A 105,811-nucleotide genomic window follows, 5' to 3' on the forward strand; every position below is an offset into this window, starting at 1 on the left:
CTTTTCTCGACCCGATTTCCTCGGTGCTTTCCAGGTTTCCACTCTCGCGGTTTCCTTTCCGGCGGTTCCGACTCTATCAGATCCTTTTTCGATCCGATCCCCGGTCAGCGGGGTTCGTCTTCCCTGCCCTTCTGCCGTTCCGACGAGTGAGACTTTAGCGGATTCCTCGCTCCCGAGCTAATCGGGGGCTGCGCTCTTTCGAACGCGGATTCCTCATTTCGCAAATAGCGCGCCAGTGCCGACGACGCGACAAAGCATCGCCGAGTTACGGCTGGTACCTGCGGAATGGCTGTCCGGGGACCGACCGGAGTCGGCTCTCACGTCGGACAACTCGAAGTACGTTACGGATCACCTCGGTGCGTGTCAACTCGCTGCGGGCGGCCACCCCCGGGGCGTACCCTGGGCCGCATGACCACGCGTACGTGCAACCAGTGCTGGTGGGCCGCCTGACGGCGGCCGGCACTCACGTATGCGCTCAACGGCCGCCGCTCCGGCGGCCGTTCTCGTATCTCCCTCCAGGACTCCGGGAGCCGGCCGGCCGGGACGGCGGCCCCGATCCGGAGGTGGAGTAGGGATGACACGGGTCTTCAGTGGAGTGAAGCCGACCGGGCACCTGACCCTGGGGAACTACCTGGGGGCCATGCGCCGCTGGACGGAGGTGGACCAGCACCGGTCGGACGCCGTGTTCTGCATCGTCGATCTGCATGCGCTGACCGTGGACCACGATCCGGCGCGGGTCCGCAGACTCAGCCGGCAGGGCGCGACGCTTCTGCTGGCGTCGGGACTCGACCCTGAGCTGTGCACCGTGTTCCTGCAGAGCCACGTCGACGAGCACACGCGGCTGTCGTACCTGCTGGAGTGCGTGGCGACCGACGGCGAGATGCGGCGGATGATCCAGTACAAGGAGAAGGCCGTGCGGGAACGGGAGCGGGGCGGCAGTGTGCGGCTGTCCCTGCTGACGTATCCGGTGCTGATGGCGGCGGACATCCTGGCGTACGGCGCCGACGAGGTGCCGGTCGGGGACGACCAGGCGCAGCACGTGGAGCTGGCCCGGGACCTGGCGGTGCGGTTCAACCAGCGCTACGGCCACACGTTCGTGGTGCCGAAGGTGACGAGTCCGCGGGTGGCCGCGCGGGTGATGAACCTGCAGGACCCGACGTCGAAGATGGGGAAGTCCGACGACTCGGGGCCGGGGATCGTCTATCTGCTGGACGAGCCGGACGTGGTGCGCAAGAAGGTGATGCGGGCCGTGACCGACAGCGGTCAGGACGTCGTGTACGACCGGGAGCAGCGGCCGGGCGTCACGAATCTGCTGGATGTTCTCGCTGCGTGCACGGACGGGAACCCTGAGTCACTGGCGGGCGTTTACCGGTCGTACGGCGCCTTGAAGAAGGACACCGCGGAGGCGGTGGTCGAGGTGCTCAGGCCGGTGCAGGAGCGGCACAGGGAGCTGTGCGCGGATCCTGCGTACGTGGAGGGGGTGCTGCGCGATGGTGCGGAGAAGGCCCGGGCGATGGCCCGGCCGACCGTCGATACCGCCTATCGGGCGATCGGGCTGCTGCCGCCCGTCCCGGAGCCCGCGCTGAGTCCCGGTCGCTAGCGGTGGGGCGGCGGGGTTCCCCCGCCGCCCTCTCCCGGTCCGGCTTTCAGTCCTTCTTGCCGGAGGCCAGCTCCCGGCTGCGGTCGCGGGCGGCCTCCAGGGCGGCGATGAGGGCGGCGCGCACTCCGTGGTTCTCCAGTTCGCGTATGGCGTTGATCGTCGTGCCGGCCGGGGAGGTGACGTTCTCGCGGAGTTTGACGGGGTGTTCGCCGCTGTCGCGGAGCATCACCGCGGCGCCGATGGCGGACTGGACGATGAGGTCGTGGGCCTTGTCGCGGGGCAGCCCGAGCAGGATGCCGGCGTCGGTCATGGCCTCGACCAGGTAGAAGAAGTACGCCGGGCCGGAGCCGGACAGGGCGGTGCAGGCGTCCTGCTGGCTCTCGGGGACGCGGAGGGTCTTGCCGACGGCGCCGAAGATCTCCTCGGCGTGGGCGAGGTGCTCGGCGGTGGCGTGGCTGCCGGCGGAGATGACGGACATGGCCTCGTCGACGAGGGCGGGGGTGTTCGTCATGACGCGGACGACCGGGGTGCCGGTGGCGAGGCGCTCCTCGAAGAAGGAGGTGGGGATGCCCGCGGCTCCGCTGATGACCAGGCGGTCGGCGGGGATGTGCGGCGCGAGTTCGTCCAGGAGGGTGCCCATGTCCTGCGGCTTGACCGTGAGGATCAGGGTGTCGGCGGTCTTGGCTGCCTCGGTGTTGGTGACCGGGCTGACTCCGTGGCGGGCACGGAGTTCTTCGGCGCGTTCGGGGCGGCGGGCGGTGACCAGGAGGTCGGCCGGCGCCCAGCCGGCCCGGATCATTCCGCTGAGCAGGGCTTCGCCGATCTTGCCGGTGCCGAGGACTGCGACTTTCTGGCTCATGCGGTTCAGTCTCGCACCGGTGCGCAGGGGGCGGGGGTGCCTGTCCGGTGGGCGGGACGCGCGTCGCGGGGCGGCCGCCGGGGTCAGGTGGTCCGGCGCCGCAGGGTGGCCGCGCCCAATGTCAGTACCAGCAGGGCGCAGCCCGCCACGATCAGGACGTCCCGCACGAAGGTGGCGGTCATGTCGGCGTGGTGGAGGACCTCGTTCATGCCGTCGACGGCGTACGACATGGGCAGGACGTCGGAGACGGCCTCGAGGACGGGGTGCATGCGGTCGCGTGGGGTGAAGAGGCCGCAGAGGAGGAGCTGGGGGAAGATCACCGCCGGCATGAACTGGACCGCCTGGAATTCCGAGGCCGCGAAGGCCGAGACGAAGAGGCCGAGGGCCGTGCCGAGGAGGGCGTCGAGGAGGGCGACGAGCAGGACCAGCCAGGCCGAGCCGGTGACGTCCAGGCCGAGGAGCCACAGGGCGAGTCCGGTGGCGAGAGCGGACTGGACGATGGCGAGGGCGCCGAAGGCGAGGGCGTAGCCGGCGATGAGGTCGGCTTTGCCGAGGGGCATGGCGAGGAGGCGTTCGAGGGTTCCCGAGGTGCGTTCGCGCAGGGTGGCGATGGAGGTGACCAGGAACATCGTGATGAGCGGGAAGATGCCGAGCAGGGAGGCGCCGATGTTGTCGAAGGTGCGCGGGCTGGCGTCGAAGACGTAGCGCAGCAGGACCAGCATCAGGCAGGGCACGACGATCATCAGCGCGATGGTCCGCGGGTCGTGGCGCAGCTGGCGCAGGACGCGGGCCGCGGTGGCGGTGGTGCGGGAGGCGTTCAGGGCGCCGGTGGGTGCCGTGGCGTTCATCGGCTCGTCTCCTTGGTGCGGTCGGTGGTGCTCGCGTCGGCGGTGGCCGCTTCGTCGACGAGGTGGAGGAAGGCGTCCTCGACGGTGTCGGTGCCGGTGCGGGTGCGCAGGGCGTCCGGGGTGTCGTCGGCGAGGATGCGGCCGTCGCGCATGAGGAGGAGGCGGTGGCAGCGCTCGGCCTCGTCCATGACGTGGGAGGAGACGAGGAGGGTGGCGCCGCGGGCGGCGAGGTCGTGGAAGAGGTTCCACAGGTCGCGGCGCAGGACGGGGTCGAGGCCGACGGTGGGCTCGTCGAGGACGAGGAGTTCGGGGGTGCCGAGGAGGGCGACGGCGAGGGAGACCCGGCTGCGCTGCCCGCCGGAGAGGTTGCCGGCGAGGGCGTCGGCGTGGCTGGTGAGGTCGACGTCGGCGAGGACGCGTTCGACGGTGCCGCGGCGGTCGGAGGCGGCGCGGGCGGGGTCGAGGATCGCGGCGAAGTAGTCCAGGTTCTGGCGGACGGTCAGGTCGTCGTAGACGGAGGGCGCCTGGGTGACGTAGCCGATGCGGCTGCGCAGACCGGGGTGGCCGGCCGGGCGGCCGAGGACGTCGAGGGTGCCGGTGACCTTGGCCTGGGTGCCGACGATCGCCCGCATGAGGGTGGACTTGCCGCAGCCGGAGGGGCCGAGCAGGCCGGTGATCTGGCCTCGGGGGACGGTGAAGCGGAGGTGGTGGAGCACGGTGCGGGAGCCGCGGACGACGGTGAGGTCGTCGGCGTGGACGGCGTCGGGGGCTGTGGGGCGGGGTGGGTCGGCCACGTTATTCATCACGTGATGAATAATCTTCCCGAGTGCCCGCGCCGTCAAGGGGGTGCGGTGTCGCCCCGCACACGAAAACGACGGCCCGGAAAGGAACCGGGCCGTCGAGCGGAGGGAAGAGAGGGGTGCGGGAGCGTCAGCGGCGGCGCTTCTTCTTCGACGGGTTGCCCGTCCGGCGAGTGGTGCGGCGGTCGTACTCCTCGCGTGCCCTCTCGTACTCCTCGCGGTGCAGCTTCTCGCCCGGGGCCTCGGTGAGGGAGCGGAAGAAGTAGGCGAGCAGGGAGCCGACGAAGCCGATGGCGAGCAGGCCGCGCAGGGAGGCCTGGCGCTGCGGGTCGGGGCGCTTGCCGAAGCCGTCCCAGGTGTTGCGGAAGGCGAGGGCGCTGCAGATCGCGAACATGGCGATGATCAGCACGGTCACGAAGGGCCCGCTGTCGGCGATCCGGATGCCCTCGTAGGCGAAGCGCAGCACCAGGCAGGAGGCGACGGCCGCGGCGAGCGAGCCGACGGCGACCGCGGCGCGGCGGGCCGGGTAGCCGTGGTCGTGGCTCACCCAGGACGTGCCGAAGAACCGGAGGGGTTCGGGGCGGGGACCGCCGGCCGGGCCGGCCGAACCGTCCGCGGAGCCCGCCGGGGTGCCCGGGGTGCCGTTGTCGTCGCTCACGTGACGATTATGGCGCCGGGCGGGGGCGGGCTCCGGGTGGGGTCAGGCGCAGCGCGAGGCGACGTAGCCGTCGGTGCCCGTGTTCACGTAGGCGTCCGAGACGTACTCGCCGTTGTCGATGTTGTCCCAGATCTTCGACGTGCCGTAGTAGCCCGACACCGTGGTGCCCGGCGTCTGGCAGAAGATCGGTACGCGCGTCCCCTCGGGCAGGACGCGCACGATGCCGTAGCTGGTACCGGGTCCGCTGCGGACGTTCAGGCGGACGCCGGGGGCGACCGCGTAGGTGAGCGCGGTGGCCGCCGCCGTCACGGCCTCGGGCTCACCGCCGGACTCGATCTTTTCGGCACGGTCGATGGACATGCGAAACCTCCCCCGTTGAGCGCATGCGCAACTCGCAGGCGGAGACTAGCAAGCCGCCTCTGTCTCGCACGAGTCATCGACTAGGCTCCGTGCGTCGCGCGCGCGGACGAACAGCACGGGGGTGGTCCCATGGCGCCATGGAGGAACACCGGAGCCGGCGCGGAGGCGGAACTTCCGGAATACGCCGGTCACTACCACCTCCAGTCATGTCTGGGCTCCGGCGGCATGGGTGTGGTGCACCTGGCCCGCAGCGCCTCGGGGATGAAGCTCGCGGTGAAGGTCGTCCACGCCGAGTTCGCCAGGGATCCCGAGTTCAGGGGCCGCTTCCGGCAGGAGGTGGCCGCCGCGCGCCGGGTGAGCGGCGCCTTCACCGCGCCCGTCGTCGATGCCGATCCGGAGGCCGAACGGCCGTGGATGGCCACCCTGTTCATCCCGGGGCCGACCCTTTCCGACGAAGTCAAGCGGAACGGGCCCATGGCTCCGGCTCAGGTGCGCCGGCTGATGGCGGGGCTCGCGGAGGCGTTGCGCGACATCCACCGGGTCGGGGTCGTGCACCGGGACCTGAAGCCGAGCAACGTGCTGCTCGCCGAGGACGGGCCGAAGGTCATCGACTTCGGCATCTCCCGGCCCAAGGACAGCGAACTGCGGACCGAGACCGGCAAGTTGATCGGTACGCCGCCGTTCATGGCGCCCGAGCAGTTCCGGCGGCCGCGCGAGGTGGGTCCCGCCGCCGACATCTTCGCGCTCGGGTCGGTGATGGTGCACGCGGCGACCGGGCGCGGGCCCTTCGACTCCGACAGCCCGTACGTCGTCGCCTACCAGGTCGTGCACGACGAGCCGGACCTCACCGGTGTGCCGGACGACCTCGCTCCGCTGGTGCTGCGGTGCCTCGCCAAGGAGCCGGAGGACCGGCCGACCCCCGATGAACTCATGCGGGAGTTGCGGTCGGTGGCGGCCTCGTACGACACGCAGGCGTTCATACCGGCGCAGCGGTCGGGTGGCGGACCGGCTCCGGAGCCCCGTACCGAGCAGCCCGGGTCATCGACCGGGAAGCGCGTCGGCCGGAAGGCGGCTGTGGGCGCCGGAGTGCTCGCTCTGGTGCTGGGCGCCGCCGTGGCCTCCGTTCAGATGGCGGGCGGCGCCGGCCCCGCGCGGACTGCCGCGAACCCGCACACCAGGACGGCCGCGTTCAGCTCCTGGGTCGCCAGGCCGACACCGGGGACGACGGGGATGCCCCAATGCTCCTACGGCGACGGCAAGCTGTTCTGTGCGCGGCCCGGCGTGGTCAGCGCCTTCTCGCCCGCTGACGGCAAGCCGCTGTGGCGGCACTCGGTCGCCGCCGGAGCCACCGGCGGTCCGCCGGTCGTCTCGGCCTCTCGTGTGCTGCTCCGCACCGGTGGTGGCGCGCTCACCGCGCTCGATCCGGGGTCGGGCGACGAGGTCTGGAAGCGGCGTCTGGCCCAGGGGACGATGGTCCGGTACGCCGGCCGTACGGCCCTGCTCGTCGGTGCCGACGGCACGGTCACCGGCGTGGACGGCAAGTCGGGCGGCACGAGGTGGAGCCGGCGGATACCGGGCTACAGCACGCCGGACCTCACCTCGTTCGCGGGGGACCGACTGGCGTATGCGACCAGCGTCTCCGGTGACGGGGCCCGTACGCGCGTCACGGCGGTGGATCCGGCTACGGGCGCTGTGCGATGGGAAGCGCGGCTGGAAGGGGCGCTGCGGCCCGTCGGCAGTCACGGCGGCTCGCTGTTCTTCCTGTCCGTCGACAGGACCTCCGGCGAGACGCACGCGGTGGTCCGCTACACACCGGCTTCCCGGACGTCGCGCCGGGTGACGCTGCCCGTCTCCCGTCTGAGTCCCCAGGCCACCGCACATGGCGACGTGGTCTACCTGCTGGCCTTCGGCGGCTCGCTGGAAGCCGTCGACCTGCACAGCGGTAAGCGGCTGTGGCATCTCGAGACGTCCGTCAGCCGCGGCTCGGCACCGGTCGGCGACGGCAGGCACGTGTACTTCACCGCGGCCGACGGGCGTCTGCTGGCCGTGGACGCGCGCGACGGGAGCCTTCTGGGGTGGACTCCGCCGCGGCTCGGCACGAACACGGGCGCAGTCACCGCCGCGCTTCCGGCACCCCTGGTGGCCGGCGGCCACGTCTACGCCGGCGCCCCCGACGGCACCGTGTTCGGCGTCAACGCGCGAAACCCGGCCGACTGGTGACGCGCGAAGGGGGCCGCTCCCGTGCGGGAGGCGGCCCCCTTCGTCGGGAGACCGGGGTCAGCCCAGCTTGCTCACGTCCCGCACCGCGCCCTTGTCCGCGCTGGTCGCCATCGCCGCGTAGGCGCGGAGGGCGGCGGAGACCTTGCGGTCGCGCTTCTTCGGGGCGTAGGTGCCGTTCAGCGCCTGCTCGCGGCGGGCCAGTTCCGCGTCGTCGACGAGCAGCTCGATCGTGCGGTTCGGGATGTCGATGCGGATGCGGTCGCCGTCCTGGACCAGGGCGATGGTGCCGCCGGACGCCGCCTCCGGGGAGGCGTGGCCGATGGAGAGGCCGGAGGTGCCGCCGGAGAAGCGGCCGTCGGTGATCAGGGCGCAGGTCTTGCCCAGGCCGCGGCCCTTCAGGTACGAGGTCGGGTAGAGCATCTCCTGCATGCCGGGGCCGCCCTTGGGGCCCTCGTAGCGGATGACGACGACGTCGCCGTCCTTGACCTCCTGGGTGAGGATCCGCTGGACGGCCTCCTCCTGGGACTCGCAGACCACGGCCGGGCCCTCGAAGGTCCAGATGGACTCGTCGACGCCGGCCGTCTTCACCACGCAGCCGTCGACGGCCAGGTTGCCCCTGAGGACCGCGAGGCCGCCGTCCTTGGAGTAGGCGTGGTCGACCGAGCGGATGCAGCCGTTCTCGGCGTCGTCGTCCAGGGCCTCCCAGCGCTCGGACTGGGAGAAGGCCTCGGCGGAGCGGACGCAGCCCGGGGCCGCGTGCCAGAGTTCGACCGCCTCGGGGGACGGGGAGCCGCCGCGCACGTCCCAGGTCTTCAGCCAGTCGGCGAGGGAGGGGCTGTGCACGGCGTGCACGTCCTCGTTGAGCAGGCCCGCGCGGTGCAGCTCGCCGAGGAGGGCGGGGATGCCGCCGGCGCGGTGCACGTCCTCCATGTAGTACGTGCGGTTCTTCGCGACGTTGGGCGCGACCTTCGCCAGGCAGGGGACGCGGCGGGAGACGGCGTCGATCTGCTCCAGGCCGAAGGGGACGCCCGCCTCCTGGGCGGCGGCCAGCAGGTGCAGGATCGTGTTCGTGGAGCCGCCCATCGCGATGTCCAGGGCCATGGCGTTCTCGAAGGCCTGGAAGGTGGCGATGTTGAGCGGCAGGGCCGACTCGTCGTCCTGCTCGTAGTAGCGGCGGGTGAGGTCCATGACCGTGCGGGCGGCGTCGACGTAGAGCCGCCTGCGGGCGGTGTGGGTGGCGAGGACCGAGCCGTTGCCGGGGAGGGAGAGGCCGATGGCCTCGGTCAGGCAGTTCATCGAGTTGGCGGTGAACATGCCGGAACAGCTGCCGCAGGTCGGGCAGGCGTTCTCCTCGATGCGGAGGATGTCCTCGTCGGAGATCTTGTCGTTGACGGCGTCGGAGATCGCGTCGACCAGGTCGAGCGTGCGGACCGTGCCGTCGACCAGGGTGGCGCGGCCGGACTCCATCGGGCCGCCGGAGACGAACACCGTCGGGATGTTCAGGCGCAGGGCGGCCAGCAGCATGCCCGGGGTGATCTTGTCGCAGTTGGAGATGCAGACCAGGGCGTCGGCGCAGTGGGCCTCGACCATGTACTCCACCGAGTCCGCGATCAGGTCGCGGGAGGGCAGGGAGTACAGCATGCCGCCGTGGCCCATGGCGATGCCGTCGTCCACGGCGATCGTGTTGAACTCGCGCGGGATGCCGCCCGCCTCGGTGATCGCCTCGCTGACGATCCGGCCGACCGGCTGCAGGTGGGTGTGGCCCGGGACGAACTCGGTGAAGGAGTTCGCGACGGCGATGATCGGCTTCCGGCCGATGTCCGCACCGGGTACACCGGAGGCGCGCATCAGGGCGCGGGCGCCCGCCATGTTGCGGCCGTGGGTGACTGTGCGGGACCTCAGCTCGGGCATCGTCGCTCGCTCCTTCAATGACCTTCTGGGAATGAGCCCCGAGGACCGGGCTCACTGTCGAGCCTACGCCGCCGCTCCAAGGGATGGACACGCTTGTCCGGAATGCGGGATGCGTGTTTCACGGACGGGGGACGTCAGGGGGCCGTCAGGTGGTGCTGCACGACCGGCGCCAGCCGCGCGACGATCTGCTCCAGGTCCGCCGACGCCAGCGGCTCCAGCTTGATCACGTACCGCATCATCGCCGCGCCCACCAGCTGCGCGGCCGCCAGCTCGGCGCGCAGTTCCGCGTCCGGCAGGTCGAGCTGGACGGCGATGCGGCGCAGCAGCTGGCCGGCGACCAGCCGGCGGAAGACGGCGGCGGCGGTGTCGTTGGTCACCGCCGAGCGGACGATCGCGAGCAGCGGGGCCCGGGTCGCGGGGTTCTCCCAGACGCCGAAGATGAAGCGGGCCAGCCGCTCCCCCACTCCGTCCAGCGGCCCGGCGGCCACCGCCTCGGGCGCGTCCAGCGCGGGCGCGAAGGCGACCGCGACGGCCTCCTCGAAGACCTGTTCCTTGGTGCCGAAGTAGTGGTGCACGAGCGCCGGGTCGACCCCGGCCGCCTTGGCGACGCCGCGGACGGAGGTCTTCTCGTAGCCGCGTTCGGAGAACTCCTCGCGGGCCGCGGCGAGGATGCGGTCGCGGGTGTCGGCGGACTCGGCGCGCGGGGGGCGGCCGCGGCGGCGGGCGCCGGGGGCCCCGGTCACCGCCGGGGCACCCGCACGTCGGAGGTCAGGTGGCGGCGGGTGAAGGCGAGGGCCTCGGCGAGGTCGGCCTCCCGCTCGGCGCTGGACATGGCCCGCCGGGTGTTGACCTCGATCACGACGTGGCCGTCGAAGCCGGTGACCGCGAGGCGTTCCAGCAGCTCGGCGCAGGGCTGGGTGCCGCGCCCGGGCACCAGGTGCTCGTCCTTGGCGGAGCCGCGGCCGTCGGCGAGGTGGACGTGGCCGAGGCGGTCGCCCATGCGGTCGATCATCTGCAGGGCGTCGGTGCGGGCGGTCGCGGCGTGGCTGAGGTCGATCGTGAAGTGCCGGTAGTCGTCCTTGGTGACGTCCCAGTCGGGGGCGTAGGCGAGCATCTCGCGGTCGCGGTAGCGCCAGGGGTACATGTTCTCGACGGCGAACCGCACGTCGGTCTCGTTCGCCATCCGCCAGATCCCGGAGACGAAGTCGCGGGCGTACTGCCGCTGCCAGCGGAAGGGCGGGTGGACGACGACCGTGTCGGCGCCGAGCCTCTCGGCGGCCGCGCGGGCCCGCTGGAGCTTGACCCAGGGGTCGGTGGACCAGACGCGCTGGGTGATCAGCAGGCAGGGGGCGTGCACGGCGAGTATCGGGATGCCGTGGTGGTCGGACAGGCGGCGCAGGGCGTCGATGTCCTGGCTCACCGGGTCGGTCCACACCATGACCTCGACGCCGTCGTAGCCGAGGCGCGCGGCGATCTCGAAGGCGGTCGCCGTCGACTCCGGGTACACGGAGGCTGTCGACAGCGCGATACTCACGTCCGTTGGTTCAGCCACGTCGTCACCTTACGGGGTCCGGCCGTGACGGCGTGGGGTGCCTCTTCGCCGTTGTGATGTTTGCCATGGGCGGGTGCGGCTCCGTCGTGGTTCCTCGCGCGGTCGTGCCTGCCGGGCGCCCGGGGTCTTCCGGCTGGGCCGGCCCGGCATGGCCCGAACGGTGGGCCCTGGTCCTACCCCATGTGATCGAGGCGCCGCAGGATCACTCCTTCCCGCAGGGCCCAGGGGCATATCTCCAGGCTCTCCACGCCGAACAGGTCCATCGCGCCCTCGGCGACCAGGGCGCCGGCGAGGAGCTGGCCCGCGCGGCCGTCGGAGACCCCGGGCAGCTCGGCGCGCTGCTGCGTGGTCATGCCGGCCAGGCGCGGGACCCAGGCCTCCAGGGACTCCCGCTTCAGCTCGCGCTGGGCGTAGAGGCCCTCGGCGCTGCGGGCGGCGCCGGCGATGCGGGCGAGCTGCTTGAAGGTCTTGGACGTGGCGACGACGTGGTCGGGGGCGCCGAACCGGCTGAACTCGCCGACCGTGCGGGCGATCTCCGTGCGGACGTGGCGGCGCAGCGCCCGGACGGCGTCGGGCTCGGGCGGGTCGCCGGGCAGCCAGCCGGCGGTCAGCCGGCCGGCGCCGAGCGGCAGGGAGACGGCGGCGTCCGGCTCCTCGTCCATGCCGTAGGCGATCTCCAGCGAGCCGCCGCCGATGTCCAGGACCAGCAGCTTCCCGGCGGACCAGCCGAACCAGCGGCGCACGGCGAGGAAGGTGAGCCGGGCCTCCTCCGCGCCGGCGAGCACCTGGAGCCGTACGCCGGTCTCGGCCTCCACGCGCGCGAGGACGTCGTCGGCGTTGGTGGCCTCCCGGACCGCGGAGGTCGCGAACGGCAGCAGGTCCTCGACACCCTTGTCCTCGGCGGCCTGGAGCGCGTCCCGTACGACGTCGATCAGCTTGTGGACGCCGTCGTCGCCGATGGCCCCGTCCGCGTCCAGCAGTTGGGCGAGCCGCAGTTCGGCCTTGTGCGAATGCGCGGGCAGCGGGCACGCGCCGGGGTGGGCGTCGACCACCAGCAGATGCACCGTGTTGGATCCCACGTCCAGGACACCGAGTCTCATGTACGGAACGCTACTGCCAGATCGCCGGTCCACGGTCCCCGCTGCGGGCCCTGGCCACTTACCCTGGACGCGTGCCAAAGACGAAAAAGGCGAACTCCGGAAAAGCTGACAAGGCGGGCAAGGCCGGCAAGACGGCCGCTTCCGCCAAGGGGTCGAAGGTGAGCGACGAGAAGGGGCTCGACTTCGCGCGCGCGTGGGTGGAGTTCCCCGATCCGGCGGACGAGGAGCAGGTCTTCCGCTGCGATCTGACATGGCTGACCTCTCGCTGGAACTGCATCTTCGGCAGCGGCTGCCAGGGCATCGAGGCGGGCCGCGCGGACGACGGGTGCTGCACGCTGGGCGCCCACTTCTCCGACGAGGACGACGAGAAGCGGGTCGCCGGGCACGTGGCGAGGCTGACGCCGGAGATCTGGCAGCACCACGCGGAGGGCGTGCGGGGCGGCTGGGTCTCCGAGGACGAGGAGGGGTCCCGGCAGACGCGGCCCTACCAGGGCTCGTGCATCTTCCAGAACCGGCCCGGCTTCCCGGGAGGCGCGGGCTGCTCGCTGCACATCCTCGCCCTGCGGGAGGGCCGGGAGCCGCTGGAGACCAAGCCCGACGTGTGCTGGCAGCTGCCGATCCGGCGGACGTACGACTGGATCGACCGGCCCGACGACACGCGGGTGCTGCAGATCTCCATCGGGGAGTACGACCGCCGCGGCTGGGGACCGGGCGGTCACGACCTGCACTGGTGGTGCACGTCGGCGACCTCGGCCCACGGTGCCGGCGAGCCGGTGTACGTCTCCTACCGGGCCGAGCTGACCGAACTGATGGGCAAGGCCGGCTACGACCGCCTGACCGAGCTCTGCGAGCAGCGCCTGGCGTCCCGGCTCCCGCTGGTGGCCCCGCATCCGGCGGACCCGGACCCGGCCGGCTAGCCGTCGGACGGGCTCGGGGCGCCGGTGCCGTCCGTCGGCGCCGGGGACGAGGCCGGCGGGTCGGACGGGACCGGGTCGGTCGGGCTGGCCGGTGGGGCCGAGGGGGACGGGGGCTCACCGGACGGGGGTTCCGTGGGGGCCGAGCTGGTCGGGGCCGGGTCGGGGGACGAGGGCCGGGGCGTGGGGCGGGTCGGGGCGGTGCCGTAGCCGCTGATGGTGATCACGGCGCCGGCCGGGGAGACGGCCACCTGGGCGCGCCAGTGGCCGGACGGCTCGCGCAGATGGTCGACGTACACCTTGATCGTCAGCGTCTCGCCGGGCCGGAGGGTTCCCGAGGACCGGCTGAGGTAGAGCCAGCCCGCCGAGGTGGTCGCCGACCAGCGGACCGGGCCGGAGCCGGACGCGGTGAGGGTGATCAGGGTGGTGTCGCCGTCGTTTCCGGCGCCGACCGTCAGCTCCCCGGCGCCCTTCCGGCCGGCCCCCGAGACGCTGACGACCTCCACGGAGACGTCCGCCTTGCCGCCCCCCTTGCCCGGCCGGGCGCCCGGTCTCACGCTGGCGTTGCCCGCGTTCTCGTAGCCGCCGCCGGTGCCGCCGCCCAGCGTCTCGGGGCCCTGTGCCTCGGGCACGGTGGCGGAGCGCCCGTCCGCGTCGGCCGGGCCGCCCCGGTAGGCGGCCCACAGCGCGAGCACGGGGGCCGCGACGACCGTGGCGACCACGGTGGTGGTGACCGCGCCGGCGCGGAGCCGGTCGCGCCGGGCCGCGCGGTCCTTGGGGTCCATCGGGAAGCCGCGCCGGTCGAAGCGGGGCACGGCGGCGCCCCGCGCGCGCGGGTGGTGCGCGAGGGCCATGTGCAGGTCCGCGCGCGGGGCCTCCAGCACGGGCAGCTCGGCCGGGGTGACCGTGGCGCCGGGCCAGTGGCCGGGGGCGGCGCGCTCGGCGGTGCGGCGGCAGCGGGGGCAGTCGTCGACGTGGCGGACCAGTTCGCGACGCAGGGCGGAGCTGAGGACCAGCCGGCTGTCGCCGGTGAGGTGGGCCACGCTCGGGCAGCCGCCGGTCTCGACGACGGCGAGGGCCGCGCGGGTGCGCTCGACCTCGCAGGCGGCGGAGGCCAGCAGGTCGCGCGCGGAGGCGGGCTCCATGCCGAGGACGGCGGCGACTTCCCGGGGGGTGAGGTGGTGGCGGACGGCCAGCTCCAGGGCCTCGCGCTGCTCGGGGGAGGTGCCGGCGGCCTCCGGCCAGGCGAGCAGGGCGAGTTCGCGGCGCCGCTGCTCCTGGGTCTCCGGGGAGACCGGCCGGTCGGCGGCCTGCTTCCCGGTCGTCTTCCCCGGCTCTCTCCCTGCCCCCCTCGCCGGCCCTTTCCCCGCCGTGCGGCCGGCCGCGTGGGTGGCCTGACGTTTCTGCTTGGCCTCGGCGAGTCCCCGCAGGCAGGCCCAGCGGGCCAGGGCGTACAGCCACGCCCTGCGGTCCGCCGTCCCCGGGGCGCGCTGTCCGCGCCGCTCGGCGAGCGCCAGGACGTCCCCGAGGGCCGCGGTGGCCGCGTCGTGGTCGCACAGCACCGACAGGCAGTAGGTGAACAGACCGTCCAGGTACGGCTCGTAGCGCGCCGGCGGCCGCTGGGCGAGGGTGCGTGCGGCGGCTCGGTCGCGCGCCTCGCGGTGCGCCCGATGCGCCCCGGTCGTGCGGGTCGTGGTCTCCGGACTGCTGCTCATCACCCGTGCGACCGTATGCGGCGGCAGAGTATCCCTTCTTGCGGCTTGAGCACTTTTAATCCGTACGGGTGAAACGATCCCTCATAAGGGGACAGGAACCCCGCGTTCCGCGGCTCGGCCCGGGCCGGCCGCGGCCCGTACCGGATGTTCCGCAGGTGACCGCCGGGGGGCGTTGTCAGTGGCGCGGGCTACGGTTTCCGCATGGCTGCCCGTACCAAGACCACCAAGGACCGCCCGTCCTACCGCTGCACCGAGTGCGGCTGGCAGACGGCCAAGTGGCTCGGCCGCTGCCCCGAGTGCCAGGCGTGGGGGACGGTCGAGGAGTACGGCGCGCCCGCGGTCCGTACGACGGCACCGGGCCGGGTCACCAGCTCCGCCGTGCCCATCGGCCAGGTGGACGGCCGCCAGGCCACCGCCCGCACGACCGGCGTGCCGGAGCTGGACCGGGTGCTCGGCGGCGGTCTCGTGCCCGGCGCGGTGGTGCTGCTGGCGGGCGAGCCGGGCGTCGGCAAGTCCACGCTGCTGCTGGACGTGGCGGCCAAGTCCGCGAGCGCGGAGCACCGCACGCTCTACGTGACCGGCGAGGAGTCGGCGAGCCAGGTGCGGTTGCGCGCCGACCGCATCGGCGCCCTGCACGACGACCTGTACCTGGCCGCCGAGACGGACCTGTCGGCCGTCCTCGGCCACCTGGACGCCGTGAAGCCGTCCCTGCTGATCCTCGACTCGGTGCAGACGGTCGCCTCCCCGGAGATCGACGGGGCGCCCGGCGGCATGGCCCAGGTCCGCGAGGTCGCCGGGGCGCTGATCCGCGCCTCCAAGGAGCGCGGGATGTCCACGCTGCTGGTGGGACACGTCACCAAGGACGGCGCGATCGCCGGCCCGCGTCTGCTGGAGCACCTCGTGGACGTCGTGCTGCACTTCGAGGGCGACCGGCACGCGCGCCTGCGCCTGGTGCGCGGGGTGAAGAACCGCTACGGCGCCACCGACGAGGTGGGCTGCTTCGAGCTGCACGACGAGGGCATCACGGGCCTCGCCGACCCCAGCGGGCTCTTCCTGACCCGGCGCGACGAGCCGGTCCCGGGCACCTGCCTGACCGTCACGCTGGAGGGCCGCCGCCCGCTGGTGGCCGAGGTGCAGGCGCTCACCGTCGACTCGCAGATCCCCTCCCCGCGCCGGACCACCTCCGGCCTGGAGACCTCCCGGGTGTCGATGATGCTGGCGGTGCTGGAGCAGCGCGGGCGGATCAGCGCGCTCGGCAAGCGGGACATCTACTCGGCGACGGTGGGCGGCGTGAAGCTGTCGGAGCCCGCGGCCGACCTCGCCATCGCGCTCGCGCTGGCCTCCGCGGCGAGCGACACCCCGCTGCCGAAGAACCTCGTCGCGATCGGCGAGGTCGGCCTCGCGGGCGAGGTCAGACGGGTCACGGGCGTGCAGCGCAGGCTCACCGAGGCGCACCGGCTGGGCTTCACGCACGCGCTGGTCCCCGGTGATCCGGGCAAGGTCCCGCCCGGCATGAAGGTCCTGGAAGTGGCGGACATGGGGGACGCGCTGCGGGTGCTGCCGCGCTCCCGTCGCCGAGAGGCCCCACGGGAGGCGGAGGAGCGCCGGTAGACTTTGCCCAGGTCTCGCCCGTCCGTACGAACCGAGTGCGCACGACGGAGCGCCCCTGAACCTGCGACCGGAGGAGTGCAGTGGCAGCCAACGACCGGGCAGCAGCTCCCGGAAAGTCCGGTGGGAGTGCCGGCTCCGATCGCCTGATGCGCGCCTCGTTGAGCGCCGTGGCTCCGGGTACACCCCTGCGCGACGGCCTGGAGCGGGTCCTGCGCGGCAACACCGGCGGGCTCATCGTCCTCGGCTCCGACAAGACCGTCGAGGCGATGTGCACGGGCGGCTTCGTCCTGGACGTGGAGTTCGCCGCGACGCGGCTGCGGGAGCTGTGCAAGCTGGACGGCGGCATCGTGCTCTCCTCCGATCTGTCGAAGATCCTGCGGGCCGGCGTGCAGCTGGTCCCGGACCCGACGATCCCGACGGAGGAGACCGGCACCCGGCACCGCACCGCCGACCGGGTCTCCAAGCAGGTCGGCTTCCCCGTGGTCTCCGTCTCGCAGTCCATGCGGCTGATCGCGCTGTACGTCGACGGGCAGCGGCGCGTGCTGGAGGACTCGGCGGCGATCCTGTCCCGGGCGAACCAGGCGCTGGCGACCCTGGAGCGGTACAAGCTGCGGCTGGACGAGGTCGCGGGCACGCTGTCGGCGCTGGAGATCGAGGACCTGGTGACGGTGCGGGACGTGTCCGCCGTCGCGCAGCGCCTGGAGATGGTGCGGCGCATCGCCACCGAGATCGCCGAGTACGTCGTCGAACTGGGCACCGACGGGCGTCTGCTGGCGCTCCAGCTGGAGGAGCTGATCGCCGGTGTCGAGCCCGACCGGGAGCTGGTCGTCCGGGACTACGTGCCCGAGCCGACGGCGAAGCGGTCCCGCACGGTCGACGAGGCGCTGTCCGAGCTGGACGCGCTGAGCCACGCGGAGCTCCTCGAGATGGGCACGGTGGCGCGGGCGCTCGGCTACACCGGGTCCCCCGAGACGCTGGACTCCGCGGTGTCCCCGCGGGGCTTCCGGCTGCTGGCCAAGGTGCCGCGGCTGCCGGGGGCCATCATCGACCGGCTGGTGGAGCACTTCGGGGGGCTGCAGAAGCTGCTCGCCGCCAGTGTGGACGATCTCCAGACGGTCGACGGCGTCGGCGAGGCGCGGGCCCGCAGCGTGCGGGAGGGGCTGTCGCGGCTGGCGGAGTCGTCGATCCTGGAGCGGTACGTCTGACGTTCCCGGCTGCCGGGCACCTCTGGGTTCGGAGGTGCGCGTCATGGTGCGGGTGCGTCGTGGCCGGTCGCGCCGTTCCCCGCGCGCCTGGACGGTAGCCGCCTGGGCGCCGGCGGATCCTCCGTCAGTCCGCCGACAGCACGAACGACGCCTGGAGCTTCGCGAAGCCCGGTGTCCTGGCCTCCAGGAGATACGTTCCGGGCTTGGCCGACCCCGCGGGAGGCGTCTCGCACTGGGCGGCGCTCGGCTTGCGGTCCCACTTCACGGTGTAGGTGATGCTCTGCCCGGCGGGAACCCGGAAGTACAGGCTCGACGCGCCCTTGGGGCAGTCGGCCGACGACCAGAAGGCGTTGTCGCCGTCGGCCGGTGTGACCGTCAACACCGCGTGCTTCGGCCCGAGGTCGACCTTGCAGTCCCCCGACGAGGTGTTCTTCGCGATGAGTTCGAACGCGGGCGTCTGGTCCGGCGAGTAGGAGTTGTGCAGGCTGCGCAGGCTCAACGAGACGGACCCGGCGGTGCAGTCGGCCAGCGAGGAGGAGGCCGGCACCGCGTCCCCCGCACCGACGCCGCCGGCGGAGCCGCCGGCGGAGCCGCCGGAGGACGAGCCGGAACCGCCACCGGAGCCGTCGCCGGAACCGCCGTCTGAGCCGGAACCGCCGTCTGAGCCGGAAGAACCGGACGCCCCGGCGGAACCAGCGCCCCCGGAGCCGCTCCCGCCGCTGCCGCCGCCGCTCGACTCGTCGCGTCCGCCCGGGTGCTGGCTGATCGCGGAGCCAGAGGGGGACGGCCCCGGCGTGATGGTGGACGCGGGATTCTTGCCGTTCGACCCGCCGGCGCCGTTCTTGCCGCCCCCGCCACCGGACACGACGATCCAGGTGATCAGCAGGGCCAACAGGGCGACCACGGACAGCAGTAGGGCCCTCCGTCGCCAGTAGATGGAGGAGGGAAGCGGCCCGACCGGATTGCGCAGAGATCCCACGGCGCAAACTGTACGAGAGATCGCCGCACTTGCTTGCGTCCCCCGCCGCCCGAAGAGCAACTTTTCCGGATCATCATTCCGGCAACTGCCGTCAACACCAGGGCCCTTCGTTCCACGGCGACACTGTGCAGCCGGTTGATCACCGAGCATGACCGCCCGACCCGTGGCAGGATCGGATGGCCATGACTGAGAAGCTGCACACCCCCGTGATCGCCTGGTTCGACGCCCACGCCCGCGACCTCCCCTGGCGCCGCCCGGAGGCGGGCCCCTGGGGGGTGATGGTCAGCGAGTTCATGCTGCAGCAGACCCCGGTGAACCGGGTGCTGCCGGTGTACGAGCAGTGGCTGGCCCGCTGGCCGCGCCCCGCGGACCTCGCCGCGCAGGCGCCGGGCGAGGCGGTGCGCGCCTGGGGGCGGCTCGGCTACCCGCGCCGGGCCCTGCGGCTGCACGGAGCGGCCGTGGCCATAACGGAACGGCACGGCGGTGACGTCCCCACGGACCACGCGCAGCTGCTGGCCCTTCCCGGCATCGGGGAGTACACGGCCGCCGCGGTGGCCTCCTTCGCGTACGGGCAGCGGCACCCGGTGCTGGACACGAACGTGCGCCGGGTCCTGGCGCGGGCGGTGACGGGCGTGCAGTACCCGCCGAACGCCACCACGGCCGCCGAGCGGCGTCTGGCGCGCGAGCTGCTGCCCGAGGACGAGCGCACGGCCGCGCGCTGGGCGGCCGCGTCCATGGAGCTGGGCGCGCTGGTGTGCACGGCGAAGAACGAGGGGTGCCCGCGGTGCCCGATCGCCGCGCAGTGCGCGTGGCGGCTGGCCGGCAAGCCGGAACACGCGGGCCCGCCGCGGCGCGGGCAGACGTACGCCGGTACGGACCGCCAGGTGCGCGGCAAGCTGCTGGCGGTGCTGCGGGAGGCGCACGCGCCGGTGCCGCAGGCGGTGCTGGACCGGGTGTGGCACGAGCCGGTGCAGCGCGCCCGGGCGCTCGACGGACTCGTCACGGACGGACTGGTGGAGCCGCTGCCGGGCGGTCTGTACCGGCTGCCGCTCACCTGACGCTCACCTGACGCCCAGCCAAGTCACAGCGTCACGGGTGCCGTTACGGTCCACCTGACGGACAAAGCAATCGATAAGCGGACATACCTTCCGCCTGCTTTACCCCGTTCCTACTTCCGTTACACAACCGACGGACAGCCGATTGCCAGCCGCAGGCTGCTGCGCACAGCCCCGTGACAACAGCTCCGTAGCTTCATTCCCGTGCCCGACAGACCACGGGCGCGTCGATACAGCGGGACTTCAGGCACGGGGCCGGAGTGAACGGGGAACGGGAGGCGGTCGATCATGGCGCAGGGCGAGGTGCTCGAGTTCGAGGAGTACGTCCGCACCCGGCAGGACGCGCTGCTGCGCAGCGCCCGCCGGCTGGTCCCGGACCCGACGGACGCTCAGGACCTGCTGCAGACCGCCCTGGTGCGGACGTACGGCCGCTGGGAGGGCATCGCCGACAAGCGGCTCGCGGACGCCTACCTGCGCCGGGTCATGATCAACACCCGTACCGAGTGGTGGCGGGCGCGCAAACTGGAGGAGGTCCCGACCGAGCAGCTGCCGGACGCGTCCGTGGACGACTCCACCGAGCAGCACGCCGACCGGGCCCTGCTGATGGACATCATGAAGGTGCTGGCGCCCAAGCAGCGCAGTGTCGTGGTGCTGCGACACTGGGAGCAGATGTCCACGGAGGAGACGGCCGCCGCCCTCGGCATGTCGGCGGGTACGGTCAAGAGCACGCTGCACCGGGCGCTCGCCCGGCTCCGCGAGGAGCTGGAGGCCCGCGATCTGGACGCACGCGCGCTGGAGCGTGAGGAGCGGGAGCGTTGCGCGGCCTGACGGAGGCCGGGTCCGAAGGGATCCGAGGGAGCACCCAGGCGGTGATCGCGGGGGGAACCGCGCTCGCCGCCGTCGCCCTTTTCGTCGTCGCGTGCGGCACCGGGGGGACGGGGGCCCGCGACGAGGGCCCGGCGCACGCCTCGGCGGTGGCGGGAGCCATCGCCTCGCCCAGCCCGAGCCCCTCCGGCGGCTACCGGCGGGTGGACGCGGTCGCGCTGATCAAGGGTGACCCGGCGGTCTCCGCGACGGTGAAGCGGGAGCTGAAGCCGTGCAGCGGCGACCACTACCCGGTCGACGTCTCCTACGGCGATCTGACCGGCGCCACCGCCAGAGACGTCGTCGTCAACGTGGTGACCTGCGGTGACTGGGTGGGCCTCGGCACGTACGTGTACCGGGACGTGGCCGGGTCGTACAAGAATGTGTTCAAGGCGGAGGAGTCGCCGGTCTACTCGGAGATAGACGGGACCGACCTGACCGTGACCCGGCAGGTCTACGACACGGACGACCAGATGTCGAACCCGTCCCGGGAGACCGTGATCACCTACCGCTGGAAGGCGGGCCGGTTCGCCCAGATCAGCAGCCACGAGACGGACTACAGCAAGGCCGGCGGCGACGCCTCGTCCGCGGACGGCTGACTCCCCACACGCACACCACGAGGACTGAGAGCACCGCCGATGGCAGACCAGACCCACGTCCTGTTCGTCGAGGACGACGACGTCATCCGCGAGGCCACCCAACTCGCCCTGGAGCGGGACGGCTTCGCGGTCACCGCCATGCCCGACGGCCTGTCGGGCCTGGAGGCGTTCCGGGCGGACCGGCCGGACATCGCGCTGCTGGACGTGATGGTCCCCGGCCTGGACGGGGTCAGCCTGTGCCGCCGCATCCGGGACGAGTCCACGGTGCCGGTGATCATGCTGTCGGCGCGCGCCGACTCCATCGACGTCGTCCTCGGCCTGGAGGCGGGCGCGGACGACTACGTGACCAAGCCGTTCGACGGGGCCGTGCTGGTCGCCCGGATCCGGGCCGTGCTGCGGCGCTTCGGGCACGCGGGCGGCAGCGCGCAGTCCGACGCCGACGCGGACACGGTGACCGGCGGGGTGCTGGTCTTCGGGGACCTGGAGATCGACACCGAGGGCATGGAGGTGCGCCGGGCCGGGCAGCCGGTCGCGGTCACCCCGACCGAGATGCGGCTGCTGCTGGAGTTCTCCACCGCGCCGGGCACTGTGCTCTCCCGCGACAAGCTGCTGGAGCGGGTGTGGGACTACGGCTGGGGCGGGGACACCCGGGTCGTCGACGTGCACGTGCAGCGGCTGCGGCAGAAGATCGGCCAGGACCGGATCGAGACGGTCCGCGGCTTCGGCTACAAACTGAAGGCCTGAGCGGGGCGACGGCATGAGGGGGATCATTCGGCACCCGGTCCGGCACGTGGAGCGCGCGGGCCTGCACACGGGGCTCAGATGGAAGCTGAGCGCGGCGATCGCGCTGGTGGCCGGGCTGGTGGCGATCGCGCTCAGCCTCGTGGTGCACAACGCGGCCCGGGTCTCGATGCTGGACAACGCGCGCGACCTGGCCAACGAGCGGGTCCAGATCGCCCAGCGCAACTACGAGCAGAAGCGCGGGCCGAACTTCCCCGGCATCAAGATCGACGACCCCGGGCTGCCGGCCGCGCTGCGCGAGAAGGTCGAGGAGGGCCGCAGGGCCAGCGACGTCATCGACCGCGCCGGGGTGCCGGACATCTGGGCGGCCGTGCCCACCAAGGACGGGCGCGTGCTGTCCCTGCACAGCAACATGCCGGATCGTTCCACCGACGTCATGAAGGACCTCGACCAGGCCCTGGTCATCGGCTCCGTCGCGGTCGTGCTCGGCGGCAGCGCGCTCGGTGTGCTGATCGGCGGCCAGCTGTCGCGGCGGCTGCGCAAGGCGGCGGCCGCCGCCGGGCGGGTCGCCAAGGGCGAGACGGACGTACGGGTGCGGGAGGCCATCGGCGGGGTCGTCCGGGACGAGACCGACGATCTCGCGCGCGCGGTGGACGCCATGGCGGACGCGCTGCGGCAGCGGCTGGAGGCCGAGCGGCGGGTCACCGCGGACATCGCGCACGAGCTGCGCACCCCGGTGACGGGTCTGCTGACGGCGGCCGAACTGCTGCCGCCCGGCCGCCCGACCGAGCTGGTGCTGGACCGGGCCAAGGCCATGCGCACCCTGGTCGAGGACGTGCTGGAGGTCGCCCGGCTCGACGGAGCCTCCGAGCGGGCCGAACTGCAGGACATCATGCTCGGCGACTTCATCGCCCGGCGGGTGGCCGCGAAGGACCCGGAGATCACCGTACGGGTGGTGCACGAGTCGGAGGTCACCACCGATCCGCGGCGCCTGGAACGGGTGCTGTTCAACCTGCTCGCCAACGCGGCCCGGCACGGCCGGCCGCCGATCGAGGTGACCGTCGAGGGCCGGGTCATCCGGGTCCGCGACCACGGCCCGGGCTTCCCGGAGGAGCTGCTCGCCGAAGGGCCGAGCCGCTTCCGCACCGGCAGCAAGGACCGCGCCGGCCAGGGCCACGGCCTGGGCCTGACCATCGCGGCCGGCCAGGCCAGAGTCCTGGGCGCCCGCCTGACCTTCCGCAACGTCCGTCCCGCGGGCGCTCCCGCGCACATCCCGGCGGAGGGCGCGGTGGCCGTGCTGTGGCTCCCGGAGCACGCGCCGACCAGCACCGGGAGCCACCCCCTGCTGCCGCTGTCCGGGGGCGGGCGCTGACGGCCCGCAGCGTCCGGACGGCGCCGGAGAAGGGGCAGACCCCCGGGGCGGACACCACCCGGGGGCCTGCGGTCCGAGCGAGGCTCAGACGGCCTCGATCACCTGCATCGGAGCCGCCTCGTCGCCGTCCTGCGCGGCAGACTGCTGCGGCCCGCCCTTGAGTGGGACCTCCTTCACGAACAGCGCCGCGATCAGCACGACCACCGCCACGGCCGCGCCGAGCACGAACGCCGCGTGCGTACCGGCGGACACCGCGTGCTGGTACGCCTCCCGCGCCACCGCCGGCAGCTTCTGCAGGCTCTTGGCGTCCAGCTGCGCCGACTTCTCGGTGACGCCCTTGCCCAGCGCGCCGGCCCGCTCGGCCATGACGTCCTGGACCCGGTGGTTGAACAGCGCGCCCATGATGGCCACGCCGAAGGAGGAGCCGAGCGTGCGGAACAGGGTGGTCGAGGAGGAGGCCACGCCCATGTCCCTCATCTGCACGCTGTTCTGCGCCACCAGCATGGTGATCTGCATCAGGCAGCCCATGCCGGCGCCGAGCACGGCCATGTAGATGCCCGAGGTCAGCCGGGTGGTGCCGGTGTCCATCAGCGACAGCAGGTACAGGCCGGTGATCATCAAACCTCCGCCGACGATCGGGAAGACCTTGTAGCGGCCGCTGTTGGTGGTGACACGTCCGGCGACCATCGAGGTCACCAGCATCGCGCCGAGCATCGGCAGGAGCAGCAGACCCGAGTTGGTCGCGGAGGCGCCCTGCACCGCCTGCTGGTACAGCGGCAGGAACAGCGTGGCGCCGAACATCACGAAGCCGGTGATGAAGCCGATGACCGACATCAGGGTGAAGTTGCGGCTCCGGAAGATGTGCAGCGGCAGCACCGGTTCGGCGGCCCGGGTCTGCCAGAACACGAACCCGACGAGCGCGGCGACGCCGATGCCGATCAGCTCCATGATCCGCGCGGAGGTCCAGGCGTACTCCGTGCCGCCCCAGGTGGTGACCAGCACGATGGAGGTGATGCCGACCGTCAGAAGCACGACACCGAGGTAGTCGATGCCCGCCCGGGACCGCTTCCTCGGCAGGTGCAGCACGGCGGTGATCGCGGCCAGCGCGACCGCGCCGAGCGGCAGGTTGATGTAGAAGGCCCAGCGCCAGCCCCAGTTGTCGGTGATGGTGCCGCCGACGAGCGGGCCGCCGATCATCGCCAGCGCCATCACGCCGGCCATCATGCCCTGGTACTTGCCGCGCTCCCGGGGCGGGACGAGGTCGCCGATGATCGCCATGACGCCGACCATCAGACCGCCGGCGCCGAGGCCCTGCACGGCCCGGAAGCCGATCAGCTGGCCCATGTCCTGGGCCATGCCGCTCAGCGCGGATCCGATCAGGAAGAGCACGATCGAGCTGAGGAAGGCGCCCTTGCGCCCGTACATGTCGCCGAGCTTGCCCCAGATCGGGGTCGAGGCCGCCGTCGCCAGGGTGTACCCGGTGACCACCCAGGAAAGGTGTTCCAGGCCGCCCAGTTCACCGACGATCGTCGGCATCGCCGTGCCGACGATCATGTTGTCGAGCATCGCGAGCATCATCGCGATCATGAGCGCGAGCAGGACCACCCGCACGCTCCTCGGCTGTTTCCCCGCCTGCTGTTCCGGCTCGCCGGGCCTGGCCTCGCCCGCCATCGCCGCCTGCGTGTCCGCCATCTCTCCCACTCCCCCTGGCGGCTGCACTTACTTGCCGCCCGGCTAGTTCACTACACTGGGAAAGGTAGCCCCGTCACTAGCCGGGCGTCAAGTAAGTTTCCGCGGGAGCGCGAGGAGTACGAGGATGGGCGTCACCATGGACGGCACCAAGCAGCAGCGCCGCGGCAACACCCGCCAGCGCATCCAGGACGTGGCGCTCGAACTCTTCGCCGAGCAGGGGTACGAGAAGACCTCCCTGCGCGAGATCGCGGAGCGTCTCGACGTCACGAAGGCGGCCCTGTACTACCACTTCAAGACGAAGGAAGAGATCATCGTCAGCCTCTTCGAGGATCTGACGCAGCCGATCCAGGAGCTGATCGACTGGGGCCAGGGCCAGCCGCACACGCTGGAGACCAAGCAGGAGATCGTGCGGCGCTACAGCCGGGCCCTGGCCGGCGCGGAACCGCTGTTCCGGTTCATGCAGGAGAACCAGGCGACGGTGCGGGAACTGCGCATCGGCGATTCCTTCAAGGACAAGATGCGCGACCTGCGGGACATCGTCATCGACCCGGAGTCGTCCCTCGTCGAGCAGGTCCGCTGCGTCAGCGCGCTGTTCACGCTGCACGCGGGGATGTTCGTGATGCAGGACCTGGAAGGCGACTTCGAGAAGCGGCGGGAGGCCGTTCTCGAAGTCGCGCTGGACCTGGTCCGGCAGGCGCACGAGGGCGCCCGCCGGGAGAGCTGACTCAGACCTTCACACCGTGGTCGCGCAGGAACGCGACCGGGTTGACCGCGGAGCCGTAGTTCGGGGTCGTACGGATCTCGAAGTGCAGGTGCGGGCCGGTGGTGTTGCCGGTGTTGCCGGACCGGGCTATGTGCTGGCCGGTCTTGACGACCTGCCCGACCTTGACGTCGATCCGGGACAGGTGGGCGTACTGCGAGTACAGGCCGTCGCCGTGCTTGACGACGATGGCGTTGCCGTACGCCGGGCCGTCGCCGCCGCCGTTGGGGCCGGCCTTGACGACGGTGCCGCCGTGCGCGGCGACGACGTCGGTACCCACCGGCACGGCGAAGTCCTGGCCGCTGTGCTTGTGCATCCAGTGGCTGCCGCCCTGGTCGAAGCTGGCGGTGAGCGTGTACTTCTGCACCGGGTCGACCCAGGACGCGGCCGACGGCGCGGCGCTCGCGACCCCGGCCCCCAGCACGGCCGTGGCGCCGACTCCGGCGGCCAGGACGGCGACGCGGGCGCGGAGCGAGGACGTACGGGAGGAACGGGACGTGACGCGCTGGAACATGCGGGACCTCGTGGGCTCGGAGACAAAGGGGCCACCCGGCGGAGAGACATTCGCCGTGCGACCCGTCATTGGTAACCCGACATCCCGGTTCTCCTCAAAGCCCCCCATCTACGGCGACACGTAGTAGCAATCCCCAAAACGGTCCACTTCTTGACAGAGCGCCCATGAAGGGCGAAGGGCGACACACCCCCGGCTACCTGCCCATACCCCGGAAGCCCGCGGACGGTTGCGTACATTTAATGCCGCTTTGTCCGAATTAGATGTCCCACTATCTCCACTAGTAACGGACATTTCGCCTGTGCGGCATATCACCGGGGGCCGCGATTAATGGCCGAATAAATGTGACGCAGACCTCTAGGCTCCTACCCATCGGTAACCCTACGGTTCCCCTCGCGCCATCCTCACCTCAGATCATGCACCTGCCAACAGGCACGCGTACGGACGTGAGAGGACCCCCACCGATGACCAGACGCCCCTGGGCGCGCCGTATTTCCGTCACCGCCGTCTCCGTGACGGCCCTCACCGCGCTGGCCGCGCCCGCCGAGGCCGCCGAGGCGACCTCCTCGGCCACCGCCAAGGTCGACTACGCCACCTGGCAGAAGGACTGCCAGACGGTCATGGACCAGGCCCTGCCGTACCTGAAGGACCGCATCGCCGCCGCCCGGCCCGGCGAGAAGCAGGCCGTCGTCCTCGACATCGACAACACCACGCTGGAGACCGACTTCGGCTTCAGTTTCCCGCAGCCGGCCAACAAGCCGGTGCTGAACGTCGCCCAGTACGCGCAGGCGCACGGCGTCTCGCTGTTCTTCGTCACCGCCCGCCCCGGCATCGTCGAAGAGCCCACCGAGTGGAACCTCCGCCACGACGGCTACCAGGTTTCCGGCCTCTACGTCCGCGGCTTCCTCGACCTCTTCAAGGACGTCGCCGCCTACAAGACGGCCCAGCGTGTCGACATCGAGAACAAGGGCTACACGATCATCGCCAACATCGGCAACAGCGCCACCGACCTGTCGGGCGGGCACGCCGAGAAGACGTTCAAACTGCCGGACTACGACGGGCAGTTGTCGTAGCGCAGAGAGCACGCGAAGCACGCAGAGGGGCCGGTGCCCGAAGGCACCGGCCCCTCTCGCGTCTCTCGGCCGACCGGCCGGAGGCCTACTCCTTGTTCAGGTTCGGGCCGCCACCGGCCGCCTGCTCGATCGGCGGGACGTCGGGCAGGGCCGACTTCTCCTCACCCCGGAAGGTGAAGGTCTGGGCCTCGCCCTCGCCCTCGGTGTCCACGACCACGATGTGGCCCGGACGCAGCTCGCCGAAGAGGATCTTCTCCGAGAGCGTGTCCTCGACCTCGCGCTGGATCGTGCGGCGCAGCGGCCGAGCGCCCAGCACCGGGTCGTAACCCTTCCTGGACAGCAGCTCCTTGGCGGACTGGGAGAGCTCGATGCCCATGTCCCGGTCCTTCAGGCGCTCGTCCACCTTGCTGATCATCAGGTCGACGATCCGCAGGATGTCCTCCTGCGTCAGCTGCGGGAAGACGACCACGTCGTCGACGCGGTTGAGGAACTCGGGCCGGAAGTGCTGCTTCAGCTCGTCCTGGACCTTGTTCTTCATGCGCTCGTAGTTGGTCTTCGTGTCACCCGAGGCCGCGAAGCCCAGGTTGAAGCCCTTGGAGATGTCCCGGGTGCCGAGGTTGGTCGTCATGATGATGACCGTGTTCTTGAAGTCCACGACCCGGCCCTGGGAGTCGGTCAGGCGACCGTCCTCCAGGATCTGCAGCAGCGAGTTGAAGATGTCCGGGTGGGCCTTCTCGACCTCGTCGAAGAGGACGACCGAGAACGGCTTGCGGCGCACCTTCTCCGTCAGCTGACCGCCCTCCTCGTAGCCCACGTAACCGGGGGGCGAACCGAAGAGACGGGAGACCGTGTGCTTCTCGCTGAACTCCGACATGTCGAGGGAGATCAGCGCGTCCTCGTCACCGAAGAGGAACTCGGCGAGCGCCTTGGACAGCTCGGTCTTACCGACACCGGACGGGCCGGCGAAGATGAACGAACCACCGGGACGCTTGGGGTCCTTCAGACCGGCGCGCGTACGGCGGATCGCCTTCGACAGCGCCTTGACGGCGTCGACCTGGCCGATGACCCGCTTGTGGAGCTCGTCCTCCATGCGCAGCAGGCGGCTGGACTCCTCCTCGGTCAGCTTGAAGACCGGGATGCCGGTGGCCGTGGCGAGGACCTCGGCGATCAGCTCGCCGTCGACCTCGGCGACGACGTCCATGTCGCCGGCCTTCCACTCCTTCTCGCGCTTGGCCTTGGCGGCCAGGAGCTGCTTCTCCTTGTCGCGCAGGGAGGCGGCCTTCTCGAAGTCCTGCGAGTCGATCGCGGACTCCTTGTCCCGGCGGACGCCGGCGATCTTCTCGTCGAACTCGCGCAGGTCCGGCGGCGCGGTCATCCGGCGGATGCGCATCCGGGAACCGGCCTCGTCGATCAGGTCGATCGCCTTGTCCGGCAGGAAGCGGTCGGAGATGTACCGGTCGGCCAGGGTGGCGGCCTGGACCAGCGCCTCGTCGGTGATGGAGACGCGGTGGTGCGCCTCGTACCGGTCGCGCAGGCCCTTGAGGATCTCGATCGTGTGCGGCAGGGACGGCTCGGCGACCTGGATGGGCTGGAAGCGGCGCTCGAGGGCCGCGTCCTTCTCCAGGTGCTTGCGGTACTCGTCCAGCGTGGTCGCACCGATGGTCTGCAGCTCACCGCGGGCCAGCATCGGCTTCAGGATGGAGGCCGCGTCGATGGCGCCCTCGGCGGCACCCGCACCGACCAGCGTGTGGAGCTCGTCGATGAACAGGATGATGTCGCCGCGGGTGCGGATCTCCTTGAGGACCTTCTTCAGGCGCTCCTCGAAGTCACCGCGGTAGCGGGAGCCCGCGACCAGGGCACCGAGGTCCAGGGTGTAGAGGTGCTTGTCCTTGAGGGTCTCGGGCACCTCGCCCTTGACGATGGCCTGGGCGAGGCCCTCGACGACGGCGGTCTTGCCGACGCCGGGCTCACCGATCAGCACCGGGTTGTTCTTGGTACGGCGGGATAGCACCTGCATGACCCGCTCGATCTCCTTCTCGCGCCCGATGACCGGGTCGAGCTTGGACTCACGAGCGGCCTGGGTGAGGTTCCGGCCGAACTGGTCCAGGACGAGGGAGGTCGAAGGCGTGCCCTCGGCCGGCCCGCCCGCGGTGGCGGTCTCCTTGCCCTGGTAACCGGAGAGCAGCTGGATGACCTGCTGCCGCACGCGGTTGAGGTCTGCACCCAGCTTGACCAGGACCTGGGCGGCGACGCCCTCGCCCTCACGGATCAGGCCGAGCAGGATGTGCTCCGTGCCGATGTAGTTGTGGCCCAGCTGAAGGGCCTCGCGGAGCGACAGCTCCAGGACCTTCTTGGCACGGGGGGTGAAGGGGATGTGACCCGACGGGGCCTGCTGGCCCTGGCCGATGATCTCCTCCACCTGCTGGCGGACCGCCTCAAGCGAAATGCCGAGGCTCTCCAGGGCCTTAGCGGCGACACCTTCGCCCTCGTGGATGAGACCCAGGAGGATGTGCTCGGTGCCGATGTAGTTGTGGTTGAGCATCCGGGCTTCTTCCTGAGCCAGGACGACAACCCGCCGCGCGCGGTCGGTGAACCTCTCGAACATCGTTAATCGCTCCTCAGAGCGGTCAGGCAGTGGGGGGAACTTCCCCTCCCTGTCCTTCCGCAGCTTAGTCCCGCAAGCGGGGACCGCTCATTCCAACTGCCGACACCGTCGATGGCCTCCTGACCCCGAACGCCGACATCTGCTCCAACCCGATGGTGCGAGACGATGTTCCCGCAGGCCAGACAGATACCCCAGTCGCCAGTACGCCGATGGCGAACGTGAGACCGCCCGTGCTGCGTGTCGCCCCCTCCCACTAGGCATGTCTTACCCGCTGGGACTGACACTCCATGCCGCGCGCCCCGGTTCCCTCCGCTATGGGCGAACAACCTTGCGCCTCCCCACACCCCGACGCGCCCCGTTTCCCGGCACCTTGTGTACTCGTACAGCCACCCAGCGTAACCCTGGTGGCGCTTCGCCGGTTCACCTGGCATGGCTGGCTCGGTCCCCACGACCCCCGCGGTCCCCCTTCCTCGTCGCCCGCTCGATCCGGTGGCCCCCGGCCACCGGGACGGCCCGGACGCCCGGGCCCGGTACTGGTACGAGAACGATCTGGGCTGGCCGACCGTGCCCGGGCGTCCGCTGCGACTGCTCACGGGTGTCCGGTTCGACGTCCTGGACGTGCCGGCCGAGGCGGGTGCGGGGGCGTTCCGGCACCTCGCGCCGGGCTCTCCGGTGGCCCTGCGGGGCGACCGGATGCTGCTGCTGGTGGCCGCGGGCAGCGCGGAGGTGCTGCCGGAGGTGCTGGACTGGCTGGAGTGGGGCGCGGGAGCGCTGGCGCTGGACCTGCGGGCCCTCGGCGCCGGCGACGCGATGGAGGCGCCCGTTCCGCCCGCCGCTCTCCTCCCTCCGCCCCGGCGGCCCGGCTCGGCCTGCTGCCGCAGCACCTCGCCGTTCCGGGCGGTTCCGGACGGGGGCACGGCGGATCACGGCCGGGAGAGAGCCGAGTCGGGCGGGGAGGGGCCCGATTTCCTCGAAGGGGCGGCCGGTGTCGCCGAGGCGGTGGCCCGTATCGCCGGCAGGGCTGCCGGTATCGCGGAAGGGGTATCCGTTTTCGCCGGATACGGGGCGGATTCCGCCCTTGGGGGCGGCGATTCCCCCGGGAGCCGCGTCGGCCGCACCGGGGGCGGAAGGGATTCCGCCGGTGTCTGCGCCGGCTGCGCCGGGGATGCGGCGGATTCCGCCGGGAGCCGCCCCGGCTGCGTCAGGAGTGCGGCGGATTCCGTCAGGGGCCGCCCGGCTCTCGACCCCGCCCGGGAGGCGACGGATTCCCTTCGGGGCCGCCGGGTCCCCGCCGGGGAGGGAGTGGAAGTGGATTCCGCCGTAGGCGGGCGCGAATCCGCCGGCCGCGGAGCGCGTTCCGCCGGGGGCGGCGCCGATTCCGTCAGCGGGTCCTCACCGGAAAGCGGGGCCGGTCGCGCCGGGTTCGGTGCCGGTTCGGTGCAGGGGGCCGCCGTCTGGCTGCGGCCCCCCGAGCCGGGGGGTGAGGCCGAGGCCTCGTTGCCTGCGTTGCCGGCCATGGGGGGCTCCAAAGGCGGCCCCGACCTGGTGCGGCTGGTGGACACGGTGGCAGCGCGGTGCCACCGGATCCGGCTGCGGCGCGCGAGCGCCCGCCCGTCCGCCCGCCGGCGGGATCAGCCGTTGGCCTTCTCGTAGGCCTCGCGAATGGACGCGGGAACGCGGCCGCGGTCGTTGACCTCGTAACCGTTCTCCTTCGCCCAGGCGCGGATCGCCGCGGTGTCCTGGTTGCCGCCGGAAGCCGCACGCGTCTTTCCACGGCCACCCGAGGAACGGCCTCCGGTCCGACGACCACCCTTGACATAGGGGTCGAGAAGGCCGCGCAGCTTGTCCGCATTGGCGGTCGTGAGATCGATCTCGTAGGTCTTGCCGTCGAGCGCAAACGTCACGGTCTCGTCCGCCTCGCCGCCGTCGAGGTCGTCGACAAGAAGGACCTGAACCTTCTGTGCCACCGGATTTCCTTTCATCGATAACGTGAGGGGCCAGGGGTGTGCGGCGTCCGCCGTTTCGCCGCCCCTGTTATATGCAGTACTGCAGTACGTCGGAAAGCAAACCGCTTTTGCCGGAAAAACACAAACCCCTGGGAGAGCACCGGGGCCCCGGCCCGGCCCGGAAACATGCGCGTTTCGGACATAGGGCACCCGGGCAATGACGATCACAGATGCAGAAGCATCCGGCTGTTGCCCAAGGTGTTCGGTTTCACTCGTTCGAGACCGAGGAACTCCGCGACGCCCTCGTCATAGGAACGCAACAGCTCCGCGTAGACATCGGTGTCGACCGGGGTCTCACCGATCTCCACGAAGCCGTGCTTGCCGAAGAAGTCGACTTCGAAGGTCAGACAGAAAACCCGGCGAACCCCGAGCCAGCGGGCGGTCTCCAGCAACTTCTCCAGCAACTGATGACCGACGCCGGCGCCCTTGAGGCCGGGCTTGACCGCGAGAGTGCGCACTTCCGCGAGGTCTTCCCACATGACGTGCAGTGCGCCGCAGCCGACCACCTCGGCGTTGTCGTCGCGTTCGGCGACCCAGAACTCCTGGATGTCCTCGTAAAGCGTGACCGTGGCTTTGTCGAGCAGGATGCGGTCCCGCACGTAGGCGTCGAGGAGGTGGCGCACGGCCGGGACATCGCTGGTCCGGGCCCGCCGGACGGTGATGGCTTTCGCGGAGACTTCGGGACGCTCTGCTGACATGAGCGGACGCTATCGCCCGGCGGTGTCCCCCGCCGACCCGGGGTTCCGCTCTTCCCGGGGTTCCCCGCCTTCCCCGCCTTCCCGGCCCCGCGCCGCTTCCCGTGCCGACGCGGTTTCCGGTCCCTGGACGATGCGTACGGCGTCCTGGAGGGCCTGGCGCTGTTCCTCGCTCATCATCCCGAAGAAGGCGACGAGAGCGGCGGCGGGGTTGTCGCTCTGCGACCAGGCCTCGTTCATGAGAGCGGCGGCGTAGGCGGCCCGGGTCGACACCGCCTCATATCGATAGGCGCGCCCTTCCGCCTCGCGGCGCACCCAGCCCTTCTGATGGAGATTGTCCAAAACGGTCATCACGGTGGTGTACGCGATGGACCGTTCCTGCTGGAGATCTTCCAGGACTTCCCGAACGGTCACCGGGCGGTTCCACTTCCACACCCGCGTCATGACCGCGTCTTCGAGTTCTCCCAGGGGCCGAGGCACGCTCAGAACAATAGTGGGAGATCCCGGCAATGGCCCGCCGAACGTGCGTTTAGGTTGCGAACGCTGACAAAAGGGACGCACGGCACCTCCGGGAGGTGCCGTGCGGTCGCCCCGGGACGTCAGGCGTCGCCGCCGGCGGAGGTCTTCGAGGCGCCCTCCGCGCGCGCGAGGGCGGCGTCGACGGCCGCGTCCTCCTTGGCCTTGGCGGCGCCGCCCTGGGTCTTCACGATCACCCTGACCAAGGCGATGAAGAACGCGGCCATGACGACCGGGGGCACGAGCGCGGAGACGTAGTCCATGGGTCCAGGGTAGCCAGTGGGTCCGGCGGGCGGGGCGAGGGTTCAGCCGGCGGCGAGCTGGCGGGGTCCCGACGGCTCGGCGGGGCTCGTCGGCGCGGCGGGGGGCTTGCGCCGCGGGAAGACCTCGCCCGGGGTGGGGACGGGGCGCTTCGGGGCCGCCGGTTCGGTGCCGGGACGCTCGGACGGACGCTCGGCGGGCCGCGCGGGAGGGGTCTGGCCGGGCTTGGGAGCGGGCTTGTGCGCCGGTTTCCCCGGCTCCGCGGCCATGGAGGCCGGGGAGTCGCCCACGCCACCGGGAAGGGCCCTCAGCGGCGTCCGGGAGGGCGGTACGGCCGGGGCGGGGACCGTGCGGGCGCCCTGCGCGAAACGGGCCCGCAGGTCCTGCTCGGCGAGCACCTGGCAGCGGTCCAGCAGGGCGGCCGCCCGGGGGTTGCCGCGCAGCGCCCGCAGTGCGGCGAGGTCGTCCGGCGTGGGCCGGTGCCCGGCGCACAGGGCCTCCTCCAGAAGCGCGAGGTAGCCGGCGACCGCGCCCGGCAGGGCGGCGCGGTACCGGCCGAGGTCGGCCACCAGGAAGGCGCGCAGCCGGGCCCCCTCGCGCATCGCCTCGTCCAGGGACTGGGCGAGGCGGAAGCAGTCCTTGACGTCCTCGGCGGACGCTCGGCCGGGGTGGAGGGCGAGGGCGAGAGCGCGGCGGAGCACACGCAGCTCCTCCACGCCGAACGCCATGCCGCCGCGGGATCCGTATGGCGTGGGCATGCGGCGACGCTATCGCTAATCGGACAAAAGTGACGAATCAGGGTGGGTTTGTCGCTGCGTGTCGTTCGCGCCGTTCCCCCGACCGGGGTCGGCCCGCGCGCCCCGGCCCACGCGCCGACGACGGAGGACCGGCGCCCACGGGGGCGCCGGTCCTCAGAGGCGGTCGATCACAGCCGGTCGCTCACTGCCGGGAGACGTTCCGCTCGTACACCAGCCGCAGCCCGATCAGGGTCAGCCAGGGCTGGTGCTCGTCGATCACCGTGGACTCGCCGAGCACCATCGGCGCCAGGCCGCCCGTGGCGATCACGGTGACGTCGTCCGGGTCGTCGGCCAGTTCCCGGGCCATCCGGCCCACCACGCCGTCGACCTGCCCGGCGAAGCCGTACACGATGCCCGACTGCATGGCCTCGACGGTGTTCTTGCCGATCACGTTCCTCGGCCGGGCCACCTCGATCTTCCGCAGCATCGCGGCCCTGAGCCCGAGTGCCTCCACCGAGATCTCGATGCCGGGGGCGATGACCCCGCCGACGTACTCCCCGCGCGCGGAGACCGCGTCGAACGTGGTCGCCGTGCCGAAGTCGACGACGATCGCCGGACCGCCGTACAGCTCGTTCGCGGCGACCGCGTTGATGATGCGGTCGGCGCCGACCTCCTTGGGGTTGTCGAACTGGATCGGCACCCCCGTCTTCACGCCGGGCTCCACGAGCACCGCCGGCACGTCGCCGTAGTACCGCCGGGTGACCTCGCGCAGTTCGTGCAGCACGGACGGCACGGTCGCGCAGATCGCGATCCCGTCGATGCCGTCGCCCAGCTCGTCACCGAGCAGCGGGTGCATGCCCATCAGGCCCTGCAGCAGGACCGCCAGCTCGTCCGCGGTACGGCGCGCGTCCGTGGAGATGCGCCAGTGCTCGACGATGTCCTCACCGTCGAACAGCCCGAGCACGGTGTGCGTGTTGCCGACGTCGATCGTGAGCAGCATGGCCGTTACTCCGCCTCGCGCAGGTCCAGGCCGATGTCCAGGATCGGCGAGGAGTGGGTGAGGGCGCCGACCGCAAGGAAGTCCACGCCGGTGTCGGCGTACGCGCGCGCGGTGTCGAGCGTGAGCCGGCCGGAGGCCTCCAGCAGCGCCCGGCCGCCGACGATGCCGACGGCCTCCGCGCACTCGCCGGGCGTGAAGTTGTCGAGCAGGATCAGGTCGGCGCCCGCGTCGACCACCTCGCGCAGCTGGTGCAGGGTGTCGACCTCGACCTCGATCGGCACCTCGGGGAAGGCCTCCCGCACGGCCTTGAAGGCCTGCGCGACACCGCCGGCGGCGACCACGTGGTTGTCCTTCACCAGGGCGGCGTCGGACAGCGACATGCGGTGGTTGACGCCCCCGCCGCAGCGCACCGCGAACTTCTCCAGCGAACGCAGCCCCGGGGTGGTCTTGCGGGTGTCGCGCACCCGCGTCCCCGTGCCCTCCAGAACGTCCGCCCACGCGCGCGTGGCGGTCGCGATGCCCGACAGGCGGCACAGGATGTTCAGGGCGCTGCGCTCGGCGGTCAGCAGGTCGCGGGTGCGCGTGGTGACCGACAGCAGCTTCTGCCCGGCCTCGACGCGGTCGCCGTCCTCGACGTGCCGCTCGACCTCGAACTCGTCCGTGCAGACCACGGAGAGCACGGCCTCGGCGACGCGCAGGCCCGCCACCACGCCGGCCTCGCGCGCGGTGAAGTCGCCGGTGGCCACCGCCTCCTCGGAGATGGTCGCGACGGTCGTCACGTCGACGCCGCCGTCCAGGTCCTCCTGGATGGCGACGTTGGCGACGTCCTCGACCTCGACGGGGTCGAGCCCGGCGGCGGCCAGCAGCTCGGCGAGGGCGGGGTCGAGCCCGCTCTCCAGGTACTCCTCGTCCCCCTCGGCGCCGCAGGCGCAGCCGTCGCCGCAGCCGCCGGTCGGGGCGAGGGGAAGGTCGTCGGTGCTCACGTCTGTCACTGCTCCTGGGCGCTGGTGTTAGCGGGTGGGGGGGAAGTCTGCGGTGCCGGTCGTGGTGACGGCCAGCGACCGGTCGGGGTGGAGCGTCACGACGATGTGGCGCCGCCAGTTCGTGTCGTCGCGGTCGGCGTGGTCCTCGCGCCAGTGGCAGCCGCGGGTCTCCTCGCGCAGCCGCGCGGCGGCGACCAGGACGCGGGCCACGCACAGCAGGTTGGTGGCCTCCCAGGTGTCGACGCCGGGCTCGGCGGTCTTGCCGTTCTCCTCCAGCGCGTCCCGGGCCTCGGTGTGCAGGCCCTGGAGCTGGTCCGCGGCCTTCTCCAGGGAGTCCGCCGAACGGAGCACGCCCGCGCCCTCGGTCATGATCCGCTGGACGGCGAACCGGGCCTCGGGGGCGAGCAGCGGGTACGCGGGCTTGCCGGGCTGCGGCACGGGGGCGGGCACGCGCGCGTGGAGGCCGTCGCCGGCGTGGGCGGCGGCGATGTCGGCGGCGATCCGCTCGGCGTAGACCAGGCCTTCGAGGAGGGAGTTGGAGGCGAGCCGGTTGGCGCCGTGCACGCCGGTGCAGGCGACCTCGCCGCACGCGTACAGGCCGGGGACCGTCGTACGGCCCCGCGCGTCGGTGCGCACGCCGCCGGAGGCGTAGTGGGCGGCCGGGGCGATCGGAATGGGCTCGGTGACCGGGTCGATGCCGTTCGCGCGGCAGGCGGCCAGGATCGTCGGGAAGCGGTGCTCCCACATGTCGGCCCCGAAGTGCCGGGCGTCCAGGTACATGTGCTCGGCGCCCTGCTCGAGCATCCGCCGCGTGATGCCCTTGGCGACGATGTCCCGGGGCGCCAGCTCGGCCAGCTCGTGCTGCCCCACCATGAAGCGCACGCCGTCGGCGTCGACCAGGTGGGCACCCTCGCCGCGCACCGCCTCGGAGACGAGCGGCTGCTGCCCCTCCGCCTCCGGGCCGAGGAACAGCACCGTCGGGTGGAACTGCACGAACTCCAGGTCGGAGACCTCCGCACCGGCACGCAGCGCCAGCGCCACGCCGTCGCCGGTGGACACCGACGGGTTGGTGGTCGCGGAGAACACCTGGCCCATGCCGCCGGTCGCGAGGACGACCGCGGGGGCGTGCACGGCGCCCACGCCGTCGTGCTGGCCCTCGCCCATCACGTGCAGCGTGACGCCGGCCGTACGGCCCTCGGCGTCGGTCAGCAGGTCCAGCACGAGCGCGTTCTCGATCGTGCGCACGCCACGCGCGTGCACGGCCTCCACGAGCGCCCGGGAGACCTCCGCGCCGGTGGCATCGCCGCCCGCGTGCGCGATCCGGCGCCGGTGGTGGCCGCCCTCGCGGGTGAGGTGGATGCCGCCCTCGTCGTCGGTGTCGAAGTGCGCGCCGGTGGAGATCAGCCGCCGTACCGCGTCGGGACCCTCGGTGACGAGGATCCGCACGGCCTCCTCGTCGCACAGGCCCGCGCCGGCCACCAGGGTGTCCTCGAGGTGCTGCTCGGGGGTGTCGCCCTCGCCGAGGGCGGCGGCGATGCCGCCCTGCGCCCAGCGGGTGGAGCCGTCGTCGAGGCGGGCCTTGGTGACGACGACCGTCGTCAGGCCCGCGGCCTCGCAGCGCAGTGCGGCGGTCAGGCCTGCCACTCCGGAGCCGACGACTACGACGTCCGCGGAGATGGACCAACCGGGTGAGGGTGCGTGCAGTCGTATGCCTGTGCTGGTCACGAGGCGGCTCCGAGGGTTCCGAAGGTGAGGGGGATGTTGTCGATCAGCCGGGTGGTGCCCACCCGGGCGGCGACGGCGAGGACGGCCTCACCGGTGAAGTCGTCGCCGATCTCGGTGAAGTCACCGGGGTCCACGAGGGCGAGGTAGTCCAGGTCGAGCGGGGGGTCGAACCGGGCGGCCTCGTCCAGGACCTGCCGGGCGGCGGCGCGGACGGCCGCCGGGCCGCCGGGCGCGGCGGTGGCCACCGCGTGCGCGTCGGCCGCCGCGCGGGACTCCCCTATGGCGCTCAGCGCCTCGGCACGCGCCTGCGTGGAGGGCACTTCGCGGGCCCGCGCGCGCAGTGCCTCCTGCGCGGCGTGCCGGTCCCGGCCGGCGAACAGCGCCCGGGACAGGGCGAGGGCGGTACGGCGCTCGCCGGGCGAGAGGTAGCGGTTGCGGCTGGACAGGGCGAGCCCGTCCTCCTCGCGCACGGTCGGTACGGCGACGATCTCGACGCCGAAGTTCAGGTCCCGCACCATGCGCCGGATCAGGGCGAGCTGCTGGGCGTCCTTCTGGCCGTACAGGGCGATGTCGGGGCGGGTGAGGTGCAGCAGCTTGGCGACGACGGTGAGCATGCCGTCGAAGTGGCCGGGGCGCGAGCCGCCCTCCAGCCGCTCGCCCATGGGGCCCGCGCTGATGCGCACCTGGGGTTCGCCGCCCGGGTAGACCTCGTCCACGGACGGCGCGAACACGGCGTCGGCACCGGCCTGTTCGGCGAGCTTCAGGTCGGCGTCGAGGGTGCGCGGGTAGCGGTCGAGGTCCTCCCCGGCACCGAACTGCAGCGGGTTGACGAAGACGGTGACGACGACCTCGCCGTCCGGGCCGGCGATCTCGCGCGCGGTGCGGATCAGCGTGGCGTGTCCCTCGTGCAGGGCGCCCATGGTCATCACGACGGCACGGCGGCCGCGGCGCACGCGCGCGTGCAGCTCGTCGGCGGTGCTCAGCAGGGCGGTGGTCATCAGGCGTTCCCCTCGGTGCCGTTGGTCCCGTTCGTGCCGTCGGTGCCGCCGGATCCGTCGGCCAGGACGCCGAGCAGGTCCTCGGCGAGTTCCGGCTTGAGCAGGCCGTGGGCGAGGGCCCGGTCGGCGGTCGCGCGGGCCATCGCCAGGTAGCCGGCGACGGCCTGCGGGGCGTGCTTGCGCAGCTCGCCGACGTGCGCGGCGACCGTCCCGGCGTCCCCGCGCGCGACCGGGCCGGTCAGGGCGGCGTCGCCGGAGCGCAGCGCGTTGTCCAGGGCGGCGCCGAGCAGCGGGCCGAGCATCCGGTCGGGCGCCGCGACGCCGGCCGTGCGCAGCAGCTCCAGGGACTGCGCGACCAGGGTCACCAGGTGGTTGGCGCCGAGGGCGAGGGCCGCGTGGTAGAGCGGGCGGTTCTCCTCGCTGATCCACTCGGGCTCGCCGCCCATCTCGATGACGAGGGCCTCGGCGGCCAGCCGCAGCTCCTCGGGCGCGGTGACGCCGAAGGAGCAGCCCGCCAGGCGCTGCACGTCCACCGGGGTGCCGGTGAACGTCATCGCCGGGTGCAGGGCCAGCGGCAGCGCGCCCGCGCGCAGGGCGGGGTCGAGCACCTTCGCGCCGTACCGCCCGGACGTGTGCACGAGCAGTTGCCCGGGACGTACGGCGCCGGTCTCGGCGAGGCCCGAGACCAGGCCGGGCAGCGCGTCGTCGGGGACGGTGAGCAGGACCAGGTCGGAGCGCTGGAGGACCTCGGCGGGCGGGACGAGCGGTACGTCCGGGAGCATGGTCTCGGCGCGCCTGCGGGAGGCGTCGGAGACCCCGGAGACGGCCACCGGGCGGTGCCCGGCGAGCTGGAGGGACGCGGCCAGCGCGGGGCCCACGCGGCCGGCGCCTACGACGCCGACGGTGAGCCGCGCGGGGCGGTCCTCGATGTCTTGCTGGTGGACTGTACTCACGCGACGGCGGCCTTCCCGTTCCAGTCCGCTCTGGGTACCGGACGATTTCTCGTCATGTTAACGCTATCGGGTCGGCCGGCGGCCGGTCGTCCACAGGCTGTGGGTTTCCCCACGCCGCCTCCGCGCGGAAATTCCGCTGACCTCGGGAGGCCGGGGCGGGATGATCCTCGGCATGAGCGATACGGCTGACCAGGCGGAGCGGACTGACGAGCGGACGGTGCGGGAACGGCGCGCGGCCTGCTACCGGGAGGCGCGGCGCTCGCTGTCGCGCGCGGGCTTCCGCGGCACGATCCGCGAGCGCCTCACCGACCTCGTGGAGCACGCGCCCGGGGTCCACGACCTGGACGACCGGGCCGACATCTACGGCGACCGGATCGTGGCGGCCCTGGAGGAGCGGGTGGCGGGCCTGCTGGGCATGGAGGCCGCCGCGTTCTTCCCGACCGGCACGATGGCCCAGCAGGTCGCCCTGCGCTGCTGGGCCGGCCGGACGGGCAACCCGGCGGTCGCCCTGCACGCCCTCGCCCATCCGGAAGTGCACGAGCGGCACGCGCTCAGCCAGGTCAGCGGGCTGCGCCCGGTCCGGGTGACCGGCGCGCCCCGGCTGCCCACGGCGGACGAGATACGCGACCTGCCCGAGCCGTTCGGCACGCTGATGCTGGAACTGCCCCTCAGGGACGCCGGTTACCTGCTGCCCTCCTGGGAGGAGCTGACCGACGTGACCCGGGCGGCGCGGGAGCGGGACGCGGTGGTGCACTTCGACGGCGCGCGCCTGTGGGAGTCCACCGTCCACTTCGACCGCCCGCTGGAGGAGATCGCCGGCCTCGCGGACTCCGTCTACGTCTCGTTCTACAAGTCCCTCGGCGGCTTCGGCGGCGCCGCGCTCGCCGGCCCGAAGACGCTCGTCGAGGAGGCGAGGACCTGGCGGCACCGGTACGGCGGCGCGGTCTTCCAGCAGTTCCCGACCGTGCTGTCGGCCCTCGTCGGCCTGGAGCGGGAGCTGCCCCGGCTGCCCGACTACGTGCGCCACGCGCGCGTGGTGGCCGCCGCGCTGCGCGAGGGCTTCGCGGCGGCCGGCCTGCCGTGGGCGCGCGTGCACCCGGAGGTGCCCCACACCCACGAGTTCCAGGTGTGGCTGCCGTACGAGCCGGAGGTGGTCGCGGAGGCCGCCGTGCGGCAGGCCGAGGAGACGTCGGTGCTGCTGTTCGGGAACGACTGGGACCGGGGCGGTCCGGGCCTCGCCTTCACGGAGGTCACGGTCTCCGGCGCGGGCCTGGAGTGGACGGCGGACGACGTACGGGACGCGGTCGCCGGGTTCGCGGCGCGGCTGCCCGGCGCCGCACGTCCGTAGGCCGACCCGGGCGGCGGCGCGGCGTCAGCCGTGGCCGCCGGCTCTGACCAGCCCGGTCTCGTAGGCCAGGACCACCACCTGGACCCGGTCCCGCAGGCCGAGCTTGGTCAGGATGCGGCCCACGTGGGTCTTCACGGTCGCCTCGGACAGCACCAGCCGGGCGGCGATCTCACCGTTCGACAGGCCCTGGGCGACCAGCACCATCACCTCGCGCTCCCGGTCGGTGAGCCGCTGCAGCTCCTTGTGCTGGGGTGCGGCGCCCGCGGAGGGCAGCATGGGCGCGAACCGGTCCAGCAGGCGCCGCGTGGTGGAGGGCGCCACGACCGCGTCACCGCTGTGCACGGCACGGATGGCGGCCAGCAGGTCACCGGGCGGCACGTCCTTGAGCATGAAGCCGGAGGCGCCCGCCTTCAGCCCGGAGAACGCGTACTCGTCCAGGTCGAAGGTGGTCAGGATCAGCACCTTCGGCGGTTCGGGCTGCGAGCAGATCCGCCGGGTGGCCTCCACGCCGTCCAGCTTCGGCATGCGGACGTCCATCAGGATGACGTCGACGGCCGTGGTGCGCAGCACCTGGAGGGCCTCGACGCCGTCGCCCGCCTCCGCGACGACCTCCATGTCCGGCTGGGCGGCGAGCACCATCCGGAACCCGGTGCGCAGCAGCACCTGGTCGTCGACGAGCATCACGCGGATCGTCATGGGTCCTCTTCCGTGTTCGTACCGCCGGGCGGCGCGCCGTCGGCGGGGGGCCTGACCTGGGTCAGCGGGGTCAGCGGGGGCGTAAGGGCTGCGCTAGGGCACCGGTTTGAGCGGGAGCAGCGCGCTGATGCGGAATCCTCCGCCCGGGCGCGGTCCGGCGTCCAGGGTGCCGCCGACCATGCCGACCCGCTCGCGCATGCCGATCAGGCCGTGCCCCTGGCCGTCGGCGCCGCCCTCCTCGTACAGCTCGTGCGGGGCGCCCTTGCCGTCGTCCTCGACGAGCAGGCCGAGCCCGTCGTCGAAGTAGACCAGCCGCACGCTGGCGCCCGCGTCCGGACCGCCGTGCTTGCGGGTGTTGGTGAGCGCCTCCTGCACGATGCGGTACGCGGTCAGCTCCACGCCGCTGGGCAGCGGGCGCGGGGTGCCCTCCACCTTGAAGTCGACGGGCAGGCCGGAGCTGCGGCACTGCTCGACGAGGTCGTCGATCTGCTCCACGTCCGGCTGCGGGACGTACTCCCCGGTCTCCTGGTGCTCCCCGGTGCGCAGCACGCCCAGCAGGCGGCGCATCTCGGCGAGGGCCTGCCGGCCGGTGGACGAGATCGTCTCCAGCGCCTTCTTGGCCTGGTCGGGGGCCGCGTCGAGGACGTAGGCGGCGCCGTCGGCCTGGACCACCATCACCGACACGTTGTGCGCGACGACGTCGTGCAGCTCGCGCGCTATCCGGGCGCGCTCGGCGGCGACCGCCACCTTGGACTGCGCCTCGCGCTCCCGCTCCAGCCGGGCGGCGCGCTCCTCCAGCTGGGCGAAGTAGGCGCGGCGGGTGCGCATGGAGTCGCCGAGCACCCAGGCCAGCGCGAACGGCACCGTCTGGAACACCGTGATCGCGGCCTGCCCCAGGAAGCCGGTGTGCTGCGCCGGCCAGCGCACCTGGGCCAGGACCGCCGCGACCAGGCTGACGGCGAGCGCGAGCCGGGAGGCCCAGCGGGCGCCCATCGTGGCGACCGTGTAGGTGATCACCAGCATGGCGAAGTCGGCCGCGGTGGTCTCGAGGTCGAAGACCAGCTGGGCCAGCCCGGCCGCCAGGGCCAGCAGCAGCATCGCCTCCGGGAAGCGGCGGCGCAGCGCGACCACGGCGCAGAGCACGGCGGACACCGCCAGCCCCCCGGCGACCGACATGTGGTGACCGGGCGCCCCGCTCAGACTCGTCACGCTCACGCCGGAGATCCCGAACAGGACGACGGCCCAGAAGGTGTCGACCCATGTCGGGTGCCTGCGGAGGAAGTCATAGAGGCGCTGCACGTAACCCAGAGTAGGGACACGGGATGCGTGCAGGGGTCAACCGGAGGGCCGATCCGCACCCGGGACGTGTACTCCGCAAGGTGGAGGCCGTGATCACCTGTGCGCCTAGTCTGTTGCGGTGACGGATGGGGCGACGGCGGAGAGCATCCGCGCGGGACGCGGCTGGCGCGAGGCCACCGAGGAGGCGCTGTACGGGCCGGGCGGCTTCTACCGGCGTCCCGAGGGCCCGGCCGGGCACTTCCGGACGTCCGTGCACGCGTCCGGGCTGTTCGCGGGGGCCGTGGCCCGGCTGCTGTGCCGGGTCGACGAGGCGCTCGGGCGGCCGCCTGCGCTGGACTTCGTGGACATGGGCGCCGGTCGCGGCGAACTGGTCGCCGGCGTCCTCGCCGCCCTCCCGGCCGACGTGGCCGCCCGCGCGCGCGGGTACGCCGTCGAGCGGGCCGGGCGCCCGGCGGGCCTGGACGCGCGCATCGCCTGGCGCGCCGAACCCCCGGACACGGTCACCGGGCTGCTGTTCGCCAACGAGTGGCTGGACAACGTGCCCGTGGACGTCGCCGAGGTGGACGCGGAGGGCGTGCCCCGGCTGGTGCTCGTCGCGGCGGACGGCGCCGAGCGGCTCGGCGAGCCGGTGTCGGGGGCGGACGCGGACTGGCTGGCCCGGTGGTGGCCGCTGCCCAGGGAGCGGGGGCTGCGCGCGGAGATCGGACGGCCGCGGGACGAGGCCTGGGCGTCCGCGGTGGGCCGGGTGGAGCGGGGGCTCGCGGTGGCCGTGGACTACGCGCACACCGCGCGGGAGCGGCCCCCGTTCGGGACGCTCACCGGGTTCCGGGAGGGGCGCGAGACGGCACCCGTGCCGGACGGCTCGTGCGACATCACGGCGCACGTGGCACTGGACGCGTGCGCGGCGGCATGCGAGGCGCGCGGGGCGCATGGGGCGCTCAGCGCGGCGCGCACCTTCCCCGCCGCGCGCCTGCTCACGCAACGTGCCGCCCTGCACGCCTTGGACGTCACCGGCGCACGCCCCCAGCTCGCCCTGGCCTCCACGGACCCCGCGGGCTACGTGCGCGCCCTCGCGCGTGCCGGAGAGGCCGCCGAACTCACCGCCCCGGGCGGCCTCGGCGACTTCCGCTGGCTGCTCCAGCCGGTCGGCGTCCCGGACCCGCTCGCCTGAGCCCTCCCCCTGGGCCCCGCTGAAGGCCGCTACTTGTCGATGTCCCCGACCACGAAGAACATCGACCCGAGGATCGCCACCATGTCCGCCACCAGCGTCCCCGGCAGCAGCTCGGTCAGCGCCTGGATGTTGTTGTACGAGGCCGAGCGCAGCTTCAGCCGGTACGGGGTCTTCTCACCCTTGCTGACCAGGTAGTAGCCGTTGATGCCGAGCGGGTTCTCGGTCCACGCGTAGGTGTGCCCCTCCGGCGCCTTGAGCACCTTGGGCAGACGCTGGTTGATCGGCCCGGGCGGCAGTTCGGCGAGCCGGCCCAGGCAGGCGTCGGCGAGGTCGAGGGCGTTGTGGGTCTGCTCCAGCAGGCACTCGAAGCGGGCGAGGCAGTCGCCCTCGCCCCGGGTGACGACCTTCAGCGTGTCCTGGAGCTCGCCGTAGGCCAGGTACGGCTCGTCGCGGCGCAGGTCCAGGTCGACACCCGAGGCACGCGCGATGGGCCCGCTCACCCCGTAGGCGTGCACCGCCTCGGGCGCGAGCGCCCCCACGCCCCGCGTGCGCCCGCGGAAGATCTCGTTGCCGAGCACCAGGTCGTCGAAGACGTCCATGCGCGAGCGCACGGCGGAGACGGCGGCACGCGCGCGTGCCGTCCACCCGGCCGGCAGGTCCTCCTTGAGACCGCCGACCCGGTTGAACATGTAGTGCATGCGCCCGCCGGAGACCTCCTCCATCACGTTCTGGAGCACCTCGCGCTCCCGGAACGCGTAGAACACCGGTGTGATGCCGCCCAGCTCCAGGGGGTAGGAGCCGAGGAACATCAGGTGGTTGAGCACCCGGTTCAGCTCGGCGAGCAGGGTGCGCGTCCACACCGCCCGCTCGGGGACCTCCATGCCGAGCATCCGCTCGACGGCGAGGACCACGCCGAGCTCGTTCGAGAACGCCGACAGCCAGTCGTGCCGGTTGGCGAGCATGATGATCTGCCGGTAGTCGCGCGCCTCGAAGAGCTTCTCGGCACCCCGGTGCATGTAGCCGACCACCGGGTCCGCGCGCACGATGCGCTCGCCGTCCAGCACGAGCCTGAGCCGCAGCACGCCGTGCGTGGACGGATGCTGCGGGCCGATGTTGAGCACCATGTCGGTGCTCTCCGCGGCGCCGCCGATCCCGACCGTCGTCTGGGTCGTAGGAGTCATGGCCCCAGTCTCCCCTACGTACGCTGGGCACATGGAGACGGGGAGCCCGGCGGAGACCGGGGTGGCGGGGGACGAACCGGTGTGGCGGGGGCTGCCGCCCGGCCTGCTGCGGATGCGCCGGCTGCTGCTGGTGGTGTGGGCGGGGGTGCTCGCCCTCCTGGCGGGCGTGCTGCCGGGCCTGCTCGCGGGGCCGGCCTGGGCCGCCTGCGCGCTGCTCCCGGCGGCCCTCGCGGCCTGGGGCTGGCGGCTGCTGGGCCGCAACTGGGGGTCCTGGCGGTACGCCGAGCGCGCCGACGACCTGCTGATCAGCCGCGGTGTGCTCTGGCGGGAGGAGACCGTGGTGCCCTACGGGCGGATGCAGCTGGTGGAGGTCACCTCGGGACCCGTGGAGCGGTACTTCGGGCTGGCCAGTGTGCAGCTGCACACCGCCGCCGCGGCGACCGACGCGGCCATCCCCGGCCTCGACCCGGCCGAGGCGGAGCGGCTGCGCGACCGGCTGACCGAGCTGGGCGGGGCCCGATCGGCGGGACTGTGACGACGCCGGCCGGCCCCGGGGAGCTGCCGGGTCCCGGTCCCGGCGGCGCACCGGCGCGGCCGCCCGTCGCCGAGCGGCGGCTGCACCCCGTCACGCCCTTCCGGCGCGCCTGGGCGCCGGTCACCGTCCTCGCCGGCTGGGCCGTGCACGACCCGAACGCGGCGCAGGAGCAGCTGACCCGGCTGACCGGCACCATGCTGCTGCTCGCGCTCAGCGTGCTGGTGCCGGCGGCCGGCCTGTACGGCTTCCTGTCCTGGTGGTTCACGCACTTCGCGGTCACCGACGCCGAACTGCGCATACGCACCGGCCTGCTGTTCCGGCGCACCGCGCACATCCGGCTCGAGCGCGTCCAGGCCGTCGACGTCACCCGGCCGCTCCTCGCGCGCGTGGCGGGCGTCGCCAAGCTGCGGATCGACGTCGTGGGGGCCGAGAAGAAGGACGAACTGGCCTTCCTGGGCGAGCGGGAGGCGCGCGCCCTGCGCGCGGAGCTGCTGGCGCGCGCCGCCGGTTTCGCACCCGAGACGGCGCACGCGGTGGGTGAGGCGCCGGCGCGGGAGCTGATGCGCGTGCCCCCGCGCGAGCTGGCACTCTCCCTGGTGCTGACGGGCACCACCTGGGGCGCCCTGTGCGCCGCCGCCGTCGTACCGCCCGTGCTGTGGCTGGCCACCCACAGCGTGTGGACGGTCCTCGCCACCGGCCTGCCGCTGCTGGGTGCGGCGGCCGCGAGGAGCGCCGGGCGGTTCGTCACCGAGTACGACTGGTCGGTGGCCGAGTCCCCGGACGGGCTGCGCATCGACCACGGGCTGCTCGACCGCACGCACGAGACCGTGCCGCCGGGACGGGTGCAGAGCGTGCGGATCGTGGAGCCGCTGCTGTGGCGGCGCCTCGGCTGGGTGCGGGTGGAGCTGGACGTGGCCGGGTCCGACAACTCCGTGCTGGTGCCGGTCGCCCCGCGCGCGGTCGCCGAGTCGGTCCTCGCGCGCGTGCTGCCCGGGGTGACCGTGCCGGCGCGGACGTCCCGGCCGCCGCGCCGGGCCGGCCGGTGCGTCCCGGTGTGGTGGCGCGGGCAGGGCCTGGCGGTCACCGGGGCGGTGTTCGCCGCCCGGCGCGGCCTGCTGCGCCGCCGTCTGGCGCTGGTCCCGCACGCGAAGGTGCAGAGCGTGCGGCTCACCCAGGGGCCCTGGCAGCGGTTGTGGCGGCTCGCCGACGTCCACGTGGACACCGGCGCCGGGAAGACCGTCACGGCCCGTCTGCGGGACGCCGAGGAGGCCGCACGGCTGCTGTACGCCCAGGCGGACCGCTCCCGCACCGGCCGCGGGGACGCCCGCCCGGACCGCTGGATGGCCTGAGCCGGTCCCCGCCGCGCACACCCTTGCGCGACCGAGCCCGGCCCCCTGACGGAAGGGCCGGGCTCGGTAAGCCGGGTGACGGCGGGTCAGGACGCCGCGGTGCGCAGGCGCTGGACGTCGATCTGTTCCGTCTCGTCGTGCGCGGTCAGGTCGATGACCTGGCCGACGCCGCGCGACCCGGCGTCGGCGGGCTTGTACCGGCCCTCGGTCTCCGCCTTGTGCAGCGCGAGGGCCTCCTGCCCGACGACGTCCGCCAGGTCCTCGTTCTGCACGGACTCCAGGGCGGTGGACGACGTGTGCTTCTGGGTGCCGAAGAAGTCGAACCCGCCCTCGACCGCCGGGCGCCGCGCGGGAGCGGCCGGTACGACGGCCACCGCGGTCGGCACCGTGAAGTGCCCCGCCCGGTGCGGCTCCTGGGGCTTCGCGGGCTCGGCCGGGGCCGTGGGGGCGGCGGCCGCGCGCGCGTGCCCGTCGGCCGCCCCGGGCTGCCCCTCGCCCTCGTCCTCCTGGGCGGCGCCCTCGTCCCCGGCGGCCCCGGAAGCCGCCGTCACGCCTTCTCGGGCGCCTTCGTCAGCGCCGTTGTCGGCGCCTGCTCCTTTGGCCGGCACGGCCGGTTCGGACATCACCGGTTCGGGCGTCCCCGTCGCGGAGGGCACCGGCTCGGGCCGCGTCGCTTCGGGCTCGGCGGGCTTGGTGGGCGCCTCCGGGTCGAGCCGGGCCAGCGCCGCGCCGGCCCGCAGGAACAGCCGGGAACCCTCGGGCGAGAACACCGCGCACACCGCCGGTTCGTCCCCGGCGTCCGCCGGGGCCGTCCCGGCACCCTCGGGTGCCTCGGGCTCCCCGGTCTCCGGCTCGGCCTTCCGCGCGGGCGGCAGGGCGAGGGAGGTGGACGGCTCGGCCGCCTCGATCTCCAGCAGCCGACGTCCCTCCAGGGCACTGGCGCGCTCGGTCTCGGCGGTGGCGTAGCGGCGCAGCAGGGCCGCGTGCTCGTTGCGCAGCCCGGCCAGCTCCGCGCGCTTGGCGCGCAGCCGCTGCTCGAGCTTGGTGCGCAGCTCGCGCGACTCCTCGAGGTCGGTCTCCAGTTCGGCGACCCGCTCCTCGTAGCGCCACTCGTCACTGGCACGCGCGCGCGTGAGGTCGGCGACCTGCTTGCCCGCCTGGGCGTCCCAGCGCCGCATCACGACCGCGCCGAGGACCGCCGTCACCGCGGCCGCCGCGGCCAGCGTGCGCACCATCGCGGCCTCGGAGAACACCCAGGGACCCAGCGCGCAGACGACGGAGACCCCGGCGATCACCGAGGGAGGCAACAGCCGGTGCAGAGGTGGGGAATGGCGGTGGCGTCCACGTGGCATGGCCAGAAACTTACCGCGAGTAGGCGGATCGCGGACCCCCGCCCCGTAAAAACCCGGCCACACCGCGGGCTTCACGGGGAATCAGGGGCCCCCGGCGGGCTCAGCGGTCGCTGAGCCGGCCGCTGAGCCACTGCAGCGTCGCCGGGATCTCCCGCCGCCAGGTGTTGAAGTTGTGGCCGCCGCTGCCGAGGATGATCGACGAGATCCGGGTCCGGCCGGTGGCCTGCACACGCTGTATGAACCGCATCGTGTCCGCGTAGTTGCGCTCGCCGATCCTGCTGCTGGTGACGAGCAGCGAGGTGTCCGGAGCCGGCTCGTGCTTGAGCAGCCACCACAGGTCGGCACGATTCCGCAGGCTCGTGTCGCCGCGGAAGAGGTCGCCGGTCGTGGGGTCGATCAGCGCGTTGTAGTACGGCGACAGGCCCGCGGCGGCCGCGTAGACGCGCGGGTGGTGCATGGCGAACTTCAGCGCGCAGTAGCCGCCCGTGGAGTCGCCGACGACACCCCAGCTGCCGGGCCGCCTGCCCACCCGGTAGTGCGCGAGCACGGCGTCGGGCAGGTCCTTCGCGAAGAACGTCTCCGCCTGGGGGCCGCCCGGGACGTCCACGCACTCGGTGTCCCGCGGCGGCGCCACGGTCGGCCGCAGCATCACCAGGATCATCGGCTGCATCCGCCCGGTCTTGGCCAGCTCCTGCGCCGTACGCGGGTAGTGCAGCTTGTCCACCAGCGCCTGCGCCGTACCGGGGTAGCCGGTCAGCACGACGGCCGCCGGGAACGTCCGCGTGCGGTACTGCGGCTGGAAGTACTCCGGCGGCAGGTAGACGAACGCCGGTACGGCGATGTGGGTCGTACGGCCCACGATGTCGACCTTCTGCACCTCCCCGCCCGTCTCCGGCCGGGTGCCGGACGCGCCGACCACCTCGGAGGTGGACACCACCTGGAGCGGGCCGCCCGTGCCGCCGTTGGCCGAGTGGTCGACGACCACGCCCTGGTCCGTCTCCCGGCCGAACAGGTCCGCCCAGCTGGCGTAGAACCCGAAGGCCTGGTTGGCGGCGATCCCCAGGGAGGCGAAGAGGACGAACTGGGTGGCGAGGAGCAGGCCGACGCGGCCGGTGACCGCCCGCCAGCTGCGCCGGGCCAGCCGCGGCCACAGCCACACCGTGGCGACGAACAGCGCCACCGCGCACATGACCGCCAGCGCCAGCACTTTGTTGCTCGTGAGACCCATGGGCTGCTTCCTGCCTGCGCTCCGTGCCCCCGGCCGCCCCCACACCGTTGCGAGGGCTTGCCCGAGGCTTTCCTTGGCCTTTGACCCGACTTTCCGGAGGGGAGTGAACCTCTCTCCCCGAGACACCGTCCTAGAGGGCGCAATGTCGCCGGATGCCCCGATCGGCACCGGGTTCAAGGTCTCTCGCAGAACTACGGGATGCGATGTCTGTCAGGATAGATGGGGAAATGTCGGGCGGGGTTCCGAGCCGATCAAGCCGGGCGCGGCGCGTGTTGCGCGGCCCACGCCCCGAGGCCGTCCCCGCCCTGGTCGCCAGGGCGTGCGCCCTCGTGGGCGTACTGGACATCGCCGCGGGCGTGTTCCCGCGCTTCCGCCACAGCCGGATGCACGCCATGGCCGAGGTGCTGCCCGGCTCCTTCGGGCCCTTCGCCGCGGCGCTCTCGCTCAGCGCCGGAGTGCTGTTGCTGTTGCTCGCGCACGGGCTCAAACGGCGCAAGCGCCGGGCGTGGCGCGCCGCCGTCGCGCTCCTGCCGGCCGGCGCGGCCGCCCAGTTCGTCTACCGGCACTCGCCCCTCGGCATGCTGATCTCGGTGGCCCTGCTGGTGCCCCTGCTGCGCCACCGCGACGAGTTCGCGGCCCTGCCCGACCCGCGCAGCCGCTGGCGGGCACTCGCCAACTTCGTCCTCATGAGCGCCGGTTCCCTCGCGCTCGGCCTGGTCATCGTCAGCGTCCACCCGGACCGCACCATCGGCGACCCGAGTCTGGCCGACCGGCTCACCCACGTCCTGTACGGCCTGTTCGGCTTCGAGGGCCCCGTGGACTACGCCGGCAACACCTCCTGGACGGTCGCCTTCTCGCTCGGCGCCCTCGGCTGGATCACCGTGGCCACCACGAGCTACCTGGCCTTCCGCCCCGAACACCCGGCCGCCCGCCTCACCGAGGAGGACGAGGCCCAGTTGCGCGCCCTGCTGGACAAGCACGGCCGCCGCGACTCCCTCGGCCACTTCGCGCTGCGCCGCGACAAGGCGGTCGTCTTCTCCCCCAGCGGCAAGGCGGCGGTCACCTACCGCGTCGTCTCCGGCGTCATGCTCGCCAGCGGCGACCCGATCGGCGACGTCGAGGCCTGGCCGGGCGCCATCGAGCGCTTCATGGACGAGGCCAAGGCGCACTCCTGGACCCCGGCCGTCATGGGCTGCTCGGAGACCGGCGGTGAGGTGTGGACCCGCGAGACCGGCCTCGACGCCCTGGAACTGGGCGACGAGGCGGTGGTGGACGTGGCGGATTTCTCGCTCGCCGGACGCGCGATGCGCAACGTGCGCCAGATGGTCAAGCGCATCGAGCGGGCCGGCTACGAAACCCGGGTACGGCGCATCCGTGACCTCGGCGAGGCCGAGCTGGAGCGCATCCGCCGGGCCGCCGAGGACTGGCGCGGCACCGACACCGAGCGCGGCTTCTCCATGGCGCTCGGCCGCATCGGCGACCCCGCCGACGGCGACTGCCTGATCGCCACGGCCCACAAGACCGACGAGCACCCCGGCGAGTACGGCGACCTGAAGGCGATCCTGCACTTCGTGCCCTGGGGCACCGACGGCGTCTCACTGGACCTGATGCGCCGCGACCGCAGCGCCGACCCCGGTATGAACGAACTACTCATCGTCGCCGCCCTGCAGGCCGCCCCGAAGTTCGGCATCACACGCGTCTCGCTGAACTTCGCGATGTTCCGCTCCGCCCTCGCGCGCGGGGAGAAGATCGGCGCCGGTCCGGTGCTGCGCGCCTGGCGGGGGCTGCTGGTGTTCCTCTCCCGGTGGTTCCAGATCGAGTCGCTGTACAAGTTCAACGCCAAGTTCCAGCCGCGCTGGGAACCCCGCTTCGTCGTCTACCGCGCCTCCGCCGACCTGCCCCGCATCGGCTTCGCCGCCATGCAGGCCGAGGGGTTCGTCGACCTCGCCCTGCCGCTGCCGCGCTTCCTGCGCCGGCGCCGGGCGGCCGCGCAGCGGCCCTGCGCGCACGCGGTCGCGGAGCGCGACGTCCGGGCGGCCTGACGGCTGCCCGGCACCGCCCCGGGAACGACTCCGCCGGGGGCCGGCGGGGTCCCGGCGGCACCCCCTCGGGCCCCGGCCCGACCCCCGGCAGGCCCGGGCGGACGCCCCACCCCCTCCAGCAAGGTGGCCTCCGCCCGGGCCGCGGCACGTGTGCGGACCCGCCCTGGGCCTACGCTGAACGTATGAACAACCTCAGCGGGCGCGGCCAGGTGGCGGGCCTTCCGGCATGGGACCGGTGCGCGGTCATGGGAGTCGTCAACGTGACCCCCGATTCCTTCTCCGACGGGGGCCGCTGGTTCGACACCACCGCCGCCGTCAAGCGCGGACTGGACCTGGTCGCCGAGGGCGCGGACCTGGTCGACGTCGGCGGCGAGTCCACCCGCCCCGGCGCCACCCGCGTCGACGAGGCCGAAGAGCTCAGGCGCGTCGTCCCGGTCGTCCGCGGCCTGGCCTCCGAAGGCGTCGTCGTCTCCGTCGACACCATGCGCGCCTCCGTCGCCGAGCAGTCCCTCGCGGCGGGCGCCGCCCTCGTCAACGACGTCAGCGGCGGCCTCGCCGACCCCGCGATGATCCCCGCGGTCGCCGCGGCCGGCGCCCCCTTCGTCGTCATGCACTGGCGCGGCTACCTCCAGGGCGGCAACGTCAAGGGCGTCTTCGAGGACGTCGTCGCCGAAGTCGTCGACGAACTGCGCGCGCGCGTGGAGGCCGTCCTGGCGGGCGGCATCGCCCCCGACCGCATCGTCGTCGACCCCGGCCTCGGCTTCTCCAAGGAGGCCGAGCACGACCTCGCCCTCCTCGCCCACCTCGACCGCCTGCACGCCCTCGGCCACCCGCTGCTCGTCGCCGCCTCCCGCAAGCGGTTCCTCGGCCGCGTCCTCGCCGGACCCGAGGGCGCTCCCCCGCCGGCCCGGGAGCGCGACGCCGCCACCGCGGCCGTCTCCGCGCTCGCCGCGCACGCCGGCGCATGGGCCGTGCGCGTCCACGAGGTGCGCGCCACCGCGGACGCCGTACGCGTCGCACGCGCCGTGGAAGGGGCGCGCACCGCCGCCTCAGCGCAGGCGCCCGGCGCGGAAGGAGCCCGGTGAGCGCCCCCCATACGGACGTCGAACAGGTGGAGGCCGCCAACACGGCCTTCTACGAGGCGATGGAGCGCGGTGACTTCGAGGAGCTCTCCTCCTTCTGGCTGACCCCCTCCGACCTGGGCGTCGACGAGGAGTACCACGACCCCGCCGACACCGGGGTGATCTCCTGCGTGCACCCCGGCTGGCCCGTGCTCACCGGCCGCGGCGAGGTTCTGCGCTCGTACGCGCTGATCATGGCGAACACCGACTACATCCAGTTCTTCCTGACCGACGTGCACGTCTCCGTCACCGGCGACACCGCCGTCGTGACCTGCACCGAGAACATCCTCAGCGGCGGGCCCGCCCCGCAGGAGGGCGAGGAGCTCGGTCCCCTGGTCGGGCAGCTCGTGGTCGCCACCAACGTGTTCCGCCGCACCCCCCTCGGCTGGAAGCTCTGGTCGCACCACGCCTCACCCGTCCTGGCCGAGACCGACGAAGAGGAAGAAGAGGGACCGGACGGGATCAACGGGGTGGATCCGGACGAGAATCCGCTCGCCTGAGCGATCCCGCACCCCGCGGGGACCAACAAGTGGTTGGAATCACGAGCCCCGGGGTAGGAGCCGCTACCAAACCCTGACGCGTCCGGGTTTCCCTGGGGAAACACCCGGTGAACCCTCCGGAACCCGGCCCGGACCCGCGCCGCCGTGGCCCGGCCGTGTCAGTGCCCGCAGGTAGATTCGTCCGTGGCCGGTGTGCCGCCCGCACGCGGCACCGACCGGCCGTTCCCGACGATTGCAGGAGTGATTCGCGTGGATCGTGTCGCGCTGCGCGGCCTGAAGGCCCGCGGGCACCACGGAGTGTTCCCCCGGGAGCGCGAGGAGGGCCAGACCTTCCTCGTGGACCTCGTCCTCGGGCTGGACACCCGGCCGGCCGCGGCGGACGACGACCTGACGAAGACCGTCCACTACGGCATCGTGGCCGAGGAGGTCGTGGCCGTGGTCGAGGGCGAGCCGGTGAACCTCATCGAGACGCTCGCCGAGCGCATCGCCCAGACCTGCCTGAAGCACGACGGGGTCCAGGAGGTCGAGGTCTGCGTCCACAAGCCCGACGCGCCGATCACCGTCCCCTTCGACGACGTGACCGTCACCATCATCCGGAGCCGAGCATGACCCGACCGTTCCTCCCGGGGCACAGCGACCCCACCGTCCAGCCGGTCCCCGCCTCCGTCGTCGAGCAGGTCGACGCCGCCGACACGACGCTCAGCAACCCCAAGCCCGCCGTCATCTCCATCGGCTCCAACCTCGGCAACCGGCTGGAGACCCTCCAGGGAGCCGTCGACGCCCTGGAGGACACGCCCGGCGTGCGCGTGAAGGCCGTGTCGCCGGTGTACGAGACCGAGCCGTGGGGCGTCGAGCCGGGCAGCCAGCCGTCGTACTTCAACGCGGTGGTCGTCCTGAAGACGACCCTCCCGCCGTCCTCCCTGCTCGAGCGCGCGCACGCCGTCGAGGAGGCCTTCAACCGGGTCCGCGACGAGCGCTGGGGTCCGCGCACCCTGGACGTCGACATCGTCGCCTACGCCGGTGTCACCTCCGACGACCCGCGCCTGACCCTCCCCCACCCGCGCGCCCACGAGCGCGCCTTCGTGCTCGCCCCCTGGCACGACGTGGACCCGCAGGCCCAGCTGCCCGGCCGCGGCACGGTGGCCGACCTGCTGTCGGCCGTCACCCGCGACGGCGTGGAAGCCCGGCGGGACCTGGAACTCCGACTGCCCGAGTAGCCGTTAAGGTCAACACGAGCACGGTCCGGGAGCGGCCCGGGGGAGCTGAAGGGACACCGTGAAACAGCTGCGCATCAGGGTGCTGGCCGGCGTGTTCGTCGTGGCCGGGATCCTCTCCTGGGCGGGCGCCCGCCTCTGGAACTCGATCGGGACCCTGCCCAGCGTCCCCCTGGCCGCCCCCGTCGTCCTCGCCCTGATCGCCGTGGTGCTCCTCGCCACGGCCCTCTCGCTGCGCGCCCGCTTCAAGGCCCAGCGCGAGCGGCGCCCCGGGGCCAAGGGCGTCGACCCCCTGATGGCGGCCCGCGCGGTCGTCTTCGGCCAGGCCAGCGCCCTGGTGGCAGCCCTGGTCGCCGGCATGTACGGCGGCACCGGGGTCTTCCTCCTGGAACTCCTCGACATCCCGGCCCGCCGCGACCAGGCCTTCTACGCCGGCTTCTCGGTCCTCGCCGGCATCGCCGTGATAGCGGCGGCCCTGTTCCTCGAACGCGTCTGCCGCCTCCCCGAGGACGACGACGAGAACCACCCGGGGACCGAGCCGGTGGCCTGACCCACCGGTGCGCCGTAGGGTCAGCCCGCCATGATGAGGCTCATCGCCTCGTTCCGCGTCGCCGCGTCCCGCAGCTGACCGCGGACGGCCGAGGTGATGGTCTTGGCGCCCGGCTTGCGGATCCCGCGCATCGACATGCACATGTGCTCGCACTCCACGACCACGATCACGCCGCGAGGCTCGAGGATCTTCATCAGGGAGTCCGCTATCTGCGTCGTCATGCGCTCCTGGACCTGGGGGCGGCGCGCGTAGACGTCCACGAGACGGGCGAGCTTGGACAGGCCGGTGATCTTGCCCGACACGGACGGGATGTATCCGACGTGGGCGACTCCCCGGAACGGCACCAGATGGTGCTCACATGTCGAGTACACCTCGATGTCCTTCACGAGCACCATCTCGTCGTGCCCGAGGTCGAACGTCGTCGTCAGGACGTCCTCCGGCTTCTGCCACAGGCCCGCGAAGATCTCCCGGTACGCCCGCGCCACCCGCGCCGGCGTCTCCCGCAGGCCCTCGCGGTCCGGGTCCTCACCGACCGCGATCAGCAGCTCCCGTACGGCGTTCTCGGCGCGCTTCTCGTCGAACTCGCCGATGGTGCCCTCGCCGTCCAGCGTCACCGGGTCGGTCATCTGATGCCTCGTTCCTGTGCGTCTTGCTCGCGGGCATACCGAAATGCCACGCCCCCCAGGCTAGAACCTGGGGGGCGTGGCAATCATTCCGGGCCTGTTGGCCGGAAAGTGATCAGCTGTCCGGGCGGTCCTCCGGGGTCGGGTCCGTGATCGGGGCCGACTCCGTGGCCGTGGACTTGGCCGTGCTGATCGCCGCCGTCGCGCCGTTCGCACCGTTGGTCAGTGCGAGCTCCTTGGGGGAGAGCACCGGCGGACGGGTGGAGGGGGTGCGGCGGGAGGAGCCGGTCCACGCGGGCCGCGGCGGGCGCTTGTGGATCGGGGCGAAGATCTCGGCGATCTCCTCCTTGCCGAGGGTCTCCTTCTCCAGCAGGTGGAGGACGAGCTGGTCGAGCACGTCGCGGTTCTCGACCAGGATCTCCCAGGCCTCGTTGTGCGCGGTCTCGATGAGCTTCTTGACCTCTTCGTCGACCAGCGCGGCGACCTCTTCCGAGTAGTCGCGCTGGTGCGCCATCTCACGTCCGAGGAACGGCTCGCTGTTGTCGCCGCCGAACTTGATGGCACCGAGCCGCTCGGTCATGCCGTACTGCGTGACCATCGCGCGGGCCAGGTTGGTGGCCTTCTCGATGTCGTTGGCGGCGCCGGTGGTCGGGTCGTGGAAGACCAGCTCCTCGGCCGCGCGGCCGCCCAGCATGTAGGCCAGCTGGTCGAGCATCTCGTTGCGCGTGGTCGAGTACTTGTCCTCGTCCGGCAGGACCATCGTGTAGCCGAGGGCGCGGCCGCGAGACAGGATCGTGATCTTGTGGACCGGGTCGGAGTTCGGCGAGGCCGCCGCGACCAGGGCGTGTCCGCCCTCGTGGTACGCGGTGATCTTCTTCTCCTTGTCCGACATGATCCGGGTCCGCTTCTGCGGGCCCGCGACCACGCGGTCGATCGCCTCGTCCAGCGCCCTGTTGTCGATCAGCTTCTGGTCACCGCGGGCGGTGAGCAGCGCTGCCTCGTTGAGCACGTTCGCCAGGTCCGCGCCGGTCATGCCGGGGGTGCGGCGGGCGACGGCGGCCAGGTCGACGTCCGGGGCGACGGGCTTGCCCTTCTGGTGGACCTTGAGGATCTCCAGACGGCCCTGCAGGTCCGGCGGGTCGACCGCGATCTGGCGGTCGAAGCGGCCGGGGCGCAGGAGGGCCGGGTCGAGGATGTCGGGGCGGTTCGTGGCGGCGATGAGGATCACACCGCCCTTGACGTCGAACCCGTCCATCTCGACGAGCAGCTGGTTCAGGGTCTGCTCGCGCTCGTCGTGACCGCCGCCGAGGCCGGCGCCGCGGTGGCGGCCGACCGCGTCGATCTCGTCGACGAAGACGATCGCCGGGGCGTTCGCCTTGGCCTGCTCGAAGAGGTCGCGGACGCGGGAGGCGCCGACGCCGACGAACATCTCGACGAAGTCGGAACCGGAGATCGAGTAGAAGGGCACTCCGGCCTCGCCGGCCACGGCGCGCGCGAGGAGCGTCTTGCCGGTGCCGGGACGGCCGTAGAGGAGCACGCCCTTGGGGATCTTCGCGCCGACGGCCTGGAACTTGGCCGGCTCCTGCAGGAACTCCTTGATCTCGTGGAGTTCCTCGACGGCCTCGTCGCAGCCGGCGACGTCGGTGAAGGTGGTCTTGGGGGTGTCCTTGGTGATGAGCTTGGCCTTGGACTTCCCGAAGTTCATGACCCGGGAGCCGCCGCCCTGCATCTGGTTCATCAGGAACAGGAAGACGACCACGATGAGAACGAAGGGAAGCAGGGAGAGCAGGACGCCGACGAACGGGTTCTGCTTGGACGGCGACACGGTGTAGCCGTCGGGAATCTGCTTGTCCTGGAACTTGGTCTGCAGCGTGCCGGCGATGGCCACGCCCTGGTCGCCGATGTAGCTCGCCTGGATCTTCGAGCTGCCGTCGACCTTCTGACCGTCCTTGAGCGTGACCTTGACGGTCTGCTCGTCACCTGTGGTGAGTTTGGCCGACTGGACCCTGTTCTCGTTGATCGCCGCAACGACCTGGCCGGTGTCCACCGTCTTGTAGCCGCCGGACGAGCCGACGACCTGCATCAACACGACCACGGCAAGGACGGCCAGCACGATCCACATGACCGGCCCACGGAAGTATCGCTTCACGTCCATCCATACGGAGCGGTGCCGCCCCGTCCCTCCTGCCATAGTGAGTTTGATAAGACAGTTCTTCTGACGGTACCCCAGCATCGTGGTCCAAAGCCGCACGGAGCGGCGTGGACGGCCGGCAATCCCGTCTCTGCATGCTCCAACGCGGAGAGACCCGCTGGGGTTCCCGAGCGTCTCGGAAGAGCCGGCCCTGTGGGCTCAGCCGCCGTAGACGTGGGGCGCGAGCGTACCGACGAACGGCAGGTTGCGGTACTTCTCGGCGTAGTCGAGGCCGTAGCCGACGACGAACTCGTTCGGGATGTCGAAGCCGACCCACTCGACGTCGATGGCGACCTTGGCGGCGTCCGGCTTGCGCAGCAGCGTGCACACCTTGAGGGAGGCGGGCTCGCGCGAGCCGAGGTTGTTGATCAGCCAGGACAGGGTCAGGCCGGAGTCGATGATGTCCTCGACGATCAGGACGTGCCTGCCCTTGATGTCGGTGTCGAGGTCCTTGAGGATGCGGACGACACCGGAGGACTGGGTGCCCGCGCCGTAGGAGGACACGGCCATCCAGTCCATGGTGACGGGGGTGGACAGCGCCCGGGCGAGGTCCGCCATGACCATCACGGCGCCCTTGAGGACGCCGACGATGAGCAGGTCCTTGTCCGCGTATTCCGCGTCGATCTTCGCGGCCAGCTCGGCCAGCTTCGCGTCGATCTCTTCCTTGGTGATGAGTACCTGCTTGAGGTCGGCACCCATGTCTTTCGCGTCCACCCGCATCACTTTCGGTCGTCCCGCACTTACGGCCGCTGGTACTACGGCCACCGGCTGCCCGGCCCACCGGAGGGTCTCTCCGGGGGTCGCGATTCAGCCTTGCCGAATCACCAGTCTGCCACCCTGGCGCCGGGCGACGACTTTGCCCGGGAGATTGATGGCCTTCTGGCCGCGCCAGCCGGTGATCAGCCGGTCGACTTCCTCGATGTGCCGGGCGAAGAGGGATCCGGCGGGGGCGCCGGCCTCGATGGCGGCGCGGCGCAGGATGCGGCGGCGTACGGCGGCCGGCAGGGCGTAGAGCTTGGCGCACTCCAGCAGGCCCGCGGCGTCGCGTACGGAGGCCTCGGCCTGGCCGGCCCAGGCGTCGAGGGCGTCGGCGTCGTCGCGGGAGAGCCGGGCGGTGCGGGCGAGGGCTTCCACGACGCCTTTGCCGAGGGCCTTCTCGAGGGCGGGCAGGCCCTCGTGCCGGAGCCGGGAGCGGGTGTAGGCCGGGTCGGCGTTGTGCGGGTCGTCCCAGACCGGCAGGGACTGGACCATGCAGGCCTTGCGGGCGGTCTGCCGGTCGATGTGCAGGAACGGGCGCCGGTAACGGCCGCCGGCCCCCGAGACCGCGGCCATGCCGGACAGGGAGCGGATGCCGGAGCCGCGGGCGAGGCCGAGCAGGACGGTTTCGGCCTGGTCGTCGCGGGTGTGGCCGAGCAGGACCGCGGCGGCGCCGTGGCGTTCGGCGGCGGCGTCGAGGGCGGCGTAGCGGGCGTCGCGCGCGGCGGCCTCGGGTCCGCCTTCGCGGCCGACGCGCACCGTGACGGACTCGGCGGGGTCGAGACCGAGGCCGCGCAGCCGGAGGACGACCTCGTCGGCGCGCAGGTCGGACCCGGCCTGGAGGCCGTGGTCGACGGTGACGCCGCCGGCGCGGATGCCGAGCCGGGGGGCCTCGAAGGCGAGGGCGGAGGCGAGCGCCATGGAGTCGGCGCCGCCGGAGCACGCGACGAGCACGAGCGGGGAGGGGGGCCGCTCGGCCGGGGCGTCCTGGCCGGGGGCGCGCCGGGTGCGCCCGGGGGCGTCGAGGGCGCAGCCGTGGTCGGTGAGGATGTCGTGGAGGACGCGGCGGACCGCCAGGCGTATCGCCGCGACCGCAGGATGGGGACCCATGTCCGGTTCCCTTCATGAAGTTTCCGGGGGGTGAGCCCGAAGTCGGTCACTCAGAGTGTGTAGATGGTGACAGAAGCGGGCCGTTCCCCGAGCATTGCACGCCTACCCATCGCTCACGGTCCCTCGGACGGGTGATTGGTGGGGCGTTCGTCTGCCGTCGGCCGGATTCGTTTCACACCCGCCGTGCGGCGCTCACGCCTCGGGCTTGCGGTGCACCCGAGTGACCCAGTCCGCCGGTTTGGCGATCTCCGCCTTGGTGGGCAGGGTGTTGGGGGAGGTCCAGACGCGGTTGAAGCCGTCCATGCCGACCTGTTCGACGACGGCGCGCACGAAGCGTTCGCCGTCGCGGTACTGCCTGAGTTTGGCGTCCAGACCCAGCAGTTTGCGCAGGGCGAGGTCGAGGCGGGAGGCGCCCTTGGCGCGGCGCTGCTGGAACTTCTCGCGGATCTCGGCGACGGACCGCACGACGTCCGGGCCCACTCCGTCCATGACGAAGTCGGCGTGGCCCTCGAGGAGGGACATCACGGCGGTGAGGCGGCCGAGGATCTCGCGCTGGGCCGGGGTCTGCACCAGTTCGACGAACGAGCGTCCGCCGTCCTCCTCCTCGCCCTCGGGGCGGCCGCCGGCGAGGGACTGCGCGGCGTCCCGGACGCGCTCGAGGACGGTCATCGGGTCGACGTCGGTCTCGGCCAAGAACGACTGGATTTCGCCCTCGAGGTGGTCGCGGAGCCAGGGCACGGCGGTGAACTGGGTGCGGTGGGTCTCCTCGTGCAGGCAGACCCAGAGCCGGAAGTCGTGCGGCTGGACGTCGAGTTCGCGCTCGACGTGGACGATGTTGGGGGCGACGAGGAGCAGCCGGCCGCCGCCGTTCTCCCCGGCGGGAAGGTCGCGGGTGGCGGGGGCGAAGGTCTCGTACTGGCCGAGGACGCGGGAGGCGAGGAACGACAGCAGCATGCCGAGTTCGACGCCGGTGACCTTGCCGCCGACGGCGCCGAGGACGGCGCTGCCGGGGTTGCCGCCGCGCCGGTCCTGCATCTTGTCCAGGAGGGGCTTGAGGATCTCCCGGAAGCCGGCGACGTTGGCGCGGACCCAGCCGGGGCGGTCGACGACGAGGACGGGGGTGTCGTGGGTCTCCTCGGTGCCGAGACGAGTGAAGCCCCGGACGTGTTCCTCCGAGGCCTTCGCGTGCCGGCGCAGTTCCGCGACGACGGACCTGGCCTCGTCGCGGCTGACCTCCGGGCCCGGGCGCACGAGCCGTGTCGCGGTCGCCACCGCGAGGTTCCAGTCGACCATCCCGGGAGATGCGGTGCCACCGAAGCTCGTCATGGGTCAACGGTACGTGAGCCTCACCACTTGGGGCAGGCCGTGTGGGGTGGGCGGGGTGGCGGCGGGGCCTGCCCGGGGCTACCCGCAGCCGCAGCCGGCCAGGGCCGTCGCCGTCCGGTCCAGGGCCGACTGGGCCGCCTGGGGGTCGGTCGTGCCGGAGGCCAGGAAGGCGAAGGCGAGGAGGTGGCCGTCGGTGTCGACGACGGTGCCGGCGAGGGTGTTGACGCCGGTCAGGGTGCCTGTCTTGGCGCGGACGACACCGGCGGCGCCGTCGGTGTAGCGGTGGGTCAGGGTGCCGGTGAAGCCGGCGACGGGGAGGCCGGTGAGGACCGGGCGCAGGCCGGGGCGGGCGGGGTCGCCGGCCGTGACCAGGAGGGCGGTCAGGAGGTTGGCCGTGAGCCGGTCGTCGCGGTCGAGGCCGCTGCCGTCGTGGAAGGAGGCGCCGGACAGGGGCAGGCCGAGCTTGGTGAGGCGGGCGGCGACGGCCTTGGCGCCGCCCGCGAAGCTCCCCGGCTCGCCGCTCGCCAGCGCGGTCTGGCGGGCGAGGGCCTCGGCGATGTCGTTGTCGCTGTTGGTCAGCATGCGCTCGACCACGGCCGACAGCGGGGGCGAGGAGACGGTGGCGAGGGTCTTCGCGCGCGTGGTGGCCTTGGACGGGCCGGGGGCCGTCGTCGTGATGCCGGCGTCCTTCAGGAAGCCGGCGAAGGTGCCGGCCGCGTCCGCCGCCGGGTCGCTCACGCGGGTCGCCGGGCCGCTGCTGGAGTCGTCGGTGCGGCCCTCGTCGGCGATGAGGGCGCTGACGGGCGCGAGGTTGTCGTTGACGCCGATGGGGTGCAGTGCGGGCCCGGAGTAGAGGGTGGTGTCGTACGACAGGGTGACCTTGCCGATGTGGCGCCGGGTGAGCGCGGCGGCGGTGTCGGCGGCGAGGGTGCGCAGGCTCGCCCAGCCCGCGGCCTTCTTCCGGGCGGTGAGGGTCGGGTCGCCGCCGCCGACCAGGACGAGCTCCCCGGTGTCGGGTTCGAGCGCGGCGCGGGTGGTGAAGCGGTGGTCGGGGCCGAGCGCGGACAGGGCCGCGACGGCGGTGGCGATCTTGGTGGTGGAGGCGGGGGTGAGGGGCTTGCCCGCGTCGCTGCCGTAGAGCCGTCTGCCGGTGGTGACGTCGACGACGGCTCCCGTGTGGCCGCCGCTGAGCGCGGGGACGCCCAGGAGGGGCTCCAGGACGTCGGCGAGGGCCTTTCCGGTGGGCGGGGCCTTCTTGGTGCTCACGGTGCCCGTGGCGCTCCCCAGTCCCGCGAGGACCGCCGCCGCGCTCGGTGCGGGCCGGGGCAGTCCCGCGGCGGTGCCGGAGCCGTCGTGATCTGTGCCACCCGGCCGCTCCAGGGCAGCGGCACGGTCCCGCTCGGCCGTACGCTGACCGTTGGCGTCCCAGGGCCCGGCGGCGGTCACCACACCGGCGGCCAGTGCCAGCCCGGCGGTGGCGGCGCCCGCGCTGTACTGCCAGGTCCTGATGTTCCGGGGACGGCGCAGGTGGGAACGCGGGGACCGTACGGCACGGGCCAGCCGCGCGACCCGCGGCCTCGCGGCCGTCACGGCACGCGTCACCCGCGGTCGTAGCGCGTTCGCGAGCCGCTCAACCCGCGGTCCCGCGGCTCGCCAAGGCCCGAGCTCTGGCACGACCACCAGCCCCTTTCGCGATCACACACCTGCGTGAGGGACACTTAACCACCAGAACTATGTGTTGATCATGGAGGAGCCACCGGTGGAGTTCGACGTCACGATCGAGATCCCGAAGGGTTCGCGCAACAAGTACGAGGTGGACCACGAGACCGGTCGGATCCGCCTGGACCGTCGTCTCTTCACCTCGACCGCCTACCCGACCGACTACGGCTTCGTCGAGAACACCCTCGGCGAGGACGGCGACCCGCTGGACGCGCTGGTCATTCTTGACGAGCCGACCTTCCCGGGCTGCCTGATCAAGTGCCGCGCGATCGGCATGTTCCGGATGACGGACGAGGCCGGCGGCGACGACAAGCTGCTGTGCGTCCCGGCGACGGACCCGCGCGTGGAGCACCTGCGCGACATCCACCACGTGTCGGAGTTCGACCGCCTGGAGATCCAGCACTTCTTCGAGGTGTACAAGGACCTGGAGCCCGGCAAGTCCGTCGAGGGCGCCAACTGGGTGGGCCGTACGGACGCCGAGGCGGAGATCGAGCGGTCGTACAAGCGCTTCAAGGAGCAGGGCGGTCACTGACCCCCGGTTCGTGACGGGCCGCACACACGCGCCGTGTGTGCGGCCCGTTTGCGTGTCGGCCGTGCGCGCATGCGCATACTGTGGTTTGCGCGAAGTGTCGTTCAGGAAGCGGTGTGAGGTGACGGAGGCGGAGGAGCGGAAGCCCCGGTCGGACGAGGCGCGGTACGACCCCGAGATCACGTCCGAGTTCGCCGTACCCCAGGGCCTGGAGCTGGCCCGGGCGGGTGCCGAGCCGGAGACCACGTCCGAGTTCGCCGTCCCCGAGGGACTGCAGACGCCGCAGGCGCCGAGCGCCGAGCCGGAGGGGTCGGCGTTCACCCGGCCGCGCACCTACAGCGCCAAGGACGCCCCGCCCGCGTTCACCCCGGCGGCCGGCATGCCGGTGGTCAGCCTGGTGAAGGACGCGCCCTGGCAGGACCGGATGCGCACGATGCTGCGCATGCCGGTGGCCGAGCGGCCGGCGCCCGAGCCCGTCCAGCGGGCCGACGAGGCCGGGCCCGCCGTCCCGCGCGTGCTCGACCTGACCCTGCGTATCGGTGAGCTGCTGCTGGCCGGCGGTGAGGGCGCGGAGGACGTGGAGGCCGCGATGTTCGCGGTGTGCCGGTCCTACGGCCTGGACCGCTGCGAGCCGAACGTCACCTTCACCCTGCTGTCGATCTCGCACCAGCCGTCCCTGGTGGACGACCCGGTCACCGCCTCGCGCACGGTCCGCCGGCGCGGCACCGACTACACCCGTCTGGCCGCGGTGTTCCGGCTGGTGGACGACCTGACCGACCCGGAGACCCATGTCTCCCTGGAGGAGGCCTACCGGCGGCTGGCGGAGATCCGCCGCAACCGGCACCCCTACCCCGGCTGGGCGCTGACCCTGGCGAGCGGGCTGCTGGCCGGTGCGGCCTCGGTGCTGGTCGGCGGTGACCTGATCGTGTTCGTCGCGGCCGCGGTGGGCGCGATGCTCGGCGACCGCCTGGCCTGGCTGCTGGCGGGGCGGGGGCTGCCGGAGTTCTACCAGTTCACGGTGGCCGCGATGCCGGCGGCGGCGATCGGCGTGGCGTTCGCGCTGGCCCACGTCGACGTCAAGGCCTCCGCCGTCGTCACCGGTGGGCTGTTCGCGCTGCTGCCCGGGCGGGCGCTGGTCGCGGGCGTGCAGGACGGCCTGACGGGCTTCTACATCACCGCCTCCGCGCGCCTGCTGGAGGTCATGTACTTCTTCGTCGGCATCGTCGCCGGCGTGCTGATGGTCCTGTACTTCGGCGTGAAGGTCGGCGGCACGCTGAACCCGGACGCGGCCCTGGCCGTGTCCAAGCGGCCGCTGATCCAGATCGCGGCCTCCATGCTGCTGTCGCTCACCTTCGCTGTCCTGCTCCAGCAGGAGCGGTCGACCGTGCTGGCGGTGACGCTGAACGGCGGTGTGGCCTGGTCGGTGTACGGCGCGCTGCACTACCCCGGGGGACTCTCGCCGGTGGCCTCCACGGCGGTGGCGGCGGGGCTGGTGGGGCTGTTCGGGCAGCTGCTGTCGCGGTACCGGTTCGCCTCGGCGCTGCCGTACACGACGGCCGCGATCGGTCCGCTGCTGCCCGGTTCGGCGACCTACTTCGGGCTGCTGTCCATCGCGCAGAGCAACGTGGACAAGGGGCTGGTGTCGCTGGCGAAGGCCGCCTCCCTGGCGATGGCCATCGCCATCGGGGTGAACCTCGGTTCGGAGATCTCCCGGCTGTTCCTGCGGATCGGCTCCGCCGGGAAGCGGCGCGCGGCCAAGCGGACGCGCGGGTTCTGAGCCGCCCGGCAACCGCTCCTTCAGTGGTTGCGGTGGTCGTACGGGTACTGGTCCTGGTCGTACTGCTGCTGGCCGTACTGCTGCGGCGGCGGCTGCTGGCCGTACTGCTGCTGGGGCTGCTGCTGCGGGTGCTGCTGCCCGTACTGCTGCTGTGGGTACTGCTCCTGCCCGTACTGCTGCTGGTCGTAGTACTGGTGGTCGTAGCCGCCGCCCTGGTCCCAGTACTGCTGCTCCTGCTGGGCGCCGTACGGCTGCTCCGGCTCTATGCGGCGCAGCCGGGTGGTGGCGTCGTCCATCACCGGCGGCGCCGCGGGCGTGACCTGCGGCGTGGTCTGCTGCGCGGCCGCCTTCTTGCTCTTGCCGCGCGCGCGGAGGAACTCGATCGCGATCGGGATCACGGAGACGAGGACGATCAGGATGAGGATCGCCTCGATGTTGTTCCTGACGACCGCGTGCCCGCCGAGCCAGGAGCCGAGCAGGGTGACGCCCGCGCCCCACAGGACGCCGCCGATGACGTTGAAGGTCAGGAACGAGCGGTACCGCATGCCGCTGACGCCGGCGATGATCGGCGTGAACGTGCGCACGACGGGCACGAAGCGGGCGAGGACCAGGGACTTCGGGCCGTACTTCTCGAAGAACTCGTGCGCCTTGGTGACGTTCTCCTGCTTGAACAGGCGGGAGTCCGGGCGGTTGAACAGGGACGGGCCGACCTTCCGGCCGAACATGTAGCCCGCCTGGTCGCCGAGGACCGCGGCGAGGCAGATCAGGGCGATCGCGCCCCACAGCGGGAAGTCCATCTGGTGGGACGTGATCAGCAGACCGCACGTGAACAGCAGCGAGTCGCCCGGCAGGAAGAAGCCGATGAGCAGGCCGGACTCGGCGAAGACGATGAGCAGCAGACCCCAGATGCTGTAGGTGCTCAGCAGGTGGTTGGGGTCCAGCCAGCTCGGGCCGAGGGCGAGTGTCGTCACGGGTCCGGGCTCCTGAGGTGGTGATGGCGGCTACGGCGTCCCGGTGAGGGGCCGCACAAAGCTATCAACGTGAGGTGACCGCCCCGGGTTCCACCGGTGGCTCCAGCATGCACCGCGGGGTGAGCGGGAGAAAGCCGCGGCCCGGGAACGGGCGTCCCGGGCCGGGGGTCACGCGGAGTGCCGGTCGGCGTTGGCGAGGATCGCGCCGCGAAGGTGCCCGGCGAGACCGGGGCGCATGCCGTCGTAGTAGGCCTTGAAGCGCTCGTCGGAGACGTACATCTCCGCGAAGCACCGGTGCATCTCGTACGGGACCTCGAAGAACCACCGGCACACGTGCTGCCGGTGCTCCTCGGCCATGTTCATGGCCGCCTCGCCGGCCGGCGGCTCACCGGCGGCCATGAGGGCGCGGTACCGCTCGCTCCAGTCGTCGGCCTCGGCCTGCAGGCGCTTCCAGTCCTCCTTGGTGTAGCCGGCGGCCCGGCGCTGCGACTCGGTGTACGCATCGGTGCCGCCCCAGCGCTGCTCCGCCTCCTCGGCGTACTGATCGGGATCCTTGTCCCCGAAGACCTCGAACCGCTCCTCGGGCGTGAGGTTGATGCCCATCTTGCGTGCCTCCATGGCGTGCTCCACGGCCGCGGCCATCTTCTGCAGCTTCTCGATCCGGGCGGTCAGCAGCTCGTGCTGGCGGCGCAGGTGCGCGCGCGGGTCCGCGTCCGGGTCGTCGAGCAGGACCGCGACCTCCTCGAGCGGAAAGCCGAGCTCCCGGTAGAACAGGATCTGCTGGAGCCGGTCGAGGTCGGCATCGCCGTAACGCCGGTGACCGGAGTGGGTGCGCTCGCCGGGCACGAGCAGGCCGATCTCGTCGTAGTGGTGCAGGGTGCGCACCGTGACCCCGGCGAACCCCGCGACCTGTCCCACGGAGTAGCTCACTGTCCGCTCCTTGTCGTCGGTACGGCCTCCACGCTCGCGCCTCACGCCACGTGAGGTGCAAGCCGGATCCGGGCGGACAGCCCGCGCGGGCTTCCGTCCGCTTCCGCGCGCTTGCGTCAGCGGGCGTCCCCGGGGTGCCGCTCCCCCGTCGCGTACGGGTTCTCCCGGCCCTCGGCGAGGACGCCGACGAACGGGGCGCCCTCGCCGGAGAAGGTGTAGGCGCCGTCCTCCAGGCGGGCGACGAGGCCGTGGGTCCACGCGGCCTCGGAGTCTGCGGTGTGGATCCACATGTTCATGATCTCGCCGATGTGGCCGAGCTGTTCCGGGCCTTCCTCGGGCACGTAGTGCTCGGTGACCGAGGACCGCCAGGCCTCGATCCGGCGGATCCGCTCCTCGAGCAGGGTGACCGCCTCGGCGCGGGAGAGGTCGACCATGAAGCCGACGGCTGCCGTCTTCATGTCGCCGCGCTGGTCGTAGGTGACCAGGGCCTCGCGGAGCAGGGCGAAGTACTCGGCGGTGCCCTGCTCGGTGAGCTCGTACTCGGTGCGCGGCGGGCCGCCCGCCGTGGACGGCGCGATCTCGTGCGCGTGCAGCAGTCCCTGCCGGGCCATCTGCTTCAGGGCGTGGTAGATGGAGCCCGGCTTGGCGTTGGACCACTCGTGCGCGCCCCAGTACTCCAGGTCGGCCCGGACCTGGTAGCCGTGGGCCCGCCCGTGCTGGCGGACCGCGCCCAGCACGAGGAGACGGATCGCTGACATGCCGTCCAGGTTAGGGCCGGGTGTCTATCCGGCCTGTTCCAGGGCCACCAGCTCGAAGGCGGTCTTCCCGTCGAGGGACTCCCGGATGATGTCGGCGTGACCGGCGTGCCGGGCCGTCTCGCGGATCAGGTGCAGGCAGAGCCAGCGCAGGGAGACGCGGCCCTCCGGCGGGAACCAGGGGTCGGGCGGCAGCGGGAAGGTGTCGTCCAGGCTCGGCGCGGAGCGGATGAACTCCTCCGTCTCGGCGGCGACCTGCTCCCAGCGCGCGAGCTGCGAGGCGACCGTCTCGTCCCCGGCGAGCCGGAAGCTCTCGTGCCAGTTCGACTCGTCGCGCCGTACCGCCGGCGGCTCCCGCCGGGCCCGGGCCACCCAGCCCTGCTCGACCTCGGCGACGTGCTTGAGCAGCCCGCCGAGGGACAGTTCGCTCGCGCTCGGGCGGGAGCGGGCCTGCTCCTCGGTCAGCCCCAGCAGGGATCGGCGAACGCCGCCGCGCTGATCCTCGATGAACGCGAGGAGTGCTCCCCGCTCGTCCCCGCTCGTCTCCGACGCCACGTGCTCGACCATGACCGGCCGCCTTCCCTCGGGTCCTCCGGGACACCCTGCTCTTCCCTGACACCGACGACGCTACGGGCCCTTGCGGTCAGGTTCTGTCCGCAAGGGCCCGGAGGGAGGAAGGAGTCCGGAAAGGTTCCAGGAGGGGTCCTGAGAGGTCCTGAGGGGTCCTGGAAGGTCTCCTAGAAGGGGAAACCGCTGCGTCCGTGCTGCACCGAGATCCACTTGATCGTGGTGAACGCCTCCAGGGTCGTCTCGCCGTTCAGGCGGCCGATGCCCGAGTGCTTCTCACCGCCGAACGGGACGAGCGGCTCGTCGTGCACGGTGCCGTCGTTCACGTGGAACATGCCGGTGTCGATCTGCCGGGCGAACGCCACGCCGCGCTCGATGTCACCGGTGTGCACCGCGCCGCTCAGGCCGTACGGCGTGTCGTTGACCAGGCGTACGGCCTCCTCCTCGCCGTCGAACGGGACGAGGAAGACGACGGGACCGAACACCTCCTGGCGCAGCAGCGCGGAGCCGGCGGGTACGTCGGTGAGCACGCTGGGCTCGACCAGGTTGCCGTGGGTGCCGCCGCGCACCAGGGCGGTGGCGCCCTCCTCGAGCGCCTGCTCGACGGCGCCGGCGAGGGCGTTCGCCTGCGCGGAGTTGATCACCGGGCCGATGACGGTCTCCGGGTCGCGCGGGTCACCGACCTTCAGGCTCCGCACCTTGGCGACGAACTTCTCGGTGAACTCGTCGGCGATCGAGCGGTCCACCAGGACCCGGTTGGCGGCCATGCAGACCTGGCCCTGGTGGACGAACCGGCTGAAGACCGCCGCGTCCACGGCGTAGTCGATGTCGGCGTCGTCCAGCACGACGAGCGCGCTGTTGCCGCCCAGTTCGAGCACCGAGCGCTTGAAGTTGGCGGCGCAGACGGTGGCGACGTGCCGGCCGATCTTGTCGGAGCCGGTGAAGGAGATGACCTTCGGGATCGGGTGCTCGATGAAGGCGTCGCCGATCTCCGCTATGTCGGTGACGACGACGTTGAGCAGGCCGCCGGGCAGCCCCGCCTCCTCGAAGATCTTCGCGACCAGGGTGCCGCCGGCGATCGGCGTGTTCTGGTGCGGCTTGAGGACCACGGCGTTGCCGAGCGCGAGGGCGGGGGCCACCGACTTGATCGACAGCAGGAAGGGGAAGTTGAACGGGCTGATCACGCCCACGACCCCCACCGGCACCCGGTAGACGCGGTTCTCCTTGCCGTCGGCCGGCGAGGGCAGGATCTTCCCCTCCGGGCGCAGCGCCAGGTGGACCGACTCGCGCAGGAACTCCTTGGCGAGGTGCAGCTCGAAGCCGGCCTTCACGCGCGTGCCGCCCAGCTCCGCGATGATCAGGTCGGCTATCTCCTGCTCGCGCTCCTCTATCAGCCGCAGCGCCCGCTCGAAGACGGCCCGGCGGGTGTAGGGGTTGGTGGCCGCCCACTGCTTCTGCGCCCGGGCCGCCGCCCGGTAGGCCTCGTCGACCTCGTCGACGGTCGCCACGGTGATCGAGGCCAGCTTCTCGTCGTCGTACGGGTTGAAGTCGATGACGTCCCAGGAGCCGGTGCCCGGTCGCCATTCACCGTCGATGTACTGCTGGGCCAGGTCGCTGAAGTAGGACGACATGTGATCCCTCAATCACTCGCGGGGCCAGATCCCGGTCACGGTCTGAGCACGCGTCATCGTACTTGTGTTTCAAGAGAGTTGAAGGAGACCACGGAGAAGATCCCGGCTCTCCTCCGGCCCGGGGCTGTCCTGCTGCAGCTCCTTGAGCGCCTGCTCGTACTGGGCGACGTCCTCGCGCTTGTCCAGGTAGAGCGCGCTCGTCAGCTGCTCCATGTAGACCACGTCCGACAGGTCCGACTCGGGGAAGCTGAGGATGGTGAAGGCGCCGCTCTCCCCGGAGTGCCCGCCGAAGCCGAACGGCATGACCTGCAGCCGTACGTTGGGGCGCCGGGAGACGTCGATCAGGTGCTGCAGCTGGCCGCGCATCACCTCGCTGTCGCCGTAGGGGCGGCGCAGGGCGGCCTCGTCGAGGACGATGTGCAGCTCGGGCGCGTGGTCGGACAGGAGGTACTTCTGCCGCTCCAGCCGCAGCGCGACCCGCCGCTCCACGTCGGCCGCGCTCGCGCCCTTCATGCCGCGCCGGACCACCGCGCGGGCGTACTCCTCGGTCTGCAGCAGGCCGTGCACGAACTGCACCTCGTAGACCCGGATGAGGGAGGCGGCGCCCTCCAGCCCCACGTAGGTGGGGAACCAGCTGGGCAGCACGTCGGTGTAACTGTGCCACCAGCCGGCCACGTTGGCCTCCCGGGCGAGGGAGAGCAGCGACTCGCGCTCCGCCTCGTCGCTGATGCCGTACAGCGTCAGCAGGTCTTCCACGTCCCTGGTCTTGAAGCTCACCCGGCCCAGCTCCATCCGGCTGATCTTCGACTCCGATGCGCGGATCGAGTAGCCCGCCGCCTCACGCGTGATCCCCCGTGCTTCACGCAGTCGCCTGAGTTGCGAGCCGAGCAGCATGCGCCGCACCACCGATCCGGGCTCTCCCGCGCTCACTTTCGCCAGCCTCCCCAACCGTCTTCAGGGCCCGAAGTCTGCCACTAAATCACTCCGAGCAGTACTCGTCCGGTTACGGAAACGGAAAGAGGTCGGCCGTTTTACACGAGCAGAGGTCCGTACCTCTGACATTCAGCCGATCCAACATGGCGGAAAAAATGACCAAGAAGCGGTACGGGCATGCCCATTTCGGTCGCGTGCACGTGCATCTGCCCTTGCATCTGCTGTGCGCATCCGAAACCATGGTGCCGCGCCACCGCTGCATCGCAACGACCGCGAATTCCCGGGAGTGCCTCGCATGGGGACGAATGGATCGACCATGCTCAAGCCGTTACGGCAGGGCCTTCCGCCGCTGGATCCCGCGGCCGTGTCCAGTGCCGCCTCCTGCGCCCTCCCGGCCCGGTACGAGGCGGTGAGCGAGGCCCGGCGCTTCACCCGCGGCACCCTGGACCAGTGGGACGTGGGCGACCGCTTCGACGACATATGCCTCGTCGTCTCCGAACTCGTCACCAACGCCCTGCGGCACGGCCTGCCGGCCGACGCCGTCTGCGCCGATCCGCACGCCTCGGTGCGGCTGCACCTGATGCGCTGGACCGAGCGGCTGGTGTGCGCGGTGCGCGACCCCAGCCACGAGACGCCGGAGCCGCGCGATTCGGACGACTTCGCCGCCGAGTCGGGCCGGGGGCTGTTCCTGGTCGACTCCTTCGCCGACAGCTGGGGCTGGCACCCGCTCGCGGGCACCCTGCACGGCAAGGTGGTGTGGGCGCTCTTCCGGCTTCGGACAGCAGGCTGATCCGCCCGGCCGACCGACCCGTTCGCCCGCACGCCCGGTCGGGGCACGTGCGCCGGCCCGCCGCGCACGGGGGCACCGCGCGACATCGTTGCCAAGGGCCGCGGCGAGTCCGAACAGGGGTGCGTCAGCTCGTCACGAGGTGGTCGAACTCGCCGTCCTTGACGCCGAGGAGCATGGCCTCGATCTCGGCGCGGGTGTAGACGAGCGCGGGTCCGTCCGGGAAACGCGAGTTGCGCACGGCCACGTCACCGCCCGGCAGTCGCGCGAACTCCACGCAGGAACCCTGCGAGTTGCTGTGCCTGCTCTTCTGCCAGGCCACCCCGTCCAGCTGCGTGGCAGCCATGCCGTTGTACACGTCGAACCCCCCGTACACGCCGTCAACGTCGCGGTTCACAGGTCGCTCCCCGGTGGTGCACTGGCTGGTGTGGCCATGGATGCTGGTGCCAACTGACCCGGATCATAACCTTGTTCATGTGCAGTTGCATGAGCAGATGCACGTGCACGAGGGGTGTTCCCGCGATTACAGCTTTGACGTCGGCTTTACCGAAGGCGTTCGGCGGTCACCGCGGCCGTTCCGGCGGCGTCTGCCCCCAAAACGGCCGTGCATGCCGCGTTCGCTCCCCCGCGCAGAAGGAAAGACGCGCGCCGGGCCTGTCCTGTTCCCCGTGTCCGCGGAATGGTCCGGTCCACGGTCCAGGTCGTTGGTCCAGGCCGTCGGTCCAGGTCGTCGGTCCAGGCCGTCGGTTCGATCCATGCCACACGGCTCATCGAGGGCTGCCGGGTGCGGCTGGTAGCTTGCTGCGGTCACTCCGGCCTCGGCCGGCCACGGAAGCTTGGGAGCACGACGTGACTACGGCTACTGCAAGGGTGCGGATCGCGGCCGCGGCCGCGGGGCTGGTGGGCGCGCTCGCGCTGACCGCGTGCAGCGGAGGCGGCTCCCCGGACGACTCCTCGGCCGACTCCACGGCCACGGCCGCTGCGAGTTCCTCGCCCACCGCCGGGTCCACCGGCACGGTGACCGGCTCCTCCGGCAAGCTCCAGGGCAGCTGGGTCACCACCAGCAAGGGCGCCGTCGTGGCCCTGGTGATCACCGGCGGGAAGGCCGGGCTGTTCGGGACCGGCGGCACCGTCTGCAGCGGCACCGCGGGCAGCGAGTCGGGCATGCGGATGATTCACCTGACCTGCAGCGACGGCAACAAGGACCGGGTCACCGGCATGGTCGACTCGGTGACGAAGGACGGCATGAGGGTGACGTGGTCCGGCAAGCTCGGCCAGGAGACCTACACCAAGGCCGAGGGCGGCAAGCTGCCGTCGGGGCTGCCGACGGCGATCAAGCAGTGACGGCCTCCCACCTGAAGCGGTGAATTCGGCAGGGGTGCCTGCTCCGGCCCCCGGCGCAGGGGCCATGATGCGGGAAGACCGCCACGACCTCGATGGGACCTGCTCATGCGCGCCATTCCGCTCACCGTCACCGCCCTCGCCGCCGCCCTGCTCCTGACCGCCTGCGACGACGGGGGCGGCGGCAAGAACGGCAAGAGCAGCTCCGCCTGCGAACTCGGCGGGGTGTCGGTGCAGATCGGGTCGGCGAGCGTCGCCCCGGCCGCCGGGGACACCGGTGAGGTGCCCGTCAGCATCACCAACCAGAGCAGGGCCTGCACCCTGGACCGCTTCCCCGTGGTGTCGCTGGGCTCGGGCGGCTCGGTGGTCTCCCTGAAGGCCCAGGAGGGCGCCAAGGCGCAGCAGCTCAAGCTCGCCAAGGGCGACTCGGCGTCCTTCAGCATCACCTACGTGCGCGGCAAGGCGGGTGACCGGGGCAGCATGGGCGCGACGACGGTGAAGATCGGCCTGCCCGGCTCGACGGACACGCGCACCTTCCCGTGGAAGTACGGCCCCGTGGCCGGCAAGGGGGGCGCCGCCGGGTCCCCGGACGCCTCCGTCAGCGCCTTCCAGCAGGTCGGGGACTGAGCGCGGGCGCGGGCCGCGGACCGGCGCTCACTCCAGGGGCGGCCGGGCGGTGACCTGGGCCCGGTCCGCCGCCCGGGCGCCCTCGGTCCAGCCGGCCGCGTCGCTCACCCCGCGCAGCCGGGTCGCGGTGGTCTCCGGGAACATGCGCTCCAGCCGGTCGGCGACGGATATCTCCCGGGTGGCGAGCACCGGCAGCAGGTCCTCGGTCACCTGGGTCCCGGCCGCGGTGGCGAGGCGGTCGCCGACGCGGTGGGCGTAGGCCGCGAGGAACGACTGGCGGAAGGTCTTGGTCCGCTTCCGGCCGCCGGCCCGCTGGGCGGCCTCCGCCCTCGTCATCGCGTGCGTCGCCTGCACCAGCAGCGAGGTGTAGAGCAGCTCGACCGCCTCCAGGTCCGCCTCGAAGCCGACCACCGTGGAGAAGCCGAGCGGTTCGTTCCACACCGCGCGGCAGTGGTTCGCGGTGGCGACCGCGTCCAGCAGCACCGCCTTGGCCTGCTCGTACGGCGGCTCGACGCCGATCCGGCAGGCTCCGGGCGCGTCCGGCGCGGGGGCCCCGGCGGCGAGCAGGGCCTCGTCGACGCTGTGCCGTGCCATCAGCTCCTGCGCCTTGGCGCTGAGCGCCTCCGCCTCCTCGGGATATCCGGTCGCCTCGGCCTTGGCCAGCAGGGCGCGGATCCGGCCGAGCATGCGCGAGGCACCGGGCCCGGGATCGCGGCGGGGCTCCTCGAGGACCTCCAGCGCGGGCAGGCGCAGCAGCAGGCGGTAGAGCCGCAGGACGGCGGTGGCCCGCGAGAAGCGGTCGCTGGCGCGCTCGGGCTCGGGCCGCTGGGGCAGGGCCGCGAGCTGGGCGGCCCAGCGGCGCCCGCGCGGGCCGTCGTGCGACGCCTGGTCGCGGATCAGTGCCGCCGCCAGGTGCACGTGCGGCTCGTCCAGCTCCCGCCGCACGAGTCGTACGACGTCGGCGGGCTGCCAGCCGCGCCGCCAGGCCCCGGCCATGAACTCCTGGCCCCGGCGGGCGAGTTCGGCGTCCGCGGCGGGGTCGGCCGCGAGCAGGGAGGCGCCGGAGTCGAGGCCGGTGTCGGTGTCGTCGTACAGGGCGGCCCGGAAGGCCCGCTCGACGGTGCTGGCAGTGCTGGTCACGCCGTCGATCGTGCCACGCCCGGCGGACACCCGGCGGGCGCCGTCCACACCCTGTGGACAACCGGACCCCCGACATGCGGCTCAGCGCCCCGGACACACACTGTCAACCATCGGTTGACACCAGAAGGGTGGCAACCTACGGTTGACACATGGCGACCAACCCGAACATCACGGCATCCGTGCGCCTCGACGACCTCATCGAGGCGATCAAGAAGGTTCATCCCGAACCCCTCGACCAGCTCCAGGACGCGGTGATCGCCGCCGATCACCTCGGTGACGTGGCCGACCACCTGATCGGCCACTTCGTCGACCAGGCCCGCCGCTCGGGCGCCTCCTGGACCGACATCGGCAGGAGCATGGGCGTGACCCGGCAGGCGGCGCAGAAGCGGTTCGTGCCGAAGGAGTCGGCCGACCTCGACCTCAGCCAGGGCTTCAGCCGCTACACCCCGCGCGCGCGGAACGTGGTCATGGCCGCCCACAACGAGGCGGTGGCCGCGCGCAACGCCGAGGGCCGGCCCGAACACCTGGTCCTCGGGCTGCTCGCCGAGCCCGACGGCCTGGCCGCGAAGGCGATCACCGCCCAGGGAGTCCTGCTGGACTCCGTGCGCCAGGCCGCGACCGCCGCGCTGCCGCCGGCCGCGGACGACGTCCCCGACCTCGTCCCGTACGGGCCGGAGGCCAAGAAGGCCCTGGAACTGACCTTCCGCGAGGCCCTCCGGCTCGGCCACGACTACATCGGCACCGAGCACCTGCTGCTGGCCCTGCTGGAGCACGAGAACGGCGAGGGCGTGCTCAGCGGTCTCGGCATCACCAAGCCGGCGACCGAGGAATACGTCGGCAAGGTGCTGTCGCTGCTGCTGGAGCAGCAGAGGGCGGCGACGGACGCGGCGGAGGCGGCGACGGGCGGACGGGAGGACTGACACGGCGGATCGCGCCGGGCCACGGCGGGCCGCCGTTCGCGGGGGCCCGCCCATGGTGGTGTCTCTCACCGCCGCTCACCGTGAAACCGCAGCTCAGACACATTGTCAGACCCCCCTGCCACACTCGCAGTCATGACCGACCGGTGGGCACTCGCGCCGGCCGAGGACGGCGGCGTGGACGTCGCCCCCCTCGGCCCGGACGGGCTGCCCTCCGGGCCGGTGCGGCGGGAGAGCGATCCCGCCGGGGCGGTGCGGAGCCGTCCGGAGGTGACGCGCTGGGTGTGGCGGTCGACCGCCGAGGTCTACCCGCGCCTACTCGCCACGGGGGTGCGAGTAGCGCGGTGCTACGACGTCGAGGACGCCGAGACACTCCTGCTGGGCCACGAGGGCCGGTACGGCGAGCCGCGCTCGGCCGCCGCCGCCCTGGCCCGCCTCCGGGGCGGCCCCGTACCGCCCGATCCGCCCCAGCGCCCCGCCGATCCGGGCGCCCAGTCCCCGCTGTTCGAGCCGGCCGGCGCGCGACTGCCCCTCGAGGACCTGCTCGCGGTCTACGCCGACCAGCAGCGGCGGCACGAGCGGACGGCCCGTCCCGACCGCATGCGGCTGCTGACCGCCGCCGAGTCGGCGGGGATGCTGGTGGCCGCCGAGATGAACCGCGCCGGGCTCCCCTGGAGTGCCGAGGTCCACCGCGAGCTGCTGCACGACCTGCTGGGTGAGCGCTATGCGGGCGGCGGCGAACCCCGCCGCCTGGCCGAGCTGGCGGACCAGGTGTCCGCGGCCTTCGGCCGCCGGGTGCGGCCCGACCTGCCCGCCGACGTGGTCAAGGCGTTCGCCCAGGCCGGGACCAAGGTGCGGTCCACCCGCCGCCGGGAGATCGCGTCCGTCGACCACCCGGCCGTCGAACCCCTGCTGGAGTACAAGAAGCTGTACCGGATCTGGGTCGCCCACGGCTGGTCCTGGCTGCAGGACTGGGTGCGCGAGGGGCGGTTCCGGCCGGAGTTCCTGGCGGGCGGTACGGTCACCGGCCGCTGGGTGACCAACGGCGGGGGCGCGCTGCAGATCCCCAAGGTGATACGGCGGGCCGTGGTCGCCGACCCCGGCTGGCGGCTGGTGGTGGCCGACGCCGACCAGATGGAGCCGAGAGTGCTGGCGGCGATCTCCCGCGACCCCGGGCTGATGGAGGTGGCCGGCCGCCCCGGCGACCTCTACCAGGCCGTCTCCGACCGCGCCTTCTCCGGCGACCGCGACCAGGCCAAGATCGCGGTGCTCGGCGCGGTCTACGGCCAGACCTCCGGCGACGGCCTGAAGAACCTGGCCGCGCTGCGCCGCCGGTTCCCCAAGGCGGTGGCCTACGTCGACGAGGCCGCGCGGGCCGGCGAGGAGGGCCGGCTCGTGCGCACCTGGCTGGGCCGGACCTGCCCGCCCGTCACCGGGGCCGGCGAGGACGCGGCGGAGGAGGCGGGCATCCCCGTGGCGGACGACGACGCCGAAGGGCGGGCGGACGGCCAGGCCTGGATCCCCGGCCACTCGTCGGCCGACTCCCGCGCACGGGGCCGCTTCGCCCGGAACTTCGTCGTGCAGGGCAGCGCCGCCGACTGGGCCCTGCTGCTGCTCGCCGCGCTGCGGCAGACGCTGTGGGACATGAGGGCCGAGCTGGTCTTCTTCCAGCACGACGAGGTGATCGTGCACTGCCCCGCCGAGGAGGCCGGCACCGTCGTCGAGGCCGTCCAGGACGCCGCCGGCCTGGCCGGCCGGCTGACGTTCGGCGAGACCCCGGTGCGCTTCCCGTTCACGACGGCGGTGGTGGAGTGCTACGCCGACGCCAAGTGACCGCCCGCTACGGCGCCGCGCTGCCGGCCAGCAGCTCCCGCAGCTCCTCCCGCACCGTCTGCTCGTCCGTTCCGTCGAGGGACGCGAGAGCCGCCCGCCAGGCGTCGCGCGCCTCCGCCGTCCGCCCCTGCTCGCGCAGCAGCACCCCTTGCTGGTGCCGGGCGAGCCCGCCCATGTAGCGGTCGGCGCGGGCGTCGGCCCGGCGCAGCAGCTCGGCGCACTCGCGCAGGGCGCGCTCCCCCTGGCCCAGCCGCCGCAGCGCGCGGACCAGGCCGAGCCGGGTCTGTGACTCGCCGTGCCAGTCGCCGTGGCAGCCGAGGATGCGCAGACTCTCCTCGAAGTGCCCGGCGGCCGCCTCCGGTTCACCGAGCGTGAGATGGGCGTACCCGAGGTTGCAGTGCGCCGAGTGCTGCACGATGACCGCGCCGATCGCGTCCCCTATCGCCAGGGAGCGCCGGTGCTGCTCGATGGCGGCGCGCGGGTCGGTGTGCTCGTAGAGGTTGCCGAGGTGGCTGCGGGTGACCGCCTCGCCGTAGGGGTCGTTCAGCTGCCGGGAGTGGGCGAGGCTCTGGCGCAGCGCCTCCCCTGACTCCGCGAACCGGCCGAGCCCCTCCAGCAGCAGGCCCCGGTTGTTCAGGCAGCGCCGGATCCAGGAGACCCGGCCGAGCCGCCGCCAGACCGCCAGCGCCTGGTCGGTGAGAGCCAGGGCGTCGTTCTGCCGGCCGGTGAGGAAGTGCAGGCCCGCGAGGTCGCCCAGCGCGCAGGCCTCGGCCGGCTCGTCGCCGAGCCGCCGTGCCGTGGCGAGCGCGGCCCGCCCCAGCACCTCCATCTCGGCGACGCGGCCCCGGCGCTGGACGCAGGGGAAGAACAGGCGGACGAGCGTGGACAGGTGGGCGGCCCTGCGGTCGTCGTCCGTGCACGCGTTCCGCGCCACGAGCGCGACGATGTTCTCCAGTTCCCCGTCGCTCCACCCGAACGCCTCCTCGGCGGACGCGAACGGGGGTACGGCGGCCACGTTCGCCGCGTGCTCCGGGGGCTGGGCGCGGGTGGGCCGCCGGCGGTCGTCCTGGTCGAGCCCGGGCTCCACGATGGCCGTCAGGACACGCTCGGCGACGGCGGCGTACCAGCGCAGGGCGGTCAGGTCGGCGGTGGTGGCCGCGACGGTGGCCGTGGTCGGGGCGCCCGTGGGGGTGGCGGATCCGTCACCGGCGAGCTCACGGGCGAAGTCGCGGACCAGGGCGTGCGGGGCGTAGCGGCCGTAGGCCGTCTCCTCCAGCAGGGCCACGTCGACCAGGCGGTCCAGGGCGGCCTCGGCGCGGCGCTCGTCGGTGCCGGTGAGGCGGGCGATCAGCGGGGCACCGTAGGCCGGCAGGTCGAGGGTGCCGATGCGGCGCAGGGCGAGGGCCGCGTCCCGGTCGGCCTCGCGTTCGGCGGCGGCGAGGGCGTCGTGGGCGACGGCCAGCGACCGGCGGACGCTCAGGTCGTCGTACTCCAGGTGGTGCAGCCTGCCCTCCTCGGCGGCGAGCTGACCGGCCAGCACGTCCGGGGCGAGGGCCCGGCGGGCGGCCAGCCGGGCGGCGACGACGCGCAGGGCCAGCGGGAGCCTCCCGGTCAGCTCCACCAGGGCGTGGTCGGCGCCGAGCCCCTCGCGTCCGCTCACCGCGCGCAGCAGCGCAGCGCTGTCCTCGCTGGTCAGCGGACCGAGCGGGAAGCGGCCGGCACCGTCCAGCGCGGTCAGCGGCGAGCGGCTGGTGACGATCACCGCGCAGCCCGGGCCGGCCGGCAGCAGGGGGCGTACCTGGGCGGCGCCGGCCGCGTCGTCCAGCAGCAGGAGGACGCGGGCCGGGGCCAGGAGGGAGCGGAGCAACGCGGCGGCCGCGTCCGGGTGTTCCGGGATGGTGCGCGGGTCGGCGCCGAGGTCGCGGAGCAGGGCGGTGAGCGCCTGCGCCGGGGTGAGGGGGGTCATGCCGGGAGTGGCGCCGTGCAGATCGACGTACAGCTGCCCGTCGGGGAAACGTTCCCGCAGGGTGTGGGCCGCGTGCAGGGCCAGGGCGCTCTTGCCCACCCCGGCCATGCCGCTGATCACGGCGAGCCGGCCGCGGCGGGCGACGAGGGTGTGCCGCAGCGCGTCGAGTTCGGCGGTTCGGCCGGTGAAGTGGGCCGGTGGCGGGGGAAGTTGCGCGGGCGGGCCGGGAAAGGCCGGCTCAGCGCCGGTCGGCTCGCTTCCGGCCGGCGTACGGGTGGAGCCCTGCCCGGGCGCGGACGCCGTGGCAACCGGTGGCTCGTGGGGAATGCCCGATAGCTCGGCGGACGTGTCCGGTGACCCCTGGGGGGTACCGGGTGACCTCCGGGGAGTGGCCGGCGGCTCGAGGGGGGGCCCGGCCGTGCGGCCGAGGTCGCGCAGGACCTCCGCGTGGGCCTCGCGGACGGCCGGTCCCGGCTCGATGCCGAGTTCCTCGATCAGGCGGGTGCGCAGGTCGCGGTGGACGGCGAGGGCCTCGGCCTTGCGGCCGGTGCGGTGCAGGGCGAGCATCAGCTGGCGGTGGTACGCCTCGCGCAGCGGATGCTCCGCGACGATCGCCGCCAGATCCGGCACGAGAGCGGGCAACCCGTCGCCGCCGAGGGCGAGTCGCGCCTCGTACCGCCACTCCAGCAGGAACAGCCGCGCCTCCTCCAGGCGCTGGACGAAGGCGTAGCCGCCGAAGTCGGCGGGCAGCCCGGTCAGCGGGGTGCCGCGCCACAGCGCGAGCGCGGCCGTGGACGTGTCGATCACCCTGGCCCAGTCGCGCCGGGCGTGCGCGGCGCGCGCCTGCTCGGCGCGGGCGTCGAACACGTGCACGTCCAGCTCTCCGCCGTCGACCCGCAGCAGGTACCCGGGCGGCACGGCCCTGAGCCGCTCGGGGTCGTCCAGGAGCCGGCGCAGCCGGGTGACGTGGTTGTGCAGCGAGGCCTGCGCCGAAACGGGTGGCGCCCCGCCCCACAGGGCGTCCTTCAGCGACTCGACCGACACGACCCGGCCGGGCTCGAGCAGCAGCGCGGCGAGCAGGGCGCGGACCTTCGGGCTGCCGATGGGGCGGGGGGAGTCGAGTACGTCACCGGGATCGCCGTACGAAATCCCGTACGGCGATCGGTCGAAGAGGACCGGGGGCCCCAGCAGTCCGAACCGCAGCTCGCACCGCCGCTTCACACCGCTCCTCTGTCTTCCCCGTCTGCCCAGTCCGACCGTGCCGCGCGACGGGCCCGCATCCGCCGCCTCTTGGCGGAATTCCGCCCGCCCACAACGGTTTCCCGCCACGCTCCGCCTGCCCGTCGGCGCCGGAATCCGTTAGGGTTCCGGCTTGCCGCCGCCGCGTCCGGCGACTTCCGGCCAACTGCTCCGTGGCCTACGGACCAAGCTCTGGCCACATGTTAGCGATCCGTTGGCGAGCCTTGATGTGATCCTTTCATCGGACCGGATCCGACGGCGCGCGCGTGATGTCGCGCAACTCGGGGGAGTGTCGCCGCAGGCCCGGTCCGGGGACGCAGAAGGGCTCCGGCCGTCGGAGGTGAACGACCGGGGCCCTGTCCTGTCCCCGCACGCCTGGCAGGTCCGGCTCGCACGAGCGGGGGCCCAGGTCGGCCGGGCCGCCACGGGCTTCCGCAGTGGCGGCGTGACCGGGGCCGATCCGGTGTCGTTGACCCGGCTATGAAGAAGATCACCGCGCTCGCCGCGCTCACCATGACCGGCCTCGCGCTCGCGACCCCGGCCCACGCGGGCAACGGCGGCCACCCCGGCGGCATCAACGTCAACGACCGGGCCCTCACCACCGCCGACCTCTGCGAACGGGCGCTCGCGCTGGTCCCCGTCGCCGCCCCGTGGACCGGCGACGCGGTGGACGACGCCTGCAACGACCGGGAGCACGTCCATCAGGGCCGCAGTCTCTCCCAGCAGCCGCACGCCCTGTCCGAGTGGCGCTGAACGCGCGCTGCCTCCGGAGCGGCCGCCGCTCCGGAGGCAGGGGCGGACTACGTGCCGGCCTGGCTCTCGGCCTCGCGCTCGAGGTTGCCGAGCCAGTGGTGGAGGGAGTTGTCGAGGGCCGCCTGCGGCGCGGCCCGGTCGGCGGTGACGGGGTCGCCGGCCCATGACTCCTCGGTGTGGACGAGGACGCCGTCGGGGGTCGGGGTGAAGGTCCACACGTGAACGGCGCCGATGCCCTGGGCGGGGCCGCCCCAGGCCAGGCGCTTGCCGTGGTCGGCCTGCCGGACGGTCGAGGTGATGTCCAGGCCCTCGGTGGTCCAGCGGAAGACGGAGCCGGGGCGCAGGCGGCCGGGGGTGTCCTTGACCACGGTGTCGACGTCGGGCTGCCAGGTGGGCCGGTTCTCGACGTCGGTCTGGATCTTCCAGACGGTGCGCAGGGGGGCGTGGACGAGGATGTCCTCGCGGGTGATGACCGGCGCGCCGAGCTCGATCCGCACGTCGCCGGCGCCGGCGCCCGGTCTGGTGGGCTTGTCGGCGCTCAGCGCGTAGGCGGTGCCGTTCGCGAGGAGCAGGGCGCTGGTGACGGCGGCGGCGGACTTCGCCGCGGTGAGGAGGCGCATGGTGGATGCCTTTGCGGGGTGAGGTCGTACGAGGCTGGCGGCGGGGCGCTCAGCCCGGGGGAAGTGCTGGGGCTACTCGCGTGTGCTGTCGGTGTCCGGGATCCAGGAGCCGTGGATGCCGCCGGTGACTCGGCGGGGAAGGTGGACGGTGGCGATCCGGTCGAGGCCGGAGGCGTCCAGGACGAGGAGCTGGGACGCGTCCTGCTTGAGGTCGGAGATGACGGTGAGCAGGTAGCCGTCGTCCTCGCGGGTGGCGCCGGCGGCCGGGACGAAGACGGCCTCGCTGGGCAGGCGGGCGTCGCCGGTCTGGTGGATGCGGCGGGCGCCGGTGGCGCGGTCGTACTTGACCACGCCGTAGCCGCCGAAGCCCTGCTGGTCGGGGAAGGAGACCGCGTACTGGTAGCGGTGCTCGGCGCCGAGGAAGTCCTCGTTGAGGGTCGGGAACTCGACGGCGAGGTCGTCGATGATCCGCTCGTCGACGCTGCCTGCGGTCAGGTCGATGACCCAGCGGCGCGTGTGGGAACGGGTGTTGGGTTCGGTGCCGCGGTCCGGGGCGCCGACCCACCAGTTCCAGGAGAGCTGGAAGCCCTCCCGGTCGACGGTGGGACCCTCCAGGACGATGCGGCCCCGGTCGTCCTCGTAGGCGTTGGCGGCGTGGAGCATGTTGCCCGGTGCGATGGGGAACCAGCGGATCTCGTCCGTGCCCCGCGGGCCGCGGGGCATGACGCCGATCCGGGCGGGCTGGGCGTCGTTCCAGCTGTAGGGGATGCCGGAGTGCTCGTCCGGGTCGAAGGTGACGGAGCCCTCGATGAAGACCACGTGGTGGCGCGTGATCGCGAAGTCGTGCTTGAGGGAGGCGGTGGCGCCGGAGACCTCGGCGCCGTGCGTGATCCGGCCCTCGGCGTCGGCCACGTAGTAGAGCAGGTGGGGCGGGAACGGGGAGGAGCCGAAGAAGTGCAGCTCCCCGGTGACCGGGTCGGTCTTCGGGTGGGCGGTCATGGCGCTGCGCAGCTTGCCGTCGAAGTCGAACGCCCCGACGGTGTCCAGCTCGGGGGTGAGTTCGAAGGGGAGGTTGGCCTCGCACAGCGCGAGCAGGCGGCCGGCGTGCTCGACGACGTGTGTGCCGGCGGTGCTGGCGGTCAGGTCGGGGCCGTGGTCGGTCAGGTAGGGGGCGCCGTCCAGGGCCGGGGTGTGCACCCAGCGGTTGCGGTACCACTCGGCGCGGCCGTCGCGCAGGCGGATGCCGTGGACCATGCCGCTGCCCTTGAACCAGTGGGTGGGGGTGACGCCGGGCTTGGGGTTGTGGCTGTTGCGGATCAGCCGGCCGGTGAGCTCGGGCGGGAGGGCTCCCTCGACGGCCAGTCCGGTTGCGGTGATCTCGTCGACGGCGGGCGTGTAGTGGCCGGTCAGGTAGGGCTTGCTGGTCATGGCGGACCTCTCCAGGGGTTTCGTCGGTCGGGTGGTCGAGGCGTCGGGGGTCAGTCGGTGCGCTCGGCCCGGGACTTCAGGCAGGCGAGCCAGGCGGTCAGCGACTGCTCCAGGGCCTGGCCGAGCTGTTCGGCGGCGGCGTCGACGGGGGCGCCGCTCCAGGACTCCTCGGTGTGGACGGTGACCTGGCCGCCGGTCCGCCCGAAGGTCCACACGTGGACACCCTCGATGCCGTTGGCCGGCCCGCCCCAGACCAGGCGCTCGCCGGGGACGATCTCGCGCACCGTGGAGACGATGTCCAGCCCGTGGGTCTTCCAGCGGAAGGAGTTGCCGGGCAGCAGCGGGCCGTCGAGCTCGGCCTGGTCGACGTCGGCGTTCCACTCGGCCCAGGCGTCGATATCGGTGTGCAGGGCCCAGACGCGCTCCAGCGGGGCGTCGATCACGGTGGACAGCCGGACGATGACGGGAGCGGTCTCGTCGATGGTGAACATGGTGCTGGTTCCTCTCGGTCGGTGTGACGTCGGATGTTCTGCGGCGAGGGGTTCGGATGGTGAGCGGTGGTCAGCGGTGTTCCGTGGCGGGCTGCGGAGCGGGGCGGCCGGCCGGCGGCGCGGCGGGGGTGCGGGGACGACGGAACAGCAGGAGCGCCAGGCCGGCGGTGGCGGCCAGGACCACCGCGCCGACGCCGAAGGCGGTGCGGTAGCCCGCGGTCAGCGCCTCCAGGTGTGGCTCGCGGGTGGCCGCGTGGGCGGTGGCGGTGCCGGCGAGGGTGGCCAGGACGGCCAGGCCGATCGCGCCGCCGACCTGGCGGGTGGTGTTGACGAGACCGCCGGCAAGTCCCGCGTCCCGTGCGGGGACGCCCTCGAGGGACAGCGCGGTCAGCTGGACGAAGGCGACGCTGAGGCCGAGGCCGATCAGGATGCTGGGGCCGAGAATGTCGGCCGCGTAGCCGCCGTGGGCACTGATCCGTGACAGCCACAGCAGTCCGGCGGCCTCGGTCAGCAGCGCGCCGGCGACGGTGGCGGTGGCACCGATCCGGCGGGAGATCCGGGGTGCCAGCGTGGAACCGAGCATGTTGGCGCAGGCGAGCGGGAGTTGACCGAGTCCCGTGACGAGCGGGCTGGAGCCGAGGACCCGTTGCTGGTAGAGCGGCAGGAAGAAGAACAGGGCGATCCACACCGACCCCAGCAGCGCCATCAGCGCGTTGCCGGCGACGACACGGCCGGTGCGGAACAGGCGGGGCGGCAGCAGCGGGCTCGGGTGGCGACGCTCGACGAGGACGAGGACGGTCAGCAGTGCGGCCGCGACGGCGAAGCCCCCGAGGACGGCGGGGTCCGTCCAGCCCGTGCCCCGGGCGGTGGTCAGGCTCCACACCAGTGCGGTGAGGGCGAGGGTGACGGTGGCGGTGCCGAGGACGTCGAAGCGTCCGCTCTCCCCGGCCCGCGTCACCGGGACGCCGGCGGCCGCGCCGGCCAGGACGAGGACGGCGCCGATCGCGACCGCGTAGAAGATCCACGGCCAGCCCCACGCCTGCGTGAGCACCCCGCCGAGGAGGACCCCGGCCGCGCCTCCCGCGCCCGACACCGCGCCCCAGACCCCCAGGGCCTTGCCCCGGCCGGGCCCCGGCGGGAACAGGTCCATCACCAGCGCCAGCGCCGCGGGGGCGATCGCGGCCGCCCCGAGCCCCTGAACCGCCCGCGCGGCGATCAGCACCGCGGACGAAGCCGCGAGCCCAGCGGCCAGGGACGACACCGCGAACAGGGCGAGGCCCGCGAGCAGGATCCGCCGTCGGCCCAGCAGGTCCGCCGCCCGGCCCCCCGCCGGCAGCAGGGCCCCGAAGACCAGCCCGTAGGCGTTGACCACCCAGGTGGTGCCGTCGTCCGACAGCCCGACGCCCGACCGGATCCGCGGCAGGGCCACGTTCACGATCGAGGTGGCCAGCATGACGGTGAACTGCGCCCCTGCCAGCGCCGTGAGAGCGGCTCCCGGTCGGCGGGTGGTTTCGAGGGTACTCACGAAAGACTCCTTGTGTGGTTGACCACTCACATAGAAGGTCGAAAAGAAGGCGGGACGGTGCGCCCCGCCGGCCAACCCGCTCCTCGGGCCTCAGTAGTGCCTGATGCCCGCCGCCAGAGTCCGGGTCCAGGGGGCGTCCACCTCGTCCGCACCCATGGAGACGATGAGGTGGCAGAGCATGCCGCGCGCGAAGAACTCCTGGACCTGCTCGTCCGTGCCACCGGAGGCGCCGCGCACGTACTCGACCAGCCGGGCGTAGCCCTGCCGCACGGCCTCGCGCACGGCCGGCTCGGAGACCGCCGCCGCCTGGGCGTGCAGTTGGATCAGCATCAGGTCGTTGTCGCTGATCAGCCGGGCGTACGCGTCACCCATCCCCTCCAGGACCGCCTCCGGCGAGCCGCCCCCCGCCCCGGCCGCAGCACTCTCCAGGGCGGCCCGGACCTGCACGAAGCAGTGCTCGACCACTGCCGTGAACAGCAGTTCCTTGCTCGGGAAGAGCCGGTAGACGTACGCCTGGGAGATGCCCGCGGCCTTGGCCACCTCGGTCGTGGTGGTGCCCCAGTAGCCGCGGGCGGCGAAGGCGCCGATGGCCGTGCGCAGCACCGTCTCGCGGCGCTCCTCGGCCGTGGACAACCGGCGGGGACGTTCGTTCTTCATGTGAGTACTCAACCACTCACACTTGGGGATGTCAATCGGCGCCTCCCGCTCTTCTGCCGGCCGACGCGCACCACCGGGCAGCGTGGTCACCGAAACGACGAAACCCCAGGTCAGTTTTCTGACCCGGGGTTCACGGTGGAGCCGCCTTCGGGATTCGAACCCGAGACCTACGCATTACGAGTGCGTTGCTCTGGCCATCTGAGCTAAGGCGGCGCGCTGCCCGCACCATGGTGCGATCGGCAACGTCGGTAAGTCTACACAGTTTCCGGGGGTGCTTCGTACCGGCCCCGGAGGAGGCCCAGGGGCCGGTAGGGCGGGGGCTAGGAGCAGCGTTTCCCGGGGGCCGGCGGGGTGCCGTGGAGGAGGTAGGTGTCGATCGCGGAGTCGATGCAGGTGCTGCCGCGGCCGTAGGCGGTGTGGCCGTCGCCGGCGTAGGTGAGGAGGCGGGCCGAGGAGAGCTGGCGGGCCAGGGACTGGGCCCAGGGGTAGGGGGTCGCCGGGTCGCGGGTGGTGCCGACGACCACCATCGGGGCGGCGCCCTGCGCCTTGATGCGGTGCGGCTCGCCGGTGGCCCGCACCGGCCAGTACGCGCAGTTCAGCGAGGCCCAGGCCAGGGCCCGGCCGAAGACGGGGGACGCCTTCTGGAACGTGGGCAGGGCCTTCTCCACCTGCTCGGGGCTGCTGAAGGCGGGCGGCAGGTCGAGGCAGTTCACGGCGGAGTTGGCCATCATCAGGTTGCTGTAACGGCCGCTCTGGTCGCGTTCGTAGTAGCTGTCGGAGAGGGCGAGCAGGCCGGCGCCGTCCTGCTTCCTCATGGCCGAGGTCAGCGCCTCGCGCAGCTGCTCCCAGGCTCCCTGGTCGTACATCGCCGCGATCACGCCCGTCGTGGCCAGCGACTCGCCGAGCCGGCGGCCGTCCGCGTCGCCCGCCGGGATGGGGCGGGCGTCCAGCTTGCGGAAGAAGGCCGCGAGCCGGTCGCCGACCTGTGCGGGCGTGGTGCCGCGGCCGCCGAGAGGGCAGTCGGACTGCCGTACGCAGTCCTTCGCGAACGCCCGGAAGGCCGTCTCGAACCCCTTCGTCTGGTCCAGGTTCAGCGTGCGGGCGTCCAGGGACGGGTCCATCGCGCCGTCCAGCACCAGGCGGCCCACCCGCTCCGGGAACAGCCCCGCGTACGTCGCGCCGAGGAACGTGCCGTACGACGCCCCCACGTAGTTCAGCTTCCGGTCGCCCAGCACGGCCCGCAGGATGTCCATGTCCCGCGCCGCCTCGGCGGTGGACACGTGCCGCAGCACCCGCGCCGAGTGCGCCCCGCAGCCCTCGGCGAACGCCTGGTACTCCCCGACCAGCCGGCTCGTCTCCTTCCGGTCGTCGGGGGTGATGTCCGTCGCGGTGTACGTGTCCATCCGGCGGCCGTCGAGGCACTCGACCGGCTCGCTGCGGGCGACGCCGCGCGGGTCCATCGCGACCATGTCGTAGCGGGCGCGGACCTCGGCGGGGTAGCCGACGCCCGCGTAGCTCTGCAGGTAGTCGATCGCCGAGCCGCCCGGACCGCCCGGGTTGATCAGCAGCGAACCGAGCGGGGTGCCCTTGCCGGTGGCCTTCTTGCGGGCGACGGCGAGCCGGACGTCACCCGCAGCGGGCTTGGCGTAGTCCAGCGGCGCCTTCATCGTGGCGCACTGGAAGCCGGGGACACCGCAGCTGCGCCAGCGCAGGGTCTGCGCGTAGTACGGCGACAGCGCCGACGGCGTCGACCGGGGCAGCGCGGCCAGCGCCGCCTCGACCGCCCCGCCGGCCGAGGTGCGCGGGCTTCCGGAACAGGCGGAGACGAGCAGCGCGGCGGCCGCGACGAGGGCGCCCGTGACGCGGGCCGGCGCTCCGGTGCGGACACGGGTCCGCATCCGGGGGGCTCGGGTCTTCGGTCGGCGGGTCCGGCGGAGGGAAGGCCAGGTGTCCATCAGGCGAGCGTAACGGTGAGCGACGGCGCGGGTGCGGTGCGTACGGGCGGTCTGCTCGTACGGGGGACCCTCGTACGAGGGACGCCGCGCGTCAACCACCGTACGCCCGGCTCACCCCGCCCGCAGTGCCATCGTCATCGCCTCCACCGCCAGCAGCGGGGCCACGTTCCGGTCCAGGGCCTCGCGGCAGGCCGCGATCGCCTCGATGCGGCGCAGCGTGGACTCGGGGCTGCTGGAGCGGGCCAGCCGGTCCAGGGCGTCCTCGGCGTCCCCGTTGGCGAGGGCGATCCTGGAGCCGAGCTGGAGGGCGAGGACATCGCGGTAGAAACCCGTCAGGTCGCTCAGCGCCACGTCGAGGCTGTCGCGCTGCGTGCGGGTTCTGCGGCGCTTCTGCATGTCCTCCAGGTCCTTCATCACGCCCGCCGTACCGCGTGGCAGCCGGCCGCCCTGGGCCGCGCCCAGCGCCGCCTTCATCTCCTCCGTCTCCTTGCCGTCCGTCTCCTCGGCGAGCTGCTTGGCGTCCTCTGCGGCCGCGTCGACCAGTTCCTGGGCCGCCTTGAGGCAGGCGCCCACCTCGTCCAGGCGGAGCGGCAGCCTGAGCACGGCGGTACGCCGTTCCCGGGCCGCCGGGTCGGTGGCCAGGCGGCGGGCCCGGTCGACGTGGCCCTGAGTGGCCCGGGCGGCGGCCGCGGCCACCTCGGGCTCGATGCCGTCGCGGCGCACCAGCATGTCGGCGACGGCGTCGACGCCGGGGGTGCGCAGGTTCAGGTGGCGGCAGCGGGAGCGGATCGTCGGCAGGACGTCCTCGATCGAGGGCGCGCACAGCAGCCAGACCGTGCGCGGGGCGGGTTCCTCGACGGCCTTGAGGACGGCGTTGGCCGACTTCTCGTTCAGCCGCTCGGCGTCCTCGACCAGGATGATCTGCCAGCGGCCGTTGGCCGGGGCGGTGAACGACTTGCGGACCGTGTCCCGCATGTCCCTCACCAGGATCTCGGCGCCGACGGCGGCGACCGTGCTGACGTCCGCGTGGGTGCCGAGCAGGGCGGTGTGGCAGCCGTCGCAGAATCCGCAGCCGGGGGCTCCGCCGAGGGCGCGGTCGGGGCTCACGCACTGCAGGGCGGCGGCGAAGGCCCGCGCCGCCTGGTTCCGGCCCGCTCCGGGCGGGCCCGTGAACAGCCAGGCGTGCGTCATCTTCGACGCCTCGGGCAGCGGCTGGTCCGTCGCGGCAGCCGTGACGAGGGCGTCGGCGTCCCGCGCGGCGGCGTCGAGCACCGCGCTCACCTTCTCCTGCCCGACGAGGTCGTCCCACACGGTCACGGGTCACGCCGCCCTTCCGTCACACTGCGCGTTCCGGGATCCATTGTGCGGGTGGGGACTGACAACCGGGGCCCGGGACGGAGCGGGAACGGCGCGGCGCCCGCCGGAGGGACGCAGTCCTCCGGCGGGCGCCGACGTGCTTGCCCGGTCAGCCGCGGCGGCCGCGGCCCCGGCCCCGGCGGCCCTGGTCCTCGCCGGGCTCGCCGTACTGCCCCTCGTCGTGCGACCCCAGCAGCTCGTCCGCCAGCGTCGGCAGGTCGTCCAGCGGGGTCTCCTCGGCCCAGTCGGGACGCGGACGGCGACGCGGCGTGCCGTCGGCGTCGAGCTGCGGCATCTCGCGGGTGCGGTCCTCGCCGTCGGGGTCCTGGGCCGGCCGCTCGTCCCGGAAGAACCCGGCCGGCACGCGGTCCGCCGCGGAGGCCCCGCGTACGGGCGGCAGCACGGCGGTCTCATCGGCGGCACCAGGAGTCACCGGCGGCAGCACGGCCGTCTCGTCGGCCGGGCCCGAAGGCACCGGCGGCAGCACGGCCGTCTCGTCCGCCGCGCCCGAAGGCACCGGCGGCTGCGGCAGCTCGGCAGTCACCTCGTTGTCGGGGACGCTCCGGGCCTTCCGCTTGTCACCGGCCAGCTTCTCGCGCACCCCCCGCAGCACCGCCGTCTCCTCCGCGTCCGGAGACACCACGGGGGTGGGGACCGTCTCGTCGGCGCCCGGCGGGACGGCCTTCGTCCCGGCTCCCGCCCCGGTCTGCTCCGGCGTCCCGCCCGGCACCGCCGGCCGCGGTGCGCTGGGCCGGAGAGCGGCCGCATCCGCCGCCGCGGCGGCCTCGGCCGCCTGGCGGCGGGCCTCCTCGGCGCGCAGCAGGGCCTCCTCGGCCTTGCGCTGCGCCTCCAGGCGGCGGGCCTCCTCCTCGGCGCGGAGCCTGGCCTGCCGGGCCTCCTCGTCGGCACGCAGCCGGGCCTCCTCCTCGGCCTGCCTGCGGCGCCGCTCCTCCTCGGCCTTGCGGCGGGCCTCCTCCTCGGCGCGGGCCTTCTCCTCGGCGATCAGCCGCTGCCGCTCCTCCTCGGCGCGCCGGGCGGCTTCCGCGGCCCGCTGCCGGGCCTCCTCCGCCTGCCGCTCGGCCTCGCGGCGCTGGGCCTCCTCCAGCTCGCGCCGCTTGCGCTCCTCCTCCTCGGCGCGCAGGCGGGCGAGCTGCTCCTGGCGCTCGCGCTCCAGTCGCTCCTCCTCGACCTTGCGGGCGGCCTCCTCCTCGGCCTTGCGGCGGGCCTCCTCCTCGGCCTTCTTCCGCGCCTCCTCCTGGGCCTTGACCTCGGCCTCGGACAGCGGCAGCACGGTGTCGAGCCGGTGCCGGATCACGGTGGTGACGGCCTCGGGCTCCTGCCCGGCGTCCACGACCAGGTAGCGGCCGGGGTCGGAGGCGGCGAGGGTGAGGAAACCGGCCCGCACGCGCGCGTGGAACTCGGCCGGCTCCGACTCCAGCCGGTCGGGGGCCTCGGTGAACCGCTCGCGGGCGGTCTCCGGGGAGACGTCCAGCAGGACGGTGAGGTGCGGGACGAGCCCGTGGGTCGCCCAGCGGTTGATGCGGGCGACCTCGGTCGGGGACAGGTCCCGCCCGGCGCCCTGGTAGGCCACCGAGGAGTCGATGTAGCGGTCCGAGATGACGACCGCGCCGCGCTCCAGGGCGGGCCGTACGACGGTGTCGACGTGCTCGGCGCGGTCGGCGGCGTACAGCAGCGCCTCCGCGCGGTGGGACAGGCCCGCCGAGGACACGTCCAGCAGGATCGAGCGCAGCCGCTTGCCCACGGGGGTGGCCCCCGGCTCGCGGGTGAGGACGACCTCGTGGCCCTTGGCGCGGATCCACTCCGCGAGGGCCTCGGCCTGGGTGGACTTGCCGGCGCCGTCGCCGCCCTCCAGGGCGATGAAGAAACCGTTCGCCGCCGGGGCGGTGGCCGGGTCGTCGCCGCCGAGCAGCGCGTCCTTGAGGTCCTGGCGGAGCGGGACTCCGGAGCGGTCGTCGACCTTGGCGAGGACCAGGGCGGCCACCGGCAGCAGCAGCGCCCCGACCAGCATCAGCGTGAAGGCGGCGCCCCCGTGCGCGAAGACGAACCGGCCGTTCTCCAGCCGGTGCGGGCCGATCAGGGCCGCGACCAGGGGGGCGATCAGGGCACCGAGCGCTATGAAGACCCGGACGACCGCGTGCAGGTGCTCGGTGGTGCGGGCCCTGCGGTACTCCTCGGTCTCCTGGTCGAGCAGGGCGTGCCCGGTGTTGGCGGCGACACCCGCGGACACTCCCGCCAGGGTGACGAGCAGCAGCACGGTGGTGACGTCCGGGACGAGCCCGGCGGCCAGCAGGGCGATGCCGGTGAAGGCGATCGCCAGCGCGAGGAGCCTGCGGCGCGAGAGCGAGGGCAGCACCGAGTGCGCCGTACGGATGCCGACGGCGACACCACCGGTCAGGCCCAGCACGAGCAGGCCGTAGAGGACCGGGCCGCCGCCCAGGTCCTTGGCGTGCAGCACGCACACCGCGACCGCGGTGGAGATGGCCCCGGCCACGGCGGCGCAGGCCGGGACGAGCAGCGGGATCGCGCCGGTGCGGCCCTTGTCGACGCCGGCGCCGGTGCGCGGGCGGCGCAGGCCCTCCAGCGGCGACCGCGCGCGCGGGGTGGGCGTGCCGGGCAGCTCCAGGTAGACCAGCACCGACAGGGACGCGGCGAACAGCCCTGCCGCCACGTACGCGGCGAGGGCCGCCTTGTGCTGGTCGAACCAGGCCACGCCGGTGCCGAGCAGGTTGTTCAGCAGGGCGGCCACGACCAGGGCGGCGGCCGCGAGCGGGATGGCCAGGAAGCTCGTGCGCAGCGCGAGCCGGCGCAGGGCGTCGATGTGGTCCGGCAGCGGCCGTACCGTCGCGCCCTCAGGCGGCGGGGCGGGCAGCAGGGCGGGGGCGGCGCTCTCCCGGCACACCGTCCACAGCCGCTCGGCGACGCCGGTGAGGAAGGTCGTGACGAGCAGCAGCGCGAGCGCGTCGTCCGGGGTCCAGTCGATCCACAGCGGCGCGACGATCAGCAGCGCGGCCCGCACGCCGTCTGCGCCGACCATGGTCCAGCGGCGGTCGAGCGGGCCGCCGTGCGCCGTGAGCGCGGTCAGCGGGCCGAGGAGGACGGCGCCGAAGAGCAGCGTGGCCAGGATGCGGGCGGCGAAGACGGTCGCCACCGCGAAGGCCACTCCCCGGTACCCACCGCCGAAGGAGCCTTCGGCGATGGACGTCTGCAGGACCAGGAGGACCAGCACCAGCAGCGCCAGGGTGTCACCGACACCGCTGACGAGCTGCGCGCTCCACAGGCGCCGCAGCTGCGGTCGTTGCAGCAGTGAGCGGACGGCGCGCTCGCGGGAGTCCGCGATCAGGGCGTCGTCCGGTTCTGCGGCGGGTGGCGTTTCGGGGGTGTGGGCCGCCGTAGGCTGCTCGGCTCGCGTCATGCGTTCAGACTATCCGCAGCCGCTGACCCCACACCTGGTCCGTGCCGCACAAGCGATCGCCCCGACACCAAAGCGATGCCGGGGCGTTCGATTCGCACATCGGGCGCCGGGTGGAGGTGTGAACTCGCCGTGCGGATACGGCTGATGAGCGCGCGTCGCCCAGCGGCCACGCACGCTCATCCGCTCGCTCGGTCCTCCGTCGCCGGTCTTGCGCCGTCAGTCGCCCGTGCCGGAAGCCGTCGCCTTCTTGGCGGCCGTCTTCTTCGCCGTGGTCTTCTTCGCGGCAGCCGTCGTCTTCGTCGCCGCCGTCTTCTTGGCGGCGGTCTTCTTCGCCGGCGCGGCCTTCTTGGCCGTGGTCTTCTTGGCGGTCGCCTTCTTCGCGGTCTTCTTGGCGGGCGCCTTCGCCCGCTTCTCGGCGAGCAGCTCGTAACCGCGCTCGGGAGTGATCGCCTCGACGCTGTCGCCGGAGCGCAGGGTCGCGTTGGTCTCGCCGTCGGTGACGTACGGGCCGAAGCGGCCGTCCTTGACCACGACCGGCTTGCCGGAGACCGGGTCCTCGCCCAGCTCCTTCAGCGGCGGCTTGGCGGCGGCCCGGCCACGCTGCTTCGGCTGGGCGTAGATCGCCTGCGCCTCCTCCAGCGTGATCGTGAAGAGCTGGTCCTCGGACTGCAGCGAGCGCGAATCCGTGCCCTTCTTCAGGTACGGGCCGTAGCGGCCGTTCTGCGCGGTGATCTCCACACCGTCGGCGTCGGTGCCGACGACACGCGGCAGCGACATCAGCTTCAGCGCGTCCTGGAGCGTCACCGTGTCGAGGGACATCGACTTGAAGAGCGAGGCGGTGCGCGGCTTGACCGCGTTCTTGCCGGTCTTCGGGGTGCCCTCGGGGAGGATCTCCGTGACGTACGGGCCGTAACGGCCGTCCTTGGCGACGATCTGGTGGCCGGTCTCCGGGTCGGTGCCCAGCTCGAAGTCGCCGCTCGGCTTGGCCAGCAGCTCCTCGGCCAGCTCGACGGACAGTTCGTCGGGCGCCAGGTCGTCCGGGATGTCCGCGCGCTGGTGCTGCTCGCTGTCCTTCTCGCCGCGCTCGATGTAGGGGCCGTAGCGGCCGACGCGGAGCACGATGTCGTTGCCCACCGGGAAGGACGACACCTCGCGCGCGTCGATCGCGCCCAGGTCGGTCACCAGCTCCTTGAGGCCGCCGAGGTGGTCCCCGTCGCCGTTGCCGGCCTCGGCCGCGCTGCCGACGCCGCCCAGTCCCTCGCCGAAGTAGAAGCGCTTGAGCCACGGCACGGCCTGGGCCTCGCCGCGCGCGATGCGGTCGAGGTCGTCCTCCATCTTGGCGGTGAAGTCGTAGTCGACGAGCCGCCCGAAGTGCTTCTCCAGGAGGTTGACCACGGCGAAGGACAGGAAGGACGGGACGAGCGCCGTGCCCTTCTTGAAGACGTAGCCGCGGTCGAGGATCGTGCCGATGATCGACGCGTACGTCGACGGGCGGCCGATCTCGCGCTCCTCCAGCTCCTTGACCAGGGATGCCTCGGTGTAGCGGGCCGGGGGCTTGGTGGCGTGGCCGTCGACCGTGATCTCCTCGGCGGACAGCGCGTCGCCCTCGGCGACCTGCGGCAGCCGGCGCTCGCGGTCGTCCAGCTCGGCGTTCGGGTCGTCGGCACCCTCGACATAGGCCTTCAGGAAGCCGTGGAAGGTGATCGTCTTGCCGGAGGCGCTGAACTCGACGTCGCGGCCGTCGGCGGCGGTGCCGCCGATCTTCACGGTCACGCTGTTCCCGGTCGCGTCCTTCATCTGGGAGGCGACGGTCCGCTTCCAGATCAGCTCGTAGAGCTTGAACTGGTCACCGGTCAGGCCGGTCTCCGCCGGGGTGCGGAAACGATCACCCGAGGGGCGGATCGCCTCGTGGGCCTCCTGCGCGTTCTTGACCTTCGCGGCGTACGTGCGCGGCTGCGGCGGCAGGTAGTCGGCGCCGTACAGCTGCGTGACCTGGGCGCGGGCCGCCGTGATGGCGGTGTCGCTCAGCGTCGTGGAGTCCGTACGCATGTACGTGATGTAGCCGTTCTCGTACAGCTTCTGCGCGACCTGCATGGTCGCCTTCGCGCCGAAGCCCAGCTTGCGGCTGGCCTCCTGCTGCAGCGTCGTCGTACGGAACGGTGCGTACGGCGAGCGGCGGTAGGGCTTGGACTCGACGGAGCGCACCGAGAAGCGGGTGTTCTCCAGAGCGGCGGCGAGGCCGCGGGCGGTCGCCTCGTCGAGGTGGAGGGTGTTCGCGCCCTTGAGCTGTCCCAGGGAGTCGAAGTCGCGGCCCTGCGCGACCCGCCTGCCGTCGACGGTCTGCAGACGGGCGACCAGCGACGACGGGTCCGACGGGTCCCCCGCGCGGCCGGTCGCGAACGTGCCCGTCAGGTCCCAGTACTCGGCGGAACGAAAAGCGATGCGCTCGCGTTCCCGCTCCACGACGAGCCGGGTCGCGACGGACTGCACGCGGCCGGCCGACAGGCGCGGCATGACCTTCTTCCACAGGACCGGCGAGACCTCGTAGCCGTAGAGGCGGTCGAGGATGCGGCGGGTCTCCTGGGCGTCGACCAGCAGCTGGTTGAGCTGGCGCGGGTTGGCCACGGCCTCCCGGATCGCGTCCTTGGTGATCTCGTGGAACACCATGCGCTTGACTGGGATCTTCGGCTTGAGGACTTCCTGGAGGTGCCAGGCGATGGCCTCGCCCTCCCGGTCCTCGTCCGTTGCGAGGAACAGCTCGTCGGAGTCCTTCAGCAGGTCCTTGAGCTTCTTGACCTGCGCCTTCTTGTCCGCGTTGACGACGTAGATGGGCTGGAAGTCGTGCTCGACGTCCACCCCGAGGCGGCGGACCTCGCCGGTGTACTTCTCGGGCACCTCGGCGGCGCCGTTGGGAAGGTCGCGGATGTGCCCGACGCTCGCTTCGACTACGTAGCCGGGGCCGAGGTAGCCCTTGATCGTCTTCGCCTTGGCAGGCGACTCGACGATGACGAGTCGGCGGCCGCCCTGTGCGGTCTCGCTGGTCGGGGACAACTTGGCTCTTCTCTCCGGTCGACGCTGGGGCCTCCCCAGGGTCTTCGTCCCGGGGTCGCGGCGTGCTTCTGGCTCGTGTGACGCTGCGGAGTGTGACGGTACATCCCGCCCCCGTGTCAAACGGGAAAAGCCCACAACGGCCACTCGAACGGTAACCCGACTACCGGTATTCCTGCCGCCCGGAGTCCGCGCCAGTCCCCCCGCCCCTGTCCGGAGCGTGACGCTCCCCTTACTCGTTCGACCGTACGGCCCCCGCGGTCAGAGGCGGGTCAGGCAGTACACGCCGAGGGCCAGCGCCAGGGTTCCGGCACCGCCGGCGAGGGTCGCCGATGCGACCCGGCTCACATCGTGGGCGACCGGCAGACGCCGGTGCACGCGGGTGCCGGTCCAGAGCAGCAGAGCGGCTCCGAACAGGGCGAACACCACCCCTGCGAAGATCGCCGGCCCACTCTCCATGGCCCCGCCCGCCCCTTCCGTGCCGCCACCCGTACCCAGCGCGGGGAGGATGGCACGCGGGGGAGACGGGCGGGCGACATCGGGGTGAACGGGAGACCGGCACGACTCCGGACGTGTGATCGGACACGGCCTCCTCACCCCCGGCCGTATTTTTCCGGCCGTTTTACCGGAACCGGCGCGCCCGGGCCCGTGCCACCGGCATACGACGGCGTTCCGGACGCGGGTACGGCGGCTCGCGGAGCCCGGCTACGGACACGGCGGGCGCGAGGCCCGGGGGCCCGGGCGGCCCGGACACGGCGCCGGGGCCCGTGGGCTCGTTCCGGCCGGGGCGCCGCGCGTTCCGGCGGGTCGCCACGCGTCGGCCGGGGCGCCGCGCGTTCCGGCGGGTCGCCACGCGTCGGCCGGGTCGCCACGGCTCCGGCCCGGTCACCGCTCGTTCCGGCCGGTCGCCACACACTCCGGCCCGGTCACCGCTCGTTCCGGCCGGTCGCCACGCACTCCGGCCCGGTCACCGCTCGTTCCCGCCGGTCGCCACGCACTCCGGCCCGGTCACCGCTCGTTCCGGCCGGTCGCCACGCACTCCGGCCCGGTCGCCACGCGCTCCGGCACCGTCGCCGCGCGATTCCGGGTGCGTCCGCGACGCCGGTCGGATACGCCGAGGCCGAGGCGCGCTCGCCGGTCTCCGGGCCCGGCGGCTCAGCCCGCGGGCTCCAGGAAGCCCTGCTCGACCAGCAGACGGATCTGCGCGGGCGTGCGGTCGCGCAGCCGCACCGGGTCCTCGCCGACGAGCTGGGCGATGGCGTCCAGGATGCGGCCCGCGCTCAGCGTGCCGTCGCACACGCCGGCGAAGCCCGCGCCGACCGTGTCCACCTTCGTGGCGCGCCGCATCCCGCGGTGCTGGCGCAGCACGACGTGCTCCGGGTCCTCGGCGCCGGGCAGTCCGACCTGTTCCTGGACCACCTCGGCGGTCAGCCGGAAGCGGCCTTCGAGCAGGGCCGCGTCGTCGTGCTCCCGGAGGTAGTCGAGACGGTCGAAGTGCGCCCGGATCGTCTCCCCGAGCGGCTGTTCGACCGGGTGCGGCCACTCCTCCACGGTGACCGACGGCTCCTGCGCCCCCGTCCTGCGCAGGGTGATCCAGCCGAAGCCGACCGCCCTGACCTTGCGCGCCTCGAACTCGTCGAGCCAGGCGTCGTAGCGCGCCTGGTACTCCGCCGGGTCGCCGCGGTGGTCACCGGCGTCCCGGAGCCACAGCTCGGCGTACTGCGTGACGTCCTGCACCTCGCGCTGCACGATCCAGGCGTCGCACCCGCGCGGCACCCATGACCTGAGTCTGTCCTGCCAGTCCTCCCCTGCCACGTGCTGCCAGTTGGCGAGGAACTGCGCGAACCCGCCCTCGCGCAGCCGCTCCCCCGCCTGCTGAACGAGCGAGCGGCACAGATCGTCCCCGCCCATGCCGCCGTCGCGGTACGTCAGCCGGGCGCCCGGCGAGATCACGAAGGGCGGGTTGGACACGATGAGGTCGAACGTCTCGTCGTCGCGGACCGGATCGAACAGCGAGCCCTCGCGCAGGTCGGCGGCGGGCGCGCCGGAGAGCGCGAGGGTGAGTGCCGTGATGTGCAGCGCGCGCGGGTTGACGTCGGTCGCCGTCACCCGCGTGGCGTGCCGGGAGGCGTGCAGCGCCTGGATGCCGGAGCCGGTGCCGAGGTCGAGCGCGGAGGCGACGGGCGTGCGGACGGTGATGCCGGCGAGCGTGGTGGAGGCGCCGCCGACGCCCAGGACCACTTCCTCGTTCCGCCGGCCGATGCCGCCGGCGCCGCCGACCGCGCAGCCCAGGTCGGACACGATGAACCAGTCCTCGCCCTCGGGACCGCCGTAGGGCCGCACGTCCACGGTCGCGGCGACCTCGTCGCCGCCCACGCGCGCGAGCCACCCGGCCTCCAGGGCCTCCTCGACCGGCAGAACGTCCGCCACGCGCGCATGGGGCACCGGTTGCTGGAGCAGGAGGAGCCGTACGAGCGTCTCCAGCGGCGTGTCGCCGCGGGTCGCCCGGAGCGCGGGCACGGTCTCGCTGCGGGCCAGCGCGGCGTAGGCGGGCGCGCCGAGCAGGTCGAGCAGCCCGTCGGCGGTGAAGGAGGCGGCCAGCAGGGCGTCTCGCAGCCGTGCGGCGACGTCGGGCCGGTCGGAGGCGGGCAGGGGGGCGGAGCCGGAGTCAGTCACGTCGTCCATTGTGTCCCGCGGCGGCCCGCGCGGCGGCCCCGGCACGGCCCGTCGAAGGGTCCCCGCGCGGCTCCTCCGCGCGGCTCCACCGGCCCGCGGACGGCCCCGCCCCTGTCAGCCGCCCGTCGTCAGCCGCTCGTGGCGGGCGCCGACGACGACGCCTTGACCTTGCAGCTGGGCTGCTTGGCGATGGCCTCCTGGACGTCGCCCTGTTCCAGCCTCTTCAGCGCCTCGGTGCCGCTGTTGTTCTGCTTGCCGATCTCCTTCGTCTGGTCGGCGACGTCGTGCAGGCCCTGGGCGAACTTGCCCTGGTCCTTGGTGTCGAGTCCGTCGACCTTCTTCTTCAGGTCGACGTACGCCGTGGAGAGGCCGGCCAGGTTCTTGGCGGCGTCCTGCTGACGCTGGGCCCCGCCCTTGACCCCGGGGGGCGCCCCGGCGTGGCTGATGGCGTCGGCGAGCGCCTTGTAGCCGTCGGCCATGTCCTGGAAGGCCTGCGCGTACGTCTTCTGGGCGTCCTTGGGCGGGAGGTTGCTGTCGGTGGCGATCGCCGCTATGGACGCGTTCGCCGACCTGATCTTCGCGTCCTGCGCGGGCACCGCCTCGCACACCGTCTTGGCCCAGGCGACCAGCTTGGGGTCGGGGCCGCTGTCCTTACTGCTGCTGCTGCATCCCGACAGCGCCACTACCAGTACCGCACCGCCGGACAGTGCGGCCGCGAGCTTCTTGTTCACCGGATCGGTCCCTTCCATGGCTCTCGGCCCCCGGAATCTACACGGGGTACCGACGCCTCCCCCATGCCGAAGACCGGGAAAGTCAGCTTTTGTGACTCTTCGCACCATGGGAGAGAAGGCTCACGAAGACACCGCACGCCCCCTGCACGCGGACGGGCGGCGCGTCAGAACGCACCGCCCGTCCGCCCGTTGACCAGGCCTTCCGGAGAAGGTCTACGAAACCACCGCGTGGTCGGCCGAGTTGGAGACCCCCTCGGCGCTCTCCTCGTCGTCCCCGACGGCGATGCCGCGCCGCTTGGAGACGTACACCGCGATGATGATCACCAGCAGCGCGAAGACCGCGACACCGATCCGTACGCCGAGGTTCTTGTCGCTGCCGTAGGAGAACTTGATCACCGCGGGCGCGATGAGCAGCGAGACCAGGTTCATGACCTTCAGCAGCGGGTTGATCGCCGGGCCGGCGGTGTCCTTGAAGGGGTCGCCGACCGTGTCGCCGATCACCGTGGCCGCGTGGGCCTCGCTGCCCTTGCCGCCGTAATGCCCGTCCTCCACCAGTTTCTTGGCGTTGTCCCAGGCGCCACCGGAGTTGGCCAGGAACACCGCCATCAGCGTGCCCGCGCCGATCGCGCCGGCCAGATACGAGCCGAGCGCGCCGACGCCGAGCGTGAACCCGATGAAGATCGGCGCCATGACGGCGAGCAGGCCGGGGGTGGCCAGCTCCCGCAGGGCGTCCTTGGTGCAGATGTCGACGACCTTGCCGTACTCGGGTTTCTCGGTGAAGGTCATGATCCCGGGCTTCTCGCGGAACTGCCGCCGCACCTCGAAGACCACCGAACCGGCGGACCGGGACACGGCGTTGATGGCGAGTCCGGAGAAGAGGAAGACGACCGCGGCGCCCGCGATGAGGCCGACGAGGTTGTTGGGCTGCGAGATGTCCAGCGACAGGCTCAGCGGGGAGCCCGGACCGGTCAGCTTCGCCCCGACGTCCTGCACGTTGGTGGTGATCGCGTCGCGGTACGACCCGAACAGCGCCGACGCCGCGAGGACGGCGGTGGCGATGGCGATGCCCTTGGTGATGGCCTTGGTCGTGTTGCCGACCGCGTCCAGGTTGGTGAGCACCTGCGCCCCGGCGCCCTGGACGTCACCGGACATCTCGGCGATGCCCTGGGCGTTGTCGGAGACCGGCCCGAAGGTGTCCATGGCGACGATCACACCGACCGTGGTGAGCAGGCCGGTGCCGGCCAGGGCGACCGCGAACAGCGCCAGCATGATCGACGTGCCGCCGAGCAGGAACGCCCCGTACACGCCGAGCCCGATGAGCAGGGCGGTGTACACGGCCGACTCCAGGCCCACCGAGATGCCGGCCAGGATGACGGTGGCCGGACCGGTGAGGGACGTCTTGCCGATGTCCCGGACCGGGCGCCGGGTGGTCTCGGTGAAGTAGCCGGTCAGCTGCTGGATGACGGCGGCGAGCAGGATGCCGATGGCCACCGCGACCAGCGCGAGGATCCGCGGGTCGCCGTCCTTGCCCTTGATCGCCGCGTCGGTGACACCCGCGAGGTCGGAGTACTTCGCGGGCAGGTAGACGAACACCGCAGTCGCCACCAGGGCGAGGGAGATCAGCGCGGAGATGAAGAAGCCGCGGTTGATCGCCGTCATGCCGCTGCGGTCGGCGCGCCGTGGGGCGACCGCGAAGATGCCGATCATCGCGGTGAGCACGCCGATGGCGGGCACGATCAGCGGGAAGGCGAGTCCGGAGTCGCCGAAGGCGGCCTTGCCGAGGATGAGTGCCGCCACCAGGGTGACGGCGTACGACTCGAACAGGTCGGCCGCCATGCCCGCGCAGTCGCCGACGTTGTCGCCCACGTTGTCGGCGATGGTCGCGGCATTGCGCGGGTCGTCCTCCGGAATGCCCTGCTCGACCTTGCCGACCAGGTCGGCGCCGACGTCGGCGGCCTTGGTGAAGATGCCGCCGCCCACACGCATGAACATGGCGATCAGGGCGGCGCCGAGGCCGAAGCCCTCGAGCACCTTCGGCGCGTCGGCCGCGTACACCAGCACCACGCAGGAGGCGCCCAGCAGGCCGAGCCCCACCGTGAACATGCCGACGACGCCGCCCGTGCGAAATGCGATCTTCATAGCGGTGTGCGAGACGGTGGTGAGATCCTTTTCCGGTTCACCTTCGGCCGGGGTGGCCTCACGGGCCGCCGCGGCGACGCGCACATTGCTGCGTACGGCGAGCCACATGCCGATATAACCGGTGGCCGCCGAGAACCCCGCGCCGATCAGGAAGAACGCCGATCGTCCGGCACGCTGATTCCAGCCGTCCGCGGGCAGCAGCATGAGCAGGAAGAAGACGACGACGGCGAATACGCCGAGCGTGCGCAGCTGCCGGGCGAGATACGCCTTGGCACCTTCCTGGACCGCCTCGGCGATCTGCTTCATGCTGTCGGTGCCCTCGCCCGCTGCCAGCACCTGGCGTACCAGGACGCCCGCGACCACGAGCGCGGCCAGAGCGACGGCCGCGATCACCGCCACGATGATCCGGTTGTCGTCCGTCAGGACCGCTGCCGCGAGGGTTGTGGGGTGGCCCAACTGATGAGGGGTAGAAAGCCCCGCCATTCGTCCTCCTTGACGCTTGGGCTGAGCTCAAGATGTGGACGGATTCTAGGTACCTGTGGGTGATCTAAACAGAGTACGGCAAACGGAATTGGTCTTCCTGTCCCTCATCAGCAAATGATCGAGGTCCCGCCATGGACCCGAAAGAGGTAATGCCTCAAAGGCATTGACGGCCGGATTGATGCTTGATCAAATTATCAGGCTATTGATCGTGAATAGCTTCACGAATTCGGCGTGTCGCCGGAAACAGCAGGAAGGGCCCTGCTCAGCAGGGCCCTTCGATGCGCTGTGCGCGGGGGTCAGGCGAGTGCGACGGCCGGCGGCGCGGTCGGCCATGTCATCCGGATCAGGCCGCCGTCCCGCCCGGAGGTGACCTCCACGTCGTCCACGAGGCCGCTGATGACCGCGAGGCCCATCTCGTCCTCCTCGACGTCACCGTCACCGTCCTCGGCGGCCCCGGACTCGCCCGGGGTGTGGGGGGCGTGCGGGACCTCGTCGCCGACCTCGATGGAGAACTGCTTCTCCTCCTCGATCAGCGCCACCTTCACCGGCGCGGTGATCTCATGGCTCCGGTGCAGGCCGACGGCGCGGGAGCAGGCCTCGCCCACGGCGAGCCGGACCTCGTCCAGGACGGCCTCGTCCACTCCGGCCCTGCGCGCCACCGCCGCCGCCACCAGCCGGGCGGTGCGGACGTGCTCGGGCAGCGCGCTGAAGCGGAGTTCGACGGTGGCCATGCATCCCCCTCGCTACGGGCGTGCGCTTCGGGGAGCGGGGCCACGCATGGGCCCGCACCCCCTGATGAACTTCTGGGCCCCGGGCACACCGGCCCGGGACGGGGCCGGGCAGCGTCCGGGCCCACGGCCCGGACGCGGCGCACGACCCTCGGTCAGTCGGTGGCCGCCACCGCTTCCTCGACCGAGGTGTGAATCGGGAACACCTTGGTGAGGCCGGTGATACGGAAGATCTTCAGAATGCGCTCCTGGTTGCAGACCAGGCGCAGCGAGCCCTCATGGGCACGCACCCGCTTCAGGCCGCCCACGAGCACGCCGAGCCCGGTGGAGTCGAGGAAGTCCACGCCCTCCATGTCGACGACGAGGTGGAAATTCCCGTCGTTCACCAGCTCGACCAGCTGCTCGCGCAGCTTGGGCGCGGTGTATACATCGATTTCGCCACCGACCTCGACGACCGTACGATCGCCGACGGTACGGGTCGACAGGGACAGGTCCACGGATCCTCCAGCACCTTGCTATCGAGCGGTCGCCCCTCGGAACACCTCGGCTTAAGGCCCCCGGGACGCATCGCCAGCCGCGATGGCATTCAATCACTTACCGGCAGGCGTGCACGACGCCTTGGCTCCATTGTCCGTCACGCCAGTGACACACTCGGTCCCGATGGCCAAGAATCACCGATCCGATCGACCCCCGGCCGACCCGGCGTCCCGCCCGTCTCCGGGCACGGTCCTGCACCGGCTGGCCTCGGGGCCGAGCCGGGCTGCGCGCATCACTCATACGGAGCACTTGCCCCCGCGGGCGGGTCGCCATGCCCTCTGGCCCGACCGGATTCGGCCGGAGGTGATCGCGGCCGTCCAGGCGTGCGGCATCGAGCACCCGTGGGCGCACCAGGCGCTGGCCGCCGAGCACGCCCTGGACGGCGACTCCGTGGTGGTGGCCACCGGCACCGCCTCGGGCAAGTCCCTCGCCTACCTCGTACCGGTCCTGTCCACCCTCCTGGACGGCTCCGAGGCCCCCAACGGCCGCGGAGCCACCGCCCTCTACCTGGCGCCCACGAAGGCGCTGGCGGCCGACCAGTGCCGCTCGGTGAAGGAACTGGCACAACCCCTGGGCACCGCCGTACGCCCGGCCGTGTACGACGGTGACACCCCGTTCGAGGAACGGGAGTGGATCCGCCAGTACGCCAACTACGTCCTCACCAACCCCGACATGCTGCACCGCGGGATACTGCCCTCCCACCCGCGCTGGTCCTCCTTCCTGAAGGCCCTGAAGTACGTCGTCATCGACGAGTGCCACACCTACCGGGGCGTCTTCGGCTCGCACGTCGCCCAGGTGCTGCGCCGCCTGCGCCGCCTGCGCGCCCGCTACGGCGCCTCTCCCGTCTTCCTGCTGGCCTCGGCGACCGCCGCCGAGCCGGCCGTCGCCGCCCGCCGGCTGACCGGTGTGCCGGTGGTCGAGGTCGCCGACGACGCCTCGCCGCGCGGGGAGCTCGTCTTCGCCCTGTGGGAGCCCCCGCTCACCGAACTGCACGGAGAACGGGGTGCACCCGTTCGGCGTACCGCGACCGCCGAGACCGCCGACCTGCTGACCGACCTCACCGTGCAGGGCGTGCGCTCGGTCGCCTTCGTCCGCTCCCGGCGCGGCGCCGAGCTGATCTCGGTGATCACCCAGGAGCGGCTCGCCGAGGTCGATCGTTCTCTGGCCCGGCGTGTCGCGGCCTACCGGGGCGGTTACCTCCCCGAGGAGCGCCGGGCCCTGGAACGCGCCCTGCACTCCGGGGAACTCCTGGGCCTGGCCGCGACGACGGCCCTGGAGCTCGGCGTGGACGTCTCCGGCCTGGACGCCGTGGTGATCGCCGGGTACCCGGGCACGCGCGCCTCCCTGTGGCAGCAGGCCGGCCGCGCGGGCCGTTCCGGCCAGGGCGCCCTGGCGGTCCTCGTGGCGCGCGACGACCCGCTGGACACCTTCCTCGTCCATCATCCCGAGGCCCTGTTCGGCCGTCCGGTGGAATCCACCGTGCTCGACCCCGACAACCCCTACGTCCTCGCCCCGCACCTGTGCGCCGCGGCGGCGGAGATACCGCTGACCGAGGAGGACCTGGACCTCTTCGGCCCCGCCTGCGCGGACGTGCTGCCGCAGCTGGAGGCCGCGAAGCTGCTGCGCCGGCGGGCCACCGCCTGGCACTGGACGCGCCGGGAACGGGCCGCCGACCTGACCGACATCCGCGGCGCGGGCGGGCGCCCGGTGCAGGTCGTGGAGACCGGCACCGGCCGCCTGCTCGGCACGGTCGACGCGGGCGCGGCCCACTCCACCGTCCACGAGGGCGCGGTGCACCTGCACCAGGGCCGCACCTACCTGGTGCGCTCCCTCGACCTGGAGGACTCGGTCGCCCTGGTCGAGCAGGCCGAGCCGCCGTACTCGACGGTCGCGCGTGACACCACGTCGATCGCGATCCTGGAGACGGACACCGAGATCCCGTGGGGTTCCGGCCGCCTCTGCCTCGGCTCCGTCGAGGTCACCAACCAGGTGGTCTCCTTCCTGCGCAGACGGCTGATCACCGGTGAAGTGCTGGGCGAGACGAAACTCGACCTCCCTCCTCGTACGCTGCGCACGCGCGCGGTGTGGTGGACGGTCACCGAGGACCAGCTGGACGAGGCCCGGATCACCCCGGAGATCCTCGGCGGCTCCCTGCACGCCGCCGAGCACGCGTCGATCGGCATGCTGCCCCTCTTCGCGACCTGCGACCGCTGGGACATCGGCGGCGTGTCGGTCCCGCTGCACCCGGACACGCTCCTGCCCACGGTCTTCGTCTACGACGGGCACCCCGGCGGGGCGGGGTTCGCCGAGCGTGCCTTCCACACCGCCCGGGCCTGGCTCGCCGCCACCCGCGAGGCCATCGCCTCCTGCGAGTGCGACGCCGGCTGCCCTTCCTGCATCCAGTCCCCCAAGTGCGGCAACGGCAACGATCCGCTGCACAAGAGGGGGGCGGTACGGCTCCTCACGGTGCTGCTGCGAGGAGCTCCGGAGGAGAAGCCGGACGACGCACCGGCGGGCGG

The 105,811-nt window shown here is 72.6% G+C and carries 90 protein-coding genes, 1 tRNA gene and 2 pseudogenes; 33 read left to right on the top strand and 60 right to left on the bottom strand.

The window, feature by feature from the left end:
- Nucleotides 1-574 precede the first annotated feature (574 nt).
- Nucleotides 575-1,600, top strand: coding sequence for a tryptophan--tRNA ligase (trpS, locus tag AQJ66_RS33520; protein WP_061929629.1), 1,026 nt, complete (start codon nucleotides 575-577; stop codon nucleotides 1,598-1,600).
- Nucleotides 1,601-1,646: 46 nt separating this feature from the next.
- On the opposite strand, the gene proC is transcribed toward trpS, so the two are convergent.
- The 5 genes from proC to AQJ66_RS33545 form a co-directional block, all read right to left on the bottom strand.
- On the bottom strand, nucleotides 1,647-2,459 hold the full coding sequence (gene proC, locus AQJ66_RS33525; RefSeq protein WP_061929632.1) for a pyrroline-5-carboxylate reductase: 813 nt from the start codon (nucleotides 2,457-2,459) through the stop codon (nucleotides 1,647-1,649).
- An 83-nt stretch (nucleotides 2,460-2,542) separates the two neighbouring features.
- Nucleotides 2,543-3,307 (bottom strand): ABC transporter permease, encoded by a 765-nt coding sequence (locus AQJ66_RS33530; RefSeq protein ID WP_061929635.1) that lies wholly within the window; start codon nucleotides 3,305-3,307, stop codon nucleotides 2,543-2,545.
- Nucleotides 3,304-4,110 (bottom strand): ABC transporter ATP-binding protein, encoded by an 807-nt coding sequence (locus tag AQJ66_RS33535; protein ID WP_107119122.1) that lies wholly within the window; start codon nucleotides 4,108-4,110, stop codon nucleotides 3,304-3,306. Before AQJ66_RS33535 ends, AQJ66_RS33530 begins: the two co-directional genes overlap by 4 nt.
- Before the next feature lie 127 nt (nucleotides 4,111-4,237).
- The gene (locus tag AQJ66_RS33540; RefSeq protein WP_061929641.1) at nucleotides 4,238-4,765 is read right to left on the bottom strand and encodes a hypothetical protein; all 528 of its coding nucleotides are present in this window, start codon (nucleotides 4,763-4,765) and stop codon (nucleotides 4,238-4,240) included.
- A gap of 42 nt (nucleotides 4,766-4,807) precedes the next feature.
- The gene (locus AQJ66_RS33545) at nucleotides 4,808-5,125 is read right to left on the bottom strand and encodes an SH3 domain-containing protein (protein WP_061929644.1); all 318 of its coding nucleotides are present in this window, start codon (nucleotides 5,123-5,125) and stop codon (nucleotides 4,808-4,810) included.
- Between the two features lie 129 nt (nucleotides 5,126-5,254).
- On the opposite strand from AQJ66_RS33545, the gene AQJ66_RS33550 reads away from it, so the two are divergent.
- Entirely contained in the window at nucleotides 5,255-7,345 is a 2,091-nt protein-coding gene (locus AQJ66_RS33550) for a serine/threonine-protein kinase (RefSeq protein ID WP_061929647.1), read from the top strand.
- A 57-nt stretch (nucleotides 7,346-7,402) separates the two neighbouring features.
- Here the strand turns inward: AQJ66_RS33550 and ilvD are convergent, their stop codons facing one another.
- The 4 genes from ilvD to AQJ66_RS33570 form a co-directional block, all read right to left on the bottom strand.
- On the bottom strand, nucleotides 7,403-9,256 hold the full coding sequence (gene ilvD / locus AQJ66_RS33555) for a dihydroxy-acid dehydratase (RefSeq protein ID WP_061929650.1): 1,854 nt from the start codon (nucleotides 9,254-9,256) through the stop codon (nucleotides 7,403-7,405).
- 134 nt (nucleotides 9,257-9,390) lie between these two features.
- Nucleotides 9,391-9,999: a TetR/AcrR family transcriptional regulator gene (locus AQJ66_RS33560; RefSeq protein WP_061929653.1), complete on the bottom strand. Its 609-nt coding sequence runs from the start codon at nucleotides 9,997-9,999 to the stop codon at nucleotides 9,391-9,393.
- Entirely contained in the window at nucleotides 9,996-10,808 is an 813-nt protein-coding gene (locus AQJ66_RS33565) for a sugar phosphate isomerase/epimerase family protein (protein WP_061929656.1), read from the bottom strand. Before AQJ66_RS33565 ends, AQJ66_RS33560 begins: the two co-directional genes overlap by 4 nt.
- Nucleotides 10,809-10,981: 173 nt before the next feature.
- Nucleotides 10,982-11,908 (bottom strand): Ppx/GppA family phosphatase, encoded by a 927-nt coding sequence (locus AQJ66_RS33570; RefSeq protein WP_061929659.1) that lies wholly within the window; start codon nucleotides 11,906-11,908, stop codon nucleotides 10,982-10,984.
- 71 nt (nucleotides 11,909-11,979) lie between these two features.
- Here AQJ66_RS33570 and AQJ66_RS33575 point away from each other — a divergent pair, with 71 nt between their 5' ends.
- Complete coding sequence (locus tag AQJ66_RS33575; protein WP_061929662.1) at nucleotides 11,980-12,825, top strand: DUF3109 family protein; 846 nt, start codon at nucleotides 11,980-11,982, stop codon at nucleotides 12,823-12,825.
- On the opposite strand, the gene AQJ66_RS33580 is transcribed toward AQJ66_RS33575, so the two are convergent.
- Nucleotides 12,822-14,540, bottom strand: coding sequence for a BACON domain-containing protein (locus AQJ66_RS33580; RefSeq protein WP_061929665.1), 1,719 nt, complete (start codon nucleotides 14,538-14,540; stop codon nucleotides 12,822-12,824). The genes AQJ66_RS33575 and AQJ66_RS33580 overlap by 4 nt on opposite strands.
- A gap of 198 nt (nucleotides 14,541-14,738) precedes the next feature.
- On the opposite strand from AQJ66_RS33580, the gene radA reads away from it, so the two are divergent.
- Together radA and disA are read left to right on the top strand one after the other, a co-directional pair.
- On the top strand, nucleotides 14,739-16,148 hold the full coding sequence (radA, locus tag AQJ66_RS33585) for a DNA repair protein RadA (protein ID WP_061929668.1): 1,410 nt from the start codon (nucleotides 14,739-14,741) through the stop codon (nucleotides 16,146-16,148).
- 80 nt (nucleotides 16,149-16,228) lie between these two features.
- Nucleotides 16,229-17,353: a DNA integrity scanning diadenylate cyclase DisA gene (gene disA / locus AQJ66_RS33590; protein WP_061929671.1), complete on the top strand. Its 1,125-nt coding sequence runs from the start codon at nucleotides 16,229-16,231 to the stop codon at nucleotides 17,351-17,353.
- A gap of 124 nt (nucleotides 17,354-17,477) precedes the next feature.
- On the opposite strand, the gene AQJ66_RS33595 is transcribed toward disA, so the two are convergent.
- On the bottom strand, nucleotides 17,478-18,332 hold the full coding sequence (locus tag AQJ66_RS33595) for a hypothetical protein (RefSeq protein ID WP_208611511.1): 855 nt from the start codon (nucleotides 18,330-18,332) through the stop codon (nucleotides 17,478-17,480).
- Nucleotides 18,333-18,514: 182 nt separating this feature from the next.
- Between AQJ66_RS33595 and AQJ66_RS33600 the strand changes: the two genes are divergently transcribed.
- The 5 genes from AQJ66_RS33600 to cseC all read left to right on the top strand — a co-directional run bounded on the left by AQJ66_RS33600 (nucleotide 18,515) and on the right by cseC (nucleotide 22,963).
- Nucleotides 18,515-19,390 carry an HhH-GPD family protein gene (locus AQJ66_RS33600; protein WP_279617351.1) on the top strand — a complete coding sequence of 292 codons (876 nt, stop codon included), beginning with the start codon at nucleotides 18,515-18,517 and terminating at the stop codon, nucleotides 19,388-19,390.
- 285 nt (nucleotides 19,391-19,675) lie between these two features.
- Nucleotides 19,676-20,215, top strand: coding sequence for a SigE family RNA polymerase sigma factor (locus AQJ66_RS33605; RefSeq protein WP_061929680.1), 540 nt, complete (start codon nucleotides 19,676-19,678; stop codon nucleotides 20,213-20,215).
- A gap of 41 nt (nucleotides 20,216-20,256) precedes the next feature.
- Complete coding sequence (locus tag AQJ66_RS33610; protein ID WP_061929869.1) at nucleotides 20,257-20,850, top strand: hypothetical protein; 594 nt, start codon at nucleotides 20,257-20,259, stop codon at nucleotides 20,848-20,850.
- A gap of 39 nt (nucleotides 20,851-20,889) precedes the next feature.
- A complete protein-coding gene (cseB, locus tag AQJ66_RS33615) occupies nucleotides 20,890-21,594 on the top strand; it encodes a two-component system response regulator CseB (protein ID WP_061929682.1) in 705 nt (234 codons plus the stop codon).
- Nucleotides 21,595-21,607: 13 nt separating this feature from the next.
- Nucleotides 21,608-22,963, top strand: coding sequence for a two-component system sensor histidine kinase CseC (gene cseC, locus AQJ66_RS33620; RefSeq protein WP_061929686.1), 1,356 nt, complete (start codon nucleotides 21,608-21,610; stop codon nucleotides 22,961-22,963).
- An 84-nt stretch (nucleotides 22,964-23,047) separates the two neighbouring features.
- On the opposite strand, the gene AQJ66_RS33625 is transcribed toward cseC, so the two are convergent.
- Entirely contained in the window at nucleotides 23,048-24,655 is a 1,608-nt protein-coding gene (locus tag AQJ66_RS33625) for an MDR family MFS transporter (protein WP_425264325.1), read from the bottom strand.
- A 124-nt stretch (nucleotides 24,656-24,779) separates the two neighbouring features.
- Here AQJ66_RS33625 and AQJ66_RS33630 point away from each other — a divergent pair, with 124 nt between their 5' ends.
- A complete protein-coding gene (locus AQJ66_RS33630) occupies nucleotides 24,780-25,379 on the top strand; it encodes a TetR/AcrR family transcriptional regulator (RefSeq protein WP_061929688.1) in 600 nt (199 codons plus the stop codon).
- A gap of 1 nt (nucleotide 25,380) precedes the next feature.
- On the opposite strand, the gene AQJ66_RS33635 is transcribed toward AQJ66_RS33630, so the two are convergent.
- On the bottom strand, nucleotides 25,381-25,929 hold the full coding sequence (locus tag AQJ66_RS33635) for a M23 family metallopeptidase (RefSeq protein ID WP_061929691.1): 549 nt from the start codon (nucleotides 25,927-25,929) through the stop codon (nucleotides 25,381-25,383).
- A gap of 461 nt (nucleotides 25,930-26,390) precedes the next feature.
- Between AQJ66_RS33635 and AQJ66_RS33640 the strand changes: the two genes are divergently transcribed.
- Nucleotides 26,391-26,999, top strand: coding sequence for an HAD family acid phosphatase (locus tag AQJ66_RS33640; protein WP_061929695.1), 609 nt, complete (start codon nucleotides 26,391-26,393; stop codon nucleotides 26,997-26,999).
- Nucleotides 27,000-27,084: 85 nt separating this feature from the next.
- Here AQJ66_RS33640 and AQJ66_RS33645 read toward each other — a convergent pair whose 3' ends face one another.
- Nucleotides 27,085-29,604 (bottom strand): ATP-dependent Clp protease ATP-binding subunit, encoded by a 2,520-nt coding sequence (locus AQJ66_RS33645; protein WP_061929698.1) that lies wholly within the window; start codon nucleotides 29,602-29,604, stop codon nucleotides 27,085-27,087.
- 429 nt (nucleotides 29,605-30,033) lie between these two features.
- Here AQJ66_RS33645 and AQJ66_RS40445 point away from each other — a divergent pair.
- Together AQJ66_RS40445 and AQJ66_RS40450 are read left to right on the top strand one after the other, a co-directional pair.
- Nucleotides 30,034-30,381: pseudogene (locus AQJ66_RS40445) on the top strand (SCO3374 family protein); the annotation flags it as partial.
- A 654-nt stretch (nucleotides 30,382-31,035) separates the two neighbouring features.
- A pseudogene (locus AQJ66_RS40450) lies at nucleotides 31,036-31,257 on the top strand (SCO3374 family protein); the annotation flags it as partial.
- On the opposite strand, the gene AQJ66_RS33655 reads toward AQJ66_RS40450, so the two are convergent.
- From AQJ66_RS33655 to AQJ66_RS33700, 10 genes are all read right to left on the bottom strand, one after another.
- Nucleotides 31,236-31,571 (bottom strand): histone-like nucleoid-structuring protein Lsr2, encoded by a 336-nt coding sequence (locus AQJ66_RS33655; RefSeq protein ID WP_061929701.1) that lies wholly within the window; start codon nucleotides 31,569-31,571, stop codon nucleotides 31,236-31,238. The pseudogene AQJ66_RS40450 and the gene AQJ66_RS33655 overlap by 22 nt on opposite strands.
- A 203-nt stretch (nucleotides 31,572-31,774) precedes the next feature.
- Nucleotides 31,775-32,308 (bottom strand): amino-acid N-acetyltransferase, encoded by a 534-nt coding sequence (locus tag AQJ66_RS33660; protein WP_061929704.1) that lies wholly within the window; start codon nucleotides 32,306-32,308, stop codon nucleotides 31,775-31,777.
- A 9-nt stretch (nucleotides 32,309-32,317) separates the two neighbouring features.
- The gene (locus AQJ66_RS33665; protein WP_061929708.1) at nucleotides 32,318-32,749 is read right to left on the bottom strand and encodes a BlaI/MecI/CopY family transcriptional regulator; all 432 of its coding nucleotides are present in this window, start codon (nucleotides 32,747-32,749) and stop codon (nucleotides 32,318-32,320) included.
- Nucleotides 32,750-32,904: 155 nt separating this feature from the next.
- On the bottom strand, nucleotides 32,905-33,084 hold the full coding sequence (locus tag AQJ66_RS33670; RefSeq protein ID WP_061929711.1) for a hypothetical protein: 180 nt from the start codon (nucleotides 33,082-33,084) through the stop codon (nucleotides 32,905-32,907).
- A gap of 42 nt (nucleotides 33,085-33,126) precedes the next feature.
- On the bottom strand, nucleotides 33,127-33,810 hold the full coding sequence (locus AQJ66_RS33675) for a hypothetical protein (RefSeq protein ID WP_061929714.1): 684 nt from the start codon (nucleotides 33,808-33,810) through the stop codon (nucleotides 33,127-33,129).
- A 211-nt stretch (nucleotides 33,811-34,021) separates the two neighbouring features.
- The gene (locus tag AQJ66_RS33680) at nucleotides 34,022-34,819 is read right to left on the bottom strand and encodes a type III pantothenate kinase (protein WP_061929718.1); all 798 of its coding nucleotides are present in this window, start codon (nucleotides 34,817-34,819) and stop codon (nucleotides 34,022-34,024) included.
- A 5-nt stretch (nucleotides 34,820-34,824) separates the two neighbouring features.
- The gene (nadC, locus tag AQJ66_RS33685; RefSeq protein WP_061929722.1) at nucleotides 34,825-35,802 is read right to left on the bottom strand and encodes a carboxylating nicotinate-nucleotide diphosphorylase; all 978 of its coding nucleotides are present in this window, start codon (nucleotides 35,800-35,802) and stop codon (nucleotides 34,825-34,827) included.
- 27 nt (nucleotides 35,803-35,829) lie between these two features.
- The gene (locus AQJ66_RS33690; RefSeq protein ID WP_061929725.1) at nucleotides 35,830-37,527 is read right to left on the bottom strand and encodes an L-aspartate oxidase; all 1,698 of its coding nucleotides are present in this window, start codon (nucleotides 37,525-37,527) and stop codon (nucleotides 35,830-35,832) included.
- Nucleotides 37,524-38,525, bottom strand: coding sequence for a pantoate--beta-alanine ligase (gene panC / locus AQJ66_RS33695; RefSeq protein ID WP_061929728.1), 1,002 nt, complete (start codon nucleotides 38,523-38,525; stop codon nucleotides 37,524-37,526). Before panC ends, AQJ66_RS33690 begins: the two co-directional genes overlap by 4 nt.
- Nucleotides 38,525-39,478 carry a Rossmann-like and DUF2520 domain-containing protein gene (locus tag AQJ66_RS33700; protein WP_061929731.1) on the bottom strand — a complete coding sequence of 318 codons (954 nt, stop codon included), beginning with the start codon at nucleotides 39,476-39,478 and terminating at the stop codon, nucleotides 38,525-38,527. The genes panC and AQJ66_RS33700 overlap by 1 nt, the downstream gene beginning before the upstream one ends.
- A 172-nt stretch (nucleotides 39,479-39,650) precedes the next feature.
- Between AQJ66_RS33700 and AQJ66_RS33705 the strand changes: the two genes are divergently transcribed.
- Nucleotides 39,651-40,826, top strand: a complete 1,176-nt coding sequence (locus tag AQJ66_RS33705) for a threonine aldolase family protein (RefSeq protein ID WP_107119125.1) — start codon at nucleotides 39,651-39,653, stop codon at nucleotides 40,824-40,826.
- A gap of 24 nt (nucleotides 40,827-40,850) precedes the next feature.
- Here the strand turns inward: AQJ66_RS33705 and AQJ66_RS33710 are convergent, their stop codons facing one another.
- Nucleotides 40,851-41,522 (bottom strand): response regulator transcription factor, encoded by a 672-nt coding sequence (locus AQJ66_RS33710; RefSeq protein WP_061929737.1) that lies wholly within the window; start codon nucleotides 41,520-41,522, stop codon nucleotides 40,851-40,853.
- Nucleotides 41,523-41,615: 93 nt separating this feature from the next.
- On the bottom strand, nucleotides 41,616-42,821 hold the full coding sequence (locus AQJ66_RS33715; protein WP_061929740.1) for a sensor histidine kinase: 1,206 nt from the start codon (nucleotides 42,819-42,821) through the stop codon (nucleotides 41,616-41,618).
- 118 nt (nucleotides 42,822-42,939) lie between these two features.
- On the opposite strand from AQJ66_RS33715, the gene AQJ66_RS33720 reads away from it, so the two are divergent.
- Nucleotides 42,940-43,992 (top strand): SAM-dependent methyltransferase, encoded by a 1,053-nt coding sequence (locus AQJ66_RS33720; RefSeq protein WP_061929742.1) that lies wholly within the window; start codon nucleotides 42,940-42,942, stop codon nucleotides 43,990-43,992.
- 29 nt (nucleotides 43,993-44,021) lie between these two features.
- On the opposite strand, the gene AQJ66_RS33725 is transcribed toward AQJ66_RS33720, so the two are convergent.
- The gene (locus AQJ66_RS33725; protein ID WP_061929745.1) at nucleotides 44,022-45,173 is read right to left on the bottom strand and encodes an NADH-quinone oxidoreductase subunit D; all 1,152 of its coding nucleotides are present in this window, start codon (nucleotides 45,171-45,173) and stop codon (nucleotides 44,022-44,024) included.
- Between the two features lie 31 nt (nucleotides 45,174-45,204).
- Between AQJ66_RS33725 and AQJ66_RS33730 the strand changes: the two genes are divergently transcribed.
- Both AQJ66_RS33730 and AQJ66_RS33735 read left to right on the top strand, forming a co-directional pair.
- Nucleotides 45,205-45,708 (top strand): PH domain-containing protein, encoded by a 504-nt coding sequence (locus AQJ66_RS33730; protein WP_061929748.1) that lies wholly within the window; start codon nucleotides 45,205-45,207, stop codon nucleotides 45,706-45,708.
- A 23-nt stretch (nucleotides 45,709-45,731) separates the two neighbouring features.
- On the top strand, nucleotides 45,732-47,057 hold the full coding sequence (locus tag AQJ66_RS33735; RefSeq protein ID WP_244163014.1) for a PH domain-containing protein: 1,326 nt from the start codon (nucleotides 45,732-45,734) through the stop codon (nucleotides 47,055-47,057).
- An 86-nt stretch (nucleotides 47,058-47,143) separates the two neighbouring features.
- Here AQJ66_RS33735 and AQJ66_RS33740 read toward each other — a convergent pair whose 3' ends face one another.
- Together AQJ66_RS33740 and AQJ66_RS33745 are read right to left on the bottom strand one after the other, a co-directional pair.
- The gene (locus AQJ66_RS33740) at nucleotides 47,144-48,409 is read right to left on the bottom strand and encodes a hypothetical protein (RefSeq protein WP_061929754.1); all 1,266 of its coding nucleotides are present in this window, start codon (nucleotides 48,407-48,409) and stop codon (nucleotides 47,144-47,146) included.
- A gap of 100 nt (nucleotides 48,410-48,509) precedes the next feature.
- Complete coding sequence (locus tag AQJ66_RS33745; RefSeq protein WP_061929757.1) at nucleotides 48,510-49,637, bottom strand: alpha/beta hydrolase; 1,128 nt, start codon at nucleotides 49,635-49,637, stop codon at nucleotides 48,510-48,512.
- Nucleotides 49,638-49,864: 227 nt separating this feature from the next.
- Here AQJ66_RS33745 and AQJ66_RS33750 point away from each other — a divergent pair, with 227 nt between their 5' ends.
- From AQJ66_RS33750 to AQJ66_RS33775, 6 genes are all read left to right on the top strand, one after another.
- Nucleotides 49,865-51,679, top strand: a complete 1,815-nt coding sequence (locus AQJ66_RS33750; protein ID WP_061929760.1) for a phosphatidylglycerol lysyltransferase domain-containing protein — start codon at nucleotides 49,865-49,867, stop codon at nucleotides 51,677-51,679.
- A gap of 182 nt (nucleotides 51,680-51,861) precedes the next feature.
- The gene (gene folP / locus AQJ66_RS33755; protein ID WP_061929763.1) at nucleotides 51,862-52,764 is read left to right on the top strand and encodes a dihydropteroate synthase; all 903 of its coding nucleotides are present in this window, start codon (nucleotides 51,862-51,864) and stop codon (nucleotides 52,762-52,764) included.
- Nucleotides 52,761-53,300, top strand: coding sequence for a nuclear transport factor 2 family protein (locus AQJ66_RS33760; protein WP_061929766.1), 540 nt, complete (start codon nucleotides 52,761-52,763; stop codon nucleotides 53,298-53,300). The genes folP and AQJ66_RS33760 overlap by 4 nt, the downstream gene beginning before the upstream one ends.
- A 249-nt stretch (nucleotides 53,301-53,549) precedes the next feature.
- On the top strand, nucleotides 53,550-53,909 hold the full coding sequence (gene folB / locus AQJ66_RS33765; protein ID WP_061929769.1) for a dihydroneopterin aldolase: 360 nt from the start codon (nucleotides 53,550-53,552) through the stop codon (nucleotides 53,907-53,909).
- On the top strand, nucleotides 53,906-54,517 hold the full coding sequence (gene folK, locus AQJ66_RS33770) for a 2-amino-4-hydroxy-6-hydroxymethyldihydropteridine diphosphokinase (RefSeq protein WP_061929772.1): 612 nt from the start codon (nucleotides 53,906-53,908) through the stop codon (nucleotides 54,515-54,517). Before folB ends, folK begins: the two co-directional genes overlap by 4 nt.
- Before the next feature lie 58 nt (nucleotides 54,518-54,575).
- A complete protein-coding gene (locus tag AQJ66_RS33775) occupies nucleotides 54,576-55,064 on the top strand; it encodes a DUF3180 domain-containing protein (protein ID WP_061929775.1) in 489 nt (162 codons plus the stop codon).
- A gap of 20 nt (nucleotides 55,065-55,084) precedes the next feature.
- Here the strand turns inward: AQJ66_RS33775 and folE are convergent, their stop codons facing one another.
- From folE to dacB, 6 genes are all read right to left on the bottom strand, one after another.
- Nucleotides 55,085-55,690, bottom strand: a complete 606-nt coding sequence (gene folE / locus AQJ66_RS33780; protein ID WP_061929778.1) for a GTP cyclohydrolase I FolE — start codon at nucleotides 55,688-55,690, stop codon at nucleotides 55,085-55,087.
- Nucleotides 55,691-55,802: 112 nt separating this feature from the next.
- Nucleotides 55,803-57,842, bottom strand: coding sequence for an ATP-dependent zinc metalloprotease FtsH (gene ftsH / locus AQJ66_RS33785; RefSeq protein WP_061929781.1), 2,040 nt, complete (start codon nucleotides 57,840-57,842; stop codon nucleotides 55,803-55,805).
- Nucleotides 57,843-58,037: 195 nt separating this feature from the next.
- Nucleotides 58,038-58,598 (bottom strand): hypoxanthine phosphoribosyltransferase, encoded by a 561-nt coding sequence (gene hpt, locus AQJ66_RS33790; RefSeq protein WP_061929783.1) that lies wholly within the window; start codon nucleotides 58,596-58,598, stop codon nucleotides 58,038-58,040.
- Nucleotides 58,599-58,685: 87 nt separating this feature from the next.
- A complete protein-coding gene (gene tilS, locus AQJ66_RS33795) occupies nucleotides 58,686-59,744 on the bottom strand; it encodes a tRNA lysidine(34) synthetase TilS (protein ID WP_061929786.1) in 1,059 nt (352 codons plus the stop codon).
- A gap of 192 nt (nucleotides 59,745-59,936) precedes the next feature.
- Nucleotides 59,937-61,070: a zinc-dependent metalloprotease gene (locus tag AQJ66_RS33800; protein WP_061929789.1), complete on the bottom strand. Its 1,134-nt coding sequence runs from the start codon at nucleotides 61,068-61,070 to the stop codon at nucleotides 59,937-59,939.
- Nucleotides 61,071-61,148: 78 nt separating this feature from the next.
- Nucleotides 61,149-62,750 carry a D-alanyl-D-alanine carboxypeptidase/D-alanyl-D-alanine endopeptidase gene (gene dacB, locus AQJ66_RS33805; protein ID WP_061929791.1) on the bottom strand — a complete coding sequence of 534 codons (1,602 nt, stop codon included), beginning with the start codon at nucleotides 62,748-62,750 and terminating at the stop codon, nucleotides 61,149-61,151.
- 79 nt (nucleotides 62,751-62,829) lie between these two features.
- Here dacB and AQJ66_RS33810 point away from each other — a divergent pair, with 79 nt between their 5' ends.
- Both AQJ66_RS33810 and AQJ66_RS33815 read left to right on the top strand, forming a co-directional pair.
- Nucleotides 62,830-63,321 (top strand): inorganic diphosphatase, encoded by a 492-nt coding sequence (locus tag AQJ66_RS33810; RefSeq protein ID WP_031115900.1) that lies wholly within the window; start codon nucleotides 62,830-62,832, stop codon nucleotides 63,319-63,321.
- A 118-nt stretch (nucleotides 63,322-63,439) separates the two neighbouring features.
- A complete protein-coding gene (locus AQJ66_RS33815) occupies nucleotides 63,440-65,095 on the top strand; it encodes a threonine/serine exporter family protein (protein WP_061929795.1) in 1,656 nt (551 codons plus the stop codon).
- 20 nt (nucleotides 65,096-65,115) lie between these two features.
- Here AQJ66_RS33815 and AQJ66_RS33820 read toward each other — a convergent pair whose 3' ends face one another.
- From AQJ66_RS33820 to AQJ66_RS33845, 6 genes are all read right to left on the bottom strand, one after another.
- On the bottom strand, nucleotides 65,116-66,066 hold the full coding sequence (locus AQJ66_RS33820; protein ID WP_061929798.1) for a DedA family protein: 951 nt from the start codon (nucleotides 66,064-66,066) through the stop codon (nucleotides 65,116-65,118).
- 168 nt (nucleotides 66,067-66,234) lie between these two features.
- Nucleotides 66,235-66,996, bottom strand: coding sequence for a MerR family transcriptional regulator (locus tag AQJ66_RS33825; protein ID WP_061929801.1), 762 nt, complete (start codon nucleotides 66,994-66,996; stop codon nucleotides 66,235-66,237).
- Between the two features lie 116 nt (nucleotides 66,997-67,112).
- Nucleotides 67,113-67,754: a PadR family transcriptional regulator gene (locus AQJ66_RS33830; protein ID WP_061929804.1), complete on the bottom strand. Its 642-nt coding sequence runs from the start codon at nucleotides 67,752-67,754 to the stop codon at nucleotides 67,113-67,115.
- Nucleotides 67,755-67,778: 24 nt separating this feature from the next.
- On the bottom strand, nucleotides 67,779-68,318 hold the full coding sequence (locus AQJ66_RS33835) for a DinB family protein (RefSeq protein WP_061929807.1): 540 nt from the start codon (nucleotides 68,316-68,318) through the stop codon (nucleotides 67,779-67,781).
- Nucleotides 68,319-68,488: 170 nt separating this feature from the next.
- The gene (locus AQJ66_RS33840) at nucleotides 68,489-69,949 is read right to left on the bottom strand and encodes an aldehyde dehydrogenase family protein (protein WP_061929810.1); all 1,461 of its coding nucleotides are present in this window, start codon (nucleotides 69,947-69,949) and stop codon (nucleotides 68,489-68,491) included.
- A 69-nt stretch (nucleotides 69,950-70,018) separates the two neighbouring features.
- On the bottom strand, nucleotides 70,019-70,843 hold the full coding sequence (locus AQJ66_RS33845; protein ID WP_061929875.1) for a helix-turn-helix domain-containing protein: 825 nt from the start codon (nucleotides 70,841-70,843) through the stop codon (nucleotides 70,019-70,021).
- 355 nt (nucleotides 70,844-71,198) lie between these two features.
- On the opposite strand from AQJ66_RS33845, the gene AQJ66_RS33850 reads away from it, so the two are divergent.
- Nucleotides 71,199-71,672 carry an ATP-binding protein gene (locus tag AQJ66_RS33850; RefSeq protein ID WP_061929812.1) on the top strand — a complete coding sequence of 158 codons (474 nt, stop codon included), beginning with the start codon at nucleotides 71,199-71,201 and terminating at the stop codon, nucleotides 71,670-71,672.
- A 124-nt stretch (nucleotides 71,673-71,796) separates the two neighbouring features.
- On the opposite strand, the gene AQJ66_RS33855 is transcribed toward AQJ66_RS33850, so the two are convergent.
- On the bottom strand, nucleotides 71,797-72,066 hold the full coding sequence (locus AQJ66_RS33855; RefSeq protein ID WP_208611513.1) for a DUF397 domain-containing protein: 270 nt from the start codon (nucleotides 72,064-72,066) through the stop codon (nucleotides 71,797-71,799).
- A 452-nt stretch (nucleotides 72,067-72,518) separates the two neighbouring features.
- Between AQJ66_RS33855 and AQJ66_RS33860 the strand changes: the two genes are divergently transcribed.
- On the top strand, nucleotides 72,519-73,013 hold the full coding sequence (locus tag AQJ66_RS33860; protein ID WP_244163013.1) for a hypothetical protein: 495 nt from the start codon (nucleotides 72,519-72,521) through the stop codon (nucleotides 73,011-73,013).
- A 105-nt stretch (nucleotides 73,014-73,118) separates the two neighbouring features.
- Entirely contained in the window at nucleotides 73,119-73,637 is a 519-nt protein-coding gene (locus tag AQJ66_RS33865; RefSeq protein WP_061929818.1) for a DUF4232 domain-containing protein, read from the top strand.
- Between the two features lie 27 nt (nucleotides 73,638-73,664).
- On the opposite strand, the gene AQJ66_RS33870 is transcribed toward AQJ66_RS33865, so the two are convergent.
- Nucleotides 73,665-74,777 carry a DUF2786 domain-containing protein gene (locus tag AQJ66_RS33870; protein WP_208611514.1) on the bottom strand — a complete coding sequence of 371 codons (1,113 nt, stop codon included), beginning with the start codon at nucleotides 74,775-74,777 and terminating at the stop codon, nucleotides 73,665-73,667.
- Between the two features lie 149 nt (nucleotides 74,778-74,926).
- Here AQJ66_RS33870 and AQJ66_RS33875 point away from each other — a divergent pair, with 149 nt between their 5' ends.
- Both AQJ66_RS33875 and AQJ66_RS33880 read left to right on the top strand, forming a co-directional pair.
- Nucleotides 74,927-75,697 (top strand): Clp protease N-terminal domain-containing protein, encoded by a 771-nt coding sequence (locus AQJ66_RS33875; RefSeq protein ID WP_061929821.1) that lies wholly within the window; start codon nucleotides 74,927-74,929, stop codon nucleotides 75,695-75,697.
- Between the two features lie 132 nt (nucleotides 75,698-75,829).
- On the top strand, nucleotides 75,830-77,527 hold the full coding sequence (locus AQJ66_RS33880; RefSeq protein ID WP_061929824.1) for a bifunctional 3'-5' exonuclease/DNA polymerase: 1,698 nt from the start codon (nucleotides 75,830-75,832) through the stop codon (nucleotides 77,525-77,527).
- Nucleotides 77,528-77,534: 7 nt separating this feature from the next.
- On the opposite strand, the gene AQJ66_RS33885 is transcribed toward AQJ66_RS33880, so the two are convergent.
- Nucleotides 77,535-80,714 carry an AfsR/SARP family transcriptional regulator gene (locus AQJ66_RS33885; RefSeq protein WP_061929827.1) on the bottom strand — a complete coding sequence of 1,060 codons (3,180 nt, stop codon included), beginning with the start codon at nucleotides 80,712-80,714 and terminating at the stop codon, nucleotides 77,535-77,537.
- Between the two features lie 498 nt (nucleotides 80,715-81,212).
- Here AQJ66_RS33885 and AQJ66_RS33890 point away from each other — a divergent pair, with 498 nt between their 5' ends.
- Nucleotides 81,213-81,485, top strand: coding sequence for a hypothetical protein (locus AQJ66_RS33890; protein ID WP_061929829.1), 273 nt, complete (start codon nucleotides 81,213-81,215; stop codon nucleotides 81,483-81,485).
- 47 nt (nucleotides 81,486-81,532) lie between these two features.
- Here the strand turns inward: AQJ66_RS33890 and AQJ66_RS33895 are convergent, their stop codons facing one another.
- From AQJ66_RS33895 to bldG, 16 genes are all read right to left on the bottom strand, one after another.
- Nucleotides 81,533-82,105 carry an SRPBCC family protein gene (locus AQJ66_RS33895; RefSeq protein ID WP_061929832.1) on the bottom strand — a complete coding sequence of 191 codons (573 nt, stop codon included), beginning with the start codon at nucleotides 82,103-82,105 and terminating at the stop codon, nucleotides 81,533-81,535.
- Between the two features lie 72 nt (nucleotides 82,106-82,177).
- Nucleotides 82,178-83,533 (bottom strand): carotenoid oxygenase family protein, encoded by a 1,356-nt coding sequence (locus AQJ66_RS33900; protein WP_061929835.1) that lies wholly within the window; start codon nucleotides 83,531-83,533, stop codon nucleotides 82,178-82,180.
- Nucleotides 83,534-83,583: 50 nt separating this feature from the next.
- Nucleotides 83,584-84,024 (bottom strand): SRPBCC family protein, encoded by a 441-nt coding sequence (locus AQJ66_RS33905; RefSeq protein ID WP_061929838.1) that lies wholly within the window; start codon nucleotides 84,022-84,024, stop codon nucleotides 83,584-83,586.
- 70 nt (nucleotides 84,025-84,094) lie between these two features.
- A complete protein-coding gene (locus AQJ66_RS33910; protein WP_061929841.1) occupies nucleotides 84,095-85,549 on the bottom strand; it encodes an MFS transporter in 1,455 nt (484 codons plus the stop codon).
- Between the two features lie 90 nt (nucleotides 85,550-85,639).
- Nucleotides 85,640-86,206 carry a TetR/AcrR family transcriptional regulator gene (locus AQJ66_RS33915; RefSeq protein WP_061929844.1) on the bottom strand — a complete coding sequence of 189 codons (567 nt, stop codon included), beginning with the start codon at nucleotides 86,204-86,206 and terminating at the stop codon, nucleotides 85,640-85,642.
- A gap of 136 nt (nucleotides 86,207-86,342) precedes the next feature.
- Nucleotides 86,343-86,419, bottom strand: a tRNA-Thr gene (locus AQJ66_RS33920).
- A 107-nt stretch (nucleotides 86,420-86,526) separates the two neighbouring features.
- Nucleotides 86,527-88,161: an alpha/beta hydrolase gene (locus AQJ66_RS33925; protein WP_061929884.1), complete on the bottom strand. Its 1,635-nt coding sequence runs from the start codon at nucleotides 88,159-88,161 to the stop codon at nucleotides 86,527-86,529.
- Between the two features lie 111 nt (nucleotides 88,162-88,272).
- Nucleotides 88,273-89,478: a DNA polymerase III subunit delta' gene (locus tag AQJ66_RS33930; protein ID WP_061929847.1), complete on the bottom strand. Its 1,206-nt coding sequence runs from the start codon at nucleotides 89,476-89,478 to the stop codon at nucleotides 88,273-88,275.
- A gap of 148 nt (nucleotides 89,479-89,626) precedes the next feature.
- A complete protein-coding gene (tmk, locus tag AQJ66_RS33935) occupies nucleotides 89,627-92,950 on the bottom strand; it encodes a dTMP kinase (protein ID WP_061929850.1) in 3,324 nt (1,107 codons plus the stop codon).
- A 216-nt stretch (nucleotides 92,951-93,166) separates the two neighbouring features.
- A complete protein-coding gene (gene topA, locus AQJ66_RS33940) occupies nucleotides 93,167-96,001 on the bottom strand; it encodes a type I DNA topoisomerase (protein ID WP_061929853.1) in 2,835 nt (944 codons plus the stop codon).
- A gap of 258 nt (nucleotides 96,002-96,259) precedes the next feature.
- Complete coding sequence (locus tag AQJ66_RS39175) at nucleotides 96,260-96,457, bottom strand: hypothetical protein (protein ID WP_061929856.1); 198 nt, start codon at nucleotides 96,455-96,457, stop codon at nucleotides 96,260-96,262.
- A 696-nt stretch (nucleotides 96,458-97,153) separates the two neighbouring features.
- On the bottom strand, nucleotides 97,154-98,683 hold the full coding sequence (locus AQJ66_RS33950) for a DUF7059 domain-containing protein (RefSeq protein WP_425264326.1): 1,530 nt from the start codon (nucleotides 98,681-98,683) through the stop codon (nucleotides 97,154-97,156).
- A 119-nt stretch (nucleotides 98,684-98,802) separates the two neighbouring features.
- Nucleotides 98,803-99,405 carry a hypothetical protein gene (locus AQJ66_RS33955; RefSeq protein ID WP_061929859.1) on the bottom strand — a complete coding sequence of 201 codons (603 nt, stop codon included), beginning with the start codon at nucleotides 99,403-99,405 and terminating at the stop codon, nucleotides 98,803-98,805.
- Nucleotides 99,406-99,618: 213 nt separating this feature from the next.
- Nucleotides 99,619-102,027, bottom strand: coding sequence for a sodium-translocating pyrophosphatase (locus AQJ66_RS33960; RefSeq protein WP_061929862.1), 2,409 nt, complete (start codon nucleotides 102,025-102,027; stop codon nucleotides 99,619-99,621).
- A gap of 296 nt (nucleotides 102,028-102,323) precedes the next feature.
- On the bottom strand, nucleotides 102,324-102,758 hold the full coding sequence (locus AQJ66_RS33965) for an ATP-binding protein (RefSeq protein WP_061929864.1): 435 nt from the start codon (nucleotides 102,756-102,758) through the stop codon (nucleotides 102,324-102,326).
- Nucleotides 102,759-102,910: 152 nt separating this feature from the next.
- Nucleotides 102,911-103,252, bottom strand: a complete 342-nt coding sequence (gene bldG / locus AQJ66_RS33970; protein ID WP_010986038.1) for an anti-sigma factor antagonist BldG — start codon at nucleotides 103,250-103,252, stop codon at nucleotides 102,911-102,913.
- Nucleotides 103,253-103,334: 82 nt separating this feature from the next.
- Between bldG and AQJ66_RS33975 the strand changes: the two genes are divergently transcribed.
- On the top strand, nucleotides 103,335-105,811 hold a 2,477-nt coding region (locus tag AQJ66_RS33975; protein ID WP_079060582.1), incomplete at its 3' end, for a DEAD/DEAH box helicase.

This window comes from Streptomyces bungoensis (genome assembly GCF_001514215.1).
Classification (GTDB): Bacteria; Actinomycetota; Actinomycetes; order Streptomycetales; family Streptomycetaceae; genus Streptomyces; species Streptomyces bungoensis.

Bases quoted from the DNA above. Each gene is read 5' to 3' on its own strand.
- trpS (WP_061929629.1), top strand. From the start codon at position 575: ATGACACGGGTCTTCAGTGGAGTGAAGCCGACCGGGCACCTGACCCTG.
- proC (WP_061929632.1), bottom strand. From the start codon at position 2,459: ATGAGCCAGAAAGTCGCAGTCCTCGGCACCGGCAAGATCGGCGAAGCC.
- AQJ66_RS33530 (WP_061929635.1), bottom strand. From the start codon at position 3,307: ATGAACGCCACGGCACCCACCGGCGCCCTGAACGCCTCCCGCACCACC.
- AQJ66_RS33535 (WP_107119122.1), bottom strand. From the start codon at position 4,110: ATGAATAACGTGGCCGACCCACCCCGCCCCACAGCCCCCGACGCCGTC.
- AQJ66_RS33545 (WP_061929644.1), bottom strand. From the start codon at position 5,125: ATGTCCATCGACCGTGCCGAAAAGATCGAGTCCGGCGGTGAGCCCGAG.
- AQJ66_RS33550 (WP_061929647.1), top strand. From the start codon at position 5,255: ATGGCGCCATGGAGGAACACCGGAGCCGGCGCGGAGGCGGAACTTCCG.
- ilvD (WP_061929650.1), bottom strand. From the start codon at position 9,256: ATGCCCGAGCTGAGGTCCCGCACAGTCACCCACGGCCGCAACATGGCG.
- AQJ66_RS33570 (WP_061929659.1), bottom strand. From the start codon at position 11,908: ATGAGACTCGGTGTCCTGGACGTGGGATCCAACACGGTGCATCTGCTG.
- radA (WP_061929668.1), top strand. From the start codon at position 14,739: ATGGCTGCCCGTACCAAGACCACCAAGGACCGCCCGTCCTACCGCTGC.
- AQJ66_RS33600 (WP_279617351.1), top strand. From the start codon at position 18,515: ATGACTGAGAAGCTGCACACCCCCGTGATCGCCTGGTTCGACGCCCAC.
- AQJ66_RS33605 (WP_061929680.1), top strand. From the start codon at position 19,676: ATGGCGCAGGGCGAGGTGCTCGAGTTCGAGGAGTACGTCCGCACCCGG.
- cseB (WP_061929682.1), top strand. From the start codon at position 20,890: ATGGCAGACCAGACCCACGTCCTGTTCGTCGAGGACGACGACGTCATC.
- cseC (WP_061929686.1), top strand. From the start codon at position 21,608: ATGAGGGGGATCATTCGGCACCCGGTCCGGCACGTGGAGCGCGCGGGC.
- AQJ66_RS33625 (WP_425264325.1), bottom strand. From the start codon at position 24,655: ATGGCGGACACGCAGGCGGCGATGGCGGGCGAGGCCAGGCCCGGCGAG.
- AQJ66_RS33630 (WP_061929688.1), top strand. From the start codon at position 24,780: ATGGGCGTCACCATGGACGGCACCAAGCAGCAGCGCCGCGGCAACACC.
- AQJ66_RS33635 (WP_061929691.1), bottom strand. From the start codon at position 25,929: ATGTTCCAGCGCGTCACGTCCCGTTCCTCCCGTACGTCCTCGCTCCGC.
- AQJ66_RS33640 (WP_061929695.1), top strand. From the start codon at position 26,391: ATGACCAGACGCCCCTGGGCGCGCCGTATTTCCGTCACCGCCGTCTCC.
- AQJ66_RS33645 (WP_061929698.1), bottom strand. From the start codon at position 29,604: ATGTTCGAGAGGTTCACCGACCGCGCGCGGCGGGTTGTCGTCCTGGCT.
- AQJ66_RS33660 (WP_061929704.1), bottom strand. From the start codon at position 32,308: ATGTCAGCAGAGCGTCCCGAAGTCTCCGCGAAAGCCATCACCGTCCGG.
- AQJ66_RS33665 (WP_061929708.1), bottom strand. From the start codon at position 32,749: ATGACGCGGGTGTGGAAGTGGAACCGCCCGGTGACCGTTCGGGAAGTC.
- AQJ66_RS33670 (WP_061929711.1), bottom strand. From the start codon at position 33,084: ATGGACTACGTCTCCGCGCTCGTGCCCCCGGTCGTCATGGCCGCGTTC.
- AQJ66_RS33675 (WP_061929714.1), bottom strand. From the start codon at position 33,810: ATGGCGTTCGGCGTGGAGGAGCTGCGTGTGCTCCGCCGCGCTCTCGCC.
- AQJ66_RS33680 (WP_061929718.1), bottom strand. From the start codon at position 34,819: ATGCTGCTCACGATCGACGTCGGCAACACGCACACCGTGCTCGGGCTG.
- panC (WP_061929728.1), bottom strand. From the start codon at position 38,525: ATGACCACCGCCCTGCTGAGCACCGCCGACGAGCTGCACGCGCGCGTG.
- AQJ66_RS33705 (WP_107119125.1), top strand. From the start codon at position 39,651: ATGAGCGATACGGCTGACCAGGCGGAGCGGACTGACGAGCGGACGGTG.
- AQJ66_RS33710 (WP_061929737.1), bottom strand. From the start codon at position 41,522: ATGACGATCCGCGTGATGCTCGTCGACGACCAGGTGCTGCTGCGCACC.
- AQJ66_RS33725 (WP_061929745.1), bottom strand. From the start codon at position 45,173: ATGACTCCTACGACCCAGACGACGGTCGGGATCGGCGGCGCCGCGGAG.
- AQJ66_RS33730 (WP_061929748.1), top strand. From the start codon at position 45,205: ATGGAGACGGGGAGCCCGGCGGAGACCGGGGTGGCGGGGGACGAACCG.
- AQJ66_RS33740 (WP_061929754.1), bottom strand. From the start codon at position 48,409: ATGCCACGTGGACGCCACCGCCATTCCCCACCTCTGCACCGGCTGTTG.
- AQJ66_RS33745 (WP_061929757.1), bottom strand. From the start codon at position 49,637: ATGGGTCTCACGAGCAACAAAGTGCTGGCGCTGGCGGTCATGTGCGCG.
- AQJ66_RS33750 (WP_061929760.1), top strand. From the start codon at position 49,865: ATGTCGGGCGGGGTTCCGAGCCGATCAAGCCGGGCGCGGCGCGTGTTG.
- folP (WP_061929763.1), top strand. From the start codon at position 51,862: ATGAACAACCTCAGCGGGCGCGGCCAGGTGGCGGGCCTTCCGGCATGG.
- folK (WP_061929772.1), top strand. From the start codon at position 53,906: ATGACCCGACCGTTCCTCCCGGGGCACAGCGACCCCACCGTCCAGCCG.
- folE (WP_061929778.1), bottom strand. From the start codon at position 55,690: ATGACCGACCCGGTGACGCTGGACGGCGAGGGCACCATCGGCGAGTTC.
- ftsH (WP_061929781.1), bottom strand. From the start codon at position 57,842: ATGGACGTGAAGCGATACTTCCGTGGGCCGGTCATGTGGATCGTGCTG.
- hpt (WP_061929783.1), bottom strand. From the start codon at position 58,598: ATGCGGGTGGACGCGAAAGACATGGGTGCCGACCTCAAGCAGGTACTC.
- tilS (WP_061929786.1), bottom strand. From the start codon at position 59,744: ATGGGTCCCCATCCTGCGGTCGCGGCGATACGCCTGGCGGTCCGCCGC.
- AQJ66_RS33800 (WP_061929789.1), bottom strand. From the start codon at position 61,070: ATGACGAGCTTCGGTGGCACCGCATCTCCCGGGATGGTCGACTGGAAC.
- AQJ66_RS33830 (WP_061929804.1), bottom strand. From the start codon at position 67,754: ATGTCAGCGATCCGTCTCCTCGTGCTGGGCGCGGTCCGCCAGCACGGG.
- AQJ66_RS33835 (WP_061929807.1), bottom strand. From the start codon at position 68,318: ATGGTCGAGCACGTGGCGTCGGAGACGAGCGGGGACGAGCGGGGAGCA.
- AQJ66_RS33840 (WP_061929810.1), bottom strand. From the start codon at position 69,949: ATGTCGTCCTACTTCAGCGACCTGGCCCAGCAGTACATCGACGGTGAA.
- AQJ66_RS33845 (WP_061929875.1), bottom strand. From the start codon at position 70,843: ATGCTGCTCGGCTCGCAACTCAGGCGACTGCGTGAAGCACGGGGGATC.
- AQJ66_RS33850 (WP_061929812.1), top strand. From the start codon at position 71,199: ATGCTCAAGCCGTTACGGCAGGGCCTTCCGCCGCTGGATCCCGCGGCC.
- AQJ66_RS33865 (WP_061929818.1), top strand. From the start codon at position 73,119: ATGCGCGCCATTCCGCTCACCGTCACCGCCCTCGCCGCCGCCCTGCTC.
- AQJ66_RS33875 (WP_061929821.1), top strand. From the start codon at position 74,927: ATGGCGACCAACCCGAACATCACGGCATCCGTGCGCCTCGACGACCTC.
- AQJ66_RS33880 (WP_061929824.1), top strand. From the start codon at position 75,830: ATGACCGACCGGTGGGCACTCGCGCCGGCCGAGGACGGCGGCGTGGAC.
- AQJ66_RS33890 (WP_061929829.1), top strand. From the start codon at position 81,213: ATGAAGAAGATCACCGCGCTCGCCGCGCTCACCATGACCGGCCTCGCG.
- AQJ66_RS33895 (WP_061929832.1), bottom strand. From the start codon at position 82,105: ATGCGCCTCCTCACCGCGGCGAAGTCCGCCGCCGCCGTCACCAGCGCC.
- AQJ66_RS33900 (WP_061929835.1), bottom strand. From the start codon at position 83,533: ATGACCAGCAAGCCCTACCTGACCGGCCACTACACGCCCGCCGTCGAC.
- AQJ66_RS33905 (WP_061929838.1), bottom strand. From the start codon at position 84,024: ATGTTCACCATCGACGAGACCGCTCCCGTCATCGTCCGGCTGTCCACC.
- AQJ66_RS33915 (WP_061929844.1), bottom strand. From the start codon at position 86,206: ATGAAGAACGAACGTCCCCGCCGGTTGTCCACGGCCGAGGAGCGCCGC.
- AQJ66_RS33925 (WP_061929884.1), bottom strand. From the start codon at position 88,161: ATGGACACCTGGCCTTCCCTCCGCCGGACCCGCCGACCGAAGACCCGA.
- tmk (WP_061929850.1), bottom strand. From the start codon at position 92,950: ATGACGCGAGCCGAGCAGCCTACGGCGGCCCACACCCCCGAAACGCCA.
- AQJ66_RS39175 (WP_061929856.1), bottom strand. From the start codon at position 96,457: ATGGAGAGTGGGCCGGCGATCTTCGCAGGGGTGGTGTTCGCCCTGTTC.
- AQJ66_RS33950 (WP_425264326.1), bottom strand. From the start codon at position 98,683: ATGGACGACGTGACTGACTCCGGCTCCGCCCCCCTGCCCGCCTCCGAC.
- AQJ66_RS33960 (WP_061929862.1), bottom strand. From the start codon at position 102,027: ATGGCGGGGCTTTCTACCCCTCATCAGTTGGGCCACCCCACAACCCTC.
- AQJ66_RS33965 (WP_061929864.1), bottom strand. From the start codon at position 102,758: ATGGCCACCGTCGAACTCCGCTTCAGCGCGCTGCCCGAGCACGTCCGC.